General features: G+C 66.6%; 84 protein-coding genes and 3 pseudogenes (1 of these 87 cut by a window edge). 42 read left to right on the top strand and 45 right to left on the bottom strand.

Features of this window, described 5'->3' with window-relative positions; translation table 11 throughout:
* Positions 1-517, bottom strand: the 5' portion of a protein-coding gene (locus OD750_RS09710; protein ID WP_263545238.1) for a TonB-dependent receptor. 1,547 nt of this gene lie to the left of the window's left edge; only the first 517 of its 2,064 coding nucleotides appear in the window; it begins with the start codon at positions 515-517; the stop codon falls past the left edge of the window.
* Positions 518-956: 439 nt separating this feature from the next.
* On the opposite strand from OD750_RS09710, the gene OD750_RS09705 reads away from it, so the two are divergent.
* The 8 genes from OD750_RS09705 (at position 957) to OD750_RS09670 (ending at position 9,215) form a co-directional block, all read left to right on the top strand.
* Positions 957-2,657: a DUF4394 domain-containing protein gene (locus OD750_RS09705; RefSeq protein WP_263545237.1), complete on the top strand. Its 1,701-nt coding sequence runs from the start codon at positions 957-959 to the stop codon at positions 2,655-2,657.
* Positions 2,658-2,874: 217 nt separating this feature from the next.
* Positions 2,875-4,422 (top strand): DUF4331 domain-containing protein, encoded by a 1,548-nt coding sequence (locus OD750_RS09700; protein ID WP_263545236.1) that lies wholly within the window; start codon positions 2,875-2,877, stop codon positions 4,420-4,422.
* A gap of 40 nt (positions 4,423-4,462) precedes the next feature.
* On the top strand, positions 4,463-5,656 hold the full coding sequence (locus OD750_RS09695; protein WP_263545235.1) for a tetratricopeptide repeat protein: 1,194 nt from the start codon (positions 4,463-4,465) through the stop codon (positions 5,654-5,656).
* Complete coding sequence (locus OD750_RS09690; RefSeq protein WP_263545234.1) at positions 5,653-6,795, top strand: HupE/UreJ family protein; 1,143 nt, start codon at positions 5,653-5,655, stop codon at positions 6,793-6,795. Before OD750_RS09695 ends, OD750_RS09690 begins: the two co-directional genes overlap by 4 nt.
* 46 nt (positions 6,796-6,841) lie before the next feature.
* Positions 6,842-7,480, top strand: coding sequence for an outer membrane beta-barrel protein (locus tag OD750_RS09685; protein WP_272841910.1), 639 nt, complete (start codon positions 6,842-6,844; stop codon positions 7,478-7,480).
* A gap of 821 nt (positions 7,481-8,301) precedes the next feature.
* Positions 8,302-8,688 (top strand): hypothetical protein, encoded by a 387-nt coding sequence (locus OD750_RS09680; protein WP_263545232.1) that lies wholly within the window; start codon positions 8,302-8,304, stop codon positions 8,686-8,688.
* A complete protein-coding gene (locus OD750_RS09675) occupies positions 8,689-8,946 on the top strand; it encodes a DUF5985 family protein (RefSeq protein WP_263545231.1) in 258 nt (85 codons plus the stop codon). It abuts the gene before it with no gap.
* Entirely contained in the window at positions 8,943-9,215 is a 273-nt protein-coding gene (locus tag OD750_RS09670) for a DUF5985 family protein (RefSeq protein ID WP_272841909.1), read from the top strand. The genes OD750_RS09675 and OD750_RS09670 overlap by 4 nt, the downstream gene beginning before the upstream one ends.
* A gap of 22 nt (positions 9,216-9,237) precedes the next feature.
* On the opposite strand, the gene OD750_RS09665 is transcribed toward OD750_RS09670, so the two are convergent.
* Together OD750_RS09665 and OD750_RS09660 are read right to left on the bottom strand one after the other, a co-directional pair.
* Positions 9,238-10,797, bottom strand: coding sequence for an ABC transporter permease/substrate-binding protein (locus OD750_RS09665; RefSeq protein ID WP_263545332.1), 1,560 nt, complete (start codon positions 10,795-10,797; stop codon positions 9,238-9,240).
* Positions 10,790-11,224, bottom strand: coding sequence for a P-loop NTPase family protein (locus tag OD750_RS09660; RefSeq protein WP_263545333.1), 435 nt, complete (start codon positions 11,222-11,224; stop codon positions 10,790-10,792). The genes OD750_RS09665 and OD750_RS09660 overlap by 8 nt, the downstream gene beginning before the upstream one ends.
* 127 nt (positions 11,225-11,351) lie before the next feature.
* Here OD750_RS09660 and OD750_RS09655 point away from each other — a divergent pair, with 127 nt between their 5' ends.
* Positions 11,352-13,442 carry a hypothetical protein gene (locus OD750_RS09655; protein WP_263545334.1) on the top strand — a complete coding sequence of 697 codons (2,091 nt, stop codon included), beginning with the start codon at positions 11,352-11,354 and terminating at the stop codon, positions 13,440-13,442.
* Positions 13,346-15,076 (top strand): hypothetical protein, encoded by a 1,731-nt coding sequence (locus tag OD750_RS09650; protein WP_263545335.1) that lies wholly within the window; start codon positions 13,346-13,348, stop codon positions 15,074-15,076. Before OD750_RS09655 ends, OD750_RS09650 begins: the two co-directional genes overlap by 97 nt.
* Positions 15,077-15,168: 92 nt before the next feature.
* On the opposite strand, the gene OD750_RS09645 is transcribed toward OD750_RS09650, so the two are convergent.
* Positions 15,169-16,194: a hypothetical protein gene (locus tag OD750_RS09645; RefSeq protein WP_263544862.1), complete on the bottom strand. Its 1,026-nt coding sequence runs from the start codon at positions 16,192-16,194 to the stop codon at positions 15,169-15,171.
* A 1,243-nt stretch (positions 16,195-17,437) separates the two neighbouring features.
* Here OD750_RS09645 and OD750_RS09640 point away from each other — a divergent pair.
* Together OD750_RS09640 and OD750_RS09635 are read left to right on the top strand one after the other, a co-directional pair.
* Positions 17,438-17,641, top strand: coding sequence for a hypothetical protein (locus OD750_RS09640; protein WP_263544863.1), 204 nt, complete (start codon positions 17,438-17,440; stop codon positions 17,639-17,641).
* A gap of 299 nt (positions 17,642-17,940) precedes the next feature.
* On the top strand, positions 17,941-19,254 hold the full coding sequence (locus OD750_RS09635; protein WP_263544864.1) for a hypothetical protein: 1,314 nt from the start codon (positions 17,941-17,943) through the stop codon (positions 19,252-19,254).
* Between the two features lie 43 nt (positions 19,255-19,297).
* On the opposite strand, the pseudogene OD750_RS09630 reads toward OD750_RS09635, so the two are convergent.
* The 3 genes and pseudogenes from OD750_RS09630 to OD750_RS09620 form a co-directional block, all read right to left on the bottom strand.
* Positions 19,298-20,230: pseudogene (locus tag OD750_RS09630) on the bottom strand (site-specific integrase); the annotation flags it as partial.
* A gap of 196 nt (positions 20,231-20,426) precedes the next feature.
* On the bottom strand, positions 20,427-20,684 hold the full coding sequence (locus OD750_RS09625) for a hypothetical protein (RefSeq protein WP_263544865.1): 258 nt from the start codon (positions 20,682-20,684) through the stop codon (positions 20,427-20,429).
* Positions 20,685-20,819: 135 nt separating this feature from the next.
* On the bottom strand, positions 20,820-21,104 hold the full coding sequence (locus tag OD750_RS09620) for a helix-turn-helix domain-containing protein (RefSeq protein WP_263544866.1): 285 nt from the start codon (positions 21,102-21,104) through the stop codon (positions 20,820-20,822).
* 268 nt (positions 21,105-21,372) lie between these two features.
* Between OD750_RS09620 and OD750_RS09615 the strand changes: the two genes are divergently transcribed.
* Both OD750_RS09615 and OD750_RS09610 read left to right on the top strand, forming a co-directional pair.
* The gene (locus OD750_RS09615) at positions 21,373-22,044 is read left to right on the top strand and encodes a hypothetical protein (protein ID WP_263544867.1); all 672 of its coding nucleotides are present in this window, start codon (positions 21,373-21,375) and stop codon (positions 22,042-22,044) included.
* A complete protein-coding gene (locus OD750_RS09610; RefSeq protein ID WP_263544868.1) occupies positions 22,041-22,841 on the top strand; it encodes an enhanced serine sensitivity protein SseB C-terminal domain-containing protein in 801 nt (266 codons plus the stop codon). Before OD750_RS09615 ends, OD750_RS09610 begins: the two co-directional genes overlap by 4 nt.
* A 124-nt stretch (positions 22,842-22,965) precedes the next feature.
* Here OD750_RS09610 and OD750_RS09605 read toward each other — a convergent pair whose 3' ends face one another.
* From OD750_RS09605 to OD750_RS09595, 3 genes are all read right to left on the bottom strand, one after another.
* The gene (locus OD750_RS09605) at positions 22,966-24,717 is read right to left on the bottom strand and encodes an SAVED domain-containing protein (protein WP_263544869.1); all 1,752 of its coding nucleotides are present in this window, start codon (positions 24,715-24,717) and stop codon (positions 22,966-22,968) included.
* A 78-nt stretch (positions 24,718-24,795) separates the two neighbouring features.
* Positions 24,796-25,401: a type II CBASS E2 protein gene (locus OD750_RS09600; RefSeq protein ID WP_263544870.1), complete on the bottom strand. Its 606-nt coding sequence runs from the start codon at positions 25,399-25,401 to the stop codon at positions 24,796-24,798.
* A gap of 17 nt (positions 25,402-25,418) precedes the next feature.
* Positions 25,419-26,672, bottom strand: a complete 1,254-nt coding sequence (locus OD750_RS09595) for a nucleotidyltransferase domain-containing protein (protein ID WP_263544871.1) — start codon at positions 26,670-26,672, stop codon at positions 25,419-25,421.
* A gap of 350 nt (positions 26,673-27,022) precedes the next feature.
* On the opposite strand from OD750_RS09595, the gene OD750_RS09590 reads away from it, so the two are divergent.
* From OD750_RS09590 to OD750_RS09570, 5 genes and pseudogenes are all read left to right on the top strand, one after another.
* Entirely contained in the window at positions 27,023-28,054 is a 1,032-nt protein-coding gene (locus tag OD750_RS09590) for a DNA-binding protein (RefSeq protein WP_425508223.1), read from the top strand.
* 80 nt (positions 28,055-28,134) lie between these two features.
* Positions 28,135-28,356, top strand: coding sequence for a hypothetical protein (locus OD750_RS09585; protein WP_263544873.1), 222 nt, complete (start codon positions 28,135-28,137; stop codon positions 28,354-28,356).
* Between the two features lie 23 nt (positions 28,357-28,379).
* Positions 28,380-28,928, top strand: coding sequence for a hypothetical protein (locus tag OD750_RS09580; protein ID WP_263544874.1), 549 nt, complete (start codon positions 28,380-28,382; stop codon positions 28,926-28,928).
* 142 nt (positions 28,929-29,070) lie between these two features.
* The gene (locus OD750_RS09575) at positions 29,071-30,036 is read left to right on the top strand and encodes a hypothetical protein (protein WP_263544875.1); all 966 of its coding nucleotides are present in this window, start codon (positions 29,071-29,073) and stop codon (positions 30,034-30,036) included.
* Between the two features lie 128 nt (positions 30,037-30,164).
* Positions 30,165-30,340, top strand: a pseudogene (locus OD750_RS09570) (response regulator); the annotation flags it as partial.
* Here OD750_RS09570 and OD750_RS09565 read toward each other — a convergent pair.
* Complete coding sequence (locus tag OD750_RS09565) at positions 30,283-30,546, bottom strand: hypothetical protein (RefSeq protein WP_263545069.1); 264 nt, start codon at positions 30,544-30,546, stop codon at positions 30,283-30,285. The pseudogene OD750_RS09570 and the gene OD750_RS09565 sit on opposite strands and share 58 nt — an antisense overlap.
* Before the next feature lie 324 nt (positions 30,547-30,870).
* On the opposite strand from OD750_RS09565, the gene OD750_RS09560 reads away from it, so the two are divergent.
* Positions 30,871-32,301, top strand: coding sequence for a PIN domain-containing protein (locus tag OD750_RS09560; protein ID WP_263544876.1), 1,431 nt, complete (start codon positions 30,871-30,873; stop codon positions 32,299-32,301).
* A 124-nt stretch (positions 32,302-32,425) separates the two neighbouring features.
* A complete protein-coding gene (locus tag OD750_RS09555) occupies positions 32,426-36,220 on the top strand; it encodes an nSTAND3 domain-containing NTPase (protein ID WP_263544877.1) in 3,795 nt (1,264 codons plus the stop codon).
* Between the two features lie 402 nt (positions 36,221-36,622).
* Here OD750_RS09555 and OD750_RS09545 read toward each other — a convergent pair whose 3' ends face one another.
* Both OD750_RS09545 and OD750_RS09540 read right to left on the bottom strand, forming a co-directional pair.
* The gene (locus OD750_RS09545; RefSeq protein ID WP_263544878.1) at positions 36,623-39,589 is read right to left on the bottom strand and encodes a Tn3 family transposase; all 2,967 of its coding nucleotides are present in this window, start codon (positions 39,587-39,589) and stop codon (positions 36,623-36,625) included.
* A gap of 1,125 nt (positions 39,590-40,714) precedes the next feature.
* A pseudogene (locus OD750_RS09540) lies at positions 40,715-41,601 on the bottom strand (IS3 family transposase); the annotation flags it as partial.
* Positions 41,602-41,798: 197 nt separating this feature from the next.
* Between OD750_RS09540 and OD750_RS09535 the strand changes: the two are divergent.
* A complete protein-coding gene (locus OD750_RS09535; protein ID WP_263544879.1) occupies positions 41,799-42,845 on the top strand; it encodes a hypothetical protein in 1,047 nt (348 codons plus the stop codon).
* A gap of 676 nt (positions 42,846-43,521) precedes the next feature.
* On the opposite strand, the gene OD750_RS09530 is transcribed toward OD750_RS09535, so the two are convergent.
* The 4 genes from OD750_RS09530 to OD750_RS09515 all read right to left on the bottom strand — a co-directional run bounded on the left by OD750_RS09530 (position 43,522) and on the right by OD750_RS09515 (position 45,550).
* On the bottom strand, positions 43,522-43,647 hold the full coding sequence (locus OD750_RS09530; protein ID WP_263544880.1) for a hypothetical protein: 126 nt from the start codon (positions 43,645-43,647) through the stop codon (positions 43,522-43,524).
* A 113-nt stretch (positions 43,648-43,760) separates the two neighbouring features.
* A complete protein-coding gene (locus OD750_RS09525; RefSeq protein ID WP_263544881.1) occupies positions 43,761-44,333 on the bottom strand; it encodes a hypothetical protein in 573 nt (190 codons plus the stop codon).
* Positions 44,334-44,724: 391 nt separating this feature from the next.
* Complete coding sequence (locus OD750_RS09520; protein WP_263544882.1) at positions 44,725-45,390, bottom strand: hypothetical protein; 666 nt, start codon at positions 45,388-45,390, stop codon at positions 44,725-44,727.
* A 31-nt stretch (positions 45,391-45,421) separates the two neighbouring features.
* Positions 45,422-45,550, bottom strand: coding sequence for a hypothetical protein (locus OD750_RS09515; RefSeq protein ID WP_263544883.1), 129 nt, complete (start codon positions 45,548-45,550; stop codon positions 45,422-45,424).
* Between OD750_RS09515 and OD750_RS09510 the strand changes: the two genes are divergently transcribed.
* Together OD750_RS09510 and OD750_RS09505 are read left to right on the top strand one after the other, a co-directional pair.
* Positions 45,549-46,943 carry an amidohydrolase family protein gene (locus OD750_RS09510; RefSeq protein WP_263544884.1) on the top strand — a complete coding sequence of 465 codons (1,395 nt, stop codon included), beginning with the start codon at positions 45,549-45,551 and terminating at the stop codon, positions 46,941-46,943. The two genes, OD750_RS09515 and OD750_RS09510, sit on opposite strands and share 2 nt — an antisense overlap.
* A 198-nt stretch (positions 46,944-47,141) precedes the next feature.
* Positions 47,142-53,105, top strand: coding sequence for a DUF11 domain-containing protein (locus tag OD750_RS09505; protein ID WP_263544885.1), 5,964 nt, complete (start codon positions 47,142-47,144; stop codon positions 53,103-53,105).
* An 88-nt stretch (positions 53,106-53,193) separates the two neighbouring features.
* On the opposite strand, the gene OD750_RS09500 is transcribed toward OD750_RS09505, so the two are convergent.
* From OD750_RS09500 to OD750_RS09480, 5 genes are all read right to left on the bottom strand, one after another.
* Entirely contained in the window at positions 53,194-54,681 is a 1,488-nt protein-coding gene (locus OD750_RS09500) for a collagen-like protein (protein WP_263544886.1), read from the bottom strand.
* A gap of 2 nt (positions 54,682-54,683) precedes the next feature.
* The gene (locus OD750_RS09495) at positions 54,684-55,001 is read right to left on the bottom strand and encodes a hypothetical protein (RefSeq protein ID WP_272841907.1); all 318 of its coding nucleotides are present in this window, start codon (positions 54,999-55,001) and stop codon (positions 54,684-54,686) included.
* A gap of 133 nt (positions 55,002-55,134) precedes the next feature.
* Positions 55,135-55,530, bottom strand: coding sequence for a CPCC family cysteine-rich protein (locus tag OD750_RS09490; protein ID WP_263544888.1), 396 nt, complete (start codon positions 55,528-55,530; stop codon positions 55,135-55,137).
* Positions 55,531-55,562: 32 nt separating this feature from the next.
* Complete coding sequence (locus tag OD750_RS09485) at positions 55,563-56,951, bottom strand: hypothetical protein (RefSeq protein WP_263544889.1); 1,389 nt, start codon at positions 56,949-56,951, stop codon at positions 55,563-55,565.
* Positions 56,948-59,035: a hypothetical protein gene (locus tag OD750_RS09480; RefSeq protein ID WP_263544890.1), complete on the bottom strand. Its 2,088-nt coding sequence runs from the start codon at positions 59,033-59,035 to the stop codon at positions 56,948-56,950. Before OD750_RS09480 ends, OD750_RS09485 begins: the two co-directional genes overlap by 4 nt.
* Positions 59,036-59,256: 221 nt before the next feature.
* On the opposite strand from OD750_RS09480, the gene OD750_RS09475 reads away from it, so the two are divergent.
* Positions 59,257-59,604, top strand: a complete 348-nt coding sequence (locus OD750_RS09475) for a DUF2200 domain-containing protein (protein WP_263544891.1) — start codon at positions 59,257-59,259, stop codon at positions 59,602-59,604.
* An 8-nt stretch (positions 59,605-59,612) separates the two neighbouring features.
* Here OD750_RS09475 and OD750_RS09470 read toward each other — a convergent pair whose 3' ends face one another.
* On the bottom strand, positions 59,613-60,524 hold the full coding sequence (locus OD750_RS09470; protein ID WP_263544892.1) for a LysR substrate-binding domain-containing protein: 912 nt from the start codon (positions 60,522-60,524) through the stop codon (positions 59,613-59,615).
* Positions 60,525-60,699: 175 nt separating this feature from the next.
* Between OD750_RS09470 and OD750_RS09465 the strand changes: the two genes are divergently transcribed.
* The 4 genes from OD750_RS09465 (at position 60,700) to OD750_RS09450 (ending at position 63,899) form a co-directional block, all read left to right on the top strand.
* Positions 60,700-61,314, top strand: a complete 615-nt coding sequence (locus tag OD750_RS09465) for an isochorismatase family protein (RefSeq protein ID WP_263544893.1) — start codon at positions 60,700-60,702, stop codon at positions 61,312-61,314.
* Positions 61,311-62,204, top strand: coding sequence for an alpha/beta hydrolase (locus OD750_RS09460; protein ID WP_263544894.1), 894 nt, complete (start codon positions 61,311-61,313; stop codon positions 62,202-62,204). Before OD750_RS09465 ends, OD750_RS09460 begins: the two co-directional genes overlap by 4 nt.
* Positions 62,205-62,208: 4 nt before the next feature.
* Complete coding sequence (tehA, locus tag OD750_RS09455; protein WP_263544895.1) at positions 62,209-63,183, top strand: dicarboxylate transporter/tellurite-resistance protein TehA; 975 nt, start codon at positions 62,209-62,211, stop codon at positions 63,181-63,183.
* A gap of 176 nt (positions 63,184-63,359) precedes the next feature.
* On the top strand, positions 63,360-63,899 hold the full coding sequence (locus OD750_RS09450; protein WP_263544896.1) for a DUF2867 domain-containing protein: 540 nt from the start codon (positions 63,360-63,362) through the stop codon (positions 63,897-63,899).
* 265 nt (positions 63,900-64,164) lie between these two features.
* Here OD750_RS09450 and OD750_RS09445 read toward each other — a convergent pair whose 3' ends face one another.
* Complete coding sequence (locus OD750_RS09445; RefSeq protein ID WP_263544897.1) at positions 64,165-65,040, bottom strand: class I SAM-dependent methyltransferase; 876 nt, start codon at positions 65,038-65,040, stop codon at positions 64,165-64,167.
* An 84-nt stretch (positions 65,041-65,124) separates the two neighbouring features.
* On the opposite strand from OD750_RS09445, the gene OD750_RS09440 reads away from it, so the two are divergent.
* The gene (locus OD750_RS09440) at positions 65,125-66,042 is read left to right on the top strand and encodes a M14 family metallopeptidase (RefSeq protein WP_263544898.1); all 918 of its coding nucleotides are present in this window, start codon (positions 65,125-65,127) and stop codon (positions 66,040-66,042) included.
* Between the two features lie 117 nt (positions 66,043-66,159).
* A complete protein-coding gene (locus OD750_RS09435) occupies positions 66,160-66,468 on the top strand; it encodes a hypothetical protein (protein WP_263544899.1) in 309 nt (102 codons plus the stop codon).
* On the opposite strand, the gene OD750_RS09430 is transcribed toward OD750_RS09435, so the two are convergent.
* From OD750_RS09430 to OD750_RS09380, 11 genes are all read right to left on the bottom strand, one after another.
* Complete coding sequence (locus OD750_RS09430; protein WP_263544900.1) at positions 66,390-67,031, bottom strand: glutathione S-transferase family protein; 642 nt, start codon at positions 67,029-67,031, stop codon at positions 66,390-66,392. The two genes, OD750_RS09435 and OD750_RS09430, sit on opposite strands and share 79 nt — an antisense overlap.
* A gap of 311 nt (positions 67,032-67,342) precedes the next feature.
* Positions 67,343-67,444 carry an Atu4866 domain-containing protein gene (locus OD750_RS09425; protein WP_263544901.1) on the bottom strand — a complete coding sequence of 34 codons (102 nt, stop codon included), beginning with the start codon at positions 67,442-67,444 and terminating at the stop codon, positions 67,343-67,345.
* A gap of 157 nt (positions 67,445-67,601) precedes the next feature.
* Positions 67,602-68,990 carry an aminotransferase class V-fold PLP-dependent enzyme gene (locus tag OD750_RS09420; RefSeq protein ID WP_263544902.1) on the bottom strand — a complete coding sequence of 463 codons (1,389 nt, stop codon included), beginning with the start codon at positions 68,988-68,990 and terminating at the stop codon, positions 67,602-67,604.
* Entirely contained in the window at positions 68,984-69,502 is a 519-nt protein-coding gene (locus tag OD750_RS09415; RefSeq protein WP_263544903.1) for a rhodanese-like domain-containing protein, read from the bottom strand. Before OD750_RS09415 ends, OD750_RS09420 begins: the two co-directional genes overlap by 7 nt.
* On the bottom strand, positions 69,499-70,077 hold the full coding sequence (locus tag OD750_RS09410; protein WP_263544904.1) for a YeeE/YedE thiosulfate transporter family protein: 579 nt from the start codon (positions 70,075-70,077) through the stop codon (positions 69,499-69,501). The genes OD750_RS09415 and OD750_RS09410 overlap by 4 nt, the downstream gene beginning before the upstream one ends.
* Positions 70,074-70,595 carry a YeeE/YedE thiosulfate transporter family protein gene (locus tag OD750_RS09405; protein WP_263544905.1) on the bottom strand — a complete coding sequence of 174 codons (522 nt, stop codon included), beginning with the start codon at positions 70,593-70,595 and terminating at the stop codon, positions 70,074-70,076. The genes OD750_RS09410 and OD750_RS09405 overlap by 4 nt, the downstream gene beginning before the upstream one ends.
* The gene (locus tag OD750_RS09400) at positions 70,592-71,518 is read right to left on the bottom strand and encodes a sulfurtransferase (protein ID WP_263544906.1); all 927 of its coding nucleotides are present in this window, start codon (positions 71,516-71,518) and stop codon (positions 70,592-70,594) included. The genes OD750_RS09405 and OD750_RS09400 overlap by 4 nt, the downstream gene beginning before the upstream one ends.
* Positions 71,519-71,611: 93 nt before the next feature.
* Positions 71,612-72,394 (bottom strand): LytR/AlgR family response regulator transcription factor, encoded by a 783-nt coding sequence (locus OD750_RS09395; RefSeq protein ID WP_263544907.1) that lies wholly within the window; start codon positions 72,392-72,394, stop codon positions 71,612-71,614.
* On the bottom strand, positions 72,391-73,449 hold the full coding sequence (locus tag OD750_RS09390; RefSeq protein WP_263544908.1) for a sensor histidine kinase: 1,059 nt from the start codon (positions 73,447-73,449) through the stop codon (positions 72,391-72,393). Before OD750_RS09390 ends, OD750_RS09395 begins: the two co-directional genes overlap by 4 nt.
* Positions 73,450-73,590: 141 nt before the next feature.
* The gene (locus OD750_RS09385) at positions 73,591-75,276 is read right to left on the bottom strand and encodes an ArnT family glycosyltransferase (protein WP_263544909.1); all 1,686 of its coding nucleotides are present in this window, start codon (positions 75,274-75,276) and stop codon (positions 73,591-73,593) included.
* Between the two features lie 143 nt (positions 75,277-75,419).
* The gene (locus OD750_RS09380; protein WP_263544910.1) at positions 75,420-75,911 is read right to left on the bottom strand and encodes a hypothetical protein; all 492 of its coding nucleotides are present in this window, start codon (positions 75,909-75,911) and stop codon (positions 75,420-75,422) included.
* A 262-nt stretch (positions 75,912-76,173) separates the two neighbouring features.
* Between OD750_RS09380 and OD750_RS09375 the strand changes: the two genes are divergently transcribed.
* From OD750_RS09375 to OD750_RS09365, 3 genes are all read left to right on the top strand, one after another.
* The gene (locus tag OD750_RS09375) at positions 76,174-78,507 is read left to right on the top strand and encodes a winged helix-turn-helix domain-containing protein (protein WP_263544911.1); all 2,334 of its coding nucleotides are present in this window, start codon (positions 76,174-76,176) and stop codon (positions 78,505-78,507) included.
* Between the two features lie 168 nt (positions 78,508-78,675).
* The gene (locus tag OD750_RS09370; protein WP_272841905.1) at positions 78,676-81,060 is read left to right on the top strand and encodes a BACON domain-containing protein; all 2,385 of its coding nucleotides are present in this window, start codon (positions 78,676-78,678) and stop codon (positions 81,058-81,060) included.
* Between the two features lie 126 nt (positions 81,061-81,186).
* A complete protein-coding gene (locus OD750_RS09365) occupies positions 81,187-83,199 on the top strand; it encodes a hypothetical protein (RefSeq protein ID WP_263544913.1) in 2,013 nt (670 codons plus the stop codon).
* A gap of 190 nt (positions 83,200-83,389) precedes the next feature.
* Here OD750_RS09365 and OD750_RS09360 read toward each other — a convergent pair whose 3' ends face one another.
* The 4 genes from OD750_RS09360 to OD750_RS09345 all read right to left on the bottom strand — a co-directional run bounded on the left by OD750_RS09360 (position 83,390) and on the right by OD750_RS09345 (position 89,398).
* Positions 83,390-84,559, bottom strand: a complete 1,170-nt coding sequence (locus OD750_RS09360; protein WP_263544914.1) for an MFS transporter — start codon at positions 84,557-84,559, stop codon at positions 83,390-83,392.
* Positions 84,560-84,799: 240 nt separating this feature from the next.
* A complete protein-coding gene (locus tag OD750_RS09355; protein WP_263544915.1) occupies positions 84,800-85,516 on the bottom strand; it encodes a hypothetical protein in 717 nt (238 codons plus the stop codon).
* Positions 85,517-85,565: 49 nt separating this feature from the next.
* The gene (locus OD750_RS09350; RefSeq protein ID WP_263544916.1) at positions 85,566-86,144 is read right to left on the bottom strand and encodes a hypothetical protein; all 579 of its coding nucleotides are present in this window, start codon (positions 86,142-86,144) and stop codon (positions 85,566-85,568) included.
* Positions 86,141-89,398, bottom strand: a complete 3,258-nt coding sequence (locus OD750_RS09345; RefSeq protein ID WP_263544917.1) for a CHAT domain-containing tetratricopeptide repeat protein — start codon at positions 89,396-89,398, stop codon at positions 86,141-86,143. The genes OD750_RS09350 and OD750_RS09345 overlap by 4 nt, the downstream gene beginning before the upstream one ends.
* 128 nt (positions 89,399-89,526) lie before the next feature.
* On the opposite strand from OD750_RS09345, the gene OD750_RS09340 reads away from it, so the two are divergent.
* Positions 89,527-97,539 (top strand): transglutaminase domain-containing protein, encoded by an 8,013-nt coding sequence (locus OD750_RS09340; RefSeq protein ID WP_263544918.1) that lies wholly within the window; start codon positions 89,527-89,529, stop codon positions 97,537-97,539.
* A 41-nt stretch (positions 97,540-97,580) separates the two neighbouring features.
* Here OD750_RS09340 and OD750_RS09335 read toward each other — a convergent pair whose 3' ends face one another.
* On the bottom strand, positions 97,581-98,528 hold the full coding sequence (locus OD750_RS09335; RefSeq protein ID WP_263544919.1) for a hypothetical protein: 948 nt from the start codon (positions 98,526-98,528) through the stop codon (positions 97,581-97,583).
* A gap of 531 nt (positions 98,529-99,059) precedes the next feature.
* Between OD750_RS09335 and OD750_RS09330 the strand changes: the two genes are divergently transcribed.
* Positions 99,060-99,587, top strand: coding sequence for a hypothetical protein (locus tag OD750_RS09330; RefSeq protein WP_263544920.1), 528 nt, complete (start codon positions 99,060-99,062; stop codon positions 99,585-99,587).
* A 101-nt stretch (positions 99,588-99,688) separates the two neighbouring features.
* Complete coding sequence (locus OD750_RS09325; RefSeq protein ID WP_263544921.1) at positions 99,689-101,398, top strand: hypothetical protein; 1,710 nt, start codon at positions 99,689-99,691, stop codon at positions 101,396-101,398.
* Positions 101,399-101,429: 31 nt separating this feature from the next.
* Here OD750_RS09325 and prpF read toward each other — a convergent pair whose 3' ends face one another.
* Together prpF and acnD are read right to left on the bottom strand one after the other, a co-directional pair.
* Positions 101,430-102,629, bottom strand: a complete 1,200-nt coding sequence (gene prpF / locus OD750_RS09320; protein WP_263544922.1) for a 2-methylaconitate cis-trans isomerase PrpF — start codon at positions 102,627-102,629, stop codon at positions 101,430-101,432.
* 43 nt (positions 102,630-102,672) lie between these two features.
* Positions 102,673-105,267 (bottom strand): Fe/S-dependent 2-methylisocitrate dehydratase AcnD, encoded by a 2,595-nt coding sequence (acnD, locus tag OD750_RS09315; protein WP_263544923.1) that lies wholly within the window; start codon positions 105,265-105,267, stop codon positions 102,673-102,675.
* Positions 105,268-105,395: 128 nt separating this feature from the next.
* Here acnD and OD750_RS09310 point away from each other — a divergent pair, with 128 nt between their 5' ends.
* Positions 105,396-106,595, top strand: coding sequence for a citrate synthase family protein (locus tag OD750_RS09310; protein WP_263544924.1), 1,200 nt, complete (start codon positions 105,396-105,398; stop codon positions 106,593-106,595).
* A gap of 18 nt (positions 106,596-106,613) precedes the next feature.
* Here OD750_RS09310 and OD750_RS09305 read toward each other — a convergent pair whose 3' ends face one another.
* The gene (locus OD750_RS09305; RefSeq protein WP_263544925.1) at positions 106,614-108,989 is read right to left on the bottom strand and encodes a TonB-dependent receptor plug domain-containing protein; all 2,376 of its coding nucleotides are present in this window, start codon (positions 108,987-108,989) and stop codon (positions 106,614-106,616) included.
* Positions 108,990-109,537: 548 nt separating this feature from the next.
* Here OD750_RS09305 and OD750_RS09300 point away from each other — a divergent pair.
* The gene (locus OD750_RS09300) at positions 109,538-109,843 is read left to right on the top strand and encodes a hypothetical protein (RefSeq protein ID WP_263544926.1); all 306 of its coding nucleotides are present in this window, start codon (positions 109,538-109,540) and stop codon (positions 109,841-109,843) included.
* A complete protein-coding gene (locus tag OD750_RS09295) occupies positions 109,840-111,600 on the top strand; it encodes a collagen-like domain-containing protein (protein WP_263544927.1) in 1,761 nt (586 codons plus the stop codon). Before OD750_RS09300 ends, OD750_RS09295 begins: the two co-directional genes overlap by 4 nt.
* 52 nt (positions 111,601-111,652) lie before the next feature.
* On the opposite strand, the gene OD750_RS09290 is transcribed toward OD750_RS09295, so the two are convergent.
* Positions 111,653-112,621, bottom strand: a complete 969-nt coding sequence (locus OD750_RS09290; RefSeq protein ID WP_263544928.1) for an alpha/beta fold hydrolase — start codon at positions 112,619-112,621, stop codon at positions 111,653-111,655.
* Between the two features lie 139 nt (positions 112,622-112,760).
* On the opposite strand from OD750_RS09290, the gene OD750_RS09285 reads away from it, so the two are divergent.
* Both OD750_RS09285 and OD750_RS09280 read left to right on the top strand, forming a co-directional pair.
* On the top strand, positions 112,761-113,636 hold the full coding sequence (locus tag OD750_RS09285) for a helix-turn-helix domain-containing protein (protein ID WP_263544929.1): 876 nt from the start codon (positions 112,761-112,763) through the stop codon (positions 113,634-113,636).
* A 33-nt stretch (positions 113,637-113,669) separates the two neighbouring features.
* Positions 113,670-114,086 (top strand): tetraspanin family protein, encoded by a 417-nt coding sequence (locus OD750_RS09280; RefSeq protein WP_263544930.1) that lies wholly within the window; start codon positions 113,670-113,672, stop codon positions 114,084-114,086.
* Positions 114,087-114,090: 4 nt separating this feature from the next.
* Here the strand turns inward: OD750_RS09280 and OD750_RS09275 are convergent, their stop codons facing one another.
* Positions 114,091-114,738 carry a glycoside hydrolase family 25 protein gene (locus OD750_RS09275; protein WP_263544931.1) on the bottom strand — a complete coding sequence of 216 codons (648 nt, stop codon included), beginning with the start codon at positions 114,736-114,738 and terminating at the stop codon, positions 114,091-114,093.
* Positions 114,739-115,343 lie beyond the last annotated feature (605 nt).

Below are 115,343 nucleotides of genomic sequence, written 5' to 3'. Positions count from 1 at the left end.
AGAAATCGCCGTCGAGCCGGTCCTTGTAGCGGATGTGCACCGAGCCGGCCGACGAAAAGTCGCCGTCCTCCGCGTAGTAAGGCCCCTTGCGATATTCGATCGTGTCGATCAGTTCCGGAATCAGGCCGTTGAGGTCGTTGTAGCCCTGTCCGTGGCCGTGCGTGCGCAGATTGTTCGGCACGCCGTCGATGAAGGTCGACAGGTCGGTCCCGTGATCGAGATTGAAGCCCCGCAGGAAATAATGGTTCGCCTTGCCGCCGCCGCTGTGCTGCGTCGCGATCAGGCCCGGCACCACCTCCAGCACTTCCGCCGGCCGCGATATCGGGCGGTTTTCGATCTGCTCCTGCGTCACGACGCCGGCCGAGGCGGCATCGGCCTGTGCCAGCTGCTCCGCATCAGGGCTGCCGGCGACCTCCACGAGAGGCAGGCGCGTCGCGGGAACTCCGACACCGAAGGCATACATGCCGGGCAGCAATGCCAGCGATGTTGCGAACGCTACACGTCCAAAATGCGTCATGTTCCCCTCCCGTGGCATTCCATTCCCGTACGGGAAGGACCACGGGACGGATGCATGCGGGACGCGAGTCCACGGCAGCACCGGCCGGCAGGGGCTTGCCGAACCGGTGTGCCGGTTTGGCGCCCCTCGCGCGGTACCGCGTTCGCTACGCACTGCCTGCGTCGCAGATGAGGTCACCGTCGTGACGAGGTGATGCCGCCTCCGTCGTCACGCCCCCTTCACTTCATTCTTTTGCGCGAGCTGAATCCGCCTGACGCACCGGACTCGTAAGTCCCCGGACCGTGCCTGCGCAGGCGCAGGGGAGGGGCGCGGCCCCCTAGGCAACGCAAAGGAAACTGCTATGTACCAATTCCTTTTTTCCATTCCGCTCGCTCGCACGGCTTGCGCAGTATTAGCGCTGGCATTCGCGGTGCCCGCGTCCGCACATACGCTTTACGTGTTGACGACCACCAACGGTCTGGCGACCGTCGACGACGCGACGCCCGGTTCGCCGGCTACGGTGTTGCCGGTCGGAGGACTGGCGCCCGGTGATGCACTGGTCGCCATCGACGTGCGCCCGCAGAACAACCGTCTGTACGGGCTCGGCTACAACGCGAGCACGTCGTCGGTGCAGCTGTACCTCGTTGAAAGCCGCGCCGGCTCGGCAAACGCGACGGCAATCGGTCCCGCCGGTGCGTTCGTCGACGCCGGCGGCGCTGCGCTGCCGATCACGGGCACCGCGTTCGATATCGATTTCAATCCGACCGTGGACCGCCTGCGCGTGATCACCGGCAGCGGCCAGTCGTTTCGCATGAATCCCAATACCGGCGCCCTGGTCGACGGCGATCTCGGCATGGCCGCCGGTTCCGTCGCGGGCGTCAACCCGGATGGTTCCGCGAACGGCGCAGGTACGACGTTCGATGCGACGGCCTACACCAACAACCGGGCGAACGTCGCCGCCACCACGCTGTACGCGATCGATGCCGCGAGCGATCGACTCTTCATCGTCAATCCGCCGAACGCCGGAACGCTGACGAGCGCGAAACCGCTGATGCTCGCCGGCAGTCCGCTGGACATCAACGCCGAGAGCGGCTTCGACATACCGGCCGGCATCGACGTCGGCACGTCCAACACGGCGGCGTCGGGCCTCGCGTACGGGGCCTTTACGGTCGCCGGCGCCAGCGGGCTGTATCGGGTCGAACTGTCGACCGCCGACGCGACGTTCGTCGGCGCGCTAGGCGGATTGAACGTGCGGGACATCGCCGTGGCCGCGTTGCCGAGTTCGGCACAATCGCTCGACGCGAGCGGAACCAGTCTTCGACGCTTCCTGGTGCAGTCGCCCGCCGCGACGATCAGCGTCGCGATCACGGGCGTAACCGCGGGCGAGCGTCTGGTCGGTTTCGACGTGCGGCCCGCAACGGGGCAGTGGATCGCACTCGGCGTCAACGTGGGCGCCAATACGGGCTCGCTCTATCGGATCGATCCGCAAACGGGCGCTGCCAGCATGATCGGCGCCATGCCGGGCACGATCGCCTTCGTCGACGGCAGCGGCATGACGGTCGACCTCCCGGACGGCACCTACGGCGTGTCGTTCAATCCGTCCGTCGACCGCGTCCGGGTGGTCGCATCCAACGGCGTGAACTTCCGCGCCAATCCGATCACCGGCGGGCCGGCCGACGGCGACCTCGGCGGCATGGCCGGATCGGTGGCGGGCATCAATCCGGACGGCACCTTGACGATCAGCGGCCTCGCGGCCGGTATCCACGGCGCCGCCTACACGAACAACGTAGCGGGCACGACGGTGACAACTTTGTATACCCTGGATGCGGTCGGCGATCGGCTGTTCATCCAGAACCCGCCCAACGGCGGCGCGCAGACGTCGCCGCTCGCCGTCACCGTCGACGCCGTGCCCGTCGATTTCACGACGACGACCGGCTTCGACATTCCGCCCGGTCCCGCCGCCGCCGCGAACAATCTGCCGGTGACCGGCTTCGGCTATGCCGCGCTGACGGTGGGTGGTTCGACGCGGTTGTTCCGGATCGCGCTCGACACCGGCGCCGCGCAGGATTTCGGGCCGATCGGCAACGGTACCGTCGCGAGCGTCGGCCTGACGATCGGGGACGTCTACGACGACGTGATCTTTGCCGACGGCTTCGATTGATTCCAGGTTTATCCAGGTGGAAGTTGAAACTTTTAAACACTCCGCGCGGGACGTGTGCGCCTTGTGAAGAAAAACTTCCTCTGAGGCCGCATCCGTGCGGCCTCTTCTCCCGTACAGCTACCAGATGCCGCCGATGTCCGACGTCGGCGGCGCGACCGGCGCCATGCGCCGGACTCGACGTTCAACCTGCAACGGAATTTCCAACAAGGAGCGCGACATGATGCATCACCCGAGTTTCCGGTCGATACGCGCCGCATTGAGTGCCGCCTTGACGGTTTGCCTGGCCGCGGCAGCGCTGCCGGCCGCGGCTTCCAGCCATCGCGAGGCGCCGGGCATCACGCAGTATCCCAAGCTCGACGGCACCGACCTCTACGTCTTTCGCAGCTACGAGCCGGGGCGGTCCGATTTCGTCACCATCATCGCGAACTACCTGCCGCTGCAGGATTCGTACGGCGGTCCGAACTACTTCACGCTCGATCCGGACGGCGTCTACGAAATCCACATCGACAACAACGGCGACGCGCGCGAGGACCTGACCTACCAGTTCAAGTTCCAGTACGACCTGAAGAACATCGAGTTGCCGATCGGCGGCCAGCGCGTGGCCATTCCGCTGCGCAACGCCGGCCAGATCGCCGCAGGCGACGCGTCGGCGCGCAACGATGCTGAAACGTATACCGTGTCGCAGATCAACGGCGCGCGGCGCCAGCCGGCGGGCGTCGTCGGCAAGCTCGCCAACGCGACCGGCGGCGCGAACCAGTTTGCCAAGCCCATCGACAACATCGGCAACAAGTCGATTCCCGACTACGCGGCCTATGCGAACAGCCACATCTACACCGTCACGCTGCCGGGCTGCCCGATGCCCGGGCGCCTGTTCGTCGGCCAGCGCAAGGAGGGTTTCGGCGTCAATCTCGGCGAGATCTTCGATCTCGTGAACCTGCCGGCGTCGCGCGTGATCGGCAGCCGCTCCGGCGGCAGCAACGCCACCGCGGACAAGAACGTCACGTCGCTCGCGCTGGAGCTGCCGATCGCCTGCGTGACGCATGGCGACGCGGTGATCGGCGTGTGGACCACGGCGAGCCTGCCGCGCTCGCGCCTGGTCGGCAACGAACCGCTGCGCCAGATCATCCTCGACCGGAACCTGGTGCAGGTGTCGCGCCTCGGCATGCCGCTCGTCAACGAGATCGTGATCGGTTTGAAAGACAAGGACAAATTCAACGCCAGCGAACCCAAGGACGACGGGCAGTTCGCCACCTACGTCACCAATCCCTCGCTGCCGGCGCTCGTCGAAATCCTGTTCGGCTCCGCCGGCGTGCGCGCGCCGTCGGTATTTCCGCGCACCGATCTCGTGGCCGCGTTTCTCACCGGCGTGCCCGGCGTCAACCAGGCGCGCAACGGCGTGGCGTCGGAGATGATTCGCCTGAACACGGCCTTGCCGGTCACGCCGAAAGGCAGCCAGAACAGTCTCGGCGCCGCCGCGTGCTTCGTGGCGGGCGCGTTGACCCTGAGCAATCCGGGCTGCGACCCCGCCGGCTTTCCGAACGGCCGGCGCCCGGGCGACGACGTGGTCGACATCGAACTGCGCGTGGCGATGGGCGTGCTGTTGCCGCCGGGCAGCGGCAAGCCGGCGAGCGCGGACCTGCCGTACACCGACGGCGTGCTCGTCGAGGATGCGCAGTTCGACAACGCGTTCCCGTACCTGACGACGCCGCTGCCCGGTTCGCCAAACGGGTCGAACGGCCTGCCGTCGAACCCGCCGACCCCTTGAGACGCGCGGCCGCCGTATCCGCGCGGCGGCCCGCTTCCCGATGCCCATGACGACTTTCCGGTTGGTCGCACTCGCCGTTCCGCTGCTCGGTGCCTGGCTCACGGCCGGTGCCGCCGCGCCTTATCGGCCCGCCAGCGATTCTGAAGTGCTCGAACGGCTTCCGGCCGGCAGGGACCGCGCGGCCGATCGCGCCGTGCGCGCGATGCGCGCCCTGCTGGCGCGCGACCCGGCCGATCTCGACGTCGCGTTGCGACTGGCGCAATGGCAGTTGCAGAAAGCGCGTGCGACCTCCGATCCGCGCCAGCTCGGCCAGGCGCAGGCGGTGCTGGCGCCGTGGTGGAACGAGACCGCGCCTCCGGTGCCGGTACTGCTGCTGCGCGCGACGATCCGGCAGAGCAGTCATGCCTTCGACGCGGCGCGCGGCGATCTCGAACAGGCGACCGCGCGGGAACCCGGCAACGCGCAGGCGTGGCTGACCCTTGCGACGATCCAGCAGGTGACCGGCGATCTCGCGGGCGCCGCACGCAGCTGCGAGCACACGCAACCGGCGGCCTCCGCGACGATCGCCACGATCTGCCGCGCGGCCGTCGACGGCGTGGCCGGGCAGGCGGCGCGCGCGTATGCGGCGCTCGACGCGCTGACGTCGCGCGAACGCCTGGCAAACGAACCCGTTGCCGTGCAGACCTGGGCCATGACCTTGCAAGCGGAACTGGCCGAGCGGCTCGACCGCGGGTCCGACGCCGAGCACTGGTATCGGACGAGCCTCGCCAAGGATCCCGGCGACGCGTACACGCTCGCCGCGTACGCGGATTTCCTGCTGGACGCGAACCGGCCGGGCGACGTGGCGGCGCTCGTCGCATCGGACACGCCGGTCGACAACCTGTTGCTGCGCCGGGCGCAGGCCGACCGCCTGCTCGGGTCCGCCGATGCGGCGGTCGGCGCGCGTGCACTGAGCGATCGTTTCGCCGCGCTGCGCGCCCGCGGCGACCGCGTGCACCTGCGCGAGGAAGCGCGGTTCCGGCTGGCGCTCGAGCAAACGCCGGACATCGCGCTGGATCTCGCGTTGCAGAACTGGGCCGTGCAGAAGGAACCGCTCGATGCACGCATCGCGCTCGAATGCGCGCTCGCGGCGGGAAAGCCGCACGCGGCCGATGCCGTCGTGCGATGGATCGACGCGACCCGCCTCGAAGGCCGGCAGATCGCGGCGCTCGCGCAGCGGGTACGTGCGCCGTGACGCGCGCGCGCCGGCTGTTTCTGGCCGCCGCCTGCGCGCTCATGGGCGCCGGGCCGGCATTCGCACACAAGCCGAGCGACAGCTATCTGTCGCTGCGATTGCAGCACGACCGCCTCGACGGCCGCTGGGACATCGCGCTGCGCGACCTCGACGTCGTGCTCGATCTCGACCGCAACGAAGACGGCCGCATCGACTGGGGCGAGGTGCGGACGCGCCTGGCCGAGATCGACCGCTACGCACTCGGCCATCTGCGCGTCGCAGCGGCCGCGCCGTGTGCGCTGGGCGTCGCCGACCACCGCGTCGACCGGCACAGCGACGGCGCCTATGTCGTGCTCGCGCTCGGCGGCTCGTGCGCCGGCGGCGAATCGCTCTCGATCGACTACAGCCTGCTGTTCGACGTCGATGCGCAGCATCGCGGCCTGCTCAAGCTCGACATCGTCGACGGTGCCGACACACACGTCGTCACCGCCGTGTTTCCCGCGGACCGGCGGCAGCAGGTCTTTCCGCTGCAAGGGGTGTCGGCGGGCACGCAGCTCCTCGGCTATCTGCGCGACGGGGTCATCCACATCGCCGCGGGATACGACCATCTCCTGTTCCTGCTGGCGTTGCTGCTGCCGGCCGTGCTCGTCAGGCGCCAGGGCGCCTGGGTCCCGGTACCGAACGTCGCGCCGGCGGCCGGCAGCGTCGTGAAGACCGTCACCGCGTTCACGCTGGCGCATTCCGCAACGCTGGCGCTCGCCACCCTGGGCGTCGTGTCGCTGCCGGCGCGGCTGACGGAATCGGCCATCGCCGCGTCGGTGCTGCTCACCGCGATCGACAACCTCGTGGCAGTCCTGCCGTCGAAGCGCTGGATCGTCGCGTTCGCCTTCGGGCTGGTGCACGGCTTCGGTTTCGCGAGCGTGCTGGCCGATCTCGACTTGCCGCGATCCTCGCTCGCGCTGTCGCTGGTCGGGTTCAACCTCGGTGTGGAAACCGGTCAATTGATACTCGTCGCTTTGTTCATTCCGCTGGCCTACGCGGCGCGGCGCAAGTCGATGTACCAACCCGTGGTTCTGCAGGGCGGTTCGATCGCCATCGCCGTGCTGGCGGCCGGCTGGCTGATCGACCGCAGTCTGAATCTCGGGCTCATGCCTTTCTGAAAGCGTTACCGAACAGTTCCGTCATTCACCGAGCAGGAGGCACACCATGAACGTTCGCTCCGCAACCTGGCCCTTGGCGGCCTTGATGATCGCTTTGGTCGCGCCGGCACAGGCGCAGTTCTACGCGGGCGGCCAGGTCGGCCGCTCCGACGCCTCGGCCGAGCGGCAGGGCCGCAACGATCAGTTTCTCGACCTGGGGTTCTCGAGCGCGACGACGTCGAGCGACCACAAGGACACGGCGTATCGGATTTTCGCCGGGTACCTGTTCATGCCGTATCTGGGCGTCGAAGCGGCCTATACCGACCTCGGCAGCACGCGGTTCCGCACCGACGTGGACCCGCCCGGCGCGCTGGCGGGCGAAACGTCCGTCAAGGGAGAAGAGCTGAGCGCGGTCGGCCGTTATCCGATCGGAGACCGGTTTGCGGTCTACGGCCGCGCAGGCGTGTATTTCGCGCGCACACAGACGACGTATCGCGCGGAAGGTTCGGTCGAACTGGTGGACGGCGCCGACCGGCAGCGCAAGCGCACCACCAAGCCGGTCTATTCGGTCGGCGCCACGTACGCGTTCACGCAGCAGCTCGCGGCGCGCGTGGAGTGGGCGCGGCACAACGATCTCGGCGACGATTCGACGGGCGGCAGGATGGACGTCGACTTTGTATCAGTTGGAATTGTGTATACGTTTTAGCTCTTCTGAAGGAGGCCGATATTTCGCCGTCCGGTCGTACTGCAAGTTGTCCCGGTGCGGCAGTTCGTCGGGATGCCGGAATGTGAAAGGCAACAAAATCCAGCCTGCGGACTTCAGGGTTGGCGTTCGGTGGATTGTGGAAATCGAGCGCCAACCCGCTTCAGCCGGAGCCTCTATCGATGCAGGAAAACCAAACGGCCACTTTGAAGCGCCAGGCGAAGCTCGTCTTGCTTTACGCAACCCGACGATCGCGACCGCAATGTGAACTCTCATTCCCCAATACCTCCTCGGCGGCAATCGACCTCCTTGCAACGTGATACGTGAAGCGGGACTTGCGCATCGTTGCCTCGCTCATTGGCGAGAGCATTCTTCCACGTTTCAGTTCGGTCGAAATCGCCGGGGGTCAGTTCGAACAGTTTAGCTGTGGCATTATTCACAATGGCGCAGGGACGGTTTTCAGCCGTAGCGCGTTCCCTCGCGCGACGATGTTGAAGGAGGTCGCGACGAATTCGCGGACGGGGAGGCAGTGCTTTACGAGATCCTCGAGTTGTTACGTCATAACTCGCCGCCGAATCAACGCGCACGGCTGACACCGATCCCACGAGACGTTCCGTCGCACTGGGAACTCAAGTAGCGTCGCCGCCGGCGTGGGATTGCTGCTGTGCCGACAGCGGCGAGTCGTGCGACGAGGGCAAGCGTGCGCCGTGACGCGAACCGGCGACCGAGCATGTATTTGCACCGGCCCGTTGCCAAACGGTGTCGAAGCCGTGAGCGTCCGGTATACTTGACGGCGTCAAGGCCTCGTAATTCAGGGAAAGGTGATGACCGGGAGTGCGATTCCCGACGATCTGCGACGGTTCGTGCTGTCGAATGCGCTGACCGTCCCTGACGTTGAAGCGCTACTGATTTTTCGAGCGGCGCGCACGGTCGGCCACGACGCCACTCGGGTTGCCTCGCGGTTGTACGTATCGATACCTCGCGCCGAACAGGCGCTCGCCAAGCTGTGCGATCTGGGTGCGATCGCCGCCGAAGGCGACGACGGTACCTTCGTATACGCGCCCCGCTCTTCGGACATCGGTAAAGTGCTCGATCGCCTCGAAGACTACTATTCCCGGCACCTGGTCGAGGTCACGCAGTTAATTCATTCGACGGAAACGAAGGCGGCGCAAGACTTCGCCGACGCGTTTCGCGTTCGCAAGGAGACGTAAATGGCCAGTATCGTCTACGGACTTTGCGCACTCACCGCACTCGCGTGCGCCGTACTCCTGCTACGAGCCTATCGCGCAACCCAGAGTCCGATCCTCTGGTGGAGCGGCCTTTGTTTCTGTGGCCTCATGGCGAGCAACGTCATCCTGGTTGTCGACAAGCTTGTGGTTCCCACGGTAGACCTGTTGCCGCTGAGGCTGGCCACGACGCTGCTGTCGATGGGCCTGCTGCTCTACGGACTGGTGAACCGGAGCGAATGAACGCCATGGTCGACTTCACGACCGGCGCTATAGCGATGGCTTCGTTCGTCGCCGGCCTGGTTTTTCTTCGATTCTTCAGGCGTACTCGCGACCGGATCTTCGTCTTCTTCGTGGCCGCGTTTTGGCTCGACGCAGCCGGTCGTACGCTGGAAGTTGCGCTGCGACTGTCCGACGAGAACGACGCGCTGGTCTACCTCGTCCGGCTTGTCGCGTACGGACTCATTCTTGCCGCGATCCTCGACAAGAATCGGCCGAGACGGCCTCGGTAACGGCGAGTCGACGACTCATGCGTCAGTCAGTCGCCGGCGCAACGAACTGCGAGCGCAACCAACGCGCCGCCGTGCGTGGTGTGCCGCCGGCGCCGGCGTCTTCGACGCGCTGGTTCGCCTTGCGCATCAAGTCGATCGAGATCTTTCCGACGACCGGACTCAGCGCCGCGCGGAGCCTGTCGTCGTGCGCGCGTGACGGTGCCGCCAGCAACAGCGCGTCGTAGGGTGGAATGGCACCGGCAGGGTCGTCGAGAACCTTCAGGTCGTAGGACGCGATGCGGCCGTCGCTCGAGAAAGCCGACACGACGTCGACGTCGCCGTCCGCCAGCGCGCGGTACATGAACGTCGACTGGTATTGCCGCTCGCGGCTGAAGGCAACGCCGTACGCCTGTCGAATGGACGACCATTCCGGCCGCCCAAAGAATTCGTAGTCGCCGCCGATCACCAGCGTCGGCGCGTGCATACGCAAGTCGGCGATCGACGCAACGCCGAGTTCCTTGGCACGTTCCCGACGCATGGCCAGCGCGTACGCATTCTCGAAACCGAGCTCGCCGAGCACGACGATGCCATGCGTTTGCGCCAGCCACCGAGTGACCTCGCGGGTTACGGCCACGCGCCCCGGGTTGTCGCGTCGCCCCATTGCGTTCGCCCAGATCGTCCCCGAGTAATCCACGTAGACGTCCAGTTCGTTGTTGGCGAGCGCACGCAGGATCACCGTAGAGCCGAGGCCCGACAGTTGCGAAGCCGACAGGCCGTTTTCCTGCAGTTGATCGACGAGGAGGCGCGACAGGATGAACTGTTCGGGAAACGTCTTTGCGCCGACGACGTATTCCGGCGCGTTTCGACCCGTCATCGGGACGACGGCGACAGCAATGCCGAGTAACAGGCCCGCCGCGCCGACCACGATGCGCGGCCGCTCGCGACGCGCAAGCCCGATTTCGATCAGACCCAGCAACTGATCCGTCACGAGCGCGAGAACGGCGCCCGCGACACAGCCGACCAGGACGAAAATCCAGTTTTCGGTTTGCAGGCCCGTGAAGATGAAGTTGCCCAGACTCGTCTGGCCGATCGGCGTCGACAGCGTCGCGGTGCCGATGACCCAGACGGCACTGGTTCGTACGCCGGCGAGGATGGTCGGCGCGGCCAACGGCAACTCGACCTGCCAGAGCCGCTGGCGGTCGGTCATGCCGACGCCGCGTGCCGCCTCCACGAGCGCCGGGTCGACGCTCGCGAGGCCGACGACCGTGTTTCGGACGACCGGCAGCATCGAATACAGCGTGAGCGCCAGCAGCGCCGGCAGGAATCCGAGCGCTGAAAACCCGCGGCCGAACGCGTGTTCCGCGAGCGACGAAAGCCCCAGCAGCAGCGGGTAGAAGAGCGCGAGCAGGGCGAGGCTCGGAATCGTCTGTACGACACTGACGACCGTCAGCAGCGGCCAGCGCAAGGAGGCTCGCCGGTACGCGAATATCGACAGCGGCAGGCTCAGCAGCAGCCCGAGCGCGAGGGCGGCGGCGCTCAGCGTGACGTGTTCGGCCGTGTAAAGCGGCAACCGCGCCAGCGCGGCGGCGATGCGCTCATCCATGGGCGAGGGGATGCGCGTCGAACTTCCGGGCGACGCGCTCGGCCTGTCGTCGCGGCATCTCCAGCAACTGCCGGGCATACGAATCTGCGGACGCGTCGAGGAGGTCGGGCGGTGCTCCCAGGCCGACCAACTCGCCGTTGCGCATCACGCCGATGCGGTCGCCCAGCAGCAATGCTTCGTTGACGTCGTGCGTCACCATGACTGTCGTCAGGTCGAGCGTGTCGTGTAGCCGGCGGAACGATCGCGCCAGTGCGTCGCGCGTGATCGGATCGAGCGCGTCGAACGGCTCGTCCATCAGCACGATTCGGGGCCGGCCTGCGAGCGCGCGCGCGCGCGAAACCGACGCGTTGACGCTGCCCGCCGGACAGCTCACGAGCTCGCCGAGTAGCTGGCGCTCGCCCTTGCTCAGCTCAGGATCTGGCACCACGCAGGTCCCAGACGTGTTACAGGGACGCATGTGAGAAGTATACATCCGTGTAATGGCGATGAAGTGATTGCTTCGGCGACCTGAATCGACAACAGTCCTGAGTGACCGATCCCAGGCGAAGTAGGCCATGTCGAAGCGGAAGCCCAGGAAGCCACACCGGCGCAAATTTCAGGCCCCGCAGCGGCCAGTCAACGAAAGCACGAAGGCATTGAATTGCAGCATTGAGGCCATTCGCGGCCACCTGACGTCGATCAACGCGATCGACGCTTACCTTGCTCTGCTCGTCGGCGAATTGTGGTTGCCCAACATCTCAGCGCAAGGTCGCCAGGCGTTGGCGGCGTCGGTCTTCGTGGCGGAAAAGCCTTCCGCCTTTGCCGATCGTCGCTTGATCACCTACGCCGAGTTCAGCGAATTCGTGACGCGTCTGCACGCGTTGCTGCCCGCGTTTCCAATGATGGAGGACTACGTGCCCGAGGTGGATTGGGGCCAAGTCCGAGTCGTCTTTGAAGGAACGGTCTATCGTCTGATGTACGGCGGCTCCTTCGAGCGCATGCCGGATTTCATCGAAGCCTTTCGCCTCGCCAAGACTGGAGGTGCGCCGGGGCAGAATGACTTGCATGCCGTCTTGGCGCTGCAGGACCACTTGCTGACGAACATCGCGCAGCCGAGCGATGTCAGTGGGATCGAATCGGGCCACCTTGAGGTTCCGCCGGAAGAGTTCTGGGCGCAGGCTCGATCGGCGTTGCAGGCCATTCCAGACGTTGCGGCTAGGCTGGCCGTAAGTCCCGCTTTGGTCGCTCGCCCAGGTGCCATCCCGCGTCCGGACGGGGCCTCCTTCGCGGCCAAATTCATGTCGGGGAAGCTGCTGCCGTTCGCGTGGCTGGAGCTGGAAGGAGAGCGCTTTCCGGTCTGTCCGCGAAGTCTATGTGCCGCGGTGATCCAGTACTGGGACGAACGCGAGGCCAGGCCCAGCGGGCAACTGGAGCGAGACACGACAGAACAAACCGCGAAATTTCTGACCAAGCGCTTCCGCGCGGCGGACATCGTTCCTGGACCAATGCGTGTGTCGCTTCGCCACCCGAAGTTGGCCGATCTGCAGGTCAGCGCACTCCTCCGCACGCGCAACGCGCTGTGGGTGGTGGTCATCATCGACGTCAGGCGCGCCAAGGACCTGGCTGCGGCTGAGACGCGGCTTCGCGCCCTGATTGAAGAAGACGACGGCCTGCTCGCGCAGAATCTGGCCACCGGCCAGCTCCTGCACATGCCGTTGCAAGGGCGTCCGGCGGGCGCCGTGCGGGTGATCGTCGCCATTGTCGCGCCTATCGCAGGCGCCTCGGTCGCGGTCCCGCATTCGTCCGCCGCCCGGACCTTGTTCCTCGTCGATCTGGTTTCGATCGTCGAATCGGTCAAGCGCGTGCAGGACTTCGAAGGCTTTTTCGCCTTCGTGGATGCCAACGAAGAATCGGCATCGCCCTTCACCAGTCCCATGGATCACTTCGCCGCCTACCGGCACTCGCATGGCGTGCTGATCGGTGGCGCGATTCGCCCGAACATGATCATGCTCGACCCACACGGGGGGTCCAATTTCCGATTTGAGAAGCTGCGGGAGTTCTGGGCCTCGGCGCCACGCCGGTTTCCTGACGACGAGCCCACGACTTGGTCAGTCGAGCCTACCGAAGGAACCTTGCGTCAGCTAATCCACCGGAGCCGGCCGCAGCTTTCTTGGTGCGCCGACCGGGTCGTACCCACGCTGCATTTCATGCTCGATGTCGAGGCGCAGGATTTGGAGCTTGCGCACGGCAAGCTCTTGGAGCTCTTCGTCCATTGTGTGGCGGACGCATGGAATGAACGGGCCGAGCTGTTTCCCACCGACTTGCTCGCGCACCAGCGCATCGTGACCCATTGCCGCGCCAACCTGGACCGCCTGCCATCGGAGCGTGGGGGTGAGCCTTCCACCGATCCGCTGCTGACGGCGTGGTCCATCCGCGAACGCAACGCCGACTCGCTGGTGGTGGACGTCGAGGTCGACCTTTCCCAGGTCGCCTTTGGCCTAGAGGATACGGCTGATGCCCGATTCGAGGCGTTTTGTGCAGGCGAGTGGCTTCGGGGGCGTGCGCCCTGGTGGGCGCGTCCCTGGATGAGCAGGTGCTGCGAGATTTGGCGACGACGGCGGACCGAACGCCTCGCTTCACCCTCTCACAAAAGGAGCGGACCGTAGACGTCCCCGATCACCCCGACCCGATTTCGCCCGATCCGGAGCATTTCAAGTTGGCCCGGCGCGATCTGGCGATGGAGTTTCGTGCCGAAGGCATCGCGCCAGGTCGCTACGAACTCAAGCAGGCCAAGGCGGTGATCGACAAGATCCGGGATCGCTACCGAGCCATAGTCCACGAACACATTCGAAAGTTTGATCAGCAGGCACTCATTCGCCTTGCCGTCGAGCAATTCGATCACCTGGTGGCCGACTACGACCGCGAGACCATGCGGCTTCAAATGAGCCGGTCGCATGAAGTCGATTTCGATCGCACTGAGCAACTGGCCAAGGCGCACGAAGAATTCATACGGGCGACACGTAACGTGCGCTACCTGCTGGAATTTGGATATAGCCGCGGCGTATCGGGGGGCAGGGGTCCCTTGGTTGAAGACTGGCAAGGAATGCTCGCGCAGGTCGATTGGCTGCTGGTGCTCTATGGTGCGAGTGACACTCTCCACAACGAACTGGAAGTCGGCGGTGTCGACGTCGACAGCGACTTCATCCCCGAAGTTTTCTACGAAGGCGACGATGACCAGTCGTACCAGCAAGAGGCCGCGAACGAGCTCTTGGAGCGCAGCGATACCGAAGATCGCGTCACAGCGATGGACGATGCCGAGAGTCAACGGCTAAGCGCGGCCTTCTTGAACAGTGTCGGCTTTTCCTTGTCGACGCTCCTCCCCGTGTTGACGGTTCTGGGTCGATGGGTGAGCGCCCACCAAGGGGCTTTTCCGCTGGCGTGGTACTACAAAGCGCCCAAAGCAGACGTGTTGGCTGTTCTCGTCGCGCACCTGCCACAAGTGCCGCCGGCCGAAGTAGAGGCGGCGGTGGACTTTCTGACCTTGGACGCGAACCGCGTGTGCGTGCTCGCCGGTCGAGATCGCGAGGAGGGCGATGTGCCGGTCTGGGAGCATCGCAAGCGCGTCCACCGTTACGCCATCCGGCCCTTGCTGCGGGTAGGGCAAGACAAGCTAGTGTGGGGCGCGGCGGCCGCTCATCGTGCCTTCGGCATTTGGAATGGCACGTTCTCGGACGGCTATCCGCCGGCTGACTTCGGGTATCCCGAGATCGAAGCTGTCGCCGCGTCGATCAAGAAGCGAATTGAAGACGATCTGGAACTGCGCGCCGTCGAGGTGTTCGGCCGTCACTTCACGTACTTCGGGCACGGCATCGACTTCGCCAGGCGGTTTCCGCAAGAGGACTTCGACGACGTCGGCGATTTTGACGTGCTGGCCTACCGTCCAGAAAGCAACCAGTGGTTCATGGTCGAATGTAAGTACAACAAGCCGCCGTTTTGCATCAAAGACACGCGGCGTCTTCGCGAAGAAGTCTTTGGAAGGACCCCCGAATCGGGGCAGTTGGCGAAGATCGCACGCCGACACGCTTTCCTGGATAAGCACGGGCCGCGAATACTGGAGCTGTTGAACTGGCCCGCGGCCGCCCCCGTCGAGTGCCGCATCGAAGATTTGTACGTGTGCCCGCGCATTTACCCGTTCATGCGCCGACCACCGCGTCCAGTGCCAACGCAGTTCGTCCGGCTCGGCAAGCTCGATTCGTTGCTTCGCAGCCGACTCGGCGACGGAGCCGATCCGAGTGAGTAGCCGGCGAGCACCGCGATGGGAGCGGTTCTACCGCGACGATCGGACCCTTTACCGGTGCAAAGCGTTCAACGGCAGATCAACGTGAGCCTAGCTCACAGCCTGAAGGTACTCTCTTTGCTGATTAGCATGCGCATCAACAAAAGATCGTCGGGGCACCTTTCCTCAAGGTCACCTTCCGGCCGCACGACGTAGCGTGCCAGTCGATCGTGGTCGAAGACATCGGCCGGGAGCGGTTGCTCCGCATACGGGTTGTGGAACACATAGAGCCCATCGAGCAGGTGCTCGGCATAGCCTGCCTTCATCGTCGTGCGCACGTCGGGCTTCAACCCGGGGGCGTTTGAGGGGTGAAAGGTCGTGAACTCGATATTGCGTTCGGGCGCATCGGCCAAGGCCCGCACCTTGCCCCAGGTGGCGAGCGGTCCGTAGACCACGGCCGACACGTCTTTGTAGGTCTCATCCGAAAACATTCCTACCGGCACGTTCGCGTTGTCGTTCTTGGTGACCGCTTCGATGTGGCGCATGATCACGTTCTCGGCCTGGGCCGCGATCGTCGCATCCTCGTCGAAGTAGATCCCGTACAAGGTGGCCATGATTGGGCGGTTGGCCGCGAAGTGCGCCTGCGGTCGGTCGAACGGCGCGATGGCGATCACGTAGGGCCGATCGCGCACATGAGCCAGCGTGGCGTAGTGCTGGCGATACTTGCGAACCTTGCTGGTGAAGCTGTTGCACAGGCGCAAGATCGCCTGGCGATTGAACTCGCCGAAGTCGTCGGAAATTGCGGGTTTGCGCAGCCCGTACGCCGGCGCGCCGCCGTCAGGGGGCGAAGCGATAGTGGCTTCCATCACGAACGGCGTCGGCGCGATCACGACAAAGTCAGGTGCGTGGAACGAGTAGTCCAGGCTCATGCCCATGTCCTTCAGCACGGCATGCATGTAGAGCTCCCAGAAGCTGGACTGGAACGTTGTCTGAAACTCCTTGACGAATTTTCCGTCGCGATCGAGGAAGCCCGCCGCCCATCCTTGGATGACCGCCCGTTCCGGCCCATGCGCCGGGTGCATGAGCATCCGGAAGATGTCGTGCTGCTTGTCGACCGGAACAACGGGCTGGAACAGATCCATGGGGTCTCGTGGCTTACTGTGAACCCAGGCGAGGCGCCTCGTTCTTCGCAGCATTCGAACGTACGGCGCTTCGTCCTAGGAACCTAACGACGGGCGACGACTTGGACGCATATCCGAACGTCTGGCGTTGTTGTCGGCCATTATCCGAAGCTCTGGCGACGTGTTGGCCCCAAAAGGGCGTTCTGTTGGCCGTAGCTAGGGCGACTTGTTGGCTGGTTGTAACGGACAACGTTGCCTCACCTAAGGTACTGATTTAAAAGGGTCAGTGCTTCAACAATCTAGGGTGTTTTCTCATGCGCAGGCCCCGATATTCCTGAGCAACTTTGACGGTCACGCGGAAATCTTCGTGCATCGCTGACGCCACCGCGCAAGACTGTGGCCAGAATGTGTGCCGCGCTGAGTCGGTGCGTGTTGGCCACCATTCGCCCCGACAATGTTGTGCAAGATTGCTCGATCGAGCAGACAATTCTGCGCATCATTGATGCGGCACATCCAGCCACAGCTCGGTTCTCACCCGGATTTGAATCCCTAGACGCGATGTCGCATTCACTTCGCCTTCGGACCACGCAGTAGCGGGGCACCGATGGCGGCTTCGTTGAGGTGATGCCAGGCAGGACTCCATAGAACTCGGCGGTGTCGGGATCATCCAGGGCATTGAGCGCTAGCGCGATCGCCTCGAACGCCGCTTGCCAGGACACCGGCCGACAACCGTCCGTCGCCTAAGGACTGGAAGCATCGTCCCGAACTGAGGGGCTCGGCCCGAAATTCGTATTAACGCCTCAAGTTTTTCGGATTGATCCTTCGATGAAATGATCGAATATGTATATTATGTCAAATTTCAGAGATGGGTTGCGAGGCTGCTGGCGCGCCTCCTTGTCGGTGCTCGTTAAAACTGTCCGATGTTCGCTAAAGCTGTCATAATCACTATTGCTGTCACTTTCTTCCAGCAAGGCTGCGCCTGGCACAGTAACTTCGCTGTTCGCAAGACAGTTTCAGCGCACGCCGGGAGATCTGCTAGGCCGCACAAGCCCTCGCCAGCGGCCAGCGTGCCCTTCGCGCGGCCGTTCTCGTCGATAAGTAGACGGCGCAGTGCAAAGCCCTGTACGCCGCCTTGTCGATACCAGGCACAACAGAAATAGGTTTACGATTCGGAACGCCGCCTGCGCCGGCTCGGCGTCGACGGCTTCTCTGCAGCTTTCGTCTTTGGCGAAGAGCGACTTTTTTCACGTGCCGCCAGCTGCTGGTGCAAACGCTCGACCTCCTGTGCCTGCGCGGCTGTCCGTGCTTCGCCGGCCACGGCACGTCGCTCAAGTTCATGAGCACGACGTTGCGACTGTTCGAGTTGCTCGGTGAGCGTTTGCAGCGCGCTGCGATGCGACTGCTCCAGGTGAACCCGATCGCGTTGGACTACGACAGTTTCTTGGCGCGCCCGATCTACTTCCTGTAAGAGGTAGCGACAAGGAAGCTACGGTACGGTGCCATTTGTATTGCAAGCTGCTGAAATAAGGCAATATTTGTCCAGCTCTGATGGCGTGCATATTGATCAAGCTTTTGACATGCTTAGGTCTATCTTCCGCCACGGCGCGGACATGAAAGCCGCCAGCCCAGAGGGCCCCGATGACCATAGAACGCGGTCGGCTACTACTGGCCCAAGCAAAGGAGCGGCTCCGAGCGTGTCGCGCTCTCGGATTCTTCACTGCCGCACACAGGGAGCTTAATCGCGAGCCCAACGACGGAATGCCGTGGTTGCAACGACTACCGCACATCTGGTTATTGATCGCCAAATGGGCGCTGGCCAACTGGCGTCCCGATGACCGCCGTCCGGAACCGGCGGACGAGGATGTCCGCTTTGTTGTTCAAAGCACCTGGGATGCAATTGGACAGCTGCAGGCGGTCGAAGGGCGACCAGCAATCTTCATGCGAAGAATGGCCCTGCAGCAGATCTGGCTGCAACGTTCCTTCGATGCCAGCTCGATTCCACGGCAGCTGCGCATACTCGGAGAACTCATGGCAGGATCCGCCGCGATGGCGCGATTTAGAGAAGCCTTCGGCATCTCTGCAGCCGAATTTGCCGTGCAGCTCGCACATATGGCTGCTGATGCTGGAGACATGCTTCGTTTGGAAGCCCTGGCGGAACTGCGGCCGCAAACGCCGCGTAACCCGGATCACTGGCAACTGATTCGGAGGCTCCTCAACAGAAATGTTCCCGCAATACACGAAGAGCTGGCGGCTCTACAGGCCAGAAATACTCCTGCCGAAGTAGAAGTTTGCGAGCAGTCTCCGTTGGTGCGCACTCCATTCTTGGAGGCGAAGGGCTTAGGTCCTGTCTGCATTCACCACAAGCTACTCTTCAGAAATCTTGAAAGCGTCGTGTTCGATCTCGCCCGATCGCTGGGCGCTCGCCCCTTCATGAACGATTTCGGGCCCGCCTTCGAAAACTTCGTGGCTGAAGTCATCGAGGACCTGCATTGCCACTCCATTAGAGAGGAAGAGCTGAAAGGGCGACTGCTTGGCGAGGGACAAGTTGTCGACTTTGCGCTGGTCTTTGATGAGGTACTCGTACTGATCGACGCAAAAGGGATTGAAGGGCACTACGACGAGCTGTACCACAATCTGCCAGCGGAGCTGGCTGAGCGATTGAGAACATCTTTGCTACGAGCTGCGGACCAGGCGATCGCAACGGTAGCCCGACTTCCCGAGGATCTGCGGCGAGCAGAGATCTACTTTCTCTGCGTCACCTTCAAGCAAGTCGTGGTTACTGATGGGATAGCCCTTAGGGAGCTGACGATAGGTACTGAGCAATGGAACCACGAGCGTTGGAATTCCGACGTGCTCACGCCGGCAAGAATGTTTTTTCCGAGCGTCTACGAGTTCGAATCGATGATTGCGCTGGCAACCGCCAAGCAGATCCCTCTGAGCGAAATCGTTCAAGGATTCGTCGCCGACAATTCTGATCCGGCGACCCGCAAATTGCTTCTCGAGCAACATGTGATGGCCCAACACATAGATCTTCTTTCCCCCTCCACGGTTCAGACAGCCGCTGATCGATTGCGCCGCTGACCAGAAAGCTGTCGACCGGCGTCTAGCGATCGCGGCCGATCACCGGCAGTGCGGCCTCAATGCGCCGCTGCGCGAACCCGTCGCCGCCGTCGATGTAACGCATGGCCGAATGGATATCGCGCCAGCCGACGTACTCCATGAGCGTCTTGACGTCCCAACCGTTGTCGTTGGCCCAGCCGGCGAAGCCGCGGCGCAGTGAGTGGCTACTGTAGGTCGCGACGTCTGCGACGCCGGCAGCCGCAAACACGTTACGCAGCACACGAATCAAGCTGTTGGGGTGCAGCGCGTCGTCTGCTAGGTGTCCCCAGCGGTCGATGCGCCTGAAAACCGGCCCCGCAGTGAGCGAGGAGACCTCGAGCCAGGTCGCAACGGCCGTGACCGGACACCAGCGCGTGAGCGCCGGCACTTTGTAGGTCGTGCCAGCGTTCTGGCGATCTCCCTTGGTGCGCGCAAGAAAGCACGTCATGCCCTGACCTGGAACAAGCTGCAAATGCTCAACGCGAAGACGCAGCAGTTCGTCGCCACGGAACCCGCGCCAGAAGCCGAGCAGGATCAGGGCGCGGTCGCGCCGATGGCGTAACGCGTCGGCCGACCGCGCGGCGTAATCAGCTTGCACAGCGGCTTGCTCGAGCACATCGGCGATGCGGGCGAGCTGCTCGAGCTGCAGTGGCGTGGCTCGCTTCTCCTGCGCCGGGTGCAGCGCCTGAATACCCTTCATGACCTGGCGCACGTGCGGCGTGCGCGTAGGGTCGGCAAAGCCGTGCGTCGTGTGCCATTGCGCTAGCGCGGCGAGACGGTGCCTGAGCGTGTTGAGGGACAGCGCTCCAGCGTAGTCGGCGAGATAACGCGCAACGCTGTCAGCGGTGGCCGGCAGATGCCCGCCCCAGTCGATTTCAAAATGGCGCGTTGCGGCTTCGTAGCTACGGCGCGTATTCGCACGCGTGGCGGCTTCCAGGTATTGCTCGACGCGACTCATGCATCGACTCCAGGTCGGTGCACCGCCGTGCGATAGCCCCCTTTCGGGGCCAGCGTGGTGTTGGACGCCGTGCTCTGCGCTCGTGCCTGCCGGTCGCTCAGGGCGGCCGCGGCCGGATCACTGATATTCATCGACTTGACTCTGGAGCAACCACGAACTTTAGGCTAGCGCCCTGCGATCCCTACGACCAGGGGTGTCAGCTTTGCTGGGTCGCATGGCGTCGGCGAGTCGCGTACACCGTCGCCTGCCACCGCGCGACATCGCGGGCACGCGCGAACGATCCGCGGCGTCCGGAAATATCGAAGACTTCGACCTCGACCCGATTTTGCGAAAGCGCTTTTCGGAACGATGCCGGCGTCGCGAACCCCAGTTCCTTCCACAGCGAGGACGGGGGAACAAATTCCCCGTAGCGGTCCGTCAAGCGCGACTCGAATTCTTCGACAAGCTCACTCATCGCGAAATGCCCGGCTCTTCACAGGTTTGGTCTACGGTGTCGCATCAACGGTAGACGCAATCGGCGCGAACAAACAAGGCGATGCGTCGAAATCCGAGCACCTGCGGTACTGCGCCGCAAGTGTGAACTCGTTTTTCAGGATTTCCCGGTCAGCGAGCCGAATTCGCGGCGAATCTTGGCTAGGAGAGTGTCGAGTTCCCCAGCGTTGCCGCCGGTGTACGACAGGGCCAGGAGCGTCATCGGGTGGACCGACAGTACCTGGCAAATCGCCGTGAGTTTATTGAGCGTAGGGCTCTTCATGCCGCGCTCCAACGTACTCATGTACGTGCGGCTGGATACGTCAGCAAACGCTTCCTGGCTCAGGCCGCGCGCTTTGCGGGCCAACTTGAGTGCAGCAGGCAGGGAGCGTTTGGTGGGCATCCGTGAACTCTCGGGAATTCGCGGATGACAACCGATTGAACCCTATAGAACTACAATCTATAGTGTTCATTTGTAAGGGAATCCTTCTCTTCCGATGTTGTGCGAGCCCATCGTCGCGAGGTGACGAGCGGTGCCTGGGACGAATCTCACTGCCGATCTGTATTTCGTGTCCGCCTTGCGCGCCGGCGCCGACCGATCGCGTACCCGGCTATTACCGTTGGCCAACCTGAGGGAGCCGTTGGCGCCTCACGGCCGCTTCGCCCAACGCATGCTGCTGGCCCTGCAGAGCTTGGGCTACATCGAGCCGGAGCTGTCGCTGTCTTGGGCAGAGGACTGGCTGGATTCCCGTGACTGGCTGTCGCACGGGTTTGAGCACATCGGCTGGCGGATCCTGCGCTCGCCGGGCGCCTGCACCGAGGCGCTTCACGCGTGGGGTGACGCCCCCGGCACGAATGCCGATGTCTTGAAGACCTGGGCGCTCGTTTGGGAGAGCCTGGCACTGGCGGAGGTGGCCGAGTATGCCCAGTGCGTCCTGGCCGACACCGGGTTCAATCCGAATTGGGCGCGCGATGCCACCCAGGCGTTGCAGGCGGGACTCGCCCAGTTCAGCGTCCACCAAATTATGTACTTGGTGCACATCGCGCTTCGCTCCCTCGCGCTTGAGCAACGAAGATCGTTCCCTCGATACGGCCAACCCGGGCACGCGTTCACGGCCGCGATCCGCAACTACGTGCGCCGAGCCGCCGCAGAAGGCTGGGTGATCCGCGGCATGACGCGCCCGTCAGATCTGCCGCGCAGCGCGATCACCGCGATCTTTGCCGAGACGGTCACCGGCCTCGGTGAACGCTACTACACCGAATGCCCCTCGCTCGATGCGCTAGCGCGGACCGTCGCACAACGGCAGACGTGCCGCGGATCCCTGCCGACAGGCTCGCGATGAGTGTGCTGACTCCCGACATACCCGATGGTGTCGCGCTGGAAGGTCTGCTCCAGCAGGCGAGCGAGGAAGCGGCGTGGCGCCCCGCGTTCTACCGCAAGCTTCTGGAAAGCCCTGTGCTGGTCATCCTCCCCGATGAGGCACGTGCGCGACGCGTAGCTCGGCCGGACCGCATTCACTTCGTGCAGTGGAAGCGCATCGACGGTACCGACGCCATTCCATTTTTCTCGTCTGCACGAACGTTCTTCGAAGCGGCGCCGCAGGGCGCGCGCTGTCTGGTACTTGATACGCGACAGCTCCTCGAGCTGACGCGCGGTGCCATTCTTCATTTGAATCCGTATAGCGAATTCAATGTGGAACTGACTCCATCCGATGCCGAAGCATTGTTGTCCAACGGGACGCTGGTCGTGCCCGAAAGCTTCCGGCTCCAGGCGGAGCGGGAGATGTCTTTCCGCCGTGTCATCGATCCCCCTGTCACGATGCTGCACGCGTTGACGCTGCTCTATAGCCAACTCCCTCAGGTACTGTGCGCATACTTGGCGTCAGTGAAGGGGATGTACGAGGGACGTGAATCGCTGCTGTTGGGCCTCGACATCGATGGTGATCCCGAGCCCGTCGTACGCGACAGCAGCCTCGTGATCCGCGATACCTACCAGGGGCCCTACGACCTCGACATTGTCCACATCAAGCCTGGCAAGCAGGGCCTGTTGAACTCGGGATTCAATCCGACGTTTCGGTTCTTCGATCGGCGTATGGCGGATGTTCTCGCTGCCCCTTCGGCGCCCCGGACGGCGCAATAGCACAGGATTTCGGGCGACGTAGGCCGATAACCTCTTAGGGGCCACATTAAAAACGGGCGCTTAAGCGCACCCTCTCGCCGTGTCGTCATCCGCCCGAGCTGATCGCCCTCAATAGCATGGAGGGTCAAATACGTTGTCGCGCATGATCGTACAGCGCTCCAAAGAAGCGATCGATCCCTCGTCTGTCGCGCAATCGAAAGGCTTCAAGTAGTGCTGGAATCGAAAGCGTCGTAGATGTGGGAAATCGCTGCAATTTGTTCCGCCGATCCACCAAGGCTAACTCCAACATTTCGGGAGAACGGATGCGAAGTAGGTCCACGTAAACTCTGCGCGCGTCAGTGGAAATCGAAGGGCCAGCAATTTCGATCACTGGTGGTTCGCACAGCAGATACATGGCTTCCCCCACACTTTTGGCGTGGATGATCTGCTCTCGGCGCCAGTACCAATTGAGATAGCGTCGTAACCTACGGGTTTGCCAAAACCGATTCGGCGGCGGTCCTTCAAACGTCCAGAACGCATCGATCGCTTCAGTGATGGCGTCGCGAAACATCTCGAGCACGTTCTGCTCATCCGACGCGTTTCCTTGACGAAGGATGAAATCAACTTGGTGCAAAGTACCGTATGCGTCGGCAATGTAGTCCAAACGCTCCAGGCAATTGGGAAAGCTACCTATTCCCGTAGCTGTGTTCTCGGTGAGATTTTGATATTCGTGTAGATATTCGTGCCATAGAAACGCCCTCGCGAGTCGTTGAACCGTTGAGGCATCGCCGTTCGCGGCCTGATACATTGCAACCAGCATTCGATCAGGCAAATACCAGCGGCGTGAATCGCGATCAAAGCGGAATTCGGTTGCGTCATCACTTGCTATAGAATGTCTTTCGTTCACGAGCTCCCAAATAGAAGCTAGTTCGGTAGGGCAAGGGCGTGCATCCTTCAGCGCCGGAACTAGGTACGACGGCCATGCCCCGTCGGCACGCAGCTTTCGCGCGTGGTCGTTGATATCCGTGAGGGCCTGCGACCAGATGTCCCTCGCGGATCGAGCGATTGACAGTTCGTCGTCTGATAGCGGAGCCTGCACGTAAGCTGTTGCCTCGGGCGTCAGTAAGATTGCAGGTGTCTGTGGCGGTGAATCTTTCGCCCGGTAGCGATAAGTCTGCACACGGCGACCGTTTCGCAAGCGGAGTTCCTGTCCGGCTGCTAGACATGCCGAAACTGGCCCAGCCAGGAAGAGGTGAATTGTTCGCGTACTCGGTCGCACTTTCTCGATTTCGGCCAATACGCGACGCACTTCGATGCGGAAGGCCTCAACATCTGTCTGAGCGCGCACTAGGCCTGGTCGGGGAAGCGCCCCCTTCGGACGAATCGTGATGTCGGCCAGACGATCCGGTACGGCCGCGTGGACGTCGCGAGACTGAACCGGGTAAGACAGTTCGATTCTTAGAACAACATCGCCGGGGACATCCAAAGCCTCCGCCGGAACGCCAATCGATTCGAATGCTAGCGCTCCTTCCTTGTCAGGCCAGTGGAACACTTCCTGATCTCGATCATAGTCACGGCAGGCCAACCGATGTTCATCGCTCAGAAAAGCAGAAAGGGCTAACAGTGTGGGAACTTCGTCGATGCCTACATACAGAAGTGCCGCCGGCCCATGTTCTTCGAGGTTAGCTAGCACCTCAGATGCGAAAGCGCGCACTTGAGCGTCGATCGGCCCCCAATAGCCGCTCGCGATACTATTTTCGTGTGTCCGAGTATCTAACCGCAGGGTCATTTGCGGAAGTCTGCGTTCGTCGTCAGTAAGCGCGGCCGCGACCTCAGCTTCGCCGGTGGCGCGAATCGAGCTTATACCGTGGAGAATTAGAAGTCGGGGGTGAGCCATGCAGTGCCACCTCTGGAAATCTCAGACGCATTTGGATTGCAAGCCTAGTAACAGATCCACGAGTGCGGAAAGCTACTACTACAAGTAATCACTATCCCAATTTAGTGAGGACAGCGATGGAGTAAACGCGCGCGAAACTGCTGTTGCCAATGGAGAGAACTTTAGTTCGGCAATCGCGACGCCGGTCTTGTTTGGCGCAGCAACACCGTTTAGCAGTGGCTGAGCTTGATTCGAGCTAGTGTCCTCACTCAAGGCAGGATGCCGTCCGCCACCGGTCCATTTTCCAGTGGCGTGCCAGCCCTCGTAGCTCACAAGCCAATCTATGACCCACGGAACAATCGTGTCCGCGATCGCGAGTGACGAATCCCATTCGTCCGATTGCGGATCGAAAACGCAAAGGCGGGAATTCAGCGGATGCTTGCTATCGAAATAGATATGGGGGACACGCTCACCGGGCGCAAATTCCGTATACAGCTCCAGGGCGGGATCGACCAGCCAAATTTGAGGACGGATGCTCGCTACCCAGATATCGCCAATCCAACGGCCAAGCGAGTACGCAATGCGAAGCTCGTAGCGCTGGCACAATGGCCGAACGTGCCCCACCCAGTTGACGCACCACCCTCCATCAAAGGTAAGGCGAAAGTCCGGAAAGCGTGATCGCATCCGTGCAATCTGCTCCCGCATGGATAACACCGCGGCCGTCAGTCGCTCCCGAAATTGGTATGCGAAGGCGTCGATATGCTGCCTGCTCGTGCAGAACCGGCAGCTACGCCACTCGCAGCCAACCCAAAGGAACCGGAGCCGGGATTGTGATAGGACTGTCCCTTCGTGATTGCATTACCGGTCGCACGATTGAAAGCTTCGACGACATCAGCGGTTGCGTTCTCGCCAAACAGCTCGGCCAGAATCGTTCGCATGGTACCGAGGCTGACTCCAGCGACGAGCCGTTCGAGCTTTCGAACGAGGTCATGTAAGTCAGCAATGAACACGCGTTGATCCGTTGCGGCTTCGGGCCAGCGGTCGCTAAAAACGTCCTTATCACAGGCCGGATTTCTAACTTCAATCAACCGGTGTTTGATTTCCGCGGCTTCAAAGAACGCTTGCAATGCTCGAGCTTGAAACAACATTTCCTCGGACAAAGTCGTCGTGCGATTCGCGGAGTCGGCGACAAGTTTAGCAAGCATTACCGAGGGCGGCCGCCGCCCATTGCGTGTATCGTAGCGAACGTTTCGCCAACGCTTTAGCAATTGCAGCGCGATAACCGCTTTTGACTTCTTGTGAGCAGGGGTTTGATCCGGCACGGGTTCTGCCTCTGCTGCCTTGGTGAGCAGCATTTCCCGACCGTACACGACCTCCTGTTCCGCAAAGAGCTTCGAAAACTCTAGCTCAGGGGGAGTCTTTGTGTTGAACCATTCGGCGAAGCCATACGGATTGGCAAGGACAAATTTGTCGCCCACCAGGGCAAATCGATTCTTGGCGTGCGAGATGTTTCCGCAGCGCTCCGACAGTTGAGGTTGTCGGATCAAAGGTGTCACGTCGAGATGCATGTTATCGGCGTACTGGATTTGAATACACCTAGTGCATCGCGTTGTCATATCGAAGTAGCGCGACCCGCGCTCACCACGAATCGCTTGCTCAAGCAGATTGAGCACCTGATGGGGCGGAGTAGTTTCGGGAATGTCGAGCTCGGCGATCACATCGATGTCGTACTCGTCGGTACGCAGCTTTGATGCGATGGTCGATCCGGTTGCCATCGAGCCCTGTGCATAGAAGAGTTGGACGCGATCTTTCAGCGGGCTGCCTTCGCGCTCGATCCATGTGTTGACAGTCCCGTACCGCTCGACGGCGAGCTTGTAGTGGCTTGGTGCGAGCTGGATTCGAATCGCTATGTTCGCCAGCAGGACATCGAGCGCAGTAGCTAGCGGGCTAGTCGGGGGCAAATTGACAACGGCCATGATTGGTCCCTCGGCAAAGTACACACGGCATCCTGCCGCCACGCCGTCTCACGGAATGCGACCGAGCTGGGGCATTGCGGCGTAGTTTGTGCCGATCGCCGCACTTTCAAGGGGTGACTACAACATCTTGTGCTTTTTTGCCCTCACTACCCCTACTGGGATTCATGCGCCGCGATGGATGATCTGTACCGCGTGAGCAGCTTGTTACCGCAATTTCTAGGCTCGGGCGGGATAACCTCACATTATCCCGTGTGAAAAATCTGCGTACTCCTCCTGTTCTGTCTCATTGAATAACATGTAATTACGTGGTATGTAATGCCGTACGAAATTCACTGGTGATGGGTGTCACCATGGCCCGGGGTGGCGTCTACAAGACCGAAGTCGAGAAGGCGCGCAACGCGCTGCTCGCACAGGGAAAGCATCCGTCCGTTGACGCGGTGCGCGTTGCCCTGGGCAACACGGGCTCCAAGACGACGATCCACCGTCACCTCAAGGAGCTTGAAGCCGAGGACGCCAAGGGCGTTGGTGGGAAATATCCGGTTAGCGACGCGCTGGCAGATCTGGTGAGTCGCCTGGCCGGACAGCTCAACGGCGAGGCCGATGCACGGATTGCGGACGCCCAGGCACGGTGTGACGCCCAGCTGCGCGATCGTGCGGCCGCGCTGGAGCAAGCCCGCCAGGAGAGCGCGACGCTGGCCGATCAGCTACGCCACACTCAGGGGGCGCTGCAAGCCAAGCAGGCCGAACACGAGGCTGACCAGGCCCGCTTGGCCGAGGCTTTGGCAACGGTGCGTCAGTTTGAGGAGCGCATCGCCGGCATGACCACACGCCTGGACGAGCGCGATGCCCACGCGCAGTCCCTGGAGCAGAAGCACACGCATGCCCGCGAGGCACTCGAGCACTATCGAACGGCAGCCAAAGAACAGCGCGACCAGGAGCAGCGACGCCACGAGCACCAGGTGCAGCAGCTTCAGGTGGATCTGCGCGAGACGCGCGACAGCCTCACCGGCAAGAACCAGGAACTGTTGCAGCTCAACCGCGACAACGTTCGGCTGACCGAACAGGCCGGCCAGCACGACCGCGAGGCACGCGACCTGCGCGCACACCTGCGCCGGCTCGACGAGGAAGTTCAGGCACTGCGCCCCGTCACCCGCGAACTCGACAGCCTGCAGATCCGCTACGCACAAGAGCAACTCGCCGGCGAGGGCCTGCGCGCGGAGCTGGCGGCCACGCGCGACGCACTGGCAACGGAACAGGCCGCGCGCCAGCTTGCCGAGACGACCGCTGCGCAGGCCGCCGCGCGTGCCCAGGCTTTCGATGACCTCCTCAAACGCAATGGGTCGATCTCATCCAATGAGACCTCGGCGCCGACCAACACCTAGCGCCACTGCAGCAAGGCTTTGCCGTGAGACCGGACGACCCTAAACTGGTCTCGTGGGAACCTTTTTGGAGGTGCAACACCATGGCAAAGAAAGATGCCCCCGGCATGCGGGGCCAACGGTCACGCAATGACAGCGGCCCGTTGCGTCAAAAGCGCGGCGACACCAACGTCGGCACGATCGAGCAGCAGTACAACCGCGACTTCGGTGTTCGTAGCGATATGCACTTGGACACGCTGCTGGAGCAAACCGGCCATAAATCGCTGAACGATCTGATTCGCAGCGACGCCGGCAAGAAACCCTAGGCACACACGGCAGAGTCGAGACCTTGGAAGACGTCCAAATCCTCGAGTACACCTTTCGCGAAACGGAAGACATGGGGCCGGTGACGACGCTGCTTGAGGGGCACGTATTCCATGTGACAAAGCAGCGATTCCTTCCAGCGATTCGAAAAACGGGCTACTTGTTGCCCAACGAAGCCGGTACGCGACCAAGCACATTTGGGTTGAGATCCAACTCGTTCTTCTTGCGACGCGGTTGTGTCTCCCTGTTCGACTATCGGACCATTCCTGACGATCCGGATTACAGACGTCGATGCTGGCCCCTCCAGGCAGCGGAACCCGGTGGTGACGGAATTGCCATTCTTTTCATCGACTCCGCACTCCACGATCGCCTGATTCCGTGGACGAAGTGGAACGATGAGAGGGCCTGGAGTGAGGTGGTTGTGCCGTACGTCGAGGCGGGATTCCAGGGGCCACTGCCGCTGACGCATATCGAGCGCGTTGTGTTAGTGACAGTTCTCGAAGACCCCAACAGCCTTGCGGCCATAGTGCGAGGAGCCCGAACGGAATCTCAAAACAACGAGGGCATTGGGTAGTTCCGTCGACGCCAACAGTGGTGGGACGTCGGCCGCCGTCACCGATGAGCACGTAGAACCGTCCCCTCGTGACGCCAGGCGTCAGCTCGTACGGATCGCTCGGCACGAGTTTTTGCCGGAACTCACTTTACGCGGAGACGTCATGGCGACAACGCGAAGAACTGACATCGAAGTGCGCGTACGCGAGGCGCTTCGCGTGCTCCGAGCAGCGGGCAAGGTAGAAGACGCGGGGCTCGAACTCAAAGGCTCCCCGCCAAGCGCTGAAACCAAGGCAGCACAGCTTGCCGGCGCTGCCAATGCATCGGGCGGAGAATCCATCGTTTGGGTATTTGGTATTGCCGACGACGGCGCCTTCGTGGACATCTCTGGGTTCGAATTCGATGACTGGTTTGCCAGGATGCCCGGTCAATTCGATGGCCCATATCCTGAGCCCACGATCGCGTGGCTCGACCACGAGGGAAACGCCATCCTGGCGGTGTCCTTCCGAACCGATCATGCACCGTATGTCGTGAAGCGCGTCGCCGATCCGCGGCAACGCGAGACGCCTTGGCGAGAAGGCGCGCACACGCGAACCGCGACGCGAAGCGAACTGATTCGAATGCTTCTTCCGCAAGCACGCTTACCGCACATTGAAATTCTTGGCGGAAGCGTCGCTTTTGAGCCGCAACCCGGACAATCGCCGGACCTCGTCAAGGATGTTGTGTTTGCGGCGGAGCTCTTCGTCGACCCTGCCGATGCCAACGGATTCCACCTCTCAAAGCATCGCTGTGAATTGTCAGTGCAGCTGGGAGAGAAGACGTTTGTTGCCACAGCGGGAAACGTCGCTCTTCAAGCCACCGACCATGAGCGATACCCGCAAACAGCCGCCGTGCGACCTACGTCAGCCGGCTTGCATATCCAGGGGCCAGGAAGTTTTGCACTCAATACGACGCGCATCGGCCAGCTGCCGGCAGACGTGCTGAACGGTCTTACGGAAGCGACCGTCGTGATCACGCTGGGATTCGGTCCGCCTGTGGGACTCGTGCAAGCGAGGGTCACGACGAGGGCGTTCGCTCGAGATCGCATGATGATCGTGCCTGGCACACTCCTGGCGCTTGCGCGGCGATGATGACGGGCTGGAGAAACGAGCGAGAGCCCACGGCGATGTCACCACCCCGCGTCCGGATCTAACAATTCCTTAACCTTTAATCAGAAACTAAAGTGCTTGTTGGATCATTGGGCCAGAATGGCCCAACCATGCAACTGCTCCTTGTTGAAGATGACGCCATGCTGGGAGGCAGCATTTGCGAAGGCGCGCGTCTGAGCGGTTGGAACATCGACCACGTGACCGATGCTGTCGCGGCACGGGCGGCACTCACCGATATGCGGCCGTACTGCTCGACATTGGCCTGCCCGGCGACTCGGGGCTCACCGACGCCAAGCCCGAAAGCGATACGAGGTGCTGCAGCGCCGAGACTTCCATTTCGTTGTGCTGTTCGAACCCCAGCGTCTCTAAGCCCACCCATTCCAGCCGGCGGGCGGTATCGACCTCGATGATGCGCGGGCTCACCTGCGAAGTCTTGCGCACGAGCCAGTTCAGTGCGGCCGCGTCGCCGTCGATCGTCAATTCCCAACCCATAGAGCCCTCCAGAATGGGATGGCGAGAGGAAATCCAGCCACTGGCCCCCAAGTTTAGGCTTGAACGCGACGAGAGGGACCGGGCGGCGGCCTAGTTTTGAACTGCAACACCGGTTCGGAACAGCAACCTACGCTTTGGTCGCTACAAATAGCACGAAATCCGAGATCATCCCAAGAATGACGGCACTATGCACCCGAGTATAAGAATGCGCATAGAATTCGTCGAGGTCCGCGGGGAGCGATGTAGGACTAAGGCTTGCTTTGTTTCCTGGCTTTTCAGTGTCTCGCTCTATATTGGAGTCGCGTCTGTCGACGGTACAAGCTCATGCAAATCGTAGTCATTGATGCCAATGTGCTGCTGCAGTGTCGTTCGCTCAACGAGTTACCGTGGCAGGAATTGAGCGAATCGCTCCGTGTCGTTGTACCGTTTGCCGTCATCAAGGAAGTTGACGCGTTAAAGGGTGACGGTAACAGTCGGCGCGCACAGCGAGCGCGTAAAGCATCTGCGTTGTTTGCGCAGGCGCTGAGGTCACGCGGTGAAAAAATGCCCCTCAGCGGGACCGCGCCGCGGACCTGGGAACTGGGTTCCGGCCGGATGCGTGAGCATCCTGCATTGAGCCCATCCGAGGCCGACGATCGTCTGGTCGCCGAAGCGTTAGCGCTGGCTGATGAAGTGCCGGTCATGGTGCTGTCGGGCGATACCATCGTACGTTACAAGGCGATGTTAGTGGGGCTCAACGCCGAGGAGATTCCGGATACTTGGCGCCTGCCGCCGGAACCCAATGATTCGGAACGTCGTTTGGCGGCGATGGAGCGGCGGCTGCAAGCGATCGAGTCCCGCGTGCCGCAATTGACGCTCAGGTTATTTGTTGGACGCGAGACTATGCTGACCACGCAAGTCCGGGTGACCGTGCACCGCTGCAGGGCGCTCGGGGAAGATGAGATTGATGAGCTCGTCGCAATTGCGCGCGAGCGTCGCCCCATGGCTACTGAAGAGGCTATTCGCTCGTCGGCGCGATCGGAGATCTTGTCCACTAATCTGTTGAGTGGCAGACCGCCCGGAAAATTCGAGATTTACACGTACCAGAATGTTCTTTACCCGCAATGGGTGGAGGAAGTGCGCACATGGATCGGCGAATACGTGCGTTGGCGCAACGACCAATTGCGCACTATTGCACTGAGATTCGAACTGAGCAACAACGGTACTGTTCCAGCAGATGGTTTGCTGCTCGAGTACGAAGCCAGTAGCGACGCGTTGCTGGCACCGTCAGCAGACGATGACGATGCGATGGAAAACGTTCGACCACCTTTTCCTCGGCCGCCAACGGTCCCACGGGCAGCAGATGATCGGCTGAGCACGTTAACTACGCCCTACTTCCCGAATATCCCTGAGAGCCGCCTAAACCGTGATCGATATCAGTTCTACCCGCGATTTCAGACGACGCGTCCGGAGCCGATCCTCGGATTCGAGTGCGGAGAGTTTCGCCACGGTTCAATTCAGTCGTTCGATGTCGCAATGCTCGTTCCGACCACCAGCAACAGCGGCCGGCTTGGATTGACCGTGCGCGCAACAGCGCGAAACCTTCCCGAGCCGTGGCACCAGGTCACGCCCGCCTTCTATACCGTCGAGGAATTCGATCTGTTGCCGGAGCTGCGTCAATTGGTCGATCCGCCACGCAAGCCGAAGAAAAAGCCTGGCGTAACGCTTCGGCTAGACATTGGTAAGAAAATCGTCCCGGGCGCCGCGGACGACTAGTCGCGCTCAGGTCTCTAACCTTCGATTACCGGTCTTAACGCCGCGCTCTACGGCGCCGACTTTTTGTCGCGAAAGTGCACCCTGACGACAAAGACGCAATGCTACAAGGGGATCTGAAAACGAGATGAGCATCGCAACCACAGCCCCTGAAAAGTACGACTTCCAGGATTTGGTCTGCCTTTGGCTGTTTCTTCGTTTCGCCCCCACCGAGTTGCGCGCCGAGTTTGGCGGAGAGGACGCGCAGATTTCTCTGTCCGGAACATCCTTACCCCTCGACGTGCAAGTCAAGGGTGCGGCCGGGCCAATTACCATGGATACGTTGGCGGATGTACTCACACATTTTCCGCCTCGCAGTTCTACTTCGCCATTATTGGAGCGACTGGTCGCTTCACAGGCCGCTCTCCTACTCGTCTGCGCTGGCCGTGCGAATGATGCGACATCGGTGATCGTCAGGGATGCTGCAACTTGGAACGACGCAGGAAGTTCAATCAGCATCAAGGACGCACAGCTGTTACTGGAGGCGCTTCACAAAACCACCTCCCCGAAACGGGGCGACGCAAAGCTTGCCGCGCAACGTCGCGCAGCGACAGCCAGACTACTAGCCACATTGGATGCATCGAAGCTGGCGACAATCAGCCCACGGGTGACGGTGTTCGAACGCATGACCCGGCAATGGGTGGACGGTGATTGCGAACGCCTGCTCCGGGCTCGGCAGGTGCCTGTCGACAAAGTACGGTCGCTGATCGATCAGCTTCAGGCAACGACGCGGAAGAACAAGGGTTCGACCGTCGATCTTGTACCTTTGTTGGAGGAACTAGTCGACGCGCAGAGTCAACCCACGATTGATCCGAAAAGTTATGTCGACAGAGAACAAGAAAGCAACTGGGAAGCGATACTCAAGGACGGCGATTGCATTTTGCTGACTGGTGAGCCTCGATGCGGAAAGACCTGGGCGGCGCGTCATTTGGTCGCAAGTTATCAACGCAATGGATACGAACTTGAGCAAGGCAGTTCGATTGAGGCGGCGGAACGTTTTTTGAGCAATCCCGGCACCCTCCACCGCATCTTTCTGCTTGAAGATCCACTTGGGGCAAGCGAGCCGGCGCCAGACGCCAACCGCCTTTGGCAGCGACTTGGCCAACTAATTGCCCATCTCCCCCTAAATCGTAAGCTTGTGGTTACGCAGTCGGCGCCGACTTTGCTAGTGATCGCACGTCAGAGCACACCGGCCAGATGCTCGCTCGGTGGGCGAATATGGATGGATCTCTCCAACCCGTCGTCTGCGTTTTTGCTCCGCGTCTGGGACGCGCTGGCTGACCAATACACATGGCCCAAGCCTGCTTCTCAAGCGTTTCGAGGCGCGCTTGAAACAGGCAATGCGAGACTGCCCGTGGGTTGCCTAGCGCATTTAGCATCGTCGCGCGAAAAGATTGATCTGACGACAACCGTCGAGCAAATGATCAGCATTGCGTCGCAAGATGCCCAGACATTCGGGCGGGATCTCGCGCGCACCTCCGTCACAATGGAGCGTTTGTTAATTGCACTCGCCATCTGTACGAACGCAGGTACTTCGGTGTCTGAAACAGACCTGGCGTTCATCCTTGACACAAAAACAACTGAGACACCCTCGTCAGTCCTGAGTGATGTGCTGGTTGTCAACTTCGGCGCCCCGCTGACAACAGGCCCATCCCGCCCTACTTATCGCGTGACGCCGTCGCTGCGAAAGAAAAGCCGGAATGCGCTGGGGGAGCTGGAACAACGTAGCATCATCGCCTGCGACACCCAGCGAAACTCGACATTCGGCCACCCTTTTTATCGCGGCGCGGCCGAATCGCTCATGCGCGACATGCCGTCGGATCTCGTCAGAACGGCTATCGCGATGTTTCGCAACGCAATCACATCGCCTGCTCCCGTGATCTCCCGCGCTGCTGCCAGGAATCTCTCGATGGCAATCGACGTGTTTGGCGAGACGTTGTGCGATGACATTGTCGATCTGGCCGAGATCGCTCTGGAGAGTGCGTTTCCTTCAACCCGTGATCTCGCGTTCGGATTTCTCGCAAGCAACGTGGAGCGCCTACCGGAACCCAGGCGAAAAGCAATGTCTGAGTGGGCTCAGAAAGTAGCGTATGTCCGCCTCGGGTCGCTGAGCTGGCAGGGCAGCGAACCATACCTTCCTCTGGATGGCATGACCGGTGGAAGTGAGCGGTATTACTTGTCTCGTCCGAAGGTAGCGGATGTTCGTGTGACGCTCGATGCGCTAGAACACGACAACCCTGGAATCCTTGGAACCAGGGAAGTGGTCGATGCGTTGAAATTTCTTACGGGACATCCGAACGCTCTTACGCGCAAAGCATTCGATCGGCTCTTCCGTTTCGATGAAGCTTCGATTCGCTCGACCGTCGCAGGAATCTGGCTCCAGGAAAATAGAATTTCACTCAGCGAAACTCTAGAAACAATCTTCAAGGATGCGCACCCCAATACCGCTTCCGCGGTATTGGAAGCAGTCACCGCCAACTGGGCCAGCTACGATGAGATAGTGCGAACTCGGCTTCTGGAAGAACTCAAAGGATGGGCCGCGCTTCCGATGCTCGCCCCCGCGCTGCTGGATTTCCTGGTCGTTTTTGGGCGCGTGGAGTACACAGGAACAAACACACCTTGGGATATTTTCGGGGCGCTATTGCCCGTTGCGCTAGCAACACTTCCCCCCGAGGCGCATTCCAACGACGCACGCCTCTATCATGCAGTCGAGTCGGGACTTTCTTCGTTGAGTGCGGCTTGCGTCTTGCAGATTGCTGAGGGCTGGTTCGGAATGCTGAAACGACGTCTTGGCGAGGGAAAACTGCCGGACGACTTCGCATTGGGGGTGGCGAGCCTGGTTCTCTCGTCACGTGAGACGCACACGACGGAAGAAACAGACTTCCTGTTGCGAGTCCTCAGTGTCTCTAGCACAGGTCCATTGCTCGTCTTTATCAAAGACATTGTTGCTCGATGGAATGTCGTTCATCCGAAGGAGCGGCAACGACTGCTGAGATTGCTCCAATCGGATCGAAGCGATCGCGAGTGGTTGCGCGCAGTAGCAATTTCCGCAGAGCGGGTACCGCAAGAAGTGGAGCATGTTGTGCTCGCCGGCAAGGTGACTCTTGACGCTTCACCGGAGGAGCTCTTGGCGGGCCTACCCGCCGACCTTCTCAGTTGCGTGGTCCATGTTTTTACAGGTGACCCACAGCCCCTTTGGTGGCTCGGTGTCCACCATATGGCTCGGCAGCGCTGGAAGCCGCTGATTGCACTCATCGCCACGCGGCCTGAACACTCCTGTTTCGAGCCGTGTTTTCAGGAAGTGATTGACCATGAGGGAGTAGACAAACTTTTGGAGGTGATCGCAGCGCTCCCTCCGGCCTCAATGCCATTCGTCTTCGACACCCTGCTGCGCGACAAGGCACGCAGGGTAGGTGACTTTCGCCCGCGTGCGTGGAGCGCAGTACTGAATCGGCTCCAAGGCATTGACTTAGATCGAGCACTGAAGCAAATCGACGAAGCTGCTCCGGCGCTGCTGGAGTCTGTCGTCGACATCCTCGAACTGGTCGACGATACAGGTTTGCGACGCCGGATACTCGACTGTGTTCACATTGACAGCGTGCTACTCGAACTCTCCTCCGTCACACTTGCGAGCGATCTGGAGTGCCCAAAGGAACTTGTGAAAATGGTCAGCGACCTAGTAGTTCATCTCTTGGCTAAGGCGCCGGCGCGCTTGGAGGATACCTACGATGTACTTAAACGCCGGTTTGCGAACGCCGGTGCGGAGCCTGATATTTTGACAATGCTCGAACAGCACAGGCTTGGGGCACTCAAACAATCGCGACAGTTAAAGGACACATTGCGCTCGCCGGATACCGAACCGGTGAACTGGATTCAGCCCTAGCAGTGTTCATGCCGATGTACTCAACTGATCAACACAACAGCTGCGCCCACCGAAACTCCCATTTGGGCCCGTCAGCCGATGCGCCGTCGAGAGCACCGCGGTACGGTGCACCACGCTGGAGAGCTTCCAGGGACCAGACTTGGCCTTCAATCCCGCGGCGACCAGCGCTTGATCGACCACTGAGGGTAACTCCCAGACCAGACCAGCCCTGTCTTGCCGCGACGCGCGACGTCGTCGACGACCTGTCCCCACTGCGGTCACGTAGCCACAGAAACGATGCCGTGAGTCTGTGCTTACCGTCTGACCCCTGGGCGCAAGCTACGCGTCTGCCGTTTCCATTTCGCGCGTCGCTGCGATCCTCGTTGTCGGCGCCGGCATATGCCGCAAACAACAATCGCACCGTCATGAGGCTGCTGCCTCGATCGGGAGCCGTTCTTCCATGTCAAGATCGAAACGACCATACGGATTGACGTGCAGATAGATCAATGGGCACAGCGCCCGTCGGTCTGCGTCTGTCAGTCGTCGTCGCCATCGTTTTTCGGAGAGGACTCGCTGAATCATCAGCGTGTTGATGAAAACTAAGCACTGCTGCAGCAAGTGCAGTGACAGTACCGAAAGCTCCTGATCATCGAGCCGGTTGCTCGCGACCTCGCCACCCTTGCCGTAGAAGATAAACGTGTTGGTCGAATTCCAGTTTTCCACCACGTTCAGGCCTTCGTGGATCTCTCGGCGCAGAGCCTCAGAGTGGAGGTACTGACACAGGAAGATCGTCTTTACCGCACGCCCAAGCTCGGCCAGCGCCGCATACGTCGGATGCTGCGGAACGTTGCGGGTAAACCGGCGCAGGATTGCTTCCGAATCGGCCGTTCCCAACCGCAGCGCGGTCGTAAATTTCACCATTTCGTCGTACTGCTGCTCGATCAGTTCCCAGTTGATGGGTTTGTTGGCCAACACCGGTTGCAGATGCGGGAACTGATCGCCGGATCCACTCTCTGGCAAATACAGCTTCTGCTTGTGGATGGCCTTCAGACGCGGTAACAACTCGAACCCGAGCAAGCGGCAGAATGCAAACCCTACCTCACTCTGCCCGTGCGTATCGACGTAGTTCTTCTCGACCGACATGTCGGTGCAGTGGCGCAAGACACCCTCGATCATGGATGCCACTTCCGAGGACGAACAGCGCTTGAGCTGCGAGTAGATGCACGTCGATTTCTTCTCGACGTGCCAATAGATCATGATGCCGCGGCCGCCATACCGAATGTGCCACTCGGTCATCAGGTTCTGATCCCAGGCGCCGAATTTTTTGGAGTCCGAACCGCAGGCGGTCGTGGCTTCGCCCCACAGATCGATCTCGCGCGCGGCAAACGTGGCGTTCACGACCTGTGCGATCGCATTGCGCAATGACGCCTTCAGGATGAAGCGGCGCTTCGTATACAACAGCTCCTTGTACGTTGCGCCCGTGTCGCCAGCCAAGATTCGACGCAAGCCGGTGTTGGTGCCGAGCCCGTAAAGGCATAGCAGGAGCCGGCGACGCAATTCGTGAGGATCCAGCGCTGCGCGTGACGCCGTCGTCTGGAAGGCATCAGTGAAACCAATGCGCAGCTCCGATTCCTTGAGAATATCGAGCAGGCTGGTCGACGCCCACCGCTCGCCGATCTCCCGTTTGAGCGCCGCCAAATTGGTCGGCTCGGGTTGGGCGTCCAGTGGTGCCACACTGAGGCGATGACGGCCGCGTTGAAGAATGCGGACTTTCGTATTCCTCGGCAAACCATCGTTCAACGTCCGCAACCATGCGAACATCTCTTGCCTGAGCCGTTCCACGAACGGTTTCGGATCATCTGTGAGATTGAGCGCCGCATAGTAGGTTTCTCGATTCTCCCGAAAATCGCTCGGCAGATCCTCATCCGGATTGCGAAAACGATCGGCCCCTTCGACCCAGATTTCCTTGCTCCGCAACCCATCACGCAACGCCTGAAGCACGCAGATTTCGTAGTTGATGCGGTTGATCCGGCGTTTGTTCTGCGGACTTGTCTCGATCACGATATCGAGCCATTTGGTCTTAATCACACCCTCGATCGGAAGGTCATCGTCGAGAAGGTGGTACTGAAGACGCTCGCCACGCGTGGCTTGAACCAGTTCCAGTGCTCGCATGACCGGCCGATACGCGTCGTTATTGCACCGAAATTTCAGCGTGTTCAGAAGTTTTGGCAACGCACGTCGATAGTGGTTGCTGTAGGACGCCCGCATCACCGTATGGACGACGGTGTTGAACATCGGCCCCGCGGACTTGTATTCCTTGACTAGGTCGCGCAGCGTCTGTTCGCCGACAACCGGGAAAAGCACGTCCTGGACTATGCCTTCGGGATGCTCGACGGCCGCTTCGGCCAATTTGAACAACAGTCCCGTTTTTCCGCGCACGCGACGAAAGTCTTCCAGCAGCTGCCGTTCCACACGATGTTCTGCGCTGACCCCAATGCGATGTACGGTCTGGATGAGCAGTTCTACCAACCCATCAATGACTTCGCGTTGCCGCTGCCAGCAATAGGCTGCCAGCATCGTGTATCGCACGGGTTCTACGCGGCCGCGGAGTTCATTCGCGGGCTCGGTGGCCACACGGCGTCGAAATACTTCGACGATCTTTGGTGAGACATCCGCGAACAATTCAGCTGGCAGTTCGAGCTGGTCGATTGTGCGTAGCTTCGCGATCTCGACCTCAATGGTGTCCACGCCTGGGCGACGCGGATCGGACTTGAGCGCGGTAAGCGTCATCGTCATTGATTCGGCCAAACCATCGGCTTCATCGTCGGCCGCGACACCGATGACGAGCAGAGCGTCGATCGACACCCGTGTCGAGACCGACAATCGTCCGGCCAGCGACTCGACCAGTTCATTGTCGAACTGATTCACTGCGGCGCGCACGAATCGCTCGCGGTTGATACTCGCCGGCGTCTCGATCCGATGGTCGCGATACCAGGACAGGGAAATCTCATCGAGATGGTGGGGATCGGGTGCCGATGGCAGCACGTCCGATCGCAACCAGGCCGACATGCTGGCGTTGTCTGCCTCCGTAGCTTGTCGCCAACCGAGGTGTTTGCGAATATCCACGCGGTCGCGCTTCGCCGTCCGCCCTTCGGGGTCGTACTCTGCAAACGCTTTTGGGTTCACGCCGACCTGCTGGGCAACGAAGCGAACAGCCACGCTGGGAACCTCAGTGACCGCATCGAAGAATCGGCTCTCCAGCGGCAATACCTTCAGCTGCAGGGCATAGCCAAGGCGATTAGCCGCCGTCTTGTTGACCAGCAGAGCAAGTTCCTCAGGTGTCAGCAGCCATATCTCATCAAGCTCCGGATCACTCCAGTTTCGCTTCACTCGGCGCTCCTTGAGAACGGAACTCAGCCCACGGCTGCAGACCGCGAACGCCAAATGATAGTTGAAATCGGCGCGGATGCTAGTTTATTAAAATCAGCAAGTTACGAGTCAGATGGCACCGTACCGTAGCTTCCTTGTCGCTACCCCAACTAGGTATGCGCTGGTGGCGCGCGCGTGACGCGGCATGCCGTGCCGCCCTTGACATCGAGCAGCAAGCAGGTAAGCTGGAGTAGAAGTGAGCCTTGACCAGCTCTATTCGCTTCACGAAGTAGACGGCACAAGTCTTCCCACTTGTGCCGTTTTCGTTTCTGCGCCTCGTCGATCTTCATTTGGCGCTATGTCATGATGGTTCCTCCTCAACCCTATCGAGCGCCCTCAGTCGGGTATTTCCGCAAGGGGATCGCAGGGAAGCTAACATCGCTAACCTGCAGTCGCTTCGCTGGTAGCTAGCAAAGCTCCGACTGTTTTTTCGTTCCGGTGCTCGACCGATGACGAAAGACCCGCCTCAACCCACCTAGCTAAATCAGATGCGCGCACGAATCGTCCCCGATGTCCTTGAAGGACGACGCAAGGTACAGGCGCCTTGCCCCGGGCAGCTGCTTTGCGGGCAGCTTCGAGAGATGGATAGGACAAAAGTCGCCATACTCGATTCAACGGGCAGTACGGGCCGTACTCGTCGATGAGGGTTTGCTGAATTTGCGCCGCGCTTTGAGCGTAGTCCATCGAAACACCTGCTACTCGCAGTTTGTCCGGACTATCGTTCCAAAGCCGGATTTGTCGCAACCCTCGGTTTTGGCGTTAGCAAAAAATGCTGCACCGCAAAACTTGCAGGAACATGTAAGGACGGCGCGGCTACCTGACTTTTTTACGCCAAACCTGTACTTGTACAGCGGAAGATCTTCCGCTGTCACCATGTAAAATGTACAAAGTACAGTAAAAATGAACGTGTTGATGGAAGAACTTCCGTAGTTTCCTGCAACTTGGTTTTCGCGTCCAAGATCCACTTCTTGCTACGCAACAAAGCGCATAGCGCGATCCAACGAGCGAGCAGAGGTAGAAACTGCGAGATTCGACACTGCCCGCTCGACGCTGTCGCCAATCTCATCCACTCCTCCAGCGCGCCCGGTACTGGTTGCCCTGATCGCTGTGGTGGATCACCTGCTGCGGACGACGCTGCTCCAGCGCCATGTTCAGCGCCGCCAGCACCAGGTCCGTCGTCATCACTTCTCCCATCGCCCAGCCGACCACGCGACGGCTCCACACGTCGATCACCACCGCCAGGTACAGGAACCCCGCCCACGTCGGCACGTAGGTCATGTCGGCCACCCACAGGCGATTGGGCTGCTCGGCAACGAACGTGCGCTGGACCAGATCCGGCGCCGGCCGATCACGCGCGTCGCGCCGCGTCGTGACCGTATAGCCACGGCGACGGCAGACGCCACGCAGCCCGGCCTTGCGCATCAGCCGTGCTACACGTTTGCGGCTGATGCGGTCACCCGACTCGATCAGGTCGGCGCGGATGCGCGGCATGCCGTACGTTGCGTCCGATGCGGCGTGAATCACACGTATCTTTTCCGTCATCGCAGCATCCTCCAGCGCGCGCCGACTCGGCGCACGTTCCCGCCATGCGTAGTAGCCGCTGGGCGATACCGCCAGCACGCGACACAAGGCTCGAACCGGATATTGGGCCTGATTTGCCATCACGAGTTCGAAGACGACGTGGGCGTCTTCTCGCCGTGAACGGCAAACCAGGCCGTAGCCTTTGCCAGGATGTCGCGCTCCATCTTCAGCTGCCGGTTCTCGCGCCGCAGCCGCGACAACTCGTCGCGCTCGGCGCTCGTCAGGCCGTCACTGATGCCTGCGTCGGCGTTGGCCTGCGCCACCCAGTTCGAGATCGACTGGGCCGTGACATCAAACTCTCGCGACAACTACGCCGGCGTGCGTCCCGCGCGCACCAGCTCGATGATCTGCTGTCGAAATGCCGCCGGGTACGGCGGTCGGGTCTTGCTCATGGTGGACTCCGTTTCTCAAGAGGATACGTATCCACGAAAGCGGGGCAACTTCAATTGCCGTCACTTTCTTCAAGCAAGACTGCTGTCGATAAAAGGTGAGAGGCGCGCCTTGCGAGCGACAGGATCGTATTGGGGATTGCTAGCCCCCTTAACGTACCGCCGCGCGACTACCGCTTCCTGTTCCAGGAGATCCCCCCATGATTCTACTAAAGGCCTCTTTTTGTCTGCTGCTTGCCCTGCATACTGGCGCGTCACTTGCCGCAGACTACGATTGCCGCGATGTGTTGTCGATCACAGGGCGAGAGCATCGCGTCATTGCCTCGCGGGACCAAGGCCTCCGCTACCGCAAATGGACACAAAGTCGCTATGACTCGCAAAGCTGGGAGTTCTTGTACACAAAGGAGCAAAGCAAGGGCCAGTTTGGTTTTAGTGACGATGAGGGTTATTTTTCGTCGTCTGAAAGCTTATCGACTTGGGAAAAACAATATTTCGAGGATTCGCAAACTGTCTTCGCGCCAGCGGTCGCCGCGTGGAGAGAGTGTATGAATGCCAGCGTCGTGCGTGCCGTAACCAGATTGAACAAGAACAATGAACTGTCTATCGACTACTATGCGGGATCCGAAGCCGGTCAACAGCCGTTTTATGGCATTACAAGCCTTGGAGCGACCTGCAAGCACGGTGACCAAGTAATTCCCGAGAAGCTAGACCCCCCCGAGATTCTTAAAAATAGGGCTTGGAACGTCACATGTACCAGAAATGCGAACACTCCCGGCAACAAAGAGGTTATCGTTCAGGCGCGTACCGGCGCTAGGACAGTCGTCCTGCTGATGCCGAAAGTCTCGTTAGGCGTAGTCAAATTCATGGACAAGCCCGGGGAAAAGCGGTTACTTGCGAAAGTCCCGGGATGTACCTCCGCAATTGTCATACCAGCCGAGGACTGGGACAGAGAAATCCAGTTGTCGATGAATATGAGGGCAGAAGGCGCTAGCATCAATCAGCCGGAATTCTACGGCTACTTGGGTACCAACTTGCTGGATCCAATCGTGTCGTTTAATGGGCCGTTTCCGGTCCACCAAGGTGAAGCAACTTTGCCCCCGAATCCCATCTCTGCGACAAAGCTGTGGCCCGCCTATGTTCCAGTACCTGTTTTGGTGAGGGGCACCGGGGGATGTGTTTCGATCGGCGCGGAGGTTTCAGATTCGCTGATCCAGAACCGCGGAGGGGAAACGCCGCACACGTTGTGAGCGCGATGCACATGACGCTTGGCCGAAGCCTGGTGTAGAGAGGTTTCAGAAATTGACCCCTTAGCGTACGGGCGGATGGGCACAAACTGAGCGCTGCATCTGCGGGCCTTCGCTTTTTTAGGCCCTTTACGCCGCTTGCGCGGTGCGGCCTGGTCCGCGGGTGTCCTGTCAGGCATTCGCGTTTGTGCCTCGACCAGCGTGCGATCGAGCCAAGCTTCGGCGAAGCGGGCACGATCCTCGGCCGCGGCAATCTGACTTGCGGCGGCTGAGAGCTGGCCGTTCGCGCCGGCGAGGTCGATCGCTAGGCACTGGCTCTCGTCGCGCGAGCGCTGCAGCGCTTCGCTCAACGCAGCCTCGCGATCACGCTGCAGGTGCAGCTCTCGGCCCTGCTCGGCATGCTTCCGAAAAAAGTGTACAAAATTCCATAGAAGGAACCTGTCAACGGAAGAACTTCCGCAGTTTACGGAAGTTCTTCCGCAGTTTTATGCAGCCTGATTTCTGCGTCCAAGATCCACTTTTTTGCTACGCAACAAAGCGCATGACGCGATCTGCCGAGCGAGCGCAAGTAGAAACTGCGAGATTAGACACTGCCCGCTCGACGCTGGTGCCAATCCGATCCGCACCACCAGCGCGCCCCGGTATTCCCCATACGTCGAGCACCGGGACGCCGCTCGCGCTAGGGCACCTCGAATAACCCCTTGGCCAGCGCCGCGAAGTCGATGTGCCGATCCAGCACCTGCAACGGATCGCCCAGCCGATCGCGCTTTGCCGAGCGTTCTTCTCCGGCGAACAGGCTGATCATGCGTGGCTTACCTCCTGCAGGCGACGGCTAAGAACCTACGACAATGCGGGAGGTTTTTCGAGGTGCCCGCTAATGGCAACGAGGTGCAATGCCCTCGCTGCCTTCGAGCGAACTCAACTCTGGGCGTCAAGGTCCAGACGAAAGTCAGTTGTGCCGCCAGCCTGAGGATCCAGCAAATCGCCGTCCAACGTCATTTCGTTGTCGCCCGAACCGTGGGAAAGCACGTAGATCCCCGCCAGGTTGTTGGCCTTCGGCACCTTCGTTTCGAAAAAGTCGAACGACTGCCCGGCTTCCAAGTAGATTAGGACCGTCAGATTCGAGCTGCCGGTGTACTTGTCTTCCAGCCCATCCAGAATTTCCTGCAACGACTTGCGGCCGGGAAGTCCTTCCCTCTTGACCGTCTTAATCTGGACTGGGCCGAGTGCGGTCACCTTAGGCTCGGCTGACCAACAAAGTACGCCGTCGAAGTCGGACAGCTCTTCCGCAGCCCATCCGAACTGCTGGCCGTAGCGCGACGACAGGCCCAGCGCAAACGCAAAGCCGATTTGCGCCTCCTCCCATGCAGTTCGATCCCTCTTATGCACGACGCCGCCCTCTCGCAGAGCCTGCTCCATGACCTGTAGGGCGCTAGCAGGATCACGATAAGCCATTTTGCCAAGTGGATGAAACTTCGCGAGCTTCTTCAACTACGCCCTCCTATCGCCGCGCGGGAGATATGCCGCGTAGAGGATCTCGCGCCTGCACCGATTTCCCGCCCCTGCCGGAAATTTCGCTAATGGCGTCCCTTTCTACGATTTGCTCGGTAAACTTGACCAATACTCTGCGTCATCATCTAACGCACAGTAAGCTTCGGGCGAAACATCAAAGCGATCACGGAGTTGCGCTCGGCTATCCTTCGGACAGAATTGGCGAACACCGACACCGACTTTCCAGCGCTGTGCTGATCAACTACCCAGCCAACCCTTGCGGCGACTGACGGCACGCACGAACGCTTCGAAGGCACCCTGCTTCCGGCCTCCCCCTCGCATATTCGTGTTGGTTCCTCCCGCTCGGCCACTGACGGGAGCGCCGACGGGTTCACGGCAGGATCAGCATCGCAAGCACCAAGCTCGTCGCAACCGTCGTGCCGGCAAACCATACGCAAACCAGCGTCAATGCCTTAAGCCAACTCGACTTGTAGAGCGTCCTGTACGCGATCGTCCGGGCCAGGATGTACCACGCAACACCCGCCGCCGTGACTGCAATTCCCGCCCAATGCATCGTGTCGACGCGGAGCAATTGCTGTCCCACCGCGGTGAGAATCACGAACGGGCATACGAGGAACGCCTGGATGGAAAACGGTTCTCGCAGCGTCTCGCGCGTGACCGTCTGTCCACCCAGCCACAACGTGCTCAAAGCGGCGCCCAGCGCGTAGATGCAGAAAACGGCCGACCGAGTGAGAAGCAGGCCTTGCTCGCTGCCTAGCATGAGCTTTCCCATGGGCGTGTCGCTGTCGGCAATCGATACGCGGCAGATCAATTCAATGGCGTGAGCGAGGGCAACGGAAAGAATCAGCATCAGCACCGGGCTGATGGTGTCTTGAAATTGCAGTTCCCGGTTTTTCGCGAGCTCGCCTTTTGTATAGACCGCGATGGCGCCCGGGTGTAGAAGAATCCGCCAAAAGGTGCGGGGGTAAAACACGAGCCAGCCGACCAATTCGTACAGAAATTCCTCAAGGGATCGCAGCAGGCGAATGAGATCCATAGCCCTGGTCGGTATGTGCGATGAAGCAATCTTAGCGTAGCGATGGTTCGAACAGCACCTGAGTCCATTCGCCGAGCGCTGCGGCCCGTGCCTGGAAATCCATGAACATTCCGACAGGAAGCCGGCGCGCGCCGATGCCGAAAATCGCGATCGTGGTCATGCTGATGGCCGGCGGTTCCTTGGCAGCGATTCCCGCAGCCGCGACGGCACCGCCCGCGCGCCAGCGCATCGCGATCGTCGGCGTGAACGTCATCGACCTCGTCCACGACCGCACCAGTCGGCCGCGCACGGTGCTGATCGACGAAGGCCGCATCGTCGTCATCGGCGATCCGCGCACGGTGCGGATTCCGGATGGAACGCATCGCGTCGACGGCAAAGGACGATTCCTGATCCCCGGTCTGGTGGACATGCACGTCCATCTGTTCAACGGCTATTCGCGGCGTCCGCCGAACGACTGGACGTTTCCCCTGTTCGTCGCCAACGGCGTGACGGCGGTGCGCGAAATGAACGCGGACACCGCGGCGCTCGCGCGGGTGCGGCAGTGGCGCCGCGCGCTGGACGACGGCGAACGGCTCGCGCCGCGCATCGTGGCCGCGGGTGTGGCCGTGCGCGGCACGAGTGCCGACGACGCGGCACTTCAGGTCGATGCCGCAGCGGAAGCCGGTGCCGATTTCATCAAGGTGTTCTCGGATATACCGCCGGCGCACTGGCTGTCGGTTCTCGACGCGGCGCGGCGGCACGCGTTGCCGGTCGCCGGTCATGTGCCCGCACAGGTGCCGCTGCTGACCGCGGCAACGCGTCAAGCGAGCAACGAACATCTGATGCAGGCGAGCGAGGCCTGCTCGTCGACGGGCCGGCGCGTGATCGACGAACGTCGCGCCGCGACGGACGACCTCACGGCGGCACAGCGCGACGCCGAGGAAGCGCGCGTGCTGCAGACCTTCGACCGGCGCCGTTGCCGCCACGTGGCGACAGCACTGGCCGCCACCGGACAGGCGCAGGTCCCCACCCTCGTACTGCCCCATGCGGAATCGATGCGGCGCGTTCATGCGCCGGCACCGGATTCGCGTGCGCGCTATCTGCGCGCCGACGAACGCCTGCGCTGGGAACGCCTGCTCGCCGACGCCGCTACCGCCGACAGCGGTCTCGCGCGACAACGCTGGCGGACCGCGCGCCGCATCGTCCGCGCCTTCGACCGCGCCGGCGTGATCGTGCTCGCCGGCACGGATGCGCCGATGCCGGAGATCTATCCCGGCTTTTCGCTGCATGACGAACTCGCGTTGCTCGTCGATGCCGGACTGTCGCCGCGCGACGCACTGCGCGCGGCGACGCTGCGGCCGGCGCAGTTTCTCGGCCTGTCGGCAACGCAAGGCTCGGTCGACGTCGGCAAACGCGCCGACCTGGTGCTGCTGGACGCCGATCCCACACGCGATATCCGCCACACCCGACGGATCCGGGCGGTCGTGCTGGATGGACGGCTGCTGCAGCGGGAGGCGCTCGACGCGCTGCTTGAAGAGGCGGCACGCGACGCGGCAACCCCGTCGCCGCCCTGAAGGCATGCGCCTTCGATGCTTGCACAGAAATCGTCGCTGTTTCGATGCCATGAACGTACGCCCGCCGCGCCGCATCGGCGACGCACGACGCCGCCCGTTCTCATGACCTGTTCCGCTTGACCGATCGCGTTTCCTCGACGAGCATCGCCCGCGCCGCCATACGGCACCGTCGAAGTTTGACGCAAGGGGGAAACACCGATGATTCGCCACACCTGGGCCGCACTGCGCGCCCTGTCCTTCTGCTTTGCCTTCGCGCCGCTCGCGGCGCACGCCGCCGAGATCGCCGGTACCCGCCTCGCGGGCGCGACCGGCATCGGCGAAACCTCGGCGCAATTGATGGCGCGCCCGACGGATTCGCCCGTTCGGCCGCCCGTGTTGACGCGTCAGCGTGTCGCGAGCCCGAACCGCACCGCGGTAGCCGGCGCCGGCGCCACCTCGCAGTGGCCGGCGGCCGTGACACAGACCGCGTCGAGCGGCGTAGCGCCAGCGATCCACACCACGGCGAACGCTTTCGACGGCATCGATCTCGCCGCCACGGGCTCCGTGCTGGCCAATCTTTCCGGCGCGGCCGGCCCCACGCAGGTCGTGGTCGCGACCGACGGGCGCCTGCGCACCTACAGCCGCGCCGGCGTGGCCGACGGCGTGCTCGATACCCCGCTCGCGAGCTTCTTCGGCCCGGCGATGACGCCGGTGACGGGCACCGTTGTGGCGAATTTCGCCGGCAACCCGAACGTGCGCTACGACCGTTTCACCGCGCGCTGGATCTTCTCCGCGCTGGACAGCCCCTGCACCGCCGCCGATTGCTCCACGCTGGCGCCGAACCGCGTGATGCTGGCCGTGAGCGATGCCGCCAGCAACGGCACGATTTCGGCCGGCACGGTGTGGACGTTCTTCAGCTTCCAGGCCGACGCGACCAACATCGCGTCGCAGCTGTCGCTCGGCGTGGACGTCAACGCGCTCTACGTCGGCACGAACATCATCACCCCGGCGGGCAGCCTCGTCGGCACCAACGGCTACGTGGTGCAGAAAAGTTCGATCCTCGGTGCGGGGCCGATCGCGGTGACGGCCTTCGCCAATCTCGTGAGCGGCGGCACCGGTGCGGGACCGTTCTCGCCGCGCGGCGTCGACAACGTCGACCCCGCCGCTACCGAGGGCTATTTCGTCGGCGTGGACAACGCCACGTTCAGCACACTCATGTTTCGTCGCGTGAGCAACCCCGGCAGCGCCACGCCGACGATCTCGGGCAACATCGCGGTGACGGTGCCGACGACCACCTTCCCCGCCCGCATCCCGCACCTCGGCAACACCGGCGGCGCCAACGGCCAGCTCGACGGGCTCGACGACCGCCTCGGCGCCGCCGTCGTGCGCAACGGGCGCCTGTGGACGGCGCACAACTTCCGCGTCAGTACGTCGGGCGTGGCCAGCACCGCGGCGGGCAACCGCGTGGCGGTGCGCTGGTACGAACTGCAGAATCTCGCCACCACGCCCACCCTGGTGGAATCGGGCACGATCTTCGACAACGCCGCCACGAATCCGAGCCAGTACTTCGTGCCGACGGCCACCGTGACCGGCCAGGGCCATGCCGTCATGGCGTTCACACGCGCCGGCACGCAGTCGGGCGCGACGCCGGCCTACACCGGCCGTCTGGCCGGCGACACGCTGGGCACGACCGCGGCCGTCACGACGTTCGGCACCAGCACGGCCAACTACAACCCGCCGAGCGATCCGGGCGGCGCCGCCGGCCGCCTCTGGGGCGAGGCGTCGGCCACGGTCGTCGACCCGATCGACGACATGACCGTCTGGACGTTCCAGCAATACAACAACGCCCTCAACAGCTGGGCGATCCGCGTCGGCAGACTCGCGGCGCCGCCGCCGGCGACGCCGTTGTGTTCGGGCACGCCGATCGCCTTCAACGGCCCCACCGGCAACATCGTGATCAACGCCACCAGCAGCGGCGGTTCGGGCTTCTACGATCCGGGCGCGAACCTGCCGGCGCCGGCGCGGCCGTTCGCCCACCTCGCGGCGACGATGACCAACGCCACGGTGAACAGCGTCACCTTCAACTCGCCGACGCAGGTCACGCTCAACGTCACGGCGTCGGCCAGCGGTGCCCAGAACGTGACGATCACCAATCCCGACGGCCAGAGCGTCACCGCGAACGGCTGCGTGACGGTGAGCCTGCCGGCAGCGGACCTTGGCATCACCAAGACCGACGGCGTGACCACGGCGGTACCGGGCGGCAGCGTCACGTACACCATCACGGCCTCGAACCCGAGCGCCGTCGCTGCCACCGGCGCGACGGTGGCCGACACGTTCCCCGCCTCGCTCACGTGCACCTGGACGTGCGTCGGCGCCGGCGGCGGCACCTGCACGGCGTCGGGCAGCGGCAACATCAACGACTCGGTGAACCTGCCGGTCGGCGCCAGCACCACCTACACCGCGAGCTGCACGATCAACGCGTCGGCGACGGGCACGTTGTCGAACACGGCCACAGTGACGATCGCGGGCGATCCCAACGCCGCCAACAACAGCGCCACCGATACCGACACCCTCACGCCCAGCGCCAACCTCGGCATCACGAAGACCGACGGCGTGACGACGGCGACGCCCGGCGGCAGCGTCACCTACACGATCACGGCATCGAACGCCGGCCCGAGCAACGCGACCGGCGCCACCGTCGCCGACACGTTCCCGGCGAGCGAAACCTGCACCTGGACGTGCGTCGGCGCCGGCGGCGGCACCTGCACGGCGTCGGGCAGCGGCAACATCAGCAATAACGTGAACCTGCCGGCCGGCGGCAGCGTGACCTACACCGCCAGCTGCACGATTTCGGCCGCGGCGACGGGCACTTTGTCGAATACCGCGACGGTGGCGGCGCCGGCCGGCGTCACCGATCCGACGCCCGGCAACAACTCGGCCACCGACAGCGACACGCTGAGCGCGAGCGCCGATCTGTCGATCACGAAGACAGACGGCGTCACCACGGCCACGCCGGGCGGCAGCGTCACCTACACGATTACGGCGAGCAACGCAGGTCCGAGCAACGCAACCGGCGCGACCGTCGCCGATACGTTCCCCGCGTCGCTCACGTGCACCTGGACCTGCGTCGGTGCCGGCGGCGGCACCTGCACGGCCAGCGGCAGCGGCAACGTCAACGACAGCGCGAATCTGCCGATCGGCGGCAGCGCGACGTACACCGCAAGCTGCACGATCTCGGCCGCGGCGACGGACACGCTCAGCAACACGGCCACCGTGGCGGCGCCCGGCGGCGTCAGCGATCCCGTGCCGGGCAACAACAGCGCGACCGACAGCGATACGCTGAACGCGAACGCCGATCTCGCGATCACGAAGACCAACGGCGTCACCACGGCGACGCCGGGCGGCAGCGTCACCTACACGATCACGGCGTCGAACGCAGGCCCGAGCAACGCCGCGGGCGCGACCGTCGCCGATACGTTCCCGGCCTCCGAGACCTGCACCTGGACGTGCGTCGGCGCCGGCGGCGGTACCTGCACCGCGAGCGGCAGCGGCAACATCAACGACACGGTGAACCTGCCGTCGAGCGGCAGCGTCACGTACACGGCGAGCTGCACGATTTCCGCGTCGGCCACCGGCACGCTGACCAATACCGCCACCGTTGCCGCACCGGGCGGCGTTACCGATCCGACGCCCGGCAACAACTCGGCTACCGACAGCGATACGCTGAGCGCGAGCGCCGATCTGTCGATCACGAAGACCGACGGCGTGACCACAGCCACGCCCGGCGGCAGCGTGACCTACACGATCACCGCTTCGAACGCCGGACCGAGCAACGCGACCGGCGCCACCGTCGCCGATACGTTCCCGGCGAGTGAAACCTGCACCTGGACCTGCGTCGGTGCCGGCGGCGGCACGTGCACTGCCTCGGGCAGCGGCAACATCACCGACACGGTGAACCTGCCGAGCGCCGGTTCCGTCACCTACACGGCGAGCTGCACGATTTCCGCGACCGCCACCGGCACGTTGACGAATACCGCGACGGTCGCCGCACCGGCCGGCGTCACTGATCCCACGCCGGGCAACAACTCGGCCACCGACAGCGACACGCTCAGCGCCAGCGCCGACCTGTCGATCACCAAGACCGACGGCGTCACCTCGGCCACGCCGGGCGGCAGCGTGACCTACACGATCACCGCATCGAACGCGGGCCCGAGCAACGCGACCGGCGCGACCGTGGCCGACACGTTCCCCGCCACCGAAACGTGCACCTGGACCTGCGTCGGCGCCGGTGGCGGTACCTGCACCGCGAGCGGCAGCGGCAACATCAACGACACGGTGAACCTGCCGTCGAGCGGCAGCGTCACGTACACGGCCAGCTGCACGGTATCGGCCGCCGCCACCGGTTCGCTGACCAACACCGCGACCGTCAGCGCGCCGGCCGGCGTCACCGATCCGACGCCCGCCAACAACAGCGCCACTGACGTCGATGCTCTCGGCGCGAGCGCCGATCTGTCGATCACGAAAACCGACGGCGTCACCAGCGCCACACCGGGCGGCAGCGTGACCTACACGATCACGGCCTCGAACGCGGGCCCGAGCAACGCGACCGGCGCGACCGTGGCCGACACGTTCCCCGCCACCGAAACGTGCACCTGGACCTGCGTCGGCGCCGGCGGCGGTACCTGTACGGCGAGCGGCAGCGGCAATATCGCCGACACGGTGAATCTGCCGAACGCCGGTTCCGTCACCTACACGGCGAGTTGCTCGATCTCGGCCTCGGCCGCCGGCACGCTGACGAATACCGCCACCGTGACCGCGCCGGGCAGCGTCACCGACACGAACCCGGCGAACAACTCGGCCACCGACAGCGACACGCTGGGCGCCAGCGCCGATCTGTCGATCACGAAGACCGACGGCGTCACCACCGCGACGCCGGGCGGCAGCGTCACGTACACGATCACGGCGAGCAACGCAGGTCCGAGCGACGCGACCGGCGCGACCGTCGCCGATACGTTCCCAGCGTCGCTGACCTGCACCTGGACCTGCGTCGGCGCCGGCGGCGGTACCTGCACCGCGAGCGGCAGCGGCAATATCGGCGACACGGTGAATCTGCCGAGCGCCGGCTCCGTCACCTACGCGGCGAGCTGTTCGATCGCCGCGTCGGCCACCGGCTCGCTCGTCAACACCGCCACCGTGGCGGCGCCGGCCGGCGTCACCGATCCGGTGCCGGCGAACAACGCGGCCACCGACACCGACGGCCTCGGCGCCACGGCGGATCTGTCGATCACGAAGACCGACGGCGTCGCCTCGGTCACTGCAGGCGGCAGCACCACGTATACGATCGTCGCCGGCAACGCCGGCCCGAGCAATGCGAGCGGCGCGACCGTGACCGACACGTTCCCGGCCGGCGAAACCTGCACATGGACCTGCACCGGTGCCGGCGGCGGCACCTGCACGGCCGGCGGCAGCGGCAACCTCGGCGACGCGGTGAATCTGCCGAGCGGCGGCAGCGTCACGTACACCGCGGTGTGCGCGATCTCGAGCGCCGCCAGCGGCACCCTGACCAACACCGCCACGGTAACGGCGCCGGCCGGCGTCACCGATCCGACGCCGGGCAACAACAGCGCGACCGATACCGACAGCGTCACCGCGATTCCGCCGAGCGGCGCGACCGTGAGCGGCACCAAGTCGGTGAGCGGCAGCTTCGTCGCGGGCACGAACGTCACCTACACGATCGTGCTGAGCAACACCGGCGCGGGCGCGCAGGCCGACAACACCGGCGACGAGTTCGTCGACACGCTGCCGGCGGGCCTCGCCCTCGTCTCCGCGAACGCCACGTCGGGCACCGTCTCCACCGCAGGCAGCACCGTGCAGTGGAGCGGCGCGATCCCGGCCGCGGGCAGCGTGACGATCACGATCGTCGCGTCGATCGACACGAACGCGACCGGCCAGATCGTCAACCAGGGCGCGATCCACTACGACAGCGACGGCAACGCCAGCAACGATGCCAGCGCGGTCACGGACGATCCGGCCGGCCCCGGCACCGCCGACGGCACGGGCTTCGCGGTCGTCATCGTCAACGGCGGTCCGCCGGCGCCGGTGCCGACGCTCGGTCGCCTGGCGATGTTGCTGATGCTGTTGGGCCTCGTCGGCCTCGCCTGGCGACGCTACGCGACACGGTGATTCGAGAGCCTGCCGGCATGCCTTGCCGGCAGGCTTCCGCCTTTGCGCCTGAACCGGCAGGCTGTTTCTCGACAGCCTGCCCGATTTCTCAGCGACTCACCGGCGCGACGAACAGTGTCGACGGATCGCTGGTGATCTTCTGGAAGGAAAGACCGGTGCTGCCGCCACTCGCGCCCGTACTTCCGTTGCCGCTGCTGCCGCCGGCGCCGCCGGAACCACCGCCGCCGCCGCCCCAGCCGGTGTTCGCGGTGGTGTTCGTGCCGCTGCCGGCCACGCCGCCGGCGACGTTGATCGTACCCGCGGTAATCGCGGGCGCGAGCAGATAGACGACACCGCCGCCACCCCCACCCGACGCCGCGCTGCCCGTCGCGCCGGCAAGCGCGTCGGCGCCCTTGCCGCCGACCGCGCGGAGCGTACCGCTGTTCACGATCGCGGTTTTCGCCGCCAGGACGATGATGCCGCCGCCGCCACCGCCGCCGCCGTTGCTCGCCCCGGCAACCACTGCGGGACCGATCGCGCCGTCGGCGCTGATCGAGCCGCCGGCCGCAATCGTGATCGAGCCCGCGGCGACGATCACGACGGTGCCGCCGCCGCCGGCCGGTGTCGACCCGTTATTGATCCTGTACGGCCCTACACCGCCGCCGACGGAACCGGGAGTCACCACGAGGCGGGCGAAGAGCGGATTCGTCGCGGCGCCACCGGCCCCGGCGCTGTTGTTGCCGAGCACGGCGTCGGAGCTGCCGATGCCGGCGCCGGCGAGCGGATTCTTCGCGACCGCGATCTGGCCGTTGATGACGACGTTGCCGGACGCCCGAATGACAAGACCGCTCGGCACGGTCAACGTGCCGTTGACGGTGAGGTTGGTGAACTGGAGCGTGCTCGCCGGCGGCGCGCTGGTCCAGTCGGCGGTGGCGAAGGTGCCCGCACCGTCCGAACCGTCGCCGTAGAGATTCGCGATGCCGGCCGGGCCTTGCGCGCCGGTCGCGCCGACGGTTCCCGTGGCGCCGGTCGCTCCCGCCGTTCCCGTCGATCCGGTGGCGCCGGTCGCTCCCGTGGGCCCGGTTGCGCCCTGCACGCCCGTGGCCCCGGTCGCTCCCGCGGGTCCGGTTGCGCCCTGCACGCCCGTCGCGCCGGTAACGCCCTGCGAACCGGTAGCGCCCGTTGCGCCGGCAGGTCCGGGATTGAGCGAATACTGCGCGACCGGCGTCGCCGCGATCGGCTGGCGGCCGGCGAGTATTTCCTGGTTCGCGATCGTGGTGCCGACCTTGATCTCGAGCCAGTACTGCGTGCCGTTGAACACCGCACCGAAATCAAGATCGGTCGTGAACAGGCCGTCGACCACCGGGATCGTCTGTTGGATCGGCGTGCTGCCGACGACCGGCATGCCGCCGGTTGCGGCGTCGTAGAGCGAGAACGTGAAAACGTAGCTGCCGTTGGCGAGGCCGCCGCTCGCGTTGAGCCGGCCCTGGTAGGTGAACGCGGACGACTGCGGCGCCAACGGCGCGGCGACGGCCTCTTGCGACGCGCAGCACAATAGCGCTGCGGCGAGCAGCGCGGACAGATGACGCTTTTTCATGGTCAGCACCTCTCCATGCTGCTGAAGAACAACTGGTCGGGACGATCGACGGCGACGGCAGGCCAGAAGCCGGCGTTCACCGAAAACGTCGCCGAGTCCGAGTAGCCCGGCGCCGGCTGGCCGACACTGCCGTTCAATCGATAGCACGCGTTGCTCAGCGAACCGCCACCGGCGCTGACGCGGTGAATGTCGATGCTGTAGGTCGAGGTGCCGGCATTGCCGTCCGACGATGGCAACACGAACAGCGCGGTGAAAAGTGCGACAAGCGCAAACGCGCCTCTGCGCGACCGTGACCGATCGCGCTTGCGATGGATATTCATCGATTCCCCCTGGGTTCCCCAAGGAGCATCGATTCCCCTTGGGTTCGCCAAGGAGCATATACGCGCTTCGTGAATTAAGACATCCGCCAGCCGGTCGACAACAGCTCGCATTCTCGGAAGCGATCGCAGCCGGCTACGCCACCTGCCAATACGCTTCGGCTTCGTCGGAAACCGCTTGCGTATGCCAGTGACTCAACGCTCGCCGCTCGTCGGCCGCCGCGATGTCGGCTTCGCTTAACGGACGCCAGTGCTTGCCGCGACGAAAGCCGCCCGCAACCTCGATGTGCAGCGGATACCGTTCGATCGCCCGGCCCTGGGCGTCCGCGAGCGACCGCGAGTTCGCGCCGCCCGCCGACGTCGGATTCGCCAGTTGCACGCCGTCGTCTTCCCAGTTGCACACGGGACAGATGACATACGAGCCGTAGGTATCTTCGAGTGTAAGGAACCCGCAGCAAGGACACGGCAATTCGGACATCGGGACACCTTGCGTCGCGGTTGTGACACGCGCGAAAGAATAGCCCGAAAGCACGCGGCGACCGGCGTCGAGTAACGACAGCGTGCCTACGGCACCTCGAACCCGTTCGCGAAGATCGCGTCGCCGAGCCGCCGGTCGACCTTGATCGCCCACCACTTCGTCGTCGCGCTCGGCAGGATCATCACGACGCCCCATTCGCGGATGTAGTCGAGCTTGTACGTCAGCGCGACGGGCGGGATGCCGGACGCATCGAGCGCGATGCGCGTCGAGCGCAACAGCTGCGGATCGGCGCCGGTGCCCGAGCCGCCGGTCGGCGTCACGTCGATCCGGTACAGCGCGTCGGGCTCGGAGACGTAGTTCCACATCCAGATCGACACGTCGTCGCTGAAAACCGGCACGGTCTCCTGCCGCGGCGAACCGTTCGACCAAGACGGCACGTCGCCGACGATCGCGAACGCCTTCGCCGTCGGCGCGTCGACGCTCGTGTCGAAATGGAAACCGCCGTTCGCGAGGCTGACATTCGGATTGCCCGGACTCTGGCGCGACGTGACGCCGTACAGCTCGCGTCCGATGAACGCCATCGACGGCGAACCCCACGAGACGTTCGGCGCACCGACGAGGCGCTCGATCGTCTGCGTCGACGGCTCGATGCGCATCAGATGGCTGCGCGCGTTGATGCCCGCGGAGCCCGAGTTCAGCGACACCCAGCCCTTCCCGCTCACCGGATCGGTCGCCGCCGCGAGGCCGTCCTGCAGATAGTCGTTCGCCGAACCGAGGCTCGGACTGATCGCGTTGAGCTGCGCGCCGTACGTCTGCTGGCGCAGGTTCGTCCAGGTGCGATTGACCACGTCGGCGTCGCCGACGGTGCTCTGGTAGTAAAAGGAAATTTTTCCGTCGCGGAACGTCATGCCCGAGTACGCGTGCATCGCGCGGCGCGCCGGAAACGGCGCGGCGTACGGCAGGTCGCGCGGATCGCTCAGCGTCGCAGCCGACTGGAACCAGCCCGTGGTCGCGCCGGACGGATAGACGATCGCCGCCTGCGTCGTGTTGAACGCCGGCGGATACGCCGACGGCGGCGTCGGCGGCACGGCGATGCCGTAGCTCAGCGTCGCGGCATCGAACTTGAACACGGCGTTGAGACTGCCGTCGTTGTGTCCGCCGCCGGCGAGGTAATACGTCTTGCCGGCCGGATCGAACAGCGGATTCGAATACGCGTCGCGGACCGAGCCGATCGGATTGCTGCCGTAGTAGCCGCCGCTCGGCACGAGGTTCGCGCGCACCCACGCGTCGAACACCGGTGTCGGCAGTTCGGTCCAGCGCGTCGTCGACAGCGTCGCGACCCACGCGGGCATGCCGTCGATCGACGCGGGCGTCGCGCCGTCGTTCGCGACCGCGGTCGACACGCCGGCCGCGCAGAACGACGCGACGACGAAACGCACGGCGATACTCAAGGATGCAGCTTCGACGCGATTCATTGGAACTCTCCCCTTTCCCCGGCCATTCCGGCCGACGGATCGAAACCGTCGGCGAAGATCGCATCGGCACGCGCCCGCGGCGCGACGCCGAAGATCGGCGTGTTGCCGAAACCCGAGGCGCGCAGCTGCGCCCAGTTCGTCGCGCCGGTCAGGCGCGCCCAGGCCGCGGCAGCGCCGGGGGCCTCGTGATCGAGCGCGTAGGCGATCGCCGGCAGCAGGTTGCCCCAGTAGCCCGACGCCGCGCCGGCGATGCCGCCGTCGCCGTCGGCGAGCGTGTTCGTGCAGGCCGGCGGCGGCGCGGAACTTGCGTTGTACACTTGTGACCATTGCTTGAACCACGCGTTCGGATGGATGCTCGAACCGTCGTTCGAGATCAGCGTGTAGACGCCGGCGTGGTTGAAGCAATAGCCCGAGGCGTCGCCGAGAATGCCGACGACGCCGCGATACAGATAGTCGCGCAGCGCGTCGTACGCCGACATGTTCGCGAGCGGCTCGAGATCCGAGCCCATGCCGATCGACTGGATGAAGAAGTGCTGCTGCCACGGCGCGACGCGTCCCGTGCCGTAGCCGTTCTGGTCGCCCTCGAACACGTAGCCGATGCCGTCCGGCACGATGGCGGTCCGCAGCGTCATGAGATGCGCGACGTTGCCCGCGAGCAGCGCGCGATAGTCCTCGACGATCGCATCGTCCGCGGGACCGATCGCCGCGAGCTGGCTCACCGTGCGCAGCGCCCACGCGTAACCGCGCGTCTGGCCGATCAGACGTCTGGACGTCCCGAGGTTCGGCACCGGCGCGTCGGGCGAATAGAAGTCGCGCGTCGACACCATGAGGTAGACGGTCGCCGCCTGGCTCTGCATCGCCTCGAGGTGGTAGTGATCGCCCGTGAGGAGATACGCGAGATAGCCCGCCGATCCGTGATGGGCGCCCTCCCACGTCAGCGGCCCGGCGCTCCAGTCGTTCGAACCGCCGCCGTTCTGACCGAGCACGCTCCAGTCGGGCCGGCGCGACGGCATCACCGTCTCGCCGGTCGTGCTGTCGCGCCAGTCTATCGGAAAACCGTAGATCGCCTTCGCGTTCGCGATGACGGCCGCGTAGGCGCGCGGGTCCGCGTCCGACGTCACGTAGAGCGCGTCCCACAGCGGCAAGAGGCCGATCTGGTTCTGAAAGCCCGTCGTGCCCATGTACGCGGTCCAGTCGCCGCGCTGATACGGCGCGTAGGCGCGGTACAGCGAATCGAGTCGCGCACCGGTCGGCGCGTCGGAGAAATAGTTCGGCACGAGTTTCGTCGCGCGCAGATAGCCGGTGTCGTGCCGCGGCGTCACCTGCGGATCGCCGCCGATCCAGCCTTCCGCGGACCAGCGCGTGTGCCCGTGGTGCGAGAGCGCCGCGCCGCCGTTGTCGAAGACCACCGTGCCGCCGATGTTCGCGCTCGGCACGTAGCTGCGCAGCACCGGCGGCGCATCGAGATAGCCGTTGTCGGCGATCGCGCGCACCCAGAGGCGGCCGGACTTGTAGAGCCGCACCTGGAACGCCACCGCGAGTCCGGTCGTGCCGACGGCGCCGCGGTAGTGCGCCTCGATCATCTGCGGCCCCGCGACCCACACGCGCACCGGCGATGCGACGAGGCTCGCGAGCGTCACGGTGCCGAAGCTGCCGAGCGCGACCGACGCCTGCGGATTCGCCGCGACGATGTCGGCCGTCGTCAGTGCGGTGCCCGACGATGCGCCGGCATCGAGCACGCGGATCGTCGCCGGCACGTTCGCCGTCAGCGCTACCTGCCCCGACGCGATCGCGTGCTTGACGCTGCCGTCGTTCCAGCGCCGCTTGACGACGACCTGCTGGTCCGGCAGGTCGAGCGCGGGCTGGCCCGGCACGTCGCCCTTGCGGAATGCGAGGCCGATCGTGAACGGCGCGGCGGGCTGCGAAGTCGGCGACGTCAGCGAGACGCTCGTGACGATCGCGTTCGCGGCCGCCGATGCCGCAGGCGTCCCGGCGAAGAGGAACGGAACGAGCAGCGCGAACGCGAACGATGCTCGGTGCTGCGCGAAGACGGCGCGGCGCGGCCGCACGTGGTTTTCAAACACGCTGCTCACTCCTTGACCCCGGGGACGTCGCGCCGCATTCGGTCGACGGCGCATTGTCGGGACCGCGCATGGCGCACGCCGTGATCTCGACCACAATTCTCAATGTAGAAATAGCGAGGATTTCGACGACGAACGAGAGCGCGCGATCCCTACCCTCCACCCCGTCGACAGCGCCTGCCCGCGGCGGTAGGCTCCGCCCGTCAACGCCAGGGACGCCGCCCATGGAAAAGTCGAAGGTATTCGCGCTGCAGTTCGCGAAGGTCTATCCGATGTACGTCAGGAAGGCCGAGGCGAAGGGCCGCACGAAGGCGGAACTCGATGCCGTCATCGAATGGCTGACGGGCTACGACGCAACGGCGCTGCAACAGCAGATCGACCGGGGCAACAGTCTCGAAACCTTCTTCGCGCAAGCGCGCTTGAATCCGAACGCGACGAAGATCACCGGCGTCATCTGCGGCCATCGCGTCGAAGCCATCGACGATCCGCTGATGCAGAAGATCCGCTGGCTCGACAAGCTGGTCGACGAGCTGGCCAAAGGCAAGGCCATGGAGAAGATCCAGAGGAAGTAGCGGACGCTCTAGACCTGCACCGCCTTCGGAAACTCCGCGGCCAGGTGGTCGACGAACGCGCGCACCGACGGCAGCAGTCCCTCGCGATACGGCAGCAGCGCCGTCAGCGTGGATTCGCCGGCGATCCAGTCCGGCAGTATCCGGCGCAGATCGCCGGCCACGACCGTGTCCCGACAGACGTATCCCGGCAAGGCGACGATGCCGCAGCCGTCGATCGCGGCCTGCTTCAAGCTCACCATGTCGTCGCTGGCGACGCGCGGCGACAGCGGCACGCTCGCGTCGGGCCGGATGCCGGCCGCATGACGCAGGCGCCATCGCGGCGCGACGCCCTTGCGCACCATGAACAGCGACGGTCGTCCGGCCAGGTCGTCCGGCGTCGCCGGCACGCCGTGCCGGTCGAGATACGCCGCGCCGGCGAACAGAAACCACGGCGCCGGCGCCAGCACGCGCTGGATCAGGCCGGAGTCGGGCAACGGGTCGGCGTGCGCGCGTATCGCCACGTCGTAGTTGTCGCCGACGACGTCGACATAGCGATCGGTGGCGTGCGCGAACAGGTCGACCTTCGGATGGCGCTCGAGAAACGCCGCGAGCATGTGCCGGATTCCGAACTGCATCGTGGCCAGCGACGCGGTGAACCGCACGAGGCCGGTCGGTTCGCTCGAGCGCAGCCGGATCGCGGTTTCGGCGACTTCGGCCTGCCGCACCATCGCCGCCGCGTGGCGGTAGAACTCGCGGCCGGCTTCGGTCGTGCCGAAACGCCGCGAGCTGCGGTTGAGCAGCCGCACGCCGAGCCCCGCCTCGAGCTGCCGCATGCGATGACTCAATGTGGACTTGGGAATTCGTAGCGCCTCGCCCGCGGCGGTGAAGCCGCCGCGATCGACGACTTGCACGAACAGATAGAAATCGTTGAGGTCGTGCATGTCTCCTCCCCTGCCCGCCGTCGCGCGAAGCCGGCGATTATGCGCGGCGGCGCATCGCCCCGCGTCGATCGGTTCCCATCGTCCAGGACATTGGACGCAGATTCCAATCCCCGTTTCTTGTCGACGCGCGCCCTGCCTGTCGGAATACGCCGATCTCCTCGTACACGGAACGAACATGACGACCCGACATACCCGCCGCACGCGCGACAACACCGCGGTGCTCCTCATCGATCATCAGGTGGGCCTCATCACCGGCGTGCGCGACATGCCCGTCGCCGAACTCAAGCACAACGTCGTCGGCCTCGCGAAAGCCGCGAAGGTGCTCGGACTGCCGGTCGTCGCGGTGACGACGTCGCGCGACAGCCTGTGGGGACCGACGACGCCGGAACTCGTCGCGGCGCTCGACGGCGGCGAGATCATGGACCGCTCGACCGTGAACGCGTGGGACGATCCGCGCTTCGTCGCCGCGGTGAAGGCCACCGGTCGCGACCATCTCGTCATCGCCGGCCTCTCGTTCGAGGTGTGCGCGTCGCTGCCGGCGATCGCGTGCCGCGCCGACGGCTACTCGCCGGTCGTGGCGCTCGACGCCTGCGGCACCTTCTCGTCGGCCAAGCGCGAGGCCGGCATCGCGCGCCTGACGGCGCTCGGCATCGAAGTGTCCGACTACGCGACGCTGATGGTCGAAATCATGGCCGACAACGCCGACCCGAAAGCCGGCGACGTCTACGCGGCGCTCGACATGCCGTTCGCCGTCCTGATGGGCCAGGTCGCCGGGGCGCTGGCACGATGACGATCGTCGCGATCGACGACGCCGACGTCGCGGCGGCGCGCGCGCTGCGCGTCGCGTTCGCGCGGTTCTGGTCCGAGGCGAAGGGCGATGCGCGCGACGTCTACGACGTCTTCGTCGCAGCGACGCCGACGGCCGACGGTATCGCGACGCGACAGGCGGCCGACATGCCGGGCTGGTGGTGCGAACCGGCCGACGCCGTGGCCGGTCGCGCGATTCTCTTCGTGCACGGCGGCGGCTACGGCCTGGGCCATGCCGCCGCTTATCGCGGCTTCGCGAGCCAGATCGCCGCGCGAGCCCACGCACCCGTCTTCGCGCTCGAATACCCGCTCGCGCCGGAAGCGACGCTCGGCGCCGCGCTGGAACTCGCGGCGACGACGCTCGCGCGGCTGGCCGCGACGTTCGCGTCGGTCGCCGTCGTCGGCGACTCGGCCGGCGGCGGCCTCGCGTTGGCGACCGTGCTCGAGGCGCGGCGTCGCGGCATTCCCGTCGCCGCCGTCGTCGCGTTCTCGCCGTGGACCGATCTCTCGCTCGGCGGCGACAGCGCGCGCGACTGCGCCGTCGGCGATCCGTTGCTCGACGTCGGTTATCTGAAAGCCTCGGCGGCGGCCTATCTCGGCCCGGCGCCCGCGACCGATCCGCGCGCCTCGCCGCTGTTCGATCCGGACCTGGCGCTGCTGCCGCCGACGCTGATCCAGGTCGGTTCGGACGAAGTGCTGCTCGACGATTCGCGCCGGCTCGCCGAATATGCGCGGGCGGCAGGCGCCGACGCGACGCTCGAGGTGTGGCAAGGCATGCATCACGTGTTTCAGCTCAACACGCGTGAACTCGCGAGCGCGCGTCGCGCGCTCGACCGCGCGTCGGCGTTCCTCGCAACGCATCTGGCCGACTGACGCGATGGCCGCACGATCGTTCCCGCAGGTGCCGGCGTCGTTCTTCGGCATCGTGCTCGGCCTCGCCGGCCTCGCCAACGACTGGCGCGCGGCGCACGCGGCGTGGTCGTTGCCGGCGAGCGTCGGCGACGTGCTCGTCGTGATCGCGGCCGTCGCCTGGCTCGCGATCGGCGTGCTCTACGCCGGCAAGTGGATCGTCGCGCCGGCCGTTGCGAAAGAAGAAACCGGGCACGTCGTCCAGTGCTGCTTCATCGGCCTCGCGGGTGTCGCGACGCTGCTCGTCGCGCAGGGCGTCGCGCCGTGGTCGCGCACCGCGGCGGTCGTGCTGTTCATGGCGGGTGCCGCGTTCACGCTGGCGTTCGGCCTGTGGCGCACGGGCATCCTGTGGCGCGGCGAACGCGATCCCGCCGCGACCACGCCGGTGCTCTACCTGCCGATGGTCGCCGGCGGGTTCGTCACCGGCACGGTGTCGGCGTCGCTCGGCTGGCCGCAATGGGGACAGCTCGCGTTCGGCGCGGCACTGTTCACGTGGCTGGCGGTCGAGTCGGTGCTGCTGCATCGGCTCTACACCGCGCCGACGCTGGCGCCCGCACTGCGCCCGACGCTCGGGATCCAGCTCGCGCCGCCGGCGGTCGGCTGCGTGTGCTATCTGTCGGTCAGCGGCGGTCATGCCGATCTCGCGGCGCACATGCTGATCGGCTACGCGCTGCTGCAGGCGCTGCTGCTCGTGCGCATGAGCCGTTGGATCGCGCAGCAGCCTTTCGGTGCCGGCTACTGGGCCTTCACGTTCGGCGCGACGGCGCTGGCCGGCGCGGCGATCCGGCTGTCGATCGCACAACCCGACGGCCCGATGGCGATCCTCGCGCCGATTCTGTTCGTGCTGGCGAACGTACTCGTCGCCGGCATTGCCGGGGCGACGCTCCGGTTGCTGTTCGCCGGCCGATTGCTGCCGGCGGCGCCATCGGCGCCGGCGCGCTGATGGCGTCAGGCGCGCATGTCGACGCGTGCGAATCCACGTCGCAACACGGCAACGCCGCCGCACGAAGCGCCGAATGCGACGTTCGGTCGCACCATTCCAGGACGAAACCGGCACGATCCGGCGCCGGCGCGGCGGTATCCTTGAACGGCACGGACCCGCTCGTCCAGGACGCCGCCATGTCCCCTTCGCTCGATCGCGTCACCGCCATCGCGCTGCCCGCGCAATCGCGCATCGTCGATATCTATCCGACGACCGATCTTGCCGACGCTTACGCCGTCGAGCTGCCGGCCGGCGCTTCGAACGATCCCGAAGCGCTCGCGCGCTTCGTCTTTTCGCAGTCGCCGCGCTGGGCAGGTGGACTCATGCGTGTGCGGGACGCGCTGGTTTCCGTCTTCGGCCTCAAGACCGCGCGGCACCTGCAGGCGCTCGACGCCGACGCGATGAAAGAGCGCGTCGGTCTGTTCCGGATCTATCGCCGCGAGCCTTCCGAAATCCTGCTCGGCGAGGACGACCGGCATCTCGATTTCCGGCTGTCGGTGCTGTGTTCGCAAGAACCGTCGCCGGCATCGACCCGGCGACTCGTCGTCTCGACCGTGGTCCGATGCCGCAACCGGCTCGGCCGCGTCTATATCTTTCTCATCGCGCCGTTTCATCGCCTGATCATGCGCGCGTCGCTGCGCCGGGCGGCGCGGGCCGGCTGGCCGCCGGCCGCGTAGGCATCGCGTTCGCCGCGGCAGCGAAGCTGCCGGGCGACGGTGCCGAATCGCCGCGATACGTCACTGCGGCCCGAAGGATTTTGCTACTTTTTTACCTTTTTTCTCGGCCTTCTTTTCCTTCATCGTCTTGGCCGGTTTCTTTTTCTGGTCTTTTTTCTGATTCAAGCCCTTGCTCATTGCGGTTCCTCGCTGTCGTGGGCGCTGCAAGCCGCAGCGATGCCCTCGCAGTATGCGCCCGCAGGACGCCGCCGTGTGCGGTATCGGCTCAGCGCCGCGTCGCCAGCACGCCGTCCAGCGCGAGCTGTGCCTTGAACCCGGCCTTCTCCAACCGTTTCTGCACCTCTCGCGGCACGTCGCGACCGCTGGTGAGCTTGTTCGGGCTGCCGGTGTAGTGAAACAGGCGCCCGCCCCGGCGCAGCACGCGCGCGAGCTCATCGTAGAACGCCTGCGAGTACAGCTCGCCGGCGATGCCGAAGCGCGGCGGATCGTGCAGCGCCGCATCCATCGACGCATCGGCGATCTGCGCGATCGCCTGCGACACATCGGCATGCGTCAGTTGCAATCGGTCGCCGACGCCGGATGCGGCGGGATCGGGCGACCACGGATTGATCGTGCGCAGCCATAACACGTCGGCGTTCTTCTCGAACGAGACGATGCGCGCGGCGCCGGCCTCGACGCAGCACGCCGCGAAGTAGCCCAGGCCGCCGCAGGTATCGAGTACCGACTTGCCGCGCGGTTCGATCAATGCCACCTTGCGGCGCGCGTCCTCGAACGGCGATTCCTTCGCGGTCGGCAGCATCTTGATGCCGTCGATCTCGAACGTCGGCGCGCCCCACTCGCTCGGCACCAGCTTGATCAGCGCGCCGGAATATCGCGATACGGAAGCAAACGCCTCGCCGTCCCAGTAGTAGATCGTGCGGTCTTTCAGGCGCTGCGGATACGGATAGCGCACGCCGCGCCACTGCCAGGCGTCGGCGTCGAGCAACGCGTCGCCGCGCGAGCGTTCCAGGTCGAGCGAACCGGTCCACCCGTTTGCGCCGGCATCGCGCGCGGCCGACAGCGCCTCGGCAACGGCCGCCGTGAGCAGCGGGCCGGAGTAATGCGATTCGATGAGGATGCTCCGCGTCGAAAGAACGCGCATTGTCCCAGGATCGCCGCGCGCTTGTCGCATACGCGGCGGTGCTACAGTGTGCGGCTCCACCGCCAGACAGCCGGACCCGCGACGATGAACGACACAGCCTTCTATCCCATCGGCACGCCCGGCCAACCGTGGGGCGACGCGGAGAAGGCGCGGTGGCTGTCGCGACAGACGCGCCTGCGCAGCTACGCGGACGAGGTGCAGGCCGCGATCGAACCGCTGCGCGCGCGCTTCGACGTCGTGGAATACGGGCGCCTCGACTACGCCCCCGACACCTACCCGCTGTTCGCGATCCGAAACCGCGCGTGGCGCGGCGACCTGCCCTGCGTGCTCGTCACCGGCGGCGTGCACGGCTACGAAACGAGCGGCGTGCACGGCGCGCTGCGATTCGTCGAGCGGCACGCGGCGGACTATGCCGAGCGCGTCAACCTGCTCGTCGCGCCGTGTGTCAGCCCGTGGGCATACGAGCGCATTCACCGCTGGAACCGCGACGCGGTCGACCCGAACCGTTCGTTCCGCGAGAACAGTCCGGCGCCGGAATCGGCGGCGTTGATGCAACTCGTCGCCCCGCTGCGCGATCGCGTGCTCGTGCACGTCGACCTGCACGAGACCACCGACACCGACGAGTCGGAATTCCGTCCCGCGCTCGCCGCGCGCAACGGCGAGGCGTTCGAGCCCGGCGAGATTCCCGACGGGTTCTACGTCGTCGGCGACAGCGACAATCCGCAGCCCGCTTTCCAGCAGGCGATCGTCGCGGCCGTGGCGCGCGTCACGCATATCGCGCCGGCCGATCGCAACGGCGAGATCATCGGCTCGCCGGTGGTCGCGCCGGGCGTCATCAACTATCCGGTCAAGAAACTCGGCCTGTGCGCCGGCGTGACCGATGCGCGCTACGTGACGACGACCGAGGTGTATCCCGACAGTCCACGCGCGAGCGCCGAGCAGTGCAACGCCGCGCAAGCCGCCGCGGTCTGCGCGGCGATCGATTTCGCGCTGGCGCACTGAAACGGCGCGACGTCGCGATCGAGAGATCGACGTCGAAACCCGGACTACAGCGACACGCTGACGTTCCGCGTGCAAGAGCAGCAAGCCCCGCCTCCACGCAAACTTTCGGAGGCGTTCATGCAAACCACGGCAACAACATCTAAGCGTTCGTCGTGCAGCCCCGATTCCGACGCCGACGCCCGCCTCGCGCGCGCCGAATTCGACGCGTTCCGCCGCCAGCGCTTCGACGCGACCGACGCCAACGGCACGGTCGATGTCGAGGAATACATGCAGGAATTCGAAGACCGCGTGCGCCAACAGCTCGAACAAGGCCGCGGCGGCGAGATCGAAGCAACGCACCCGGCCGATCAGCCGGGCGCGTTGATCGCGAGCTGCGCCGCGAACGCGCGCCGGTACGCCGGTCTCGCCTCGCCGCGCGCGACGTAGGCGGCAAGGCTCGGAAACTCGTCGAGGATGCCCGACGGTCTCGTGCGCAGCAGCACCGACGCCATCATCAGATCGCCCGCGCTGAAATCGCCGTCGAGCCAGTCGGCGTCGCCGAGGCGCGCGGACAGTTGCCTGAGCCGGTCGCGCACGCGATCGGCGACCAGCGGCAGTCGCTCCGCGGCCCAGGGTTTATCGCGTTCGACCACCTTCGCGTTGAAGAACTCGAGGATCGGCGGCTCCACCGAATTGACCGCGGCGAACATCCACGCGATCGCGCGGGCGCGCGCGTTCGCGTCGGCCGGCAGCAGTCCGCCGTGGCGCTGCGCGATGTGCAGCACGATCGCCCCGGTCTCGAACAGCACGAGATCGCCTTCCTCGTAGGTCGGAATCTGGCCGAAGGGATGCAGCGCCAGATGCGCCGGTTCCTTCATCGCCCGGAACGAAACGAGGCGAACGGCGTAAGGCAGGCCCGCCTCTTCGAGCGCCCAGCGCACGCGCGTGTCGCGCGCGAGACCCTTGCCGCCGTCGGGCGAGCGGTCGAAGGCGGTGATGGTGATGGTCATTGCGAAGCTCCTTGCGTCCTGCCGGGGTGGGCCGCCGCTTCGTGTCGCGGCGGATCAGTTAGAGTACCGCCCCCACGAACGAATTCGCCCGGTGACGTTGCCGCACGGCTCAACACCAACGCCGTCGTCAGCAGTGCGCCGAAAATCCTCATGCACCCTCTCCTGCTCTACCGTGAAGCAGGCAGCGCAGGCGCGCCGGGTCGTCCGCCCGAGCGACAGGTGACGTGCGGTCGGGACGCGCATTCAACGGTCGCTCGAACGGACAAGCGGTCGGTGGCGTCGACGAACCGCGATCGCCGCACCCGACGCGTTCATCTTTCGCGATAGAGCACCATGCCGGTATGGCGGAGCACGCCGTCAACGAAGTCGCCGTCGGCGGTGAACCCGGTTTCGTCCAACGGCAAGGCCGACATTGCGGTCACTCGGCGCCCGCGACCGGTGCGCACGAGCCCCTGCGCCGTCCGCCGCCGCCGGGAGCCGGCGCGCGACGGATGCGGCACTGTGGACAACGCCGCTGATGTGAACAGCGCGTCGAGAGGGCCGATTCTCCCGACCTCGCGTCCGGCGCCGTCAACGCGCCTCGCCGAACCTCGCGATCAGTTCGACGAGCCGCGCGATATCCGCCGCGTCGTTCGCAAGGCCGACCGATGCGCGGATCGCGCCGGCCGTCTTGCCGGTGCATTCGGACAGTCGCTGTGGGGTGAACGCGTCGCCGAGCGCCGCGAGGCATTGCGCGAGCCGTGCCGGTTCCGCGCCGAACGCGGCTTCGGACGCGCCGGGATTGCAGAAGCAGCCGCCGCGCACCGAGATGCCGGCATCGCGCGCGGCAGCTTCGATCCCCGCGTACGGCAACGCGACGCCGCGCGCGTCGAGCACGTTGAACGTCACCGCGCCGCCGCGCCTGCTCGCGTCGACCGGCCCGTACACGCGGACGAGCGGCGCGCCGTCCGGCTGCCGCAGACCGCGCAGGCGTTCGCACAGCTCGGCCGCGAGCGTATCGACGCGCTCGGCGAGCCGCGTCATGCCGACCTCGCGCAGCAGCGCGAATCCCGCCGGCAGCGCCGCGATGCCGAGAAAATCCGGCGTGCCGTCTTCGAAACCTTCGGCGCCGCCGTGCAGCCGGTGCACGTCGGCCTGCACCGATGCATAGCGCACCGTGCCGCCGGCGAACCACGGGCGGCGCAGCCGGCGCATCGCGTCGCGCCGCATCACCAGTGCGCCGAGGCCGGTCGGATAGCCGAACAGCTTGTAGAACGACAGCGCGACGAAGTCGGCCTCGCACTCGCGCAGGCTCAGCGGATGGCTCGGCACGTACGCTGCGGCGTCGAGTAGCACGTCGAAGCCGAGCGTCCGCGCACGCCGCACGAGATCGAGCGGGTGAAGAACGCCGGAAAAGTTCGACTGCGCCGGAAACGCCAGCAGCCCTTCCCCGTCGGCCGCTGCCGCGCGCAAGGCGTCGTCCGGCGCGTCGAGTTCGAGCGTCGCGGTCAACGGCAGGATGCGTACCGGCGCGCCGGCGCGGCGCGCGTATTCGCGCATGCCGTTCACCGAATTGTGGTTGTCGGCCGACAGCACGAGCGGACGTCGCGCATCGAACGGCCAGCTCTCGGCGACGAGCTTGATCGCGGCGCTCGCGTTCGCGGTGAAGCACACGGCGTGCGTCGTGTCATCGACATCGAGAAACCGCAGCACGTCGGTCCGCGCCTGTTCGATCAGCGCGGTGCTCGCGCGTGCGGTGCCCGATTCGGAATGCGGATTGCCGAACAGGCCCGCGGCCAGCAACTGCGCATGGGCGTGCAACTGCGACGCGCCGTACAGCGCGCTGCCGGTGTAGTCGAGATACGCGTGGCCCTGCGCGTCGAGCCGCGCGAATTCGCGTCGGCGCAGCGCGGCGAAGTCGAACGGCGCGGGCGGCAAGTCGACGGCCGGCGACAGTGGGAGATCGGCAAGCGTCAGCATCCGCGCCGGCTCCGCGTGCGGCCGGCGGCTTCGCCGGGGTCGAGCTGTCGCGGCGTACCGCCGAAGTAGCGGCTCAACGCGGCGCGGGCTTCGAACCGTTGCCGTTGTCCTGCCGACGCGTCGCCGCGCAGCACCGGAAACAGCACCTCGTCGTTCCATGCGCGCAGGCCGCCGTGCAGTCGCAGCACGCGAGCCGCGGACTGCCGGCGCAGCGCGTCGGCGACGCCGGCATCGACATCGCGATCGGCATAGACGACCACCGTGTCGCCGTCATCCGATGCCGCGCTGTCGGCCAGTCGCCGCGCGCCCGGCAGATGACCGGCATCGAACGCGTCGGCCGAACGCGCGTCGAGCACGCACAGCTTCTCCCGGCGTTCGCGCAGCCAGCCGGCGAGATCCACGGCCGCGACTTCGTCGCCGGCAAGCGGCGGCTGCGAACTGCCGGCGACGGCCGCGAGTCCGCCGATCGCGAACGTGGCGAAGGCCAGAACCGATCGTGCGCGGAGGCTCATCGCGCACCCCGCTCGATGCGTTCGGCGACGGCGAACGCCGCCAGCGCGAGCACGACGACCGCCGCCACGACCGCGCCGTAGGGCACGTCGAACAGTTCGGGCAAGATCCAGGCGCCGTGGGCGGTACTCGTGTAGAAGCGCTCGAATTTCCGCAAAATCAATCCGGTAAGAAACATTCCTGAGAATATTCCTAGCAACACGAACACCCCGTCGATACGGCCGGTCGCAGCCGACACGCACGCGGTGCCGGGACACAGGCCGGCGACGATCAGCCCCGCGCCGAACAGCACGCCGCCGGCGAGCTGCGGCCCGACGAACGTTTCGGGCACATGGACGGCCGCGAGATCGAGAAGACCGAACCGGCTCAGCCAGAACACGCCGAGCATCGCCGTGACCAGCGCGCTGAACAGCACCTTGAGCACGGCGAGGTCGCGCCAGTAGAACTGCGCGACCACCTTGCGCGCGCTGCCGAGCCCCGCGCGTTCTAGCGCGAAACCGAAACCGACGCCCAGCACGAGCGCCGCCGCGAGCGTTGCGGCCAACGGCGCGCCTTCCGGCAGCAGCGGCGCGCTCACGACCACACCTTGCGCAACAGCGACGCGAACACGTACGCGGCAGCGAACGCCACGCCGAGAAACAGCCAGCCGCCGACGCCGAGCAGCGCGCCGCCGGTCAGCGCCTGGCCGCTCGTGCAGCCGCGCGCGAGCACCGCGCCGGCAGCCATCATCACGCCGCCGCCGAACGCGAGCGCGAGGCGCCGCGCCGGCGCGAGCGTCTCAGGGCGTTCGATCTCGACGCGCACGCGGCCGGCGAGCTTCGCGGACAGCCATGCGCCGATCGCGACGCCGATCAACTCGACGCTGAGCCACTCGAGCCACGGCCCCGGTTCGCCGAGGTAGTGCGCGAACAGCGGGCTCGCCGCCGCCTGGTCCGGCGCGACCAGCGCGACGGTGCCGGCCGCCGTGCTCGCGAACGCCCCGGACGCGCCGAGCCCGCGCCCGACGAGCACGAACGCGGCGAGCAGCACGAGGCCGAGCGCGACGCCGGCAACGTAGGGATCGGCGTACGCGCGCGGCGTCCTCGGCGCGCTCACGGACGGCCTCGCGCAACGGTTTCGACCGGATTGTCCTTGCCGCGCGACCAGTCCTGGAACGAGCCGTCGTACAGCCGCACCGGATGGCCGAGCAGCCGCGCGGCGAACAGCATCGCCGTGGCCTGCTGGCCGATATGGCAGTAGCCGACGATCGTGTCGCCCGGCGCGATGCCGGCCGCGTCGAACCGTGCCTTGAGTTCGGCGGTCGGGCGCAGCCGCAGCGTGTCGTCGGTGAGTTCGGTGAACGGAATGCTGCGCGCGCCGGCGACATGGCCGGTGCGGTCGGTCTGCCCGTGCGCGCCGCCGGTTTCGACGCCGTCGTAGTACGCGGCGGCGCGCCCGTCGACGATCGCGATACCCGGCGTCGCGCGGTGCTCGCGCACGTAGTCCGCGTCGACGATCAGCGGCTCGATCGCGAGCGCCGCGAGCTTGCCGGGCCGCGCTTCGGGTACGTCCTTGCTCAGCGCCCCGCCCTGCTTCACCCAGGCGGGCATGCCGCCGTCGAGCAACGTCGTGCGGTCGCCCAAGCCCGCGTACTGCAGCGTGAACACGACGCGCGTGGCCGGACTGACCCAGTCGTTGCCGTAGTACACGACGATGCGCGACGCGTCGGATATGCCGAGTTTTTCCAGACGCGCGCGCAGCGCGTCGGCGTCCGGCATTTCCAGCATCAGCCCGTCGCGCGTGTGCTCGGACACCGATACGTCGTCGAGCGACACGAGGCGCGCGCCGCGGATGTGGCCTTTCGCGTATTCGCCGCGATCGCCGACGTGCAGCAGCACGAGGTCCGGATCGTCGACGTGCGCCGCAAGCCAGGCGGCGTCGACGACGAGGTCGCCGCGCGCATCGCCGGCCTGCGCGGCGGCGGCGAGCGATTGAAGCAGAACGAACAGTGCGATTTTGAAACGATTGGACGGCGTCATGAGCAACTCCCGATGGACGTTGCCACGATGCGCCGGTCGGCGGGTTCGCAAAACCGATTGGCAGCGGACGGGCGCCGCGATGCAGCGAACGGGTCAGCGGCGCACGCCGATCTGCGCGAAGCGCGCCTCGAATTCGCGCCGGCGGTTGCGCGAGAGGCGCACGGCGGTGCCGTCGGCGAGTTTCAGTTCGCAGTCGCCGCGAAACAGCGGATGGATCTCGCGCACGCGCGCGAGGTTGACGATCGCCGAGCGGTGCGCGCGAAAGAACTGCTGCGGGTCGAGCTGGCGCTCGATCTCGTCCATCGTGTCGCGCAACAGATGGCTCGCGCCGCCGACGTGCAGGCAGATGTAGTAGTCGGCCGCTTCGATCCAGTCGACGTCGTTCGCGTCGACGACGATCGTCTTGTCGCGCGCCGGCACCAGAAACCGCTTGCGTGGCGACAGCCGCTCGCGCAGGAGATCGGCGATGCGCGCGTCGAGCACACCGTGCCGGCGGCTGCGCGCGCGCTCCTTCGCACGCGCCAGCGCGCTGGCGAAACGCGCGTCGGTGAACGGCTTGAGCAGATAGTCGAGCGCGTGCACGTCGAACGCGCGCAGCGCGTAGCGATCGTACGCGGTGACGAAGACGATCGCCGGCACCGCGTCGGCGCCGACGCGTTCGAGCAGCGCGAAACCGTCGACCTCGGGCATCTGGATGTCCAGGAACAGGATATCCGGACGCAGTTGCGCGATCAGCGCGATCGCGTCGACGCCGGTCGCCTGCCCGACGACTTCCACTTCGCGATCTTTGGACAACAGCGCATCCAGCCCTTCGCGCGCGAGCGGCTCGTCGTCGACGATCAGCACTTTCAGCGGCGCGGCGCCCGTTTCGCTCACGATGTCTGTTCCCACGGCAGATCGAGTATCGCGAGCACGCCGCCGCCCGCGGCGGCGAGGCCGAACACCGCCGCGTCGCCGTACAGCGTGCGCAGCCGCTCGCGCGTGTTGCGCAGGCCGATGCCTTCGACCGGCGCGGCCGCGAGCGAGCCGCTGTTGCGCAGGCGGATGTGCAGGCGATCGCCGACGCGGCCGGCTTCGACCGCGATCGTGCCCGCCGCGGCCATGCCGGCGATGCCGTGGCGCACCGCGTTTTCCACGAGCGGCTGCAGGATCAGGTTCGGCACCAGCGCGCGGCCGGCGCCGTCGGCCACGTCGACGCGAAACGACATGCGATCGGGAAACCGCGCGTTCTCGATTTCGAGATAGCGCTCGACCATGTCCATCTCCTCGGCCAGCGGCACGCGCTGGCGTCCCGCGTGATCGAGCGAATAGCGCAACAGGTCGGCGAGTCCCGCGATCATCGTGACGGCCTGCTCGTTGCGCCCGCTGCGCACGAGACCGGCGATGGCGTTGAGCGTATTGAACAAGAAGTGCGGCTGCAGCTGCAGTTCCAGCGCATGCAGCTTCGCGTCGGCGAGCGACCGTTCGAGTTGCGCGGCGAGCAGCGCGCGCTCGTGATAGCGCTGGTAGTACTCGAACGCGAGCACGCCGCCGAGCACCAGGCAGTAGAGGATCCACTCGAGCGGCACGCGCGAGAACAGCACGCTGCCGAAATTCACCTGCGACAGGTTCGAGGTCATCCGGTCGTACGGTTGCAGCCACAGCATCATCGCCACTTCGTACAGCGCGTGCGCGATCGCGATGCCGGTTGCGGCCGCCACGTGCACGAGCACGCTCGACGGCCGCGGCGGCACCACCGGAAACCGCCGGGCGAGCCGCGCGATGGCATAGGTCGGCACCAGCCAGGCGAGCCAGACGACGAGGAAATAGCCGAGCAGCCGCGGCACCGAGTGGCCGTGGCTCAACATGCTGATCCAGACCAGGATGCCGGTCACGATGCCGAACACGGTCCAGAACGCGGCGGCGATGAGCAGGAAATGGCGGGTTTTCACCCGCGGAGTTTGCCGCAACGGCGCGGTTCGAGCAGGCGCGATGCAGCGAACGGTGTCGTGGCGGCGGCCAAAAGGCGCCGGCACGGGCCGCCGGCGCGCAAGCTGTGCGACAATCGCCGGTTCAAGACCACCCACAAGGACTCACCATGAAGCGTTCCCGCGCCCGTCGCCGCAAAAACCGCCTCCGCAGCAACCTGCGTTCGCGCGGCAAGCTGTAGTCGAAGCAACGAGCGGCGCCGATCCGTGCGCATCACGGATCGGTTCGTCGCCGCGAAAGCCGCTGTTTCCGGCCGGCGCCTCCCGGCCCGCCGTTTCATCCCCGTCCGCGTGCAGCAGCACGTATTTGCCGGTCTGCGACGTCGCCACTTCCGCGAGCCGTGCGCGCAGGTCCTCGGGCAGCAATGCCAGCGCACGCGCTTCCGTCGCGACATAGGCACCGGGCGACCGTTCGAGATGCTCGCGCAGCGCCTGCACGTCGTCGGCCTGCCGCGCGCGGCCCTGTGAATAAAACGCCGCCGAATACGGCCGCTGACGGAAGTACACGAGCGACGCATCGCGCGTCGACGCCGCGCGATACGCCGACACGATTTCCCGCTGCGACTGAAAACCGACGCGCGTCCACGCCGCGAGCAGCAGCGCGGCCAGCGCCGGCGCAGCGAGCGCCAGCAACACGAAATGCCGCCGCGGCGCCGACACGTCGCGCCGCTGCCACGCGTGCGCGACGACGAGACCGAACGCGGCGATACCCGGCAAGACGTACGTCGGCAGGATATTGCGCGACAGCGTGAAGAACGCGACCGGCGCGAGCATCCAGCAGACGAGATACCAGCCCCAGCCGTCGCCGGCGCGCAGCGGCTCGACCGTTCGCGCAAGACCGTGCCGCCCGATCCGCCACAACAGCCACGGCGACCATGGCAGCGTGCCGGCGAGGGCGAACAACCCGATCGTGCCGCGCGGGTATTCGTGTCCGACGCCGTACAGATCGCCCTTCCAGCCGGGCACGAGAAAGCGCTGCAGATGCTCGCCGACGAGGAAGTAGCGCAGAAAGCCGGGGCTGGCCGCTTCCGCGGCCCAGTACCACGGCACGACGAGCACGATCGCGACGAGGCTGCCGCCGAGCCACGGCAGCCGGCGCCGGCTTTCGGCGACGCGGCCGGTGGCGATCGCCCATACGCCGATCGGCAGCACCGTGAGCACGGTCGCGACCGGGCCCTTGGCGAGGAGGCCGATAGCGAGGCCGATGAAGAACAGATAGCCCCAGCGGCGCGAACGTTCGGCCAATGCGAACCAGTAGCCGGTCATGGACAACGCGATGCCGAACAACATCGCGGGGTCGGTCATCACGGCGCCGGCGCTCACGAACATCAAAAGGCTCGTGCCGACGACGACGCTCGCGCGCAACCCGAGCTCGCGACCGCCGCGCGAAGCGCCGAGACGATAGACGAGCACGCAGACCGCGACGCCGAGCAGCAGCGACGGCAGCCGCGCGGCGAACGCGCTCACGCCGAACGCCTCGTACGAGGCCGCCGTCAGCCACATCGACAGCGGCGGCTTGCCCCAGAACGGAACGCCGTAGTCGATCTGCGGCACGAGCCACTGCCCCGTCTCGACCATCTTGCGCGCGATCTCTGCGTAGCGCGCCTCGGTGTTGTCCGTCAGCGGATACGCGCCGATGGTCGTCAAGCGTGCGACGAATGCGCAAAGCAGCAAAAAGTACAAGTAAACGTGTTGCGAAATCGCGTCGCGCAGCGGCACGACGCCGCTGCGCGGAAAGACGGCGGCGCGGCCGTCGAGACGGCCGTACCGGGGGCTGGATGTCGGGTGCATGGCGCGGACGGAAGGCGCCGCCGGCGGGCGGCGCGGCGCAGTTTCCGCGGCGCGGTGTAAAGACCCCTGATGCGAATCTCAGTCGCGCGTTAAGCGCGGCGCGCGGGCGATCCGTACGCCGCGCGACGCGCGACCGGCGACGGTCAATCCGCCCGGCGCAGCTTCCACTGCGTGCGGCGCTGGCGCTTCCAGCAACGCTCGGTGTGACGCGTCAGGTCGTCCCAGACGGTCGGCAGCAGATGTGCGCGGCGCGACGCGCGCGGCGGCGCTTCCAGATCGTCGCGCGACGCCGCTTCGCGCACGACGCGAAACAGCCGTGCCGCGCGCCAGTGCAGACGCCAACCTGCCCCGAATCCGCCGTCGCGACGTCGCGGCGGCAACGGCGCCGCCGGCAGATCGGCCGACGACAGGCGTTCGCCGTAGACGTTCGTCAGGCGCCATTGCGCGATGTCGAGCGAGCGATTGACGGTCGGGCGGACCAGCTCGGCGAACGCCGGATCGCCGACGAGACGGGCGATGCCGCGCGCGCGCAGAAACGCGGCAGCCGCGCGGGCGGTCGCGTAGAGGCGGATCTCACCCGTGGGAAGGTGCAGCAAGGTGAACGGGCCCGCGTCGGGCCCGGCAAGCAGATACATGGCGACTCCTAGGGTTGTGTTCCCTAGTGGCCGTCGCGCACCTTGTTGTCGTGGACGTCGAACATCGCGCGAGTATAGAGCGGCCGGCAGCGAACGGAACATCGCCGAATGGCGATGGAGCGCCCGCGCGAATCCTCTATAGTGACTCGCGGCGGAACCTGCCGGACCCGCCGTATCCGTCGTCAGCAACGCGCGATCGCCGCGGCCGTCTGTCGTTCCGACCTGCGATCGTACCGGCGGCGGCGCCATCCACGCACGAGCAATGATTCGACCCGTCTATCGTTTCGCGACGTTCCGCCTCGATGTCGCCGCGCGCGAACTGCAGGCCGGCGGCACGCTCGTGAACGTCTCGCCGAAAGTGTTCGACGGGCTCGTCTGGCTGATCGAGCACCGCGACCGCGCGGTGGGCCGCGACGAGCTGATAGCCGCGGTGTGGGGCCGCGCCGACGTCACCGACGCGCAGCTCGGCCAGCTCATGCGCAAGCTGCGCCGCACGATCGGCGACGAAGGCGAAGCGCAGGCGTTCGTGCGTACCGTGCCGCGTTTCGGCTATCGCTGGGTCGCGCAGACGCAGGTCGGCGACGCGGCCGATCCGACCGAAACGCACGTGTCCGAAAAGCAAGCGCCTGCGGCACCGCCGGGCAGGCGGCACCGCCCTGCCCGCGTCGTCGCGGCCGGCGTCGCCGCGCTCGCCGCCGTCGCCGCGCTGGCCGCGTGGTTGCTGCGAGCGCCGGCCGCCGGCGGCATGAGCGACGTCGTCGCGGTGCTGCCGGTCGCGACCGGCACCGAGCCCGAATCGGCCTGGCTGCGCCTGGGCCTGATGGACCGCATCGCCGACGACCTGCGCGCCGCGGGTCTGCGCGTCGTGCCGAGCGACAACATCGCCGCGGCGGCGCGCAACGACCGCGTCGCGCTGCTCGACGACGATCGCGTCGGCGCGGCGACCGGCGCCGGTCGTTTCGTTGCCGCGACGGCGCGGCGCGTCGCCAACGGCTGGGTCACCCGCATCGAATGGCGCGAGGACGGCCGCGTGCGCCGCGAAGTCGAAGGCAGCGGCGACGGCGCGATCGCCGCGACGCGCGAGGCGAGCCGGCGCCTGCTCGCCGCGATCGGCCGCACGAGCGCCGACGTCGGCGCCGCGCACGGCGACGCGTCGGCCGCGCAATGGCTCGAGCGCATCGACGCGGCGACGCTCGATCGCGACTACGCCGCCGCGCGCGAACTCGTCGACGCCGCGCCGGCGCCGCTGCGCGACGGCGTGCCGTGGCTGCTGCGCCGCGCCGACGTCGATCTCGCGACGCAGCGCATGGCCGCCGCGAAACAGGGCTATCTCGAAATTCTCGACCGCGCCGCGACGCAGGACGTCGACGCGACGACGCGCGCCCGTGCGCTGATCGGCGTCTCGGGGCCCATCGCGCAAGAAGGCGACCTCGCCGGCGCGACGGCGAAGCTCGACGAGGCGATCCGCGTGCTCGGCGGCCTCAACGCGCCGCAATGGCTCGGCGAGGCGCTGTACGGCCGCGGCATCTTCACGATGGTGCAAGGCGATCTCGACCGCGCCGACGCCGACTTTTCGCAGGCGCGCATCGCGTTCGAACTCGCGGGCGCGAGCCTGCAGCTGGCGCGGCTGCACGGCCAGCAGGCGACGCTGCTCGCGGTGCGCGCGCGCCATGCCGAAGCGCTCGCGATGTGGAACGAAGCGGCCGACCGCTTCGAGCGTTTCGGCGACGCCGACGGACTGGTCGACGCGCTCGGCAACGCCGCGACCGAGCAGCTTTCGCTGCTGCAGCCGCAGGCCGCGCAGGCGTCGATCGACCGCGCCGAACCGTGGCTGCCGCGGCTCGACCAGCCGCTGACCGACGCGCTGTTCCGCTACGCCGCCGCGCGCGTCGCCGCGCAGAACGGCCGGCTGCAGGCCGCACGCACGCTCCTCGATGCGCTCGCCGGCAATGCCGCGTCGGCGCAGGTCGCCGGCATGGACGCGACGATCCGCATCGAGCTGGCGCACCTCGCCTACGCCGCGGACGACGCGTCCGGCGCGGCGGCGCGCGCCGCCGCCGCCATGACGCGGCTGCGCGAGCCCGATCTCGCCTCGCCGGTCTACGCGCGCATCCGCAACGACGCGACGCTGCTCATGATCCGTGCGCTGCGCGCGGCCGGCGACGCGGCGGCGGCCGACGCCGAAACGCGCCGTTTCGTGGCGCAGCCGCAGAGCGACGACGCGACGTCGATCTATGCGCGCATCGCCGACGCCGAATCGCAATGGTCGTCGGATAATCTCGCCGCGCGCCGCGCATACGAAGCCGCGCTGACGGTCGCGCGCCGCAGCGGCGCGCCGGCGGATATCGCCGAAGTCGTGGTGTCTTATGGACAATCGCTGCTGGCGGCCGGCGATCTGGCGCAGGCGACGACGGTCGCGGGCCAGGCGAGCCAGTGGGCCGATCGCGACTACGCCTGCGCCGTGCTGCAGGCACGGCTGTATCTCGCGCTGCGCCAGCCCGAGGCGTTCGCGCACGCGCTCGCCGGCGTGCGCGCGTTGGCCGGCGAACGGCCGCTGCCCGGCGATCTCGCCGCCGCGGCGCGGCAGCTGCGCTGATTCGACGCGCGCGCCGTGTGCATCGTTTCCTTTTATTTCAACCGGTTGACCGAATCGCTCATGAAACGGCCATGGTCGCGCGGCGCGTCGGGTCGCGCATTCGGCTGTGATCGTCCGCGGTCCGCCGCGCCATGCGCGAGCGCTTTCAACCGATACGGGACATCCACAGTGAATCCGATCTCACGCCGATTGCCGACCCTGCTCCTGCCGCTGCTGCTGGCCGGCGCGCCGACCGTACCCGCCTTCGCCGATACCGCGCCGACGCGCGGCACGCTCACGCCCGACGTGCAGGCGGCGCGGCCCGTGCCGGCCGCCGCGCCCGGCGCGACGCCGCGCTCGGTGCACCTTCTGCTCGGTTCCGTGCCGGCGTACGCGCTGGAAATGACGCTGAGCTTCACGCGCTACTACACGGCGTTCGACGCGTCCGCGCCGACGAATTTCGCCGCGGTCGGCCCGCCGCCGCCCGATCCGCAGCTGTGGACCGGCACGTTCGTCCGCAACGATTTCAGCAAGCAGTATTTCGTCGGCAACGCGAACCGGCTGACGACGATCAGCACGGCCGACGGCACGCCCGAAGAGATCGGCGACGCAGTGCCGCCGGTCGAAGGCGAATTCTGGGTCGGCATGAAGTGGGATCCGGTCACCGACAACGTCTACGCGGCGGCCTGCAACCACGTCGTCGGCGTCGGCTGCAATCTGTACACGATCGATACGGTCACCGCCGCGGTGACGCCGGTCGCGCCGATCGCCGGCGGTTCGGGCGATTTCGTGCTGATGGACCTCGCGATCAATTCCGTCGGCGAGATCTACGCGATCAACCTGGTCGACCCGTACGACAACTATCTCGTCAAGGTGAACAAGACGACGGGCGACGTCGACGTGATCGGCCCGACCGGCGTCAACGCCGCCTACGCGCAGGGCATGGATTTCGACAAGCGCACCGACACGCTGTATTGGGCCGCGTTTGGCGCGCTCGGCGCGGGCGGCGCGTTCCAGGGCCAGGTGTACACGGTCGACACCGCGACCGGCGCCGTGACGCACCTCGGCACCACGCCGAACGGCGGCAGCGAAGTGTGGTCGCTGTCGATCGCGACGAGCGCGCCGGCGCAGGGCGCGTCGTGGAATTTCGACGACGTGACCGCACCGGCATTGCCGGCCGGCTGGACGACCGACGCGTCGGGCGCGGGCACGGCCTTCGCCACGCAGACGGCCGTGTTCGACGGCGCGCCGAACGCCGCGTACGTGCCGGAACCGGCGGCGGCCGGCGAAAGCAGCCTGTACAGCCCGGTCGTGCACGCCGGCGCGAACGACGAGCTCGCGTTCCGCCATCGCTGGGCGCACGAGACGAGCCCGTACGACGGCGGCGTGCTGGAAATCGCGATTGACGGCGCGCCGTTCCAGGATATCGTCACGGCGGGCGGCGCGTTCGTGTCGGGCGGCTACACCGCGACGCTGCCGGCCTGCTGCGGCGGCAATCCGCTCGGCGCGCGCGCCGCGTGGGCCGGCGGCACGCGCAACACGTTCCTGACGACGCGCGTGACGCTGCCCGCCGCCGCCGCGAACCGCGACGTGCGCTTCCGCTGGCGCTTCGGCACGGATTCGTCCAGCGTCGCGCCGGCGCCGAACGGCTGGTGGATCGACTCGGTGACGCTCGGCGCCGCCGGTCCCACCGGCCCCGCCGCCGCGCTGTCGGCGAACGCGCTGACGATCGATGTCGAGGCGGGCGAAACGCGCGCCGAACGCGTGACGATCGCGAACGTCGGCACCGCCGCGCTGAATTTCACGAACGCCACGGCGTCGAGCCAGTGCGCGATGGCCGGCGATGCCGCATGGCTGACCGCGACGCCGGTCGCCGGCACGCTCGCGGCCGGCGATTCGATCGACGTGTGGGTCGCGGCCGACGCCTCGGCGCTCGCGGCCGGCCCGCACGACGGCGTGCTGTGCGTGACGACGAACGATCCGGCGCATCCGTCGTTCGCGGTGCCGGTCGCCGCGACCGTGACGCCGCCTTCCGCCGCCGACACGATCTTCCGCGACGGCTTCGACGGCGCGGGCGGCAACGGCGGCGACATCGTCGCGAGCGGCCCGCTGAACTGGCCGGTGCCGGCCGACATCGACGGCCTCGCGATCGACCTCGTGACCGGCGAACACGGCCCGTGGCGCGAAGACTTCGTCGCCGACGTGAACCTGTATCTCGCCACGCAAGCCCCCTCGCCGTCGCTGTACGTGTACTGGTACGCGGACATGGTCGCGAACGCGGCGGTCGGCGGCGTGATCGACGTCAACGACACCGGCGCCGTGCGCTACTCGGTGCTGCAGCGCGGCCGGACGGTCGGCCCCGACGGCACGATCTGGTACGCGCAGACGTCCAAACAACTGGAAAACTGGACGCCCGGCGCGACCGGCTACCTCGGCTTCAAGTTCTACAACGAGGCCACCGGCCAGGTGAACTACGGCTACGTGCATCTCAAGGCCGCCGCCGGCAACGGCTATCCGGCGACGGTGCTCGACTACGCGTACGACCGCACGGGCAACGCGATCGTCGTTCCGTAGCGGTTCGCGTCCCGCTTCGTTCCCGCATCGTTCCCAGCTTTGCCCGGTCGGGATTCCTAGCATCGAGAGGTCCGCCCCACGCGCCGCCGGCGCGGCGGCGGACCTCAATGCCAGGAGATTCCCCTCATGCACCGCACCCGAACGCTCGCCCGTTTCGGCGGCCTCGCCCTGTTCGCGTTTCTGCCCGCGGCCTGGGCCGTTCCGTGTCCCGAAGAAGCCAAGCTCGATCCGCGCGGCAACGTCACGCTGCCGGCCGGCGCGACCGAGATCGAAGGTCCGGAAGACGTCGACGAGGAAGTCGGCCCGCTCTCGACCGTGTATCCCGACCTCGACACGACGACCGACGCGATGTACCCGCTGCCGTGCGAACCGTCGATCGGCGGCACGCTGCCGCCGGAAGCCGAGGAACCCGAATCCGACGCCGACATCGCCAACGACGCGACCGTCGATACGTTCGAAAAGGATCTGCTGCCCGACCTGCTGGGCGGTCTGCCCGACCTGCAGCTGCCGAAGCTGCCGGCGTTCAACGCCAAGCCGGTGTGCTACTACAAGAAACAGGTCTATCCGTGCGACAGCGAGGTGTTCCTGCGCGACGGCGAGCCGTTCGCCGGCCGCGACATCATTTACATCCACGGCCTGTCGATGAAGGCGCTGACCGACGCCATGTCGGGCCATCAGGGCGCCACGAGCCTGTGGCCCAACACCCAGTCGGCGTACCAGCCGGGCGGCTATTTCTACGACAAGGCGGTCGAATACTGGACGCCGCACATTCGCGAGCACCTGTGGGACATCGGCAATCCGTACAACAACGCGCTCGCCGGCTACCAGTGGCCGGCCGGCGGCTCGCCGAGCTACGTGCCGAAGGGCAACCGCCTGCTGATCGTCGCGTGGAGCACCGCGCAGCGCCTCGAATACGCGCAGCACGCCTTTCTGACCCAGGTCATCCGCGCGATGAACACCGGGCAGAACGTGCTGACGCCGCCGAGCTATCCGCCCGACAGCGTCGTCAAGATGCCGTTCTGCGCGAACGGCTGCATCGTCGTGACGCATTCCACCGGCGGCCTGATCATGAACAGCGCGATGGGCCGCCTGCAGCTCGGCGACTACGGCGCGGCGTACAAGCCGCTGGTCAAGCGCTTCCGCGGCCACATCGCGATGGCGTCGGCGCTGTCGGGCAGCCGCCTGGCGAGCGCCGCGATCGCACTGTCGAGCCTCATGGATCCGACCGACCCGCTGTGCGACGTCATCTCGTCGTGGTTCGGCGGCGGCGGCAACTGCGGCTGGAGCCTCGCCGCGGCGCTCCAGACGGTACTCGTGGACTTGACGCCGTTGTATACGCATCAGCGCTGGCATCCCGTGATGGAGGAGTCGCCGGTTACCACGATCACGGTGTCGGGCGCGCATACGCGCGGCAACTACGCGTTCGGCATCCTCGGCACCAAGCTCGTGCATCCCGGCAACGACGACGGCGTCGTGACGATGGATTCGTCGTGCGGCAATCCGACGCCGGTCGCGCCGTGGGCGATTCCGTCGACCGGCTTCATGGTCACGGGCCTCGTCAAGGCGTTCGACCTCGGCATTCCGTTCGGCCGCGCGGTCGGGCAGTTCTGGGATCAGCGCCGCGTCAAGGCGATCGTGCCGCTCAAGTACATGAGCGCGATGTGCTCGCCGTGGCTCGCGCCCAGCGGCATGGTCATGCCGGTCGAGGACGCGTTCTCCGGCACGATCCTCGATTCGCGCCGCCGCCTGCGCAACGTCTATTCGTTCATCCAGGGCGCGGTCGACCATTCGTTCCTCGGCGGAACCGACGACGCGAACCCGCTGCCGTCGGCGTCGAACCAGAGCGCGTGGGTGCCGCGCCCGTACCGCGACAACCTGTTCGGCAATCCGATGCGCGAAGAATCGAGCGCGATCACCGACGCGGCGATCTACGCGGCCGGCCCGGACGGCGTGCGCCCGGTGCATCCGCTGTTCGCCGCGCAGATGAAGGAATACCAGCGCGGCCGCAAGATCAGCTTCAAGCTGTTCGGCATCAAGATCAAATGGTGGCTCTGGCGCCGCACGTATCACCTGCTCAACAACTGGCAGAACAAGGCGGCGTCGCATTTCGCGTATGAGTACGCGTATCGGCGCAACTGAGCGAACGACGGCCGGCGGCGTGGGTGGGCCGCCGGCCGTTTCCGTTTTCCGCCGCGGCGCATGTCGCCAAAGCCGGAGATTCCAGATTGAAAGGACCAGCGCGCGTCGGGCCGAGCCAGACGTCCGACGCGACTGCCGCTCGCGGATCACGCGCCGCAGCAAGTCTCGTCGCCGGGCACAGGCCGCATCGTCAGTGGGGGCGAAGCAACGACCCCATCACGCCCACGCAGGCGAGCGCCGCTGCCGCCAGAAGGAAGGCGACCTGCAGCGACCATTGCTGCGCGATGAAGCCAATCGACGCCGGTCCCAGGAGCACACCTGCGTAACCCATCGTCGTTACGGCGGGTATCGCGATGCGCTCCGGCATGCGAGTCTGCTTTCCGGCAAGCGTGAACATGACGGGCACGATGTTCGCGCAACCCACACCGACTAGCGCATAGCCAAGCAACGCGAGTTCAAAGCTCGGCGCCCACGTGGCCAGCGCGAAGCCCGCGCCCGCCAGCAGCCCTCCGATCAGAACCGCCGGCGAACGACCGAGCCGGTCGACCGCCTTGTCGCCGAGGAGGCGCGTCACGGTCATCGCAAGATTGAACGCAACAAATCCCCAGCCCGCATGCGAGATGTCGACCGATCGGACTTCATGCAGGAACACCGCACTCCAGTCGAGCATCGAGCCTTCCGCGAGGAAGGTTACGAAGCAGATGGCGCCGATGAAGATGACGACGCCCCTCGGGAGCGCGAACGTGGCGCCGTCATGCGATGCGCGTTCGGTACGCCAGTGGAACATCGACAGCAGCGTTACTGACACTGCGCCTGCGGCAACGGCGAGCGTCGCAACCAGCGCGTTCGCTCCGATGGAAAGCAAAAGGGAAACCGCGGCTGCGCCGACGAGGCTTCCAACGCTGTAGAAGGCATGGAAGCCCGACATCATGGACCGGCCCGACTCGCGTTCGACGACGACGGCTTGAATATTCATCACGCAATCCATCGCGCCGACGGCCCCGCCGAACGCAAGCAGGACGAGGCCGATCGCGATCGGCGACGACACCACGGCGAGCAGCGGCAGGATCAGGACCATCGCCGCCACGGTCGCGGCCATGACGTTTCTGCAGCCGTGCTTCGCCGCGAGCATTCCGGAGAGCGGCATTGCCATCAGCGAGCCGAGCCCCAGGCATAGCAATACCACCCCGAGCATCGCGTCATTCAAACCCGCGCGCGCTTTGGCGAACGGCACCAAAGGTCCCCAGCAGGCGATGACGAAACCGGGAACGAAGAACGCCGCACGTGTTGCGACCTGTTGCTTGCGTTGCGTATGGCGTATGTCGGACATTGATCTGGAAGAGACGCGCACCGCGGTCATGGATGCGAAGAAGAAATCGTAACGCGGTTCGGACCGAGGCGAACGAATGGCCCGTCCAGGTATGTTCCAGGCGGTGCGGCTGTTTGTCTCGGAAGCTTGAATGTCGGGAATGGCAAACGTCGGCCACGAGCAAGGCGCGTTTCGGCACTGCCGGGAACATCGGGTGCAGGTGCAACTCAACCGCACATCGGAGGGATCTGCATCGGCATCGCGGTTTCGCTGAAGGTTGCTTGTTCCCTCTCATTCGCCAGCCGCCCCGACGACCACCGTCCAATCGCGCTCGACCTCGCCCGACGCTGCGATCAACACCACGCGGCGACGTCCCTGCCCCAATAGCGCCGCCTCGACGCGCGCTTCGACGTACGCATACCCGTCGGCCTCGCGTGGAACGAGGTCCCGCGCGAGCGGCGTGCGGCGACCGTTCGTCTCGATCGCGAGCGCATAGCGCCGCGTCGCGTCGGCGACTTCCACTTGCAGGCGCACCGCCGTCTGCGGTGCCGGCAGCGTCAACGCCGCCTCGGCGCCTCGCGCGGTCTGCGCGAGCAGCACGTACGTCGGCAGCGTTGCCGGCGGGGACGTCCAGCGCATCGGCAGCACGATCGCCGCCGCCGCGATCGCCGCCGCGGCGAGCCACGCAAGGCGACGGCGATGCGGACGTCGCACGACCTCCTGCCCGCCTTCTTCCTCGCGCAATCGCGCGAACGCGCGTGCCGCGACCAGCCGCTCGCGCGTTTGCGGGTCGACGAGCCGATACCGTCTGAACGCCTCGGCGTCGTCCGCGCCGAGCGCGCCGCGCGCGGCATCGTCGATCAGATCGGTCTCGGCCTCGCGCAGGCGCTCGGCGAGCGCGTCGTCGTGCATCAGCCGCGCGTCGAGCGCTTGCGCGTCGGCGTCCGTCAGCTGCTGCAGCAGCCAGCGGCGCAAGGTGTCGTCGGTCGGCGCGTTCGCGTCGGTCATGGCGTTTTTGTTCGGGTCGTTCCCGAGTGTGTCGGCGCGCGGCGATCCATCACGCGAGGCCTCCGTCGCCGAGCCGGCGCTTCAGGCATTCCTCGATCCGCACGCGCAGCCGCAACGCGCGGTTGCGCAGCGCGTTGAGCGTGCTGCCGCACGCGTCGGCGAGCCGCTGCCGCTCGCGGATGCGCGCGCCGCCGTCGGCGCCGTAGTACGCGAGGATCAAGGCGCGCGCCGCCGCATCGATCTGCGCCAGGCACGCACGCAATGCCGCGAGCGCGGCATCGCGCGTTTCGCGATCGTCGTCGTCGGCATCCGGGACGAGCGTCGGATCGGCCGCCGCGTCGCGCTGCCGCATTTCGCGCGCCCGCGCCTCCTTGACGACGAGCCGCGCGATGCCGAGCGCGTACGCGCGCACGTCGTCGATCGCGACGCCTTCGGCGATGCGCCGCGCCAGCCGGTCGAGCACGACGTCGGCGAGCGCGTCGGCTTCGGCCGGCACGTAGACGCGCAGCAGCGCGAGCAGCCGTTCGCGCAATCGCTCGTACGCGCGCGCGCCGCCGCCCGGTTCGGCCGCGAGCGCGCCGAGCAGCGTGTCGAACGCATCGCCGTGCGCGGTCGCCGTCCGGCTCATCGCGGCGCCGACCGCGTGTAATCGCCCTGCAGCACGAACGCGGCCCAGTATGTCGGCGCGCGCCAGCGCGGCGATTCGCGCAACTGCCGCTGAGCCGCCGCCAGCGCGACTTCCGGCGCCGCGCCCTCTTGCAAAAGCGCCTTGTAGAATTGTTCCATGAACTGCGCGCCCGCGCGGTCGTCCACCGGCCACAGGCTCGCGACGACGCGGCGCGCGCCGGCATGGAAGAACGCGCGCGACAGGCTGTAGACGCCTTCGGCGCCCGGCGCTTCGCCGTCGGCCGAATCGCACGCGCTGAGCACGACGAGGTCGACCGGCATGTCGAGCCGGTAGACGTCGCCAGCGCGCAGGAAACCGTCGTCGGGACGCCCGTCCTTGTCGTACAGCGACAGCACGATGCCCGACAGTTCCGGATTGCGCCGGTCGACGAGCGCATGCGTCGCGAAGTGCACGCCGGCATAGCGCGACCAGTCGGCCGCGAGCACGTCGCGCCGGTTCGCGGCGAAGTCGGTCGCGATCCACGGCGCGGGATCGGCACGCAGCGCGGCGATCGCCTGCGCTTCGCGGCGCGTCTCGCGAAGGCGCGGCAGTTCGCGCAGGTCGGTCGGCGCGGCAGATCGCCACGCGACGGCCGTATCGGGCGACGCCGGCGACGCGGGCAACCGCGGATCGTCGGCGCGAAACACCGGATCGGCGATCACCGCATACGCGCGACCGGCCGCGCCGCGCGGGCGGCGCCGGATTTCGCGCAAGGTCGTCAGCGACGGCGCGTAGACCGGCGCCGCCGCCGCGTCCGGCGCAAACAATACAAAGGGAATACGCAGCAAGCCGCCGTCGGCGATCACGACGTGCCGACTCGCGCCGTCGCGCCACGCGCGTGGCAGCACCCGTTCGCCGAGCCTGGCCGCGAGCTGCAGCGTCGCGGCATCGTCGGCGCGGCGTCGCGCCGCCAGCGCGTCGATCGATGTCGTGGCGACCGCGTCTGACGCGTGCAAGCGTTCGCGCAGCGCGTCGATGTCGCGCTCCAGTTTTTCGCGCGGCGGCAGCGCGATCGCATCGACGCCGTCGCGCGTCACGCGCCACGCGGTGCCGCGCGTCTCGCCGAGCCAGTATTCGAACACCGCCGTGCCGGGGTCGAGATCGCGCTGCACGGCGGCGACGTCGAGCGGCGCCGGCTGCGCGAGCGCGGCATAGCGCGGATCGGCGTCGCGCACGCGACCGCGTGCGGCGTCGAGTTCGCGCTCGGCGCGGTCGATGTCGTCGCGCAGCGCGTCGCGCGCGGCGACGTCGGCATCGGCCGGCAGCTGCGCGTATCGCCACGCGAGTTCGCGGCGCGTGTCCTCGGCATCGCGCAAGGTCGCCGCGAGCGCGGCATCGATGCGCGGCGCGAGATCGATGCGCCGCGCGACGACGAGATCGAGCAGCGCGCGCGTCCTCGCCCGCTCGGCCGCGACGAGCGCGCGTACCGCGTAGCCGTCACGCGGCGAGCGCGCATGGCGGCGCATCAGCACGTCGACGTAGAGGTCGTAGTACGCGCGCTGCGTCGAAAAATACGTCGTGCGCAGCTGCGGATCGGGTATCGCCGCGCGCTCCGATTCGATCAGCGCGAGCGCGCCTTCGATGCGCTTTTGCGCCGCGTCGAGCCGGCCGGCGTCGGCGTCGAGCCGCGCGAGGCTCGCCTGCGCCGCGACGCGCGTCGCGCGGTCGCCGGTTTTTTCGGCGAGCGTGAGGCTTCGCGCATACGCGTCGCCGGCCGCCTTCGCGTCGCCGCGCACGCTCGCGAGATCGCCGAGTCCTTGTTCGATGCCGGCTTCGAGCGCTTCGGCGCGGATCTGCCTGGCAAGATCGCGCGCGGCGTCCAGCTGCGTCTGCGCCTGCGGCCAGTCGCGCCGCGCGACGGCCGCCCGGCCCAGGCCGCCGAGCGCGTGCACTTCTTCGCGCTTGAAGCCGTGCTCGCGGTCGAACGCGAGCGCGCGGCGATACGCCGCTTCCGCGTCGTCGACGCGGCCCGCGTCGAGCAGCGCGTCGGCCGCGTTGAGTTCGGTTTCGGCGAGGCCGGCGCGGTCGCCGCTCGCGGTCCACGCGGCGCTCGCGCGGCGGTAGGCGTCTTCCTGCGCGCGACGATCGCCGAGCCGGCCGTAGACGAGGCCGAGATTGTTCCAGGCCATGCCTTCGACGAGCGGATACGGCGTGGCCGGCAGCGCGTCTACGATCTCGCGATAGCCGCGCAGCGCCGGCGCGAGTTCGCCGCGCTGCAGGTGGACCGCGGCGATGCTCTCGCGCACGAACAGCGCGCGTTTCGTATCGCCGAGCGACTGTGCGACGTCGAGCGCGGCCTGCGCGGTCGCGAGCGCGCGGTGGCTTTCGCCGAGCACGCGATAGTTCGCGCTGAGATTGCCGAGCAGCATCGCCTGGAACGCCGGATCGCCGGTCTTGCGGTAGCGTGCGAGCGCGCGTTCCGACCATGCCGTCGCCGCGACGAGGTCGCCGAGATAGCCCAGCGCCGAGCCGAGCGTGCGCTCCGCGGCGGCGGCCTCGGCTGCGGCGGCGAGATCGTCGTCGCCGCCGCACGGCGTCGGCAGCGCGGCTTGCGCGTAGCGCCGCGCCTCCCCGTAGTCGCCGCGCGCGAAGTGCCAGCGTGCAAGCCCGGTCTGTGCGACTGCGGCGATGCAGCGCTCGCCGGCCGCGTTCGCGGCATCGATCGCGGCCCGATAAGCCGCGACGGCGCGCGCGGGCAGATCGTCGGCGGTCGCGCGCTTGCCGGCTTCGAGACTGCCGGCTTCGCGCCGCAGGTTTTCGGCGGTCGCGAGCGCGCGCTCGGCCGCCGCGCGCCGACGGTCCCGCGCGGTCGCCGCATGCGGCTTGCCGACGCGCACCGCGTACGTCGCGGCGGCGCCGTTCTTCGCGGCGACGTCGAGCACAACGTCGCCGGCGCGTTCGGCCACGAGCGTCACGGCGAGGCGCGCCTGGCGGCCCGCGTCGTTCTGATAGAGGGGCGAGTCCGACGTCGACGCAACGCGCAGCCGCAGCGTCGCCGTGCGCTGCACGAACGCGACGTCGACCGCCTGCCCCGACGCGAGCTTCACGCGATAGCGCCGAGTTGCTTTTGCGGCGAGCGTCTCGTCGACGGCCGCACCCGGCGCAAGCCGGCGTTCGTCCGGCGGCGCCTGCGCGACGGCGGCGGCCAGCCATGCAAACCCGAGCGCCGCGGCCGCGCAGCGGATCGCTCGTCGTCGGTGCTGCGCTCGCGTCATCGCCCGTCCGCGTCGGTTGCCCGCCGCGAATATACCCGCGACGCCGATCGCCACGTCATCGCGTGATGTTTTCGCCGTTTCGCTCACACGGCACAGGGGCCGGCCGTCGGACCCCGCGGGGAGAGGCCATGAACGGAACAAGGAACGTCCGCGCCGCCGCGCGGATCGCGTTGCTGCAGTGTCTGATGGGGTTCGCGACGGCCGCTGCCGCGGCGCCGATCGACGTGCCGGCCGGCTGGCGCTACGGTCCGCCGCCGGCGCCGGCACCCGGCGACGCGCGGAAGATCGCCGCTGCGCCGGACGGCGACGAGACCGACCCCGCCATCGTCGCGCAGGCCGCCGCGCTCGGCCACGATCCCGCGCGGATCTTCGCGTTCGTGCGCGACGACGTCGGCATCGATCCCTACGTCGGCAGCCTGCGCGGCGCGCGCGGCGCGCTCGCCGGTCGCGCCGGCAACGCGCTCGATCGCGCGAGCCTGACGATCGCGCTGCTGCGCGCGTCCGGCTTCACGGCGCGCTACGCGCAAGGCGAACTCGCGTATGCCGACGCGCAGCGCGTCGTCGCGCGCGTGTTTCCGGACGCGCGGCGTTTCGTCGGCTGCAACAACCCCGGCGCGCGCGCCGACGGGCGCAACGACTACAACCTGATCGCCCCGGCGCAGGCGCACACCTGGGTTCAGTACCAGGCCGTCGCGTCCGGGCCCTGGATCGCGCTGGATACGGCGTTCGCCGATGCGGCACCCGGCCAGTTCTTCGCGAGCGCGACCGTCACGTTCGACGCCGTGCCGGCCGCGCAGCAGCACCGCGTGCGCGTGCGCGTCGTCGCCGAAACCTGGTCGCAGGCCGGCGCGATATACGGCTTCGGGCTCGGCAGCAGCACCGTGCTCGACGTCACCTACCCGGCCGCCGATCTCGTCGACCGGCCGCTGACGCTGGGCCATTTCGTCGCGCACAACGCGCCGCCCGCGCTCGCGATCGGCTCGATCACCAATACGTATTCGCCGTATCTGCTCGTGGCGAACCCCGCGCTGGACCCGAGCGGCTATCCGGTCGTGCGCGGCACCGACTACGTGGAGACTTTTACCAATTTCCCGTTGGGAACCGTGCTGCTGACGGGCGTCTTCGCCGTCGTCGACGTGACCTCGCCGCAAGATCCGCAGAACCCGAGAACCTTCCAGCGCGTGCTGGTCGATCGCATCGGCTACGCCACGCGCGTGAACGGCGGCTCGGTGCAGGCGCCCGATTCGAACGCGCCGCCGGCGCTGGCGCCGCTGGATCTGACGACGATACAGGTGTCGCCGTCGCAGCAGCCGCTCGACGGTTTCGCGGCGCGCCGCACGCGCCTTGAAGCGCTGCAGGCGCAGACCGCCGCGCTCGCGCCGGCGATCGCCGCGCTGCCGCCGCCGGCGCAGCAGTCGCCGGCGCAGATCGGCCTGCGCACGCAGGCCGCCGATCTGAACCGGCGCGCGGTGATCGCGATACTCGAACTGCTGACGGCGTCGTTCGAAGGCGCGGCCAGCCGCGCCGACGAGGAGGCTGCCGCGACGTTTCTCACCCGCGCCTGGATCGACAGTCCGCGGCTGACCGTCGCCAGCGCGCGCGCCGGCGCCGACACGCTCGGCTTCGCACTCGACATCCGCAAGAACGACCTGCGCGTCTATCCGCACCAGGGCATCGCGTGGACGAACACGGCGCATTTCGAACGCGCGCGCGGCCTGCAGGAATCGCTGCTCGAAGCGCAGGTGCTGACGGCGGTCACCGGCCAGCCCGCGGCGAGCTTCGCGTCGCTGTTCGGCGCGAACGACGCCGACCTCGTGCCGATCACGCGCTACGACGTCACGCGCGTCGACGATCTGGCGCTGTCGCCCGAGGCGAAGGCGCGCATCCGCGAGACGGTGACGGGGTTCAACGGCCGCAGCGTGCTCGCGCCGCGCGCGCCGGTCATGGTCGGCGGCCGCCCGTACAGCATCTGGCTCGAAACCGATCCGAACACCGGCTACACGATCAGCACCGGCGAAGACGGCACGCATCAGGCGCTCGGCGAATACGGCGGGCTGCTGCTCACCCTGTTCGGCGTCGACAGCCTCGAAACGCAGATGGCGAAGTTCATCGGCCAGGTCAACGCGGCCGGCGTCGTCGGCGTCGCGTTCACGGCGGCCGTCGTGCAGGCGGTTGCCTCGGGCGGTGCGTTCGGCGATCTCGGCCAGGCGGTCAAGGCGATCCTCAACGACGCGACCGGACCGCTCGCGAACATCATGGAGATGCTCGAGAACTCCGGCGCTTCGGAACTGTGCGAAGGCGGCTGCGGCCTCGTGCAGAACATGCTGTCGGGCCTGCTCGACGGCATCAAGACCTTGCGCAGCGCGATCACGTCGGGCGATCCGCCGGTGCCGTCGATCCTGATCGCGCCGCCGGTGCCGCCGCTGCCCGCGGACGTCGCGCCCGGCGCAACGCCCGGCGTCGCGGTCGACGTCGTCGCCGATCCGCGCTGGTTCGTGCCGTACAACGGCGCGGAACTGCCGTTTGTATATCTGGCGAAAATTACCAATACGGGACCCGCGACCGATACGTTCCGCATCGACAACGCCGGTGCCGGCAACGGCTACGGCCTTTTCCTGGCAATGACGCAGATCACGCTGCGCCCCGGCCAGAGCGGCGAAGTCGGCCTGTGCATCGCGCCGGGCGGCGCGCTGCCGGCGCCGGGTACGCCCGTGCCGTTCAACGTGCACGTTTACAGCCCCGCCAACCCCGCGGCCGACACGACGAGCGCGAACACGAACACCACGCCGCCGGCGCAGGCGCTGCGCCTGCGCGCGCTGCCGGCCGGCGCGAGCGTCCGCGCCGGACAAAACGCCACCACGACGCTGACGCTCGACGCGCTCGGCAACGTGCCGACCGTCGCGACGCTGACCGCGACCAACGACGCGCATCTCGGCGTGACCGGCCTGCCGGCCGACGTGGCGCTCGCGGCCGGCGAATCGCGCTCGCTGCCGCTGACGTACACCGTCGGCGCGGGCGCGACGTCGGGCACGAGTCTCGTGTCGGTGCTGCGCGGCGATCTCGGCGGCGTGGAACCGGCGACGACGCGCTTCACCGCGCACGTCACCTCGTCGCTCACGACGTGTACCTCGCAGGCCGCGCTCGACGCGACGCGGCTCGGCCGCGGCTCGATGGGTGCGACGCTCGCGCGGCTCGCCGGCACGATGGACGTGCTCGCGGGCCGGCCCGACGATGCCGGCGCGCTCGCCGCGGCGCTCGCCGAACTCGACGATCTGACGCACAACCAGTTCAACACGACGATCTTCGCGACGCTGACCGCGACCGTCACGGCCGCGCGCACGCAGCTCGCGAATGCCGCGGTTTCCGGCATGCCGGCCGCGCTCGCGGCCGTCGACGCGAGCCTGTGCGCGCTCGGCGACGCGCTCGTGGAAGCCGCGAGCGGCGAGATGTCGCTGACCTTGCAGCCGCAGCTCGCCGTGAATCCGCCGGCGCAGGCGACGGTCGTTAATATACAGCTGTACAACGATACGTCCGGTCCGCGCACGTTCGACATCGCGATCGACGGCGTGCCGGCGAACGTGCAGGCCGTGCTGTCGGCGACGACGGTGAACCTCGGTTCGCGCGGGCTGACGAACGGCTGCTGCGGCGCGCCGACCTTGAGCGTGACGTTCACGAACGCCGACGGCCAGGCGCGCGCGTTCGACTACCGCGTGACCGCGACGCCGCGCGACCTGCCGCAGATCGCGCGCAGCGTCGTCGGCGGCGTCGCCTTGCGTCCGGACATCGCGCGCGTCGCGAGCGTGCGCGCATCGCCGTTCGCGGCGACGCCGGGCCAGCCCGTCACCGTGTCGACGCGCGTGATGAATTCGGCGAACGGCTATCGCAACGTGTTCGGCGGCTGGACGCTGCGCGACGCAACCGGCGCGACGCGACGCTCCGGCAGCACCGACGCGAAGCTGCTCGCGCCGGGCGACGGCATCGTCGCGCTGAACGATTTCACGATCGACACGACGGGACTCAACGGCGCACTGACGCTCGAGATGGGCCTCGTCGACGCGAGCCGCTGCTGCGACGCGATACCGGGTTCGTTCGCCTCGGGCGCGCTGATCGTCGGCGCGCCGTTCTCGGCGCAGCTGTCGGCGACGCCCGCGACCGTGCCGCCCGGCACAAGCACGATCGCCTACGCGCTGACGCTGTCGCGCGAATCGGCGCCGACGCCGGTGATCGATCCGCGCGCGTCGCTCGCGATGCCGGCGTCGACGCGCTCGTTCGCGCAGCGCGGGCGCTACCTGTACGTGTGCCAGCGCGACCGCGTGACGATCGTCGATGTCGCGACGCCGGCCGCGCCGGTCGTCGCCGGCACGTTCGCGACCGACGCGCTCGCGACCGGCTACGCCAATGTCGGCTGCAATCTCGACGGCGACGTGCTCGTGCTCGCGTACAACTTGAGCAGCCCGAGTTCGTTCGACGATCTGAAGCTCGTCGCGTACCGCGTCGACGACGCGCACGCGACCGCGCCGCTGCGGCTCAATCCGACGCCGGTGTCGATCCCCAAGCGCTTCGGCGGCACGATCCGCTTCAACGACAGCCACATCGGATCGCTCACGACCGCGGCGATGCTGTACAACCCGTTCTCGGGCTTCGTGTTCCAGCAGAACGGCAATCTCGTGAGCCTCGACTTCTCGACGCCGGCCAGCCCCGCGCCCGCGGGCGAACTTTTCCACCATTTCGGGCCGACCGATACGAACGATCCGATCTACGGCGGCCCGAACATGATCTTCTCGAGCCTGCCGCGCGGCACGACGACGCTGCTCGCGTCGACGAGCGCGGTCGGCGACGGCTTCGGCACCGGCCCGGGCGTCGGGCGCATCGCGGCGGCCGACGTCGCGCAGCTGCCGACGAACTGCCCCGGCGCGCCGAACCCGTGCGTCACGGGCACGACCGACGTACCGGGCACGCGCGTGCTGTTCGGCATCGCGGCGCAAGGCGACGCCGGCCTCGCCGCCGGCGACACCGACGGCGCGTACGACGGCTATTCGGGCTTCGTCGGCAACCTCACGCTGAGCGCGCTCGATCTGTCGGGCGCCTTGCCCGCGGTGCGCAGCACGCTGACGTCGCTGATGCTCAACCGCCGCCCCGCGGGCGGCGCGTGCAACCAGCCGCTCGACACCGGCGGCACGACGCTGTCGGCGCTCACCGGCAACTACTACGCCGTCGGCGCGTTCAACCCGCTGTCGTGCGCGTGGGTGCTCGCGATCGTCGACGCGAACGATCCGGCACACCTTGCCGTGATTCCGTACGACGTGCCGTCGCCGCTGCGCAACGTGCTGCTCGACGGCAATACGCTGTACGCGCTGACCGACACGGCGATCCTCGTCTACGACTACGCCGTGATCGCCGGACCCGCCATCACCGTGCGCGTCGACATTCCGAAGAACACCGGCGTCGCGATCGTGCCGGGGTCCTTCAGCGTGCCGCCGACCGGCGTCGACACGAGCGCCGCGGAGTACGACCGCTACACGTGGTACCGCCCGACCGCGAACGCGATCGCGTGGCAAGGCCAGGTGACCGGCATGACGCCGGGAGAGCTGCGCGCGGTCGCCGCGGGCGGTCGCGTCGACTACACGCTGCCGGCGATCGGCTCCGGCAGCGTCGCGCTCGAACGCGTGGCGGTCAGCGCGGACCAGACGCTCGCGATCGTGCCGGCTCGGCAAGGCGCGACGCTCGGCGATCCGCTGACCTACGCGATCGTGCTGACGAACCCGGGCGCGAGCGCGGTCACCTACGACCTCTCGCTCTCGGGCGTGCCGGACGCGTGGCGGGAATCGCTCGCGACGCCGGTGACCGTGCCGGCGCACGGCCAGGCGAGCGCGAACCTCGTGCTGCGCGCGACGCCGGGCGATCCGCAGTACGCCGATTTTCCGTTCACGGTGACGGGTACGGTGCGCGGCGGTTTCACGACGTCGGGTTCGGCGGTGTTCGGCACCGGCGGTCGCAACGTCGGCGGCGATCCGAACACGCCGATCCTCGCGTCGACCGTCACCGTGCTGACCGATCCCGTCACGGCCGGCCGCGGCGACGTCGCGCCGGTGACGCTGCGCGTCGCGAACGTCGGCAACGTCGCGCAGAACTACAACGTCGGCCTCGCGAGCGCGCCGCCGGGCCTCGGCCTCGCGTTCGTGCAGCCGAACTTCACGTTGAACGCCGGCGCGACGAAGGATGTCGCGGGCACGGTCAGCGTCGCGACGAACGTCGCGCCGGGCAGCTACGCGGTCGCACCGCTCGTCAACAGCTTCGCCGGCAACCAGACGGCGAGCCTGACCGTGAACGTGCCCGGCCCGGGCGTGTTCGTCGCGCTGACGCCGGGAAGCGGCACCGCCGCGACCGCGTACACGGCGCGCATCACGAACACCGGCACGGCGAACGACACGTTCGACCTGCGCGCACTCGGGCCGCTCGGTCCCGCCGTGACGCTCGCGCCGGACGTCGTCGCGCTCGCGCCCGGCGAGGCGCGCGACGTGACCGCGACGCTCGCCGGCACCGGCTATCTGCCGCCCGGCACGAGCACGTTCGACGTGGAAGCCGTCTCGCGCGCGGTCGGCGCGGTGCGCGCCCGCGCAACGGCAACGGTGACGCTCGCGGGCAGCAAGGCGGTCGCGCTGCGCGGCGTGCCGGCGAGCGTGACGGCACCGAACCTGCCCGCCACGGCGAGCTTCGGCGTGCGCGTCGTCAACGCCGGCAACGTCGAAGACGTCTACCGGCTCGCACTCGCCGGCACGACCGGCAACGTTACCGCGAGCCTGTACGACGCCGGCGGCGCGCCGGCCGCCGCGGTCGAGCCGATCCGCCTGCCCGGCAACGCCGCCGCGCAGTTCCGCGTCGACGCGACGCTCGCGGCCGGCGGCAGCGAAGCCGGCAGCGTCACGCTCACGGCGACGTCGACGAGCGACGCCGCGGTGCAGGCCACGATCGTGCTCGCGTTCTCGCGCAACGGCGCGGCGAACCTCATTCTCGGCTCGCCAGGCGCGATCGATTTCGGCGACCAGGCGCTCGCGTCGACGAGTGCCGTGCGCTCGGCCACGCTCGTCAACAGCGGGCCCGGCGACTTCGTGATCGGCAGCGTGTCGGTCGCCGGCGCGAACGCGGCGGACTTCGCGCTCGCGGCAGGCGCAGGCTCTTGTGTCGGCGGCACGACGATCGCGGCGAACGGCGGCAGCTGCACGGTTTACGCGCGGTTCGCGCCCACCGCGCTCGGCGCGCGCGCGGCGCGCATCGACGTCGCCGGCAACGGCGCACCGACCGTCGCGATACCGTTGTCGGGCACCGGCGTCGAGGGCACGCAGCTGTCGGCCGAACTCACGGCGAACCGGCCGTACGTGCAGTACCTGCGCACGCTCAGCTGGCTCGTCACCGCGCGCAATCCCGGCACGACGCCGGTCGCGGGCGTCGACGTCGCGCTGCCGCTGCCGCCGCAGATCGAACCGGCGAGCGCGACGTGGTTCTGCATCAACGCGAGCGACCCGAACACGCACTGCGCGACGGCCGGCAGCGGCGCGCTCGCCGACCACGACGTGCTGATTCCGGCCCAGGGCAGCGTCAGCTACGTCGTCAGCGGCACGGTGCGATCGTCGGTCGCCGACGAGCGCATCGTCGCGACGACGACGGTTGCGAGCGTCGCCGACCCGACGCCGCGCAACGCCAGCGCGGCGACGCAGATCGTGGTGTTCCGCGACGGGTTCCAGCCGTTCGGCGACGGTGCGTCGACGCTCGTGGCGGCCGGCACGCTCGCGACCGACGGCAGCGTCGCGCTGCGCGTCGCGCCGCCGGCAACGCCGCATGCGATCGACACCGTCGTGCGCGGTCGCAACGGACCCGACGCGTTCCGCGTCGAGCGCGTCGGCTATGCCGCGCGGTATTGGCTGCGGCTCGTCGCCGAGCGGGCCGACGGCGACACGGCAGGCCGCTGGATCGCGGTGCCGTTCGACGGCGTCGTCGAACTCGGCGCGGTGACGCGCGAGGACGGCGTGGAACTGCTGCTGCGCGCGGGCGACGGCGAATCGCGCGTCGTGCTGCCGCCGGCGGCGTTGCGGTCGTACGCGCTGGAGGTCGCGTCCGACGCAACGCTTGCCGTCGCGGATTGATGCCATGCACCGGCCCGTACGCGGGCCGGTGCGGGGGCCGCTCAGCGTCGAACGGTACAGTGCAGCGTGTGGCCGTCCCACGTGCACCGGATGCGGTAGCCGTGCGCGTCCATGTAGTTGATGTTCGCGTTCAGGCGTTCGAGCAGGTCGATCAGCCGGCCGCGCGCATAAGAGTGGCTCGGGTCGTAGTTCCAGTTGCCGGCGTAGTTCGCGGTGTTGGCTTCGGGGATGAGATAGCCGGCGGTATCTCGACCGGATTCCGCCAGGTAGTTGGGCAGGCCGCTCAGTGCCTGGTTGAATACGAGGCTCGATCCATCGGGGAACACGACTTCGAAGTTCATCGTGATGCCCTGCGTATAAGCCATCGTCGCATTGATGTTCGCCTTCACATACGCGACCGCCGCCTGCACCCACGACGGCGCGCCGCCGAGTCCGTTCGTATCGACGAAATCGCGTACCTGCGCGCGCAGCACGGCATCGGTCATGAAGTCCTGCGCTGTCGGATTCTGCGGATGGTATCCGCCGAAGCCGGGCGGCAACGGCACGCGCAAGCCGCGCGAGTTGCCTGCTCCCTTCAGGGTGTTAAGGTTTCTGCCGATCACCCACGTCCCGTTCGTCGCCAACCAGATCTTGCCGAGATGCGGCGCGACATCGGCGTACTGCGGTTCGACCGGCACCTCGTCGGTCGCCATCGACTGCCCGGTACACGCGCCGTACGGCGACGGCGCCGTCTCGACGCGCAGCGCGAGCTTGTCGTCGTTGACGCGCTCGGCACCGCCGCAATAGCTGACGTACTTGCGCACGTCGCCGTTGTACGGATCCCAGATGTAAATCGTGCCGGGACCGAACGCGCGCGCGGCGACGATCATGCGATCGACGCTGCAGTTCGGGCAGACCTGGTTCTTGATCGCGAAAACGGCGGGGCTGGCGACGAAGCCTGCGATAGCGGCGAGCACGATCGCGATTTTGCGGGCGAATTTTCCTGTCATGTGACGCTCCTGTGTGTGAATGTCGCTGCAGCGATTCACCCCGGTCGCCAACATCACTCGCAGCTGCGGCAGCGACCGGCTCACAGTCGCAACCGCATGGTTGCGAGGCCGCGATTGAGAGCAACGGAAAATTCTCAATGGCCCTTTCGGCAGGATCGCCGCACAGGCGCCGGTCCGGTGCGAATCCGGCGGGGCGCAAAGGATGCCGCGCCCGCCCCTCCCGGACGGACCTCGCATTGTGACAATCCGCGAAAGATGAAACACAAGCTACTTTGACAGCTCAATAACTTTGACAAAGTTGATAAATCTGCTAAGACTTGCCATCGTGCCGCCCGCAGCCTCCAGACCCGGGGACGTGGCGTCGACACGATCGACGCAGGGGTCTGCCTCGATCGAGCGGCCCAGCAATGCCGTCACGGCCGTTCGTCGAGGCTTCGAGCGCCTTCGGCGCCCCGCTGTGCGGATCTCGCGCTCGTTTGAACGCGCCGGGCGACGCCCCGGCATCCACGACGTCTGCCGACAGGAGAGCAAGTGAACAAGCACCTCGGAAATCTGACCCTCGCCCTCGTCGCCGCCCTTGCCGCAGCACTGGCGACGGCGCCCCGCCCCGCGCACGCCCAGTTCCAGGAACCGTGCACGATCGACAATCCGGACTCCTGCAACTTCCCGCCGCCCGGCGGCGGTGGCGGCGGCACGCCGACCGGCCCCACGTATACGTTGCAGGGCGTGATCCAGCATCAGGGCTACGAATACAGCAGCGGCGGCTTCCGCCACGCCAAGATCCGCGGGTATTCGCGCTTCGCGAACCAGAACAACGACCGCGTCGACGCCGACTACATCGAAGTGCGCTGCTACGCGTACGGCCCCACGGGCAACACGATGGACTACGACGACGAGACGAACGGCGCCCTCGTCGACGTGCATTTCTACTCGAGCGGCTATCCCGCGATCGGCGGCTCGGGCATCGTCAACGTGCAGTGTACGCATTACGCGGAAAACAACGGCGTCGTCTACAACGCGACCAGTTCGGCGCAGATCGCGATCTCGAACTATCCGTAGTCGCGGCGCTCCGGACCCTCGTGCCGGACCGTGCCGCCATGCGCCGCGCGGCAGACCCCGACTGCCGCGCCGGCCTCGTTGAAAATCATCAAGGATTTCCCATGAACTTCGCGATTCACCGCGAGCGGCTCGCACGCTTCGCCGGTTTCACCTCGTCGCTGCGCTGGCTCGTGCTGGCGCTCTTCGTTGCGGCCGCGCTGCCGCAGCGCGCCGCGCACGCGCAGGCCTGGCTCTTGAGCCAGAGCGACCGCATGGCCTATCTGCAGTACTACGCGCCCGTCATCATGCAGCGCGCCGAGGAAAACAGCAGCAAGCGCGGTCGCGACTGGCTGTCGAACTACGACTTCGACCGCGACGGCAACTTCGCCAACAACCGCTACACCTGGGCCAATCTGCTGCCGCAGTACATCGCCGCCTCCACGGCCGGCTCCGGCGCGTACCAGAACTGGCGCATCCGTCCGACGCTGTACACGTCGGCGCTCGAGTTCATGGACGGCGGCAGCAAAGGCCTCGTGCTGCTGTTCCACGTCTACCACCCGGTCGACAAGAAGGCCAACGAGATCCACGACTGGGAACGCATCGAGATCGTCGTGCGCGGCGTGACCGGCGTGCCGGGCGGCGCGGGCGAGTACGTGGGCCACGTCACGATCACGAGCCACAAGGACCACGTGCTGCGCAGCTACGGCAGCCCCGACCTCAATTTCATGCAGGTCGCCGGCGGCCGGCACGTGATGATCTGGCAGGCCGACGAGGACAACACCGAACTCGGCACGCACGGCCACGAGCTGCATTTCGTGCAGGATTCCTACGCCACGATCGCCGCGCGCGTCGCGGCCAGCGCGTCGGCGGAAGTCGAAGTGACCAACGACGACGACAAGTCGGTGCACTACGTCTGGGTACCGGAAACGTCGCAGGCCGCCGTCGCGGCCTGGAACGCGCGCGCGATCAGCTATGCGTATGCGGCGCCGCTCGCCGCGGGCGTCGACGGCACGGTCAGCTGGTTCGCGGTCAACCGCATCACCTACGAACTGCAGGATCTCGCCGACGTGTTCGCGAGCCAGTGGTCCGGCGCGAACTGGTCGCTCAACTGGACGAGCGACGTGACGGCCGACATCCTGCTCGACAGTCCGATCGTCGACGAGAGCGGAACGACGCAGGTGCCGTCCGGCCTGCAGCGCTTCTATCTCGGCTCGCGCGATACGCAGAGTTCGAACCTCACCGACGGCCGCGAAGGCGTGCTCGCGAAGGCCTGGTTCTGGGGCGGCTATTCGGCCGAGACGAACGCCGACACGATCTCGGGCTCGGACAAGCTCGACGGCTACGGCGGCGCGGGCCGCGACAGCTACAACCGCAACCGCGCCGACGCGAGCGGCGACTACGCGTCGCTCGGCGCCTACTGGCGCCAGCACGATTTTCTCGTGCACTCCGGCGCGATCGACACGCGCGAGCACTACGAGGCCGGCGTGTGGCTCCCGGCCGGCTGGCACCTGCCGCAGAACGGCGGCTACGACGGCCGCTGGGCGCAGGTCTACGACGATCGCGTGAACGTCGACGGGTTGAACGTCGCGATGCCGTCGTCCGTGCGCGGCTGCGGCGCGACGAAAACCGCGACCGCGACCGTCAGCGGCGGCAGCCTGCCGTATACGCTCACGTGGACGAACGTGCTGTCGCAGGCGCCGAACGGCCTGTCGGCGCAGGTCGCGAGCGGCGCGACGGCGACGCTCGTCGTCGGTTCGGCCGACGGACAGAGCGCGACCCGCACGTTCCAGAACCAGACCGGCTGCCGGCCCGATCCGGGCGGCAACCACTGAACTTCACTGCGCGGAGGGCGACGCGTACGCGCTACGCGTCGGCTTCGAGCACGCCGCCCGGCACGCGCACGTGGCCTTCCATCAGCACGCGCGCGCTGCGGCTCATCAGCGCGCGCGTGACGGTCCACTGCCCGTCCACCTGCTTCGCCTCGGCGCCGACGCGCAAGGTGCCGGACGGGTGACCGAAGCGCACCGCGCTGCGCTCGCCGCCGCCGGCCGCGAGATTGACGAGCGTGCCGGGCACCGCCGCGGCCGTGCCGATCGCGACGGCGGCCGTACCCATCATCGCGTGGTGCAGCTTGCCCATCGACAGCGCGCGCACGACGAGATCGATCTCGCCGGCATCGACGACCTTGCCGCTCGACGCGGTATACGTCGCCGGTTTCGCGACGAACGCCACCTTCGGCGTGTGCTGCCGGCTGGCCGCTTCCGCGACGTCGCGGATCAGCCCCATGCGCACCGCGCCGTGCGCGCGAATCGTCTCGAACATCGCGAGCGCTTTCGCGTCTTCGTTGATCGCGCCCTGCAGCTCGGTGCCGGTGTAGCCGACCGCGGCGGCGTCGACGAAGATCGTCGGAATGCCGGCGTTGATCAGCGTGGCCTTCAGCGTGCCGACGCCGGGCACGTCGAGGTCGTCGACGAGGTTGCCGGTCGGAAACATCGCGCCGCCGTCCTCGCCCACGTCGGCCGGATCGAGAAATTCGATCGCGACCTCGGCCGCCGGAAACGTCACGCCGTCGAGTTCGAAGTCGCCGGTTTCCTGCACCTGCCCGTCCGTCATCGGCACGTGCGCGACGATCGTCTTGCCGATCTGCGCCTGCCAGATCCGTACCGTGCAGAGGCCGTCGCGCGGAATGCGCGCGGCGTCGACGAGGCCGTTCGAGATCGCGAACGAACCGACCGCCGCCGTCAGATTGCCGCAGTTGCCGCTCCAGTCGACGAACGCGCGGTCGATCGCCACCTGGCCGAACAGGTAGTCGACGTCGTGACCGGGCCGCGTGCTCGCGGACAGAATCACGACCTTGCTCGTGCTCGACGTCCCGCCGCCCATGCCGTCGGTCTGCTTGCCGTACGGATCGGGGCTGCCGATCACGCGCAGCAGCAGCCGGTCGCGCGCGGCGCCGGGTACCTGCGCCGCTTCGGGCAGGTCGGCGAGGCAAAAGAATACGCCCTTGCTGGTGCCGCCGCGCATATACGTGGCGGGAATGCGGATTTGCGGCAGATGCGGCATACGTAACTATTCCATTCTGTAATGCGGTGCGGCGTCGCGCGGCTCAGGCCGCCTGCGACGACTCGAGAAAATCCTGCGCGAAGCGCTGCAGCACGCCGCCGGCCTCGTAGATCGACACTTCCTCGGCGGTGTCGAGCCGGCACGTCACGGGCACTTCGACGCGCTCGCCGTCGCGGCGATGGATCACGAGCGTCAGATCGGCGCGCGGCGTGCGCGTGCCGATCACATCGAACGTTTCGGTGCCGTCGATCGCGAGCGTCTTGCGGTTCGTGCCCGGCTTGAACTCGAGCGGCAGTACGCCCATGCCGATGAGGTTCGTGCGGTGGATGCGCTCGAAACCTTCGGCGGCGATCGCCTCCACGCCGGCGAGCCGCACGCCCTTGGCCGCCCAGTCGCGCGACGAGCCCTGCCCGTAGTCGGCGCCGGCGACGATGATCAGCGGCTGCTTGCGTTCCATGTAGGTTTCGATCGTCTCCCACATGCGCATGACGGTGCCGTCGGGTTCCAGGCGCGCGAGCGAGCCCTGCTTCACCTGGCCGTCGACGACGGCCATTTCGTTGACGAGCTTCGGGTTCGCGAACGTCGCGCGCTGCGCGGTGAGATGGTCGCCGCGATGCGTCGCGTACGAGTTGAAGTCTTCTTCCGGCAGCCCCATGCGCGCGAGATATTCGCCGGCCGCGCTGTCGAGCAGGATCGCGTTCGACGGCGACAGGTGATCGGTCGTGATGTTGTCGCCGAGCACCGCGAGCGGACGCATGCCGGTCAGCGTGCGTTCGCCGGCGAGCGCGCCTTCCCAGTACGGCGGCCGGCGGATATACGTGCTCTGCGCGCGCCAGTCGTACAGGGGGCTGATCTTCCCGCCGCCGCTGGCCGCGAAACGGAACATCGGCTCGTACACTTTGCGGAAATGTTCCGGCTTGACGCTGCTCGCGACGATCGCGTCGATCTCCGCGTCGCTCGGCCAGATGTCCTTCAGCGTCACCGGCTTGCCGTCGGCGTCGTGGCCGAGTGCGTCTTTCTCGATGTCGAAACGCACCGTGCCGGCGATCGCGTACGCAACGACGAGCGGCGGCGACGCGAGAAACGCCTGCTTCGCGTACGGATGGATGCGGCCGTCGAAATTGCGATTGCCCGACAGTACCGCGGTGGCGTAGAGGTCGCGATCGATGATTTCCTGCTGGATCGCGGGATCGAGCGCGCCGCTCATGCCGTTGCACGTCGTGCACGCGAACGCGACGATGCCGAAGCCGAGCTTCTCGAGTTCCGGCAGCAGGCCGGCTTCTTCGAGGTACAACTGCACGGCCTTGGAGCCCGGCGCGAGCGACGATTTCACCCACGGCCGGCGCGTCAGGCCGCGCGCGTTCGCGTTGCGCGCGATCAGGCCCGCGGCGATGACGTTGCGCGGGTTCGACGTGTTCGTGCAGCTCGTGATCGCGGCGATGATGACGGCGCCGTCGGGCATCTGCCCCGGGACGTCTTCCCACGCACCGGCGATGCCGCGCTCGGCGAGCGCGCTCGTCGGCAGCCGCTTGTGCGGGTTCGACGGGCCGGCCATGTTGCGCACGACGCTCGACAGATCGAACGACAGCGTGCGCTCGTACTGCGCGGCGGCGAGATCGTCGGCCCACAGGCCCGCCGCCTTCGCATAGGTTTCCACGAGCTTCACCTGCGCGTCTTCGCGGCCGGTCAGGCGCAGGTAGTCGATGGTCTGACCGTCGATGTAGAACATCGCGGCGGTCGCGCCGAATTCCGGCGTCATGTTCGAGATCGTCGCGCGATCGCCGAGCGTCAGCGCGGACGCGCCTTCGCCGTAGAACTCGACGTAGGCGCCGACCACTTTTTCCTTGCGCAGGAATTCGGTCAGCGCGAGCACGACGTCGGTCGCGGTGATGCCCGGCTGCGGCCGGCCGGTGAGTTCGACGCCGATGATGTCCGGCAGGCGCATCCACGACGCGCGGCCGAGCATCACGCTTTCGGCTTCGAGGCCGCCGACGCCGATCGCGATGACGCCGAGCGCGTCGACGTGCGGCGTATGGCTGTCGGTGCCGACGAGCGTGTCGGGAAACGCCACGCCGTCCTGCGCGTGCACGACCGGCGACATCCGCTCGAGATTGATCTGATGCATGATGCCGTTGCCCGGCGGAATCACGTCGACGTTCTTGAACGCCTTCTTCGTCCAGTCGATGAAGTGGAAGCGGTCTTCGTTGCGGCGGTCCTCGACCGCGCGGTTCTTCGCGAACGCGTTCTTGTCGTAGCCGCCGTATTCGACGGCGAGCGAGTGGTCGACGATCAGCTGCGTCGGCACCACCGGGTTGATCAGCGCCGGATCGCCGCCCTTGTCGGCGATCGCGTCGCGCAGTCCGGCGAGATCGACCAGCGCGGTCTGGCCGAGAATGTCGTGGCACACCACGCGCGCCGGAAACCACGGAAAGTCGAGATCGCGGCGGCGCTCGATCAATTGCACGAGCGCGTCGGTCAAGAGCGCCGGATCGCAACGGCGCACGAGGTTTTCGGCGTGCACGCGCGAGGTGTACGGCAGGCCGGCGTAGGCGCCGGGCTTGATCGCGTCGACGGCGGCGCGCGCGTCGAACCAGTCGAGGGAGGTTCCGGGCAGCGGCTTGCGATGGGCGGTATTCATGGCTGGCTCGATTGTGCGAGGTGGCGGGCCACGGCGGCACGGGAAGCATCCGGCCGCGCGTTCTGGCGCGCAATCTGGCATCCTCGAACGCATTGATCAATCTTGATCGACTCGATCAACATATCGGCATGGATCCCGACCTGATCCCGGCCGCCGAGGCGTGCCGCATTCTCGGCGTCAATCTGCAGACGCTGTACGCCTACGTCAGCCGCGGACTCGTCGAATCGCGGCCGGGTCCGGACCGGCGCACGCGCGGCTATCGGCGCGCCGACATCGAACGGCTCGCGCAGAACCGCCGTGTCGGCCGCGGCGCCGCGCGCGGCGCGGCGCAAAGCCTCGATCGCGGCCTGCCGGTACTCGAAACGCGGATCTCGCAGATCCTGCCGGACGGTCCGTACTATCGCGGCGCCTCGGCGGTCGAGGCGGCGCGGGCCGGCGCAACGCTCGAAGACGTCGCGCGCCGATTGTGGGAATGCGCCGAGGCCGACCCGTTCGCTACGCCGCCGCCGAGTGCGTGGCCCGCGGCGGTGGCGGCGGTCGCGGCCGACGCGACGCTGCCGCCGCTCGAACGCGCGCTCGCGGCGATACCGCTGCTCGGCGTGGCCGAGCGCCACTCGTTCAACCTGTCGCCGCACGTGCGGCGCGAGATCGCCGCGCGGCTCGTGCGCCAGAACGCGGCGCTGCTGACCAGCGGCCTGCCCGGCGTCGCGCCGGTGCATCGTCAGATCGCCGATGCGTGGCGTCCCGGCGACGCCGGTTTCGCCGACGTCGTGCGCGCCGCGCTCGTGCTGTCGGCCGAGCACGAACTCAACGTGTCGGCGTTCGCCGCGCGCGTGGTCGCGTCGACCGGCGCGCATCTGCACGCGACGGTCGCGACCGGCCTCGCGGCGATGACCGGCCCGCGCCACGGCGGCGCCACGGCGCGTACGTACGCGCTGATCGGTGCCGGCGCGGACGACGTCGCCGCGCGCTGGGACCGCGGCGACGACCTGCCCGGCTTCGGCCACGCGTTGTATCCGCACGGCGACCCCCGCGCCGCGGAACTGCTCGCGATGCTGCGCGAGCGGCACGCGGGCTCGGCGGCGCTGCGCGATCTCGACGCGCTGATCGCACGCGCCGAGGCGGCCAGCGGGCTCAAGCCGAATCTCGACCTCGCGCTCGGCGCGATCGGCCGCCTGTATGCGCTGTCCGCCGGCGCGGCACTCGTGCTGTTCGCCGCGGGCCGCCTCGCCGGCTGGCTCGCGCACGCGCTCGAGCAGCAGGAACAGGGCCGGCTGATCCGGCCGCGCGCGCGGTATGCCGGGGCGCCGCCGGGCGACGGGGTCTGACCCGGCGAATTCGCCGGTTCATTCCCAGGCGTAACCGACCTTCCCGTACACGAACGCGCCGTTGAATCCGAACGGCGCGTTGCGCGGATACGGCAGCTGGCCACCGTTCGACGTCGCGAAGACGAACTCGTCGGGATACGCGTCGAAGATGTTGTCGCCGCCGAGCGTGAAGCTCCACCGGTCGAGCTGGTACGACGCCGAGACGTCGACCGTCCATTTCGCGCCGAACGTCTGGTCGAGCGCCGGACTCGCGTTCAGCGCGCTGAACTCGCCGTAGCGCGTCGCCGTGCCGGAGAAGGTCCAGTCGCCGGTTTTCCACACGCCGCCGAGCAGCACCTTGTCGCGCGGCGCGCCGATCGTGATGCGCCCCTGCTCCACGCGGCCGATGCGCTGCAGGTTGAGGCCGCCGGCCGTCAGTTCCGGCGGATTCGGCGCGATGCGCTCGATCTTCGTCTTGGAATAATTGTAGCCGACGGTCCAGTCGACTTCGCCCGACGCGAACGTCCACTTGTACGTGCCGATGACGTCGACGCCGGTCGTCTTCGTGTCGACCGCGTTCGTGAAATAGCGGCCGCCGGTGACGCCGAAGATGCCGCGCGTTTCGAGGAACGCCGTCACCGCGGGACCGATCAGGTTTTCCGACAGGATGATGCGATCGTCGATGTCGATGCGGTACGCGTCGATCGTCACGTAGAGGCCTTCGGCCGGCGACAGCACGAGGCCGAGTCCGTAGTTCGTCGACTCCTCGGCCTTGAGCGGTTCGGCGCCGAGCGCGATCGCGGTCGGATTGTCGACCGCGAACGTGCGCACGTCGAACGGCACGCCGCCGATGAAGTTCGTCGCGGTCGACTGGAAGAACTGCTGCTGCAGCGACGGTGCGCGAAAACCGCTCGACACGGTGCCGCGCAGCGCGACGGCGTCGGTGAACGCGTAGCGCGCCGAGAACTTGCCCGACGTCGTCGTGCCGAAATCGCTGTAGTCCTCGTACCGTCCCGCGACGCCGGCCGACAGCTTGTCGGTCAGATCGGCCTCGAAGTCGGCGTAGACCGACCAGCTGCTGCGGTCGCGATGACCGGCATCCTCGGGCTTGAAGCCCGGAAACACCTGCGCGCCGGGCGGCGTGTTGACGGGCCCGTCGCCGTCGACGTACGAGCCGAGCTCGCCGGGGCTCTGGTTGAACTTCTCGTCGCGCCGCTCGGCGCCGAACGCGAACGTGATCGGATATTCGAGCCAGCCCACCGCGATCGGCTTCGTGAAATCGACGTTCGCGACGTTCTGGGTCACTTCGAGACTGCCCGCATAGAACGCGGTCGGCGACGTCGGCCCGAGGCTGCGGTTCAATGTGTTTTCGATATCGAAACTCAGCTTGTTGTAGCCGTAATTGTAGCTGACGTCGTAGTTCCAGTCGGCGCCGAGCACGCCGCGCAGGCCGGCGACGATCGAGCGGTCTTTCGAGACGTTGTGGATATTCGGCAGAAATCCGTTCGGATAAATGGCCGGAATGTTGCGCGAATCGCCGGCCGGCCGGAAGAAGCCGTTCGACAGCACGTCGCGGTTGCTCGCCATGCCGAACGAATACAGCGACGCGCGCTCGCCGACGCCGAATTCGCCGTTGTACGACACCGCGCCCTGGTCGATTTCCGGATCGCCGTAGCGCTGTACGACCTTGTCGTACGGCGGCGCGGCCGGACCCGGCGCGCCGATGTACGGCCGCGCGCGATCGGTCTGGTCGTTGTGGCCGGCCTGCCCCGCCACGTGCAGAAACCCGCGCTCGCCGAGCGCGAACCCGGCGTCGCCGGCCAGCTGGTACTGCTCGCCGTCGCCGGCGGAGAACTGGCCGTAGCGCGCCGACAGCCCGCCGCCCTTGTCGCTGCCCTTGAGGACGATGTTGACGACGCCGGCGATCGCGTCCGAGCCGTATTGCGCCGACGCGCCGTCGCGCAGCACCTCGACGCGCTCGATCGCGGCGATCGGTATCGCGTTGAGATCGACCGGCGACGAACCGCGGCCCTGGCTGTCGTTGAGGTTGATCAGCGCGGTGGTGTGGCGGCGCTTGCCGTTGACGAGCACCAGCACCTGGTCGGGCGCGAGGCCGCGCAACTGCGCCGGCTTCACCGCGTCGGTACCGTCGGAAATGGCCGGGCGCGGAAAATTCAGCGACGGCAGCACGCGCGCGAGCGCGGTGGCGAGCTCGATCGTGCCGGTCGCTTCGAGCGCGGCCGGCGTGATGATGTCGATCGGCGACGTCGACTCGGACACCGTGCGATCGACGACGCGCGTGCCGGTGACGATCACGGTTTCGAGCGAATCGGCGTCCTTTGGGGATTGGGCGGCGGCGGGCAATGCCGCCAAAGAAGCGGCAATGGCGACGGTCAGGCGGCGTATGCGGATCATGAAACCCCCGAGCGGTTTTGGGATATTGGAATTATTCTCGTGTTGCACCTTGAAACGTTGCGCAGTTCGCACTTTTCGAACAAACGCGCACCGTCTGTGGAAACTACTCGGATTTCGACACGACAAACGCGCACGCGACGGCACGGCCGTCGGCGGCCGTGCGATCCGCGTCGTTGAAGGCAACAGGAGCCCGGCGTCTGACCGCCGGGCCGGGCGGCGCCGCGGTCTATCCGACCGGCGGCCCAGCCGCGGAACCGCACGTTGCGCGCGCTCGCGCGGTACGCGAGCCCGTCGTGCCGTTCAGGCACACGCGCACCGCTTTCGCGTTCGACCGGCATCGCGTCGCCCCTCGCGCAAGGCCTGCGCTTTGCGACCCCGTACTACGTGAATGCACCGGCCCCGCGCCGGTCGTTGCCCGTAACGCAGGTTCGCTCACGGCCATATCCGGCACGGAATGCGACAGGAACCGCCGCTGTTTTGCGCTACCCTTCGATACGCCGACGTGCGCATGAGGCGCAACGGCGGCAACCCATCAGGGGGGACAATCCGTGCACATCCACACGCCACCACGGCGCAGCGTCGCCGCGAGCGCGCGCCTGCGCGTGCTCGGCGCGCTGCTGACGCTCGGCGCCGCGTCGAACGCGACGGCCGACTACGCGATCGACTGGTACGCCGTCCACGGCGGCGGCGGCACGTCGCAAGCCGGCGCGACGCGGCTCGACGGCACGATCGGCCAGCCGGCGCCCGGCTATTCGGGCAGCGCCGACTACCAACTGGTGTCGGGATTCTGGGTGGCCGCGCCGCTCGTCTCCGACACGATCTTCCGCAACGGTTTCGAAGGGGAAACGCCATGACGGCACGCCGCCGCCTGTTGTCCGTACTCGTCTGCGGCGCGCTTGCCGTCGCCAATGCGCATGCCGCGCCGCAGTCGCAGAACTTCACGTACCAGGGCCAGTTGAAGCACGACGGAGAGCCGGTCACCGGTACGCGCAATCTGCACTTCGCGCTGTTCGACGCCGCGACCGGCGGACTGCAGATCGGCAGCGCGTACGACGCGAACGCGTATCCGGTACTCGACGGCCTGTTCACGATCGACCTGCCGTTCGCGGGCGCGTTCAACGGCCAGCAGCGCTGGCTGGAAATCACCGTCAACGGCCAGGTGCTGGCCCCGCGCCAGCCGGTCGCCGCGGCACCGGTCGCGCAGTACGCGTTGAGCGGCAATCCGGGCGCGACGGGCGCCACCGGCGCGACCGGACCCGCCGGCGCAGCCGGACCGACCGGCGCCATCGGGCCGACCGGTGCGACGGGGCCGACGGGCGCGACCGGCGCCCAGGGCGATGCCGGCGTCGCAGGACCGACCGGCGCGACGGGACCGACCGGTGCCACGGGCGCTACCGGCCCGACGGGACCGACCGGTGCCACGGGCGCTACGGGCGCGACCGGACCGAGCGGCGCGACCGGCGCCACCGGCCCGACCGGCGGCCTGGGCGCGACGGGCCCCACGGGTCCCGCCGGCGCGCAGGGCAACAACGGCGCGACCGGTACGCAGGGAAACACCGGCGCAACGGGACCGACCGGTGCGGCGGGTCCGACCGGCGCCACGGGTCCCACCGGCGCCACGGGGACGGGGACGACCGGTGCGACGGGCGCAACCGGACCGCAAGGCCCCGCCGGCGCGGCGGGCGCCTACGGCGACGGCAGCAGCGGCGCGCTGAACGTCGCGAACGGCTCGACGCTCGACATCACTTCGACCACGGGCTGGAACGCGCTCGTGAGCGCAGGTCAGACCACGATGCAGTTCACGTCGATCACGATCGGCGGCACGCTGATCGTGCCGAGCGGCACCGTGCTGCGCGCCACCGGCAACGTCACGATCACGGGCACGATCTCGGTGCTGCCGGGCGCGACCGACAGCGGCGCCGGCATGCCCAATCCCGGCATTTCGCTCGGGGCGCCGGGCCAGCCGACCGGCGGCGTGGGTCTTGCGCGCGCGCAGGCGCTGCAACTGCGCGGCGCGCCGTTCGCGGCCGGCGGCGCCGGCGAACGCCTGGCGAATACCGCGTCGGCGACCCACAGCGGCGGCGACGGCGGCGGCAGCCTCCTCATCGCCGCGAACGGCAATTTCTCGCTGCCCAGCGGTGGACTGATCAGCGCGAGCGGCACCAACGGCGTCAATGCGACGACGACGACCGATGCGGCCGGCGGCGGCGGCGGCGCGGGCGGCGTGGTGATCGTGGCCGCCAAGGGCTCGCTCGCGGTCGGCGGCACGATCCGTGCGAACGGCGGCAACGGCGCGAACGGCGTCAACGGCAACACCACCAATTCGACCGGCCCCGGCGGCGGCGGCGGTGGCGGCGGCGGTATCGTGCATCTGATCTCCACGGCGTCGGTCAGCAATACCGGCACGTTGCAGACCAACGGCGGCCTCGCCGGCACCGACATCCCGTCCACCGGCGCGTTCCTGAGCGGCGGCGGCGGCGGCGCGTCGGGCGGCAATGGCGGCAACGGCGGCAACAACATTCCCGGCACCGTGGTGAACGCCACGGCCGGCGGCGCGGGCTGGATCTTCCAGACCGTCACGCCGGCGCCGGAAAATCTGCTTTTCCGGTAGCCAGCAGCCACGGCGCCGGCATGCACCGGCGCCGTGGCGCAATCCCGCGTTCTCAGCGACCGGCGCGCACGCCCCAGAGCCGCAGCGCTTCCTCGGCGATCACGTCCGGGAATTCCTCGGGGAAGAACAGCTTCGCGCCCGGCACGCGACGCACGCCGCGCGACCCGGCAAACGTGCGGTCGAGATAGTCGGCGTCGGTCTGCAGAAACAGATCGTCGGCCGCGCCCCAGACGATGCGCACCGGCACCGCGCTGCGCTTGAGCGTCGCTTCGATGCCGGCGAGCGGATTGGGCGCGAGCGCGACGTGGAACGCCTCGTACTGCCGGCGTCGCAGCGGCGTCGATACCAGCGGCGTCACGTAATAGTCGATCGTCTCGTCGGCGAAGCGCGCCGGATCGGCAAACACCGCCGCGCCGAACGTCGACCGCGCGAGCGCCTTGTCGGTGAGCCACTTCGCGGTGTCGTCGGCGAGCTTGCCGGCGCGCGCGAGTTCGATCACCGGCATCACTTTCGCGGGCGGACTGTCGGGTTCGACGTCGCAGTTCGTCAGCAGCATCGAACGCACGCGGCCGGGATGCCCGGCGAGCAGCAGCTGCGCGACCGCGCCGCCGCTGTCGCTCGCGACGATGTCGACCGCGTCGACCTTCAGCGCGTCGAGCAATGCGGCGAGCATGGCGGCCTGCGCATCGGCGGCCAGCGACTGGCCTTCGGGAATCTGCGAATAGCCCAGCCCCATGAAATCCGGCGCGATGCAGCGCCGGTGCGGCGCGAGCCGTTCGATCGCGCCGCGCCACTGGAATCCGTTCAGCGGCGCGCCGTGCAGGAACAACGCCGCGGGGCCCGTGCCGCGCTCGACGTAGGCGATCCTGCCGAACGGCAGGTCCGCGTAGCGGCGTGTCCTGCGGTAGGCAGCGGCGTCGAGCGTCTCGCGCTCGGCGGCGTCCGCCCGCGGCGCGTGCGCGGCGACGGCGCCGGCCGCCAGCGCCGCGGCGGTCAGTTCCAGAAAGGTTCTGCGTTGCATGCGAATCTCCAGCACGAATGTCGTGCGGCGATCGTCGCAATGCGCGGCCCGCCGCGTCGCGCACGAACGGACGATGCCGGACACCGGCGGATGATCTTCGTCACTTGCATCGCGCGCCGGCCGGCACAACGATCGCCCGATGAGCGACAGACCCGCGAGCGACAGACCCGGATGCTATCCCGCCCCGCCGCCGGCATCGCTCGCCAGCGCCGCGCCGCCGCGGTTGCCGCTGCTCGACGTGCTGACGTCGCCGGTGCCGACCGGCGTGTTCGACTCGCCGGTCGACGGCCGTCACGTGCTGTGCCTGCACCTGGGCGACCCGGTGCCGGTGTCGTATCGCGCCGACGGACACGAACGCAGCGGCGTGCGCCTGCACGGCCAGTTCTGCGTCGTGCCGGCCGGTTCCAGCACGCGCTGGATCGTGTCGCGGCCGGCGACCTCGCTGCTGCTGCGGCTGTCGCCGTCGCTCGTGCGCGAAACGGCCGACGCGATGGCCGCGCGCGACGACGGGCTCGCCTCGGCGATCCACGTGCGCGACGCGCAGATCGAACGCATCGGCTGGATGATGCAGGCGGAAGACCGCGACGCGTATCCGGGCGGCCGCCTGTTCGCCGACAGCCTCGCGACCGCGCTCGCGGCGCGGCTCGTCGCGCTGCACTCGCGCCGCGCCAGGGTCGAGCCGCCGCAGCGCGCGCTGCCGGCGTGGCGGCTGCGGCACGTCGTCGAGTACATCGAAGCGCATCTCGACGAGAACCTGACGCTCGCCGAACTCGCGGCCGTCGCGGGTTTCAGCGTGTCGCATTTCAAGCCGCTGTTCCGGCAGGCGGTCGGCATGCCGGCGCACCGGTTCGTGCTCGAGCGGCGCGTCGAACGCGCGCGGTCGCTGCTCGCGGCCGGCGGCCGGCGCATGACCGACGTCGCGCTCGAAGCGGGCTTCGCGCATGCGAGCCATATGGCGCGGGCGATGCGGCGCGTGCTGGGCGCGAGCCCGGCACAGATCGCCCGATCGCGCTAGTCATCCACGACACCCGAGGCCGGAACGACAACGATGACGACGCCGAACGACCTGCTCAAGCACACGAACATCGACGAGCTGGTGCGCCCCGCGCCGATCGATCCCGAACTGCCGCAGCCGGCGATCGAAGGCGCGAAGGGCGAACCCTTCCGCCTGCCTTACAACACCACCGATCCGTTCCAGTCGCAGCACTACGCCGCCGACATGGCCGCGGGACTGTCGAACCCGCAAATCAAGAAACCCGTCATCGTCGCGGCATGGCTGTTTCTTGCCGTTCCGGCGATCGCCTACTGGCTGTTTCACGTTTTCCAGTTTTTCAATACCGGCCATTGGCGCACGATCGATACGATCGCCGAATTCGCGGGCGTGGCCGGCGCGTTCGTCGTACTGACGGCATTCTGCGGGCTGTGGCCGTACGTGCTGCTGCGCCGCCACGCCGGCAGGCGCTGACGCGCTACGCGCGCGTCGACACCGGCGGCGGCCCGTTCCAGAACGCCGCCAGCTGGTCGGCCGTCCCGTTGAACTGGCTGCGGTCGCAGCGGCCGATGCCGTCGACCGTGTACGGCCCCTGCCCGGCGGCGCCGTCGGTGTACTGCCAAAGGGTCCACGCCGGCCACACCGGCGGCACGAGCGGCGCGGTCGCGTACTGCGCGATCCACAGCCAGCATTTCGACAGTTCGGTCTGGCCCGGCTGCGTGATGCCGGCCGACGAAAACGCCTGGCGCACGTCGTTGCCGGAATAGAGGCCAGGGTACCGACCGGTACGCACGTAGATCTCGTGCACGAACTGCTCGGCTTCGATCAGGCTCATCGACTGCCCTTGCGGGTTGCTTTCAAAGTCGAGCACGAGGAGCTGTGTATCGCCGGCCGTCGCGAGAAACCGGTCGGCCTGCGCGACCGGATCGCCGGCCGTCCCGAAATGGTACGCGCCGAACGCAAGGCCGGCCGCCTCGCACTGCGCCTTGTGCTGCGCGAACGTCGGGTCGACGTACGAGGCGCCCTGCGTCGCCTTGGCAATCACGCCGAGGATGCCGGCCTGCCCGACGGCGGCCCAGCTCGTGATCGTGGTGTAGTGCGAAATGTCGACGACGGCGTTGAGCACGGCCACGCTCCATTGTGCAAGAGGCGCGAATGTACAGCGAACCCGGCGGTTACGGCAGCCTACCGGGTACGGATTTTTTCCACCCCATACCGTGACGTTGAGCGTCAATCGCGTTTGCTATAGTCGCGCGTCAAACGTACGCAATCGCATAGAACCGAGGGGGTCGTCATGCCGCGTTCCGTCTTCCGGCACGTCTTTCGTGCCGCCGTCGCCCTGTCCGGGCTGTTTGCGGCATCGGCCGTGTTCGGGCAATGCGTCAGCCTGACCACGCTGGGTTCGGCCTACACGCAAAACTTCGACACGCTGTCGAACACGGCCGGATCGACGACGAACAACCTGACGATCCCCGGCTGGTTCATGACCGAAACCGGCGGCGGCGCGCGCGACAACGAACAGTACGCGGTCGACACCGGCGCCAGCACGACCGGCGACACCTACAGCTACGGCGCGGCCGCGGCGACCGACCGCGCGCTCGGCCAGCTGCGCAGCGGCACGCTGATCCCCAACTACGGCGCGTGCTTCACGAACAATACCGGCGCCACGATCGTCAGTCTCGCGATCGCCTACACCGGCGAAGAATGGCGCCTCGGCACGGCCGCCCGCAC

It is taken from the genome of Tahibacter soli (genome assembly GCF_025717065.2).
In the GTDB taxonomy this organism is placed as follows: Bacteria; Pseudomonadota; Gammaproteobacteria; order Xanthomonadales; family Rhodanobacteraceae; genus Tahibacter; species Tahibacter soli.
Note: the sequence above shows the minus strand (reverse complement) of the source record. Positions and strands in the feature narration are given on the sequence as shown.

Bases quoted from the DNA above. Each gene is read 5' to 3' on its own strand.
- OD750_RS09645 (WP_263544862.1), bottom strand. From the start codon at position 16,194: ATGGATCTGTTCCAGCCCGTTGTTCCGGTCGACAAGCAGCACGACATC.
- OD750_RS09665 (WP_263545332.1), bottom strand. From the start codon at position 10,797: ATGGATGAGCGCATCGCCGCCGCGCTGGCGCGGTTGCCGCTTTACACG.
- OD750_RS09285 (WP_263544929.1), top strand. From the start codon at position 112,761: ATGAGCGACAGACCCGCGAGCGACAGACCCGGATGCTATCCCGCCCCG.
- OD750_RS09575 (WP_263544875.1), top strand. From the start codon at position 29,071: ATGGCGACAACGCGAAGAACTGACATCGAAGTGCGCGTACGCGAGGCG.
- acnD (WP_263544923.1), bottom strand. From the start codon at position 105,267: ATGAATACCGCCCATCGCAAGCCGCTGCCCGGAACCTCCCTCGACTGG.
- OD750_RS09700 (WP_263545236.1), top strand. From the start codon at position 2,875: ATGATGCATCACCCGAGTTTCCGGTCGATACGCGCCGCATTGAGTGCC.
- OD750_RS09280 (WP_263544930.1), top strand. From the start codon at position 113,670: ATGACGACGCCGAACGACCTGCTCAAGCACACGAACATCGACGAGCTG.
- OD750_RS09585 (WP_263544873.1), top strand. From the start codon at position 28,135: ATGGCAAAGAAAGATGCCCCCGGCATGCGGGGCCAACGGTCACGCAAT.
- OD750_RS09510 (WP_263544884.1), top strand. From the start codon at position 45,549: ATGCTGATGGCCGGCGGTTCCTTGGCAGCGATTCCCGCAGCCGCGACG.
- OD750_RS09450 (WP_263544896.1), top strand. From the start codon at position 63,360: ATGTCCCCTTCGCTCGATCGCGTCACCGCCATCGCGCTGCCCGCGCAA.
- OD750_RS09520 (WP_263544882.1), bottom strand. From the start codon at position 45,390: ATGGATCTCATTCGCCTGCTGCGATCCCTTGAGGAATTTCTGTACGAA.
- OD750_RS09500 (WP_263544886.1), bottom strand. From the start codon at position 54,681: ATGAAAAAGCGTCATCTGTCCGCGCTGCTCGCCGCAGCGCTATTGTGC.
- OD750_RS09345 (WP_263544917.1), bottom strand. From the start codon at position 89,398: ATGACGCGAGCGCAGCACCGACGACGAGCGATCCGCTGCGCGGCCGCG.
- OD750_RS09355 (WP_263544915.1), bottom strand. From the start codon at position 85,516: ATGACCGACGCGAACGCGCCGACCGACGACACCTTGCGCCGCTGGCTG.
- OD750_RS09555 (WP_263544877.1), top strand. From the start codon at position 32,426: ATGAGCATCGCAACCACAGCCCCTGAAAAGTACGACTTCCAGGATTTG.
- OD750_RS09505 (WP_263544885.1), top strand. From the start codon at position 47,142: ATGATTCGCCACACCTGGGCCGCACTGCGCGCCCTGTCCTTCTGCTTT.
- tehA (WP_263544895.1), top strand. From the start codon at position 62,209: ATGGCCGCACGATCGTTCCCGCAGGTGCCGGCGTCGTTCTTCGGCATC.
- OD750_RS09515 (WP_263544883.1), bottom strand. From the start codon at position 45,550: ATGACCACGATCGCGATTTTCGGCATCGGCGCGCGCCGGCTTCCTGTC.
- OD750_RS09440 (WP_263544898.1), top strand. From the start codon at position 65,125: ATGAACGACACAGCCTTCTATCCCATCGGCACGCCCGGCCAACCGTGG.
- OD750_RS09560 (WP_263544876.1), top strand. From the start codon at position 30,871: ATGCAAATCGTAGTCATTGATGCCAATGTGCTGCTGCAGTGTCGTTCG.
- OD750_RS09675 (WP_263545231.1), top strand. From the start codon at position 8,689: ATGGCCAGTATCGTCTACGGACTTTGCGCACTCACCGCACTCGCGTGC.
- OD750_RS09380 (WP_263544910.1), bottom strand. From the start codon at position 75,911: ATGTATCTGCTTGCCGGGCCCGACGCGGGCCCGTTCACCTTGCTGCAC.
- OD750_RS09470 (WP_263544892.1), bottom strand. From the start codon at position 60,524: ATGCACGACCTCAACGATTTCTATCTGTTCGTGCAAGTCGTCGATCGC.
- OD750_RS09350 (WP_263544916.1), bottom strand. From the start codon at position 86,144: ATGAGCCGGACGGCGACCGCGCACGGCGATGCGTTCGACACGCTGCTC.
- OD750_RS09680 (WP_263545232.1), top strand. From the start codon at position 8,302: ATGACCGGGAGTGCGATTCCCGACGATCTGCGACGGTTCGTGCTGTCG.
- OD750_RS09325 (WP_263544921.1), top strand. From the start codon at position 99,689: ATGAACTTCGCGATTCACCGCGAGCGGCTCGCACGCTTCGCCGGTTTC.
- OD750_RS09295 (WP_263544927.1), top strand. From the start codon at position 109,840: ATGACGGCACGCCGCCGCCTGTTGTCCGTACTCGTCTGCGGCGCGCTT.
- OD750_RS09420 (WP_263544902.1), bottom strand. From the start codon at position 68,990: ATGCTGACGCTTGCCGATCTCCCACTGTCGCCGGCCGTCGACTTGCCG.
- OD750_RS09425 (WP_263544901.1), bottom strand. From the start codon at position 67,444: ATGTCGGCCTTGCCGTTGGACGAAACCGGGTTCACCGCCGACGGCGAC.
- OD750_RS09465 (WP_263544893.1), top strand. From the start codon at position 60,700: ATGACGACCCGACATACCCGCCGCACGCGCGACAACACCGCGGTGCTC.
- prpF (WP_263544922.1), bottom strand. From the start codon at position 102,629: ATGCCGCATCTGCCGCAAATCCGCATTCCCGCCACGTATATGCGCGGC.
- OD750_RS09430 (WP_263544900.1), bottom strand. From the start codon at position 67,031: ATGACCATCACCATCACCGCCTTCGACCGCTCGCCCGACGGCGGCAAG.
- OD750_RS09415 (WP_263544903.1), bottom strand. From the start codon at position 69,502: ATGAGCCTCCGCGCACGATCGGTTCTGGCCTTCGCCACGTTCGCGATC.
- OD750_RS09400 (WP_263544906.1), bottom strand. From the start codon at position 71,518: ATGACGCCGTCCAATCGTTTCAAAATCGCACTGTTCGTTCTGCTTCAA.
- OD750_RS09565 (WP_263545069.1), bottom strand. From the start codon at position 30,546: ATGGGTTGGGAATTGACGATCGACGGCGACGCGGCCGCACTGAACTGG.
- OD750_RS09695 (WP_263545235.1), top strand. From the start codon at position 4,463: ATGCCCATGACGACTTTCCGGTTGGTCGCACTCGCCGTTCCGCTGCTC.
- OD750_RS09485 (WP_263544889.1), bottom strand. From the start codon at position 56,951: ATGAATCGCGTCGAAGCTGCATCCTTGAGTATCGCCGTGCGTTTCGTC.
- OD750_RS09335 (WP_263544919.1), bottom strand. From the start codon at position 98,528: ATGACAGGAAAATTCGCCCGCAAAATCGCGATCGTGCTCGCCGCTATC.
- OD750_RS09615 (WP_263544867.1), top strand. From the start codon at position 21,373: ATGCTGCTGGCCCTGCAGAGCTTGGGCTACATCGAGCCGGAGCTGTCG.
- OD750_RS09600 (WP_263544870.1), bottom strand. From the start codon at position 25,401: ATGCGGGAGCAGATTGCACGGATGCGATCACGCTTTCCGGACTTTCGC.
- OD750_RS09625 (WP_263544865.1), bottom strand. From the start codon at position 20,684: ATGAGTGAGCTTGTCGAAGAATTCGAGTCGCGCTTGACGGACCGCTAC.
- OD750_RS09655 (WP_263545334.1), top strand. From the start codon at position 11,352: ATGTCGAAGCGGAAGCCCAGGAAGCCACACCGGCGCAAATTTCAGGCC.
- OD750_RS09620 (WP_263544866.1), bottom strand. From the start codon at position 21,104: ATGCCCACCAAACGCTCCCTGCCTGCTGCACTCAAGTTGGCCCGCAAA.
- OD750_RS09385 (WP_263544909.1), bottom strand. From the start codon at position 75,276: ATGCACCCGACATCCAGCCCCCGGTACGGCCGTCTCGACGGCCGCGCC.
- OD750_RS09475 (WP_263544891.1), top strand. From the start codon at position 59,257: ATGGAAAAGTCGAAGGTATTCGCGCTGCAGTTCGCGAAGGTCTATCCG.
- OD750_RS09445 (WP_263544897.1), bottom strand. From the start codon at position 65,040: ATGCGCGTTCTTTCGACGCGGAGCATCCTCATCGAATCGCATTACTCC.
- OD750_RS09495 (WP_272841907.1), bottom strand. From the start codon at position 55,001: ATGAATATCCATCGCAAGCGCGATCGGTCACGGTCGCGCAGAGGCGCG.
- OD750_RS09310 (WP_263544924.1), top strand. From the start codon at position 105,396: ATGGATCCCGACCTGATCCCGGCCGCCGAGGCGTGCCGCATTCTCGGC.
- OD750_RS09610 (WP_263544868.1), top strand. From the start codon at position 22,041: ATGAGTGTGCTGACTCCCGACATACCCGATGGTGTCGCGCTGGAAGGT.
- OD750_RS09670 (WP_272841909.1), top strand. From the start codon at position 8,943: ATGAACGCCATGGTCGACTTCACGACCGGCGCTATAGCGATGGCTTCG.
- OD750_RS09535 (WP_263544879.1), top strand. From the start codon at position 41,799: ATGATTCTACTAAAGGCCTCTTTTTGTCTGCTGCTTGCCCTGCATACT.
- OD750_RS09340 (WP_263544918.1), top strand. From the start codon at position 89,527: ATGAACGGAACAAGGAACGTCCGCGCCGCCGCGCGGATCGCGTTGCTG.
- OD750_RS09530 (WP_263544880.1), bottom strand. From the start codon at position 43,647: ATGATCAGCCTGTTCGCCGGAGAAGAACGCTCGGCAAAGCGCGATCGG.
- OD750_RS09595 (WP_263544871.1), bottom strand. From the start codon at position 26,672: ATGGCCGTTGTCAATTTGCCCCCGACTAGCCCGCTAGCTACTGCGCTC.
- OD750_RS09460 (WP_263544894.1), top strand. From the start codon at position 61,311: ATGACGATCGTCGCGATCGACGACGCCGACGTCGCGGCGGCGCGCGCG.
- OD750_RS09305 (WP_263544925.1), bottom strand. From the start codon at position 108,989: ATGATCCGCATACGCCGCCTGACCGTCGCCATTGCCGCTTCTTTGGCG.
- OD750_RS09290 (WP_263544928.1), bottom strand. From the start codon at position 112,621: ATGCAACGCAGAACCTTTCTGGAACTGACCGCCGCGGCGCTGGCGGCC.
- OD750_RS09365 (WP_263544913.1), top strand. From the start codon at position 81,187: ATGCACCGCACCCGAACGCTCGCCCGTTTCGGCGGCCTCGCCCTGTTC.
- OD750_RS09435 (WP_263544899.1), top strand. From the start codon at position 66,160: ATGCAAACCACGGCAACAACATCTAAGCGTTCGTCGTGCAGCCCCGAT.
- OD750_RS09685 (WP_272841910.1), top strand. From the start codon at position 6,842: ATGAACGTTCGCTCCGCAACCTGGCCCTTGGCGGCCTTGATGATCGCT.
- OD750_RS09590 (WP_425508223.1), top strand. From the start codon at position 27,023: ATGGCCCGGGGTGGCGTCTACAAGACCGAAGTCGAGAAGGCGCGCAAC.
- OD750_RS09605 (WP_263544869.1), bottom strand. From the start codon at position 24,717: ATGGCTCACCCCCGACTTCTAATTCTCCACGGTATAAGCTCGATTCGC.
- OD750_RS09375 (WP_263544911.1), top strand. From the start codon at position 76,174: ATGATTCGACCCGTCTATCGTTTCGCGACGTTCCGCCTCGATGTCGCC.
- OD750_RS09360 (WP_263544914.1), bottom strand. From the start codon at position 84,559: ATGACCGCGGTGCGCGTCTCTTCCAGATCAATGTCCGACATACGCCAT.